Origin of the sequence: Acinetobacter pragensis, assembly GCF_001605895.1 — a bacterium.
GTDB classification, from domain to species: domain Bacteria; phylum Pseudomonadota; class Gammaproteobacteria; order Pseudomonadales; family Moraxellaceae; genus Acinetobacter; species Acinetobacter pragensis.
In genome coordinates this window covers 172,578-258,210 of the sequence record NZ_LUAW01000020.1, presented here as the reverse complement: position 1 = coordinate 258,210, position 85,633 = coordinate 172,578, and the positions used below count along the sequence as shown (strand labels likewise).

The 85,633-nt window shown below is 43.8% G+C and carries 92 protein-coding genes, 3 tRNA genes, 1 other RNA gene and 4 pseudogenes (1 of these 100 running past the window's edge); 54 read left to right on the top strand and 46 right to left on the bottom strand.

Annotated elements, in window-relative coordinates:
* Positions 1 to 60: 60 nt before the first annotated feature.
* Positions 61 to 720 (top strand): annotated as a pseudogene (locus tag AZH43_RS09760) (putative solute-binding protein); the annotation flags it as partial.
* A 5-nt stretch (positions 721 to 725) separates the two neighbouring features.
* A pseudogene (locus AZH43_RS18110) lies at positions 726 to 1,025 on the top strand (WCX domain-containing protein); the annotation flags it as partial.
* A gap of 155 nt (positions 1,026 to 1,180) precedes the next feature.
* Here AZH43_RS18110 and AZH43_RS09755 read toward each other — a convergent pair.
* Positions 1,181 to 1,266, bottom strand: a tRNA-Leu gene (locus AZH43_RS09755).
* 12 nt (positions 1,267 to 1,278) lie between these two features.
* Positions 1,279 to 1,352, bottom strand: a tRNA-Cys gene (locus AZH43_RS09750).
* A gap of 153 nt (positions 1,353 to 1,505) precedes the next feature.
* On the opposite strand from AZH43_RS09750, the gene folD reads away from it, so the two are divergent.
* Complete coding sequence (gene folD / locus AZH43_RS09745) at positions 1,506 to 2,354, top strand: bifunctional methylenetetrahydrofolate dehydrogenase/methenyltetrahydrofolate cyclohydrolase FolD (RefSeq protein ID WP_067669119.1); 849 nt, start codon at positions 1,506 to 1,508, stop codon at positions 2,352 to 2,354.
* Positions 2,355 to 2,521: 167 nt separating this feature from the next.
* The gene (locus AZH43_RS09740) at positions 2,522 to 3,190 is read left to right on the top strand and encodes a class I SAM-dependent methyltransferase (protein WP_067669117.1); all 669 of its coding nucleotides are present in this window, start codon (positions 2,522 to 2,524) and stop codon (positions 3,188 to 3,190) included.
* 52 nt (positions 3,191 to 3,242) lie between these two features.
* Here the strand turns inward: AZH43_RS09740 and AZH43_RS09735 are convergent, their stop codons facing one another.
* The 3 genes from AZH43_RS09735 to AZH43_RS09725 all read right to left on the bottom strand — a co-directional run bounded on the left by AZH43_RS09735 (position 3,243) and on the right by AZH43_RS09725 (position 6,764).
* Entirely contained in the window at positions 3,243 to 3,668 is a 426-nt protein-coding gene (locus tag AZH43_RS09735; protein ID WP_227509809.1) for a hypothetical protein, read from the bottom strand.
* Between the two features lie 185 nt (positions 3,669 to 3,853).
* Entirely contained in the window at positions 3,854 to 5,185 is a 1,332-nt protein-coding gene (locus AZH43_RS09730; RefSeq protein WP_106386928.1) for an MFS transporter, read from the bottom strand.
* 268 nt (positions 5,186 to 5,453) lie between these two features.
* The gene (locus AZH43_RS09725) at positions 5,454 to 6,764 is read right to left on the bottom strand and encodes an MFS transporter (RefSeq protein WP_106386932.1); all 1,311 of its coding nucleotides are present in this window, start codon (positions 6,762 to 6,764) and stop codon (positions 5,454 to 5,456) included.
* Between the two features lie 277 nt (positions 6,765 to 7,041).
* On the opposite strand from AZH43_RS09725, the gene glpD reads away from it, so the two are divergent.
* Positions 7,042 to 8,607: a glycerol-3-phosphate dehydrogenase gene (gene glpD / locus AZH43_RS09720; RefSeq protein ID WP_067669113.1), complete on the top strand. Its 1,566-nt coding sequence runs from the start codon at positions 7,042 to 7,044 to the stop codon at positions 8,605 to 8,607.
* Between the two features lie 144 nt (positions 8,608 to 8,751).
* Here glpD and AZH43_RS09715 read toward each other — a convergent pair whose 3' ends face one another.
* On the bottom strand, positions 8,752 to 9,117 hold the full coding sequence (locus tag AZH43_RS09715) for a hypothetical protein (RefSeq protein ID WP_067669111.1): 366 nt from the start codon (positions 9,115 to 9,117) through the stop codon (positions 8,752 to 8,754).
* A gap of 107 nt (positions 9,118 to 9,224) precedes the next feature.
* Positions 9,225 to 11,057, bottom strand: a complete 1,833-nt coding sequence (locus tag AZH43_RS09710; RefSeq protein WP_067669109.1) for a phosphoenolpyruvate carboxykinase (GTP) — start codon at positions 11,055 to 11,057, stop codon at positions 9,225 to 9,227.
* A gap of 412 nt (positions 11,058 to 11,469) precedes the next feature.
* Between AZH43_RS09710 and AZH43_RS09705 the strand changes: the two genes are divergently transcribed.
* The 5 genes from AZH43_RS09705 to AZH43_RS09685 all read left to right on the top strand — a co-directional run bounded on the left by AZH43_RS09705 (position 11,470) and on the right by AZH43_RS09685 (position 16,650).
* On the top strand, positions 11,470 to 12,408 hold the full coding sequence (locus tag AZH43_RS09705) for a diacylglycerol/lipid kinase family protein (RefSeq protein WP_067669107.1): 939 nt from the start codon (positions 11,470 to 11,472) through the stop codon (positions 12,406 to 12,408).
* A complete protein-coding gene (locus AZH43_RS09700; protein WP_067669105.1) occupies positions 12,389 to 13,159 on the top strand; it encodes a metallophosphoesterase family protein in 771 nt (256 codons plus the stop codon). Before AZH43_RS09705 ends, AZH43_RS09700 begins: the two co-directional genes overlap by 20 nt.
* Before the next feature lie 198 nt (positions 13,160 to 13,357).
* Positions 13,358 to 13,648 (top strand): co-chaperone GroES, encoded by a 291-nt coding sequence (locus AZH43_RS09695; RefSeq protein WP_067669103.1) that lies wholly within the window; start codon positions 13,358 to 13,360, stop codon positions 13,646 to 13,648.
* 67 nt (positions 13,649 to 13,715) lie between these two features.
* Positions 13,716 to 15,350 (top strand): chaperonin GroEL, encoded by a 1,635-nt coding sequence (gene groL, locus AZH43_RS09690; RefSeq protein ID WP_067669101.1) that lies wholly within the window; start codon positions 13,716 to 13,718, stop codon positions 15,348 to 15,350.
* Positions 15,351 to 15,492: 142 nt separating this feature from the next.
* Positions 15,493 to 16,650, top strand: coding sequence for a helix-turn-helix transcriptional regulator (locus AZH43_RS09685; RefSeq protein ID WP_067669099.1), 1,158 nt, complete (start codon positions 15,493 to 15,495; stop codon positions 16,648 to 16,650).
* Positions 16,651 to 16,789: 139 nt separating this feature from the next.
* On the opposite strand, the gene AZH43_RS09680 is transcribed toward AZH43_RS09685, so the two are convergent.
* Both AZH43_RS09680 and AZH43_RS09675 read right to left on the bottom strand, forming a co-directional pair.
* Complete coding sequence (locus AZH43_RS09680) at positions 16,790 to 18,001, bottom strand: hypothetical protein (protein ID WP_067669097.1); 1,212 nt, start codon at positions 17,999 to 18,001, stop codon at positions 16,790 to 16,792.
* A gap of 203 nt (positions 18,002 to 18,204) precedes the next feature.
* Positions 18,205 to 18,690 (bottom strand): copper resistance protein NlpE, encoded by a 486-nt coding sequence (locus tag AZH43_RS09675; protein WP_067669095.1) that lies wholly within the window; start codon positions 18,688 to 18,690, stop codon positions 18,205 to 18,207.
* A 264-nt stretch (positions 18,691 to 18,954) separates the two neighbouring features.
* Between AZH43_RS09675 and AZH43_RS09670 the strand changes: the two genes are divergently transcribed.
* A complete protein-coding gene (locus tag AZH43_RS09670) occupies positions 18,955 to 19,542 on the top strand; it encodes a 1-acyl-sn-glycerol-3-phosphate acyltransferase (RefSeq protein ID WP_067669160.1) in 588 nt (195 codons plus the stop codon).
* Between the two features lie 128 nt (positions 19,543 to 19,670).
* Here AZH43_RS09670 and AZH43_RS09665 read toward each other — a convergent pair whose 3' ends face one another.
* Positions 19,671 to 20,012, bottom strand: a complete 342-nt coding sequence (locus AZH43_RS09665; RefSeq protein WP_067669158.1) for a hypothetical protein — start codon at positions 20,010 to 20,012, stop codon at positions 19,671 to 19,673.
* Between the two features lie 353 nt (positions 20,013 to 20,365).
* On the opposite strand from AZH43_RS09665, the gene AZH43_RS09660 reads away from it, so the two are divergent.
* The gene (locus AZH43_RS09660) at positions 20,366 to 20,752 is read left to right on the top strand and encodes a hypothetical protein (RefSeq protein ID WP_227509803.1); all 387 of its coding nucleotides are present in this window, start codon (positions 20,366 to 20,368) and stop codon (positions 20,750 to 20,752) included.
* A 193-nt stretch (positions 20,753 to 20,945) separates the two neighbouring features.
* The gene (locus AZH43_RS09655; protein ID WP_067669093.1) at positions 20,946 to 21,200 is read left to right on the top strand and encodes a hypothetical protein; all 255 of its coding nucleotides are present in this window, start codon (positions 20,946 to 20,948) and stop codon (positions 21,198 to 21,200) included.
* A gap of 6 nt (positions 21,201 to 21,206) precedes the next feature.
* Here the strand turns inward: AZH43_RS09655 and AZH43_RS09650 are convergent, their stop codons facing one another.
* Positions 21,207 to 21,938, bottom strand: coding sequence for a sulfite exporter TauE/SafE family protein (locus tag AZH43_RS09650; protein ID WP_067669091.1), 732 nt, complete (start codon positions 21,936 to 21,938; stop codon positions 21,207 to 21,209).
* Positions 21,939 to 22,194: 256 nt separating this feature from the next.
* Between AZH43_RS09650 and AZH43_RS09645 the strand changes: the two genes are divergently transcribed.
* Positions 22,195 to 22,416, top strand: a complete 222-nt coding sequence (locus AZH43_RS09645) for a membrane lipoprotein lipid attachment site-containing protein (protein ID WP_406564617.1) — start codon at positions 22,195 to 22,197, stop codon at positions 22,414 to 22,416.
* A gap of 255 nt (positions 22,417 to 22,671) precedes the next feature.
* Here the strand turns inward: AZH43_RS09645 and rsmD are convergent, their stop codons facing one another.
* On the bottom strand, positions 22,672 to 23,232 hold the full coding sequence (gene rsmD, locus AZH43_RS09640; protein WP_067669087.1) for a 16S rRNA (guanine(966)-N(2))-methyltransferase RsmD: 561 nt from the start codon (positions 23,230 to 23,232) through the stop codon (positions 22,672 to 22,674).
* Between the two features lie 9 nt (positions 23,233 to 23,241).
* Positions 23,242 to 25,272, bottom strand: a complete 2,031-nt coding sequence (gene mrdA, locus AZH43_RS09635) for a penicillin-binding protein 2 (protein WP_067669085.1) — start codon at positions 25,270 to 25,272, stop codon at positions 23,242 to 23,244.
* Between the two features lie 242 nt (positions 25,273 to 25,514).
* Here mrdA and AZH43_RS09630 point away from each other — a divergent pair, with 242 nt between their 5' ends.
* The 4 genes from AZH43_RS09630 to AZH43_RS09615 all read left to right on the top strand — a co-directional run bounded on the left by AZH43_RS09630 (position 25,515) and on the right by AZH43_RS09615 (position 28,442).
* Entirely contained in the window at positions 25,515 to 26,033 is a 519-nt protein-coding gene (locus AZH43_RS09630; RefSeq protein WP_067669083.1) for a hypothetical protein, read from the top strand.
* Between the two features lie 79 nt (positions 26,034 to 26,112).
* Positions 26,113 to 27,429, top strand: coding sequence for a hypothetical protein (locus AZH43_RS09625; protein WP_067669081.1), 1,317 nt, complete (start codon positions 26,113 to 26,115; stop codon positions 27,427 to 27,429).
* Positions 27,430 to 27,507: 78 nt separating this feature from the next.
* A complete protein-coding gene (adk, locus tag AZH43_RS09620; RefSeq protein ID WP_005008357.1) occupies positions 27,508 to 28,167 on the top strand; it encodes an adenylate kinase in 660 nt (219 codons plus the stop codon).
* Between the two features lie 83 nt (positions 28,168 to 28,250).
* On the top strand, positions 28,251 to 28,442 hold the full coding sequence (locus AZH43_RS09615) for a hypothetical protein (RefSeq protein ID WP_067669079.1): 192 nt from the start codon (positions 28,251 to 28,253) through the stop codon (positions 28,440 to 28,442).
* Positions 28,443 to 28,577: 135 nt separating this feature from the next.
* On the opposite strand, the gene nth is transcribed toward AZH43_RS09615, so the two are convergent.
* A complete protein-coding gene (gene nth, locus AZH43_RS09610) occupies positions 28,578 to 29,267 on the bottom strand; it encodes an endonuclease III (RefSeq protein WP_067669077.1) in 690 nt (229 codons plus the stop codon).
* A gap of 1 nt (position 29,268) precedes the next feature.
* Positions 29,269 to 30,063: an RnfABCDGE type electron transport complex subunit B gene (locus AZH43_RS09605; protein ID WP_067669075.1), complete on the bottom strand. Its 795-nt coding sequence runs from the start codon at positions 30,061 to 30,063 to the stop codon at positions 29,269 to 29,271.
* 622 nt (positions 30,064 to 30,685) lie between these two features.
* Between AZH43_RS09605 and gdhA the strand changes: the two genes are divergently transcribed.
* Positions 30,686 to 32,029: an NADP-specific glutamate dehydrogenase gene (gdhA, locus tag AZH43_RS09600; protein ID WP_067669072.1), complete on the top strand. Its 1,344-nt coding sequence runs from the start codon at positions 30,686 to 30,688 to the stop codon at positions 32,027 to 32,029.
* Positions 32,030 to 32,224: 195 nt separating this feature from the next.
* On the opposite strand, the gene AZH43_RS09595 is transcribed toward gdhA, so the two are convergent.
* The 3 genes from AZH43_RS09595 to rlmH all read right to left on the bottom strand — a co-directional run bounded on the left by AZH43_RS09595 (position 32,225) and on the right by rlmH (position 34,539).
* The gene (locus tag AZH43_RS09595) at positions 32,225 to 32,998 is read right to left on the bottom strand and encodes an META and DUF4377 domain-containing protein (RefSeq protein ID WP_067669155.1); all 774 of its coding nucleotides are present in this window, start codon (positions 32,996 to 32,998) and stop codon (positions 32,225 to 32,227) included.
* A 171-nt stretch (positions 32,999 to 33,169) separates the two neighbouring features.
* Positions 33,170 to 33,946, bottom strand: a complete 777-nt coding sequence (locus tag AZH43_RS09590) for a dioxygenase family protein (protein WP_067669070.1) — start codon at positions 33,944 to 33,946, stop codon at positions 33,170 to 33,172.
* Positions 33,947 to 34,056: 110 nt separating this feature from the next.
* Positions 34,057 to 34,539: a 23S rRNA (pseudouridine(1915)-N(3))-methyltransferase RlmH gene (gene rlmH, locus AZH43_RS09585; RefSeq protein WP_067669153.1), complete on the bottom strand. Its 483-nt coding sequence runs from the start codon at positions 34,537 to 34,539 to the stop codon at positions 34,057 to 34,059.
* Positions 34,540 to 34,702: 163 nt separating this feature from the next.
* On the opposite strand from rlmH, the gene AZH43_RS09580 reads away from it, so the two are divergent.
* Positions 34,703 to 35,647: a M28 family peptidase gene (locus AZH43_RS09580; RefSeq protein ID WP_067669068.1), complete on the top strand. Its 945-nt coding sequence runs from the start codon at positions 34,703 to 34,705 to the stop codon at positions 35,645 to 35,647.
* Between the two features lie 616 nt (positions 35,648 to 36,263).
* On the opposite strand, the gene lon is transcribed toward AZH43_RS09580, so the two are convergent.
* Positions 36,264 to 38,690, bottom strand: coding sequence for an endopeptidase La (gene lon, locus AZH43_RS09575; RefSeq protein ID WP_067669067.1), 2,427 nt, complete (start codon positions 38,688 to 38,690; stop codon positions 36,264 to 36,266).
* A gap of 147 nt (positions 38,691 to 38,837) precedes the next feature.
* A complete protein-coding gene (locus tag AZH43_RS09570) occupies positions 38,838 to 39,425 on the bottom strand; it encodes a 5-formyltetrahydrofolate cyclo-ligase (RefSeq protein ID WP_067669064.1) in 588 nt (195 codons plus the stop codon).
* A 561-nt stretch (positions 39,426 to 39,986) separates the two neighbouring features.
* Between AZH43_RS09570 and AZH43_RS09565 the strand changes: the two genes are divergently transcribed.
* Entirely contained in the window at positions 39,987 to 40,301 is a 315-nt protein-coding gene (locus tag AZH43_RS09565; protein WP_067669062.1) for a DUF1304 domain-containing protein, read from the top strand.
* A 104-nt stretch (positions 40,302 to 40,405) separates the two neighbouring features.
* Here the strand turns inward: AZH43_RS09565 and AZH43_RS09560 are convergent, their stop codons facing one another.
* The 17 genes and pseudogenes from AZH43_RS09560 to AZH43_RS09485 form a co-directional block, all read right to left on the bottom strand.
* Positions 40,406 to 40,855, bottom strand: a complete 450-nt coding sequence (locus AZH43_RS09560) for a Mor transcription activator family protein (protein ID WP_067669060.1) — start codon at positions 40,853 to 40,855, stop codon at positions 40,406 to 40,408.
* Positions 40,856 to 40,960: 105 nt separating this feature from the next.
* Positions 40,961 to 41,404 (bottom strand): gp16 family protein, encoded by a 444-nt coding sequence (locus AZH43_RS09555; protein WP_067669058.1) that lies wholly within the window; start codon positions 41,402 to 41,404, stop codon positions 40,961 to 40,963.
* Position 41,405: 1 nt separating this feature from the next.
* Positions 41,406 to 41,627 carry a hypothetical protein gene (locus tag AZH43_RS09550; protein ID WP_067669056.1) on the bottom strand — a complete coding sequence of 74 codons (222 nt, stop codon included), beginning with the start codon at positions 41,625 to 41,627 and terminating at the stop codon, positions 41,406 to 41,408.
* Complete coding sequence (locus tag AZH43_RS09545; protein ID WP_067669053.1) at positions 41,620 to 41,913, bottom strand: hypothetical protein; 294 nt, start codon at positions 41,911 to 41,913, stop codon at positions 41,620 to 41,622. Before AZH43_RS09545 ends, AZH43_RS09550 begins: the two co-directional genes overlap by 8 nt.
* Entirely contained in the window at positions 41,910 to 42,635 is a 726-nt protein-coding gene (locus AZH43_RS09540; protein WP_067669051.1) for a DUF7168 domain-containing protein, read from the bottom strand. Before AZH43_RS09540 ends, AZH43_RS09545 begins: the two co-directional genes overlap by 4 nt.
* Positions 42,636 to 42,706: 71 nt before the next feature.
* Positions 42,707 to 42,775, bottom strand: an RNA gene (locus AZH43_RS09535) — hammerhead ribozyme type II.
* A complete protein-coding gene (locus AZH43_RS09530) occupies positions 42,774 to 43,220 on the bottom strand; it encodes a hypothetical protein (protein WP_067669050.1) in 447 nt (148 codons plus the stop codon). Before AZH43_RS09530 ends, AZH43_RS09535 begins: the two co-directional genes overlap by 2 nt.
* Positions 43,221 to 43,502 (bottom strand): annotated as a pseudogene (locus tag AZH43_RS09525) (HU family DNA-binding protein); the annotation flags it as partial.
* 18 nt (positions 43,503 to 43,520) lie between these two features.
* Positions 43,521 to 44,138, bottom strand: coding sequence for a DUF3164 family protein (locus AZH43_RS09520; RefSeq protein WP_067669046.1), 618 nt, complete (start codon positions 44,136 to 44,138; stop codon positions 43,521 to 43,523).
* A gap of 21 nt (positions 44,139 to 44,159) precedes the next feature.
* A complete protein-coding gene (locus AZH43_RS09515; RefSeq protein WP_067669044.1) occupies positions 44,160 to 44,405 on the bottom strand; it encodes a hypothetical protein in 246 nt (81 codons plus the stop codon).
* Between the two features lie 8 nt (positions 44,406 to 44,413).
* Positions 44,414 to 44,623: a TraR/DksA C4-type zinc finger protein gene (locus tag AZH43_RS09510; protein ID WP_067669042.1), complete on the bottom strand. Its 210-nt coding sequence runs from the start codon at positions 44,621 to 44,623 to the stop codon at positions 44,414 to 44,416.
* Positions 44,624 to 44,714: 91 nt separating this feature from the next.
* The gene (locus AZH43_RS09505) at positions 44,715 to 45,902 is read right to left on the bottom strand and encodes an ExeA family protein (protein WP_067669040.1); all 1,188 of its coding nucleotides are present in this window, start codon (positions 45,900 to 45,902) and stop codon (positions 44,715 to 44,717) included.
* A gap of 2 nt (positions 45,903 to 45,904) precedes the next feature.
* Positions 45,905 to 47,650: a DDE-type integrase/transposase/recombinase gene (locus AZH43_RS09500; protein ID WP_067669038.1), complete on the bottom strand. Its 1,746-nt coding sequence runs from the start codon at positions 47,648 to 47,650 to the stop codon at positions 45,905 to 45,907.
* Positions 47,650 to 48,540: a DUF3102 domain-containing protein gene (locus AZH43_RS09495; RefSeq protein WP_067669036.1), complete on the bottom strand. Its 891-nt coding sequence runs from the start codon at positions 48,538 to 48,540 to the stop codon at positions 47,650 to 47,652. The genes AZH43_RS09500 and AZH43_RS09495 overlap by 1 nt, the downstream gene beginning before the upstream one ends.
* A 13-nt stretch (positions 48,541 to 48,553) precedes the next feature.
* Complete coding sequence (locus AZH43_RS09490) at positions 48,554 to 48,847, bottom strand: helix-turn-helix domain-containing protein (RefSeq protein ID WP_067669034.1); 294 nt, start codon at positions 48,845 to 48,847, stop codon at positions 48,554 to 48,556.
* Positions 48,844 to 48,981: a hypothetical protein gene (locus tag AZH43_RS18670; protein ID WP_162840080.1), complete on the bottom strand. Its 138-nt coding sequence runs from the start codon at positions 48,979 to 48,981 to the stop codon at positions 48,844 to 48,846. Before AZH43_RS18670 ends, AZH43_RS09490 begins: the two co-directional genes overlap by 4 nt.
* A 45-nt stretch (positions 48,982 to 49,026) precedes the next feature.
* Positions 49,027 to 49,218 carry a DNA-binding protein gene (locus AZH43_RS09485; RefSeq protein ID WP_067669032.1) on the bottom strand — a complete coding sequence of 64 codons (192 nt, stop codon included), beginning with the start codon at positions 49,216 to 49,218 and terminating at the stop codon, positions 49,027 to 49,029.
* Positions 49,219 to 49,318: 100 nt separating this feature from the next.
* On the opposite strand from AZH43_RS09485, the gene AZH43_RS09480 reads away from it, so the two are divergent.
* From AZH43_RS09480 to AZH43_RS09445, 8 genes are all read left to right on the top strand, one after another.
* Positions 49,319 to 49,972 carry an XRE family transcriptional regulator gene (locus AZH43_RS09480; protein ID WP_067669151.1) on the top strand — a complete coding sequence of 218 codons (654 nt, stop codon included), beginning with the start codon at positions 49,319 to 49,321 and terminating at the stop codon, positions 49,970 to 49,972.
* Positions 49,973 to 49,987: 15 nt separating this feature from the next.
* Positions 49,988 to 50,581 (top strand): hypothetical protein, encoded by a 594-nt coding sequence (locus AZH43_RS09475; RefSeq protein ID WP_067669030.1) that lies wholly within the window; start codon positions 49,988 to 49,990, stop codon positions 50,579 to 50,581.
* Positions 50,582 to 50,656: 75 nt separating this feature from the next.
* Entirely contained in the window at positions 50,657 to 51,130 is a 474-nt protein-coding gene (locus tag AZH43_RS09470) for a M15 family metallopeptidase (RefSeq protein WP_227509801.1), read from the top strand.
* 12 nt (positions 51,131 to 51,142) lie between these two features.
* Positions 51,143 to 51,775 carry a DUF7940 domain-containing protein gene (locus AZH43_RS09465; protein WP_067669026.1) on the top strand — a complete coding sequence of 211 codons (633 nt, stop codon included), beginning with the start codon at positions 51,143 to 51,145 and terminating at the stop codon, positions 51,773 to 51,775.
* A 209-nt stretch (positions 51,776 to 51,984) separates the two neighbouring features.
* A complete protein-coding gene (locus AZH43_RS09460; protein WP_227509800.1) occupies positions 51,985 to 52,242 on the top strand; it encodes a DUF2730 family protein in 258 nt (85 codons plus the stop codon).
* A gap of 6 nt (positions 52,243 to 52,248) precedes the next feature.
* A complete protein-coding gene (locus tag AZH43_RS09455; RefSeq protein ID WP_067669022.1) occupies positions 52,249 to 52,542 on the top strand; it encodes a VpaChn25_0724 family phage protein in 294 nt (97 codons plus the stop codon).
* A gap of 7 nt (positions 52,543 to 52,549) precedes the next feature.
* Positions 52,550 to 53,116: a phage protein Gp27 family protein gene (locus AZH43_RS09450; RefSeq protein WP_067669020.1), complete on the top strand. Its 567-nt coding sequence runs from the start codon at positions 52,550 to 52,552 to the stop codon at positions 53,114 to 53,116.
* Positions 53,116 to 54,756 carry a hypothetical protein gene (locus tag AZH43_RS09445; protein ID WP_067669019.1) on the top strand — a complete coding sequence of 547 codons (1,641 nt, stop codon included), beginning with the start codon at positions 53,116 to 53,118 and terminating at the stop codon, positions 54,754 to 54,756. The genes AZH43_RS09450 and AZH43_RS09445 overlap by 1 nt, the downstream gene beginning before the upstream one ends.
* Positions 54,757 to 54,761: 5 nt before the next feature.
* Here the strand turns inward: AZH43_RS09445 and AZH43_RS09440 are convergent, their stop codons facing one another.
* Together AZH43_RS09440 and AZH43_RS09435 are read right to left on the bottom strand one after the other, a co-directional pair.
* Complete coding sequence (locus AZH43_RS09440; RefSeq protein ID WP_067669017.1) at positions 54,762 to 55,568, bottom strand: hypothetical protein; 807 nt, start codon at positions 55,566 to 55,568, stop codon at positions 54,762 to 54,764.
* A 28-nt stretch (positions 55,569 to 55,596) separates the two neighbouring features.
* Entirely contained in the window at positions 55,597 to 55,980 is a 384-nt protein-coding gene (locus tag AZH43_RS09435; protein ID WP_067669015.1) for a hypothetical protein, read from the bottom strand.
* Between the two features lie 200 nt (positions 55,981 to 56,180).
* Between AZH43_RS09435 and AZH43_RS09430 the strand changes: the two genes are divergently transcribed.
* The 24 genes and pseudogenes from AZH43_RS09430 (at position 56,181) to AZH43_RS18880 (ending at position 76,866) form a co-directional block, all read left to right on the top strand.
* Positions 56,181 to 56,948, top strand: a complete 768-nt coding sequence (locus AZH43_RS09430; protein ID WP_067669014.1) for a DNA adenine methylase — start codon at positions 56,181 to 56,183, stop codon at positions 56,946 to 56,948.
* Between the two features lie 217 nt (positions 56,949 to 57,165).
* Complete coding sequence (locus AZH43_RS09425) at positions 57,166 to 58,800, top strand: DUF935 domain-containing protein (RefSeq protein ID WP_067669012.1); 1,635 nt, start codon at positions 57,166 to 57,168, stop codon at positions 58,798 to 58,800.
* Positions 58,800 to 60,110 (top strand): phage head morphogenesis protein, encoded by a 1,311-nt coding sequence (locus tag AZH43_RS09420; RefSeq protein ID WP_067669011.1) that lies wholly within the window; start codon positions 58,800 to 58,802, stop codon positions 60,108 to 60,110. The genes AZH43_RS09425 and AZH43_RS09420 overlap by 1 nt, the downstream gene beginning before the upstream one ends.
* A 128-nt stretch (positions 60,111 to 60,238) precedes the next feature.
* The gene (locus AZH43_RS09415) at positions 60,239 to 60,718 is read left to right on the top strand and encodes a phage virion morphogenesis protein (RefSeq protein ID WP_067669009.1); all 480 of its coding nucleotides are present in this window, start codon (positions 60,239 to 60,241) and stop codon (positions 60,716 to 60,718) included.
* A 63-nt stretch (positions 60,719 to 60,781) separates the two neighbouring features.
* Positions 60,782 to 61,849, top strand: a complete 1,068-nt coding sequence (locus tag AZH43_RS09410; protein ID WP_067669007.1) for a phage protease — start codon at positions 60,782 to 60,784, stop codon at positions 61,847 to 61,849.
* 11 nt (positions 61,850 to 61,860) lie between these two features.
* The gene (locus AZH43_RS09405) at positions 61,861 to 62,283 is read left to right on the top strand and encodes a hypothetical protein (protein WP_067669005.1); all 423 of its coding nucleotides are present in this window, start codon (positions 61,861 to 61,863) and stop codon (positions 62,281 to 62,283) included.
* Positions 62,283 to 63,209, top strand: a complete 927-nt coding sequence (locus tag AZH43_RS09400; protein ID WP_067669003.1) for a Mu-like prophage major head subunit gpT family protein — start codon at positions 62,283 to 62,285, stop codon at positions 63,207 to 63,209. The genes AZH43_RS09405 and AZH43_RS09400 overlap by 1 nt, the downstream gene beginning before the upstream one ends.
* 3 nt (positions 63,210 to 63,212) lie before the next feature.
* Positions 63,213 to 63,641 (top strand): gp436 family protein, encoded by a 429-nt coding sequence (locus AZH43_RS09395; RefSeq protein WP_067669001.1) that lies wholly within the window; start codon positions 63,213 to 63,215, stop codon positions 63,639 to 63,641.
* A complete protein-coding gene (locus AZH43_RS09390) occupies positions 63,641 to 64,243 on the top strand; it encodes a phage protein Gp37 (RefSeq protein ID WP_067668999.1) in 603 nt (200 codons plus the stop codon). The genes AZH43_RS09395 and AZH43_RS09390 overlap by 1 nt, the downstream gene beginning before the upstream one ends.
* A gap of 262 nt (positions 64,244 to 64,505) precedes the next feature.
* A complete protein-coding gene (locus AZH43_RS09385; RefSeq protein WP_067669149.1) occupies positions 64,506 to 65,345 on the top strand; it encodes a phage tail protein in 840 nt (279 codons plus the stop codon).
* An 11-nt stretch (positions 65,346 to 65,356) separates the two neighbouring features.
* A complete protein-coding gene (locus AZH43_RS18560; RefSeq protein WP_161485913.1) occupies positions 65,357 to 65,524 on the top strand; it encodes a hypothetical protein in 168 nt (55 codons plus the stop codon).
* 123 nt (positions 65,525 to 65,647) lie between these two features.
* Complete coding sequence (locus AZH43_RS09380; RefSeq protein WP_067668997.1) at positions 65,648 to 66,025, top strand: hypothetical protein; 378 nt, start codon at positions 65,648 to 65,650, stop codon at positions 66,023 to 66,025.
* A gap of 12 nt (positions 66,026 to 66,037) precedes the next feature.
* Positions 66,038 to 66,343, top strand: coding sequence for a hypothetical protein (locus tag AZH43_RS09375; RefSeq protein WP_067668995.1), 306 nt, complete (start codon positions 66,038 to 66,040; stop codon positions 66,341 to 66,343).
* A 71-nt stretch (positions 66,344 to 66,414) separates the two neighbouring features.
* Positions 66,415 to 66,573: a hypothetical protein gene (locus tag AZH43_RS18555; RefSeq protein WP_161485912.1), complete on the top strand. Its 159-nt coding sequence runs from the start codon at positions 66,415 to 66,417 to the stop codon at positions 66,571 to 66,573.
* 3 nt (positions 66,574 to 66,576) lie between these two features.
* The gene (locus tag AZH43_RS09370) at positions 66,577 to 68,757 is read left to right on the top strand and encodes a phage tail tape measure protein (RefSeq protein ID WP_067668992.1); all 2,181 of its coding nucleotides are present in this window, start codon (positions 66,577 to 66,579) and stop codon (positions 68,755 to 68,757) included.
* A gap of 72 nt (positions 68,758 to 68,829) precedes the next feature.
* On the top strand, positions 68,830 to 70,017 hold the full coding sequence (locus AZH43_RS09365; RefSeq protein ID WP_067668990.1) for a DNA circularization protein: 1,188 nt from the start codon (positions 68,830 to 68,832) through the stop codon (positions 70,015 to 70,017).
* The gene (locus AZH43_RS09360; RefSeq protein ID WP_067668988.1) at positions 70,007 to 71,134 is read left to right on the top strand and encodes a phage baseplate assembly protein; all 1,128 of its coding nucleotides are present in this window, start codon (positions 70,007 to 70,009) and stop codon (positions 71,132 to 71,134) included. The genes AZH43_RS09365 and AZH43_RS09360 overlap by 11 nt, the downstream gene beginning before the upstream one ends.
* Complete coding sequence (locus AZH43_RS09355; protein WP_067668986.1) at positions 71,131 to 71,607, top strand: phage baseplate assembly protein domain-containing protein; 477 nt, start codon at positions 71,131 to 71,133, stop codon at positions 71,605 to 71,607. Before AZH43_RS09360 ends, AZH43_RS09355 begins: the two co-directional genes overlap by 4 nt.
* An 8-nt stretch (positions 71,608 to 71,615) precedes the next feature.
* Positions 71,616 to 71,978, top strand: a complete 363-nt coding sequence (locus AZH43_RS09350; protein WP_067668984.1) for a phage GP46 family protein — start codon at positions 71,616 to 71,618, stop codon at positions 71,976 to 71,978.
* 3 nt (positions 71,979 to 71,981) lie between these two features.
* Complete coding sequence (locus AZH43_RS09345) at positions 71,982 to 73,031, top strand: baseplate J/gp47 family protein (RefSeq protein WP_067668982.1); 1,050 nt, start codon at positions 71,982 to 71,984, stop codon at positions 73,029 to 73,031.
* A pseudogene (locus AZH43_RS18550) lies at positions 73,028 to 73,552 on the top strand (hypothetical protein); the annotation flags it as partial. The gene AZH43_RS09345 and the pseudogene AZH43_RS18550, both read left to right, overlap by 4 nt.
* 395 nt (positions 73,553 to 73,947) lie before the next feature.
* A complete protein-coding gene (locus AZH43_RS09335) occupies positions 73,948 to 74,922 on the top strand; it encodes a hypothetical protein (RefSeq protein ID WP_067668978.1) in 975 nt (324 codons plus the stop codon).
* Positions 74,909 to 75,472 (top strand): hypothetical protein, encoded by a 564-nt coding sequence (locus AZH43_RS09330; RefSeq protein WP_067668976.1) that lies wholly within the window; start codon positions 74,909 to 74,911, stop codon positions 75,470 to 75,472. The genes AZH43_RS09335 and AZH43_RS09330 overlap by 14 nt, the downstream gene beginning before the upstream one ends.
* 2 nt (positions 75,473 to 75,474) lie before the next feature.
* A complete protein-coding gene (locus AZH43_RS18880) occupies positions 75,475 to 76,866 on the top strand; it encodes a hypothetical protein (RefSeq protein ID WP_067668974.1) in 1,392 nt (463 codons plus the stop codon).
* 204 nt (positions 76,867 to 77,070) lie between these two features.
* Here the strand turns inward: AZH43_RS18880 and AZH43_RS09320 are convergent.
* The 7 genes from AZH43_RS09320 to efp form a co-directional block, all read right to left on the bottom strand.
* Positions 77,071 to 77,147: transfer RNA gene (locus AZH43_RS09320), tRNA-Val, on the bottom strand.
* A gap of 47 nt (positions 77,148 to 77,194) precedes the next feature.
* Positions 77,195 to 79,213 (bottom strand): transglutaminase family protein, encoded by a 2,019-nt coding sequence (locus AZH43_RS09315; protein ID WP_067668972.1) that lies wholly within the window; start codon positions 79,211 to 79,213, stop codon positions 77,195 to 77,197.
* A 2-nt stretch (positions 79,214 to 79,215) separates the two neighbouring features.
* A complete protein-coding gene (locus tag AZH43_RS09310) occupies positions 79,216 to 80,121 on the bottom strand; it encodes a DUF58 domain-containing protein (protein ID WP_067669147.1) in 906 nt (301 codons plus the stop codon).
* Between the two features lie 26 nt (positions 80,122 to 80,147).
* Positions 80,148 to 81,104 carry an AAA family ATPase gene (locus AZH43_RS09305; protein WP_067668970.1) on the bottom strand — a complete coding sequence of 319 codons (957 nt, stop codon included), beginning with the start codon at positions 81,102 to 81,104 and terminating at the stop codon, positions 80,148 to 80,150.
* 260 nt (positions 81,105 to 81,364) lie between these two features.
* Entirely contained in the window at positions 81,365 to 81,667 is a 303-nt protein-coding gene (locus tag AZH43_RS09300) for a YbdD/YjiX family protein (protein WP_067668968.1), read from the bottom strand.
* Between the two features lie 12 nt (positions 81,668 to 81,679).
* A complete protein-coding gene (locus AZH43_RS09295; RefSeq protein ID WP_067668966.1) occupies positions 81,680 to 83,779 on the bottom strand; it encodes a carbon starvation CstA family protein in 2,100 nt (699 codons plus the stop codon).
* A 176-nt stretch (positions 83,780 to 83,955) separates the two neighbouring features.
* The gene (gene efp / locus AZH43_RS09290) at positions 83,956 to 84,525 is read right to left on the bottom strand and encodes an elongation factor P (RefSeq protein ID WP_067668965.1); all 570 of its coding nucleotides are present in this window, start codon (positions 84,523 to 84,525) and stop codon (positions 83,956 to 83,958) included.
* Positions 84,526 to 84,854: 329 nt separating this feature from the next.
* Here efp and epmB point away from each other — a divergent pair, with 329 nt between their 5' ends.
* A protein-coding gene (gene epmB, locus AZH43_RS09285; RefSeq protein WP_067668963.1) for an EF-P beta-lysylation protein EpmB crosses the window boundary here: on the top strand, positions 84,855 to 85,633 show its 5' portion. The gene runs 238 nt beyond the window's last position; the window shows 779 of its 1,017 coding nt (coding positions 1-779); it begins with the start codon at positions 84,855 to 84,857; the stop codon falls past the right edge of the window.

The window sequence follows — 85,633 nt, the reverse complement described above, 5'->3', positions numbered from 1 at the left end:
TGAAAAAATCTGCCTATATTCGGTGCTTGAATTGAGTGAAAAGTAAACAAGGCGGAGATAATGAAAAAGGGAATTTTAATTTTATCAGCATTGGGAATAGCGGCTTGTTCAATGCAGATTCAAGCCAAAGTCAATGTCTGTGTATTTGACTTGTTGGGGAAAGCGGGGGAATCCTATAAATTGCTGGAGGAATGGTCACTGCAGAGCAAAACTTGGGGGGCAGACGTAAATTTATTGCCTTATCAGGATGAAGCCAAAGTCGAAAAAGATTTTAAAGACGGCATTTGCGATGGATTCTATATGACGTCTATGCGCGCCCGGGCCTACAATAAATTTGCGGGCTCCATTGATGCTTTAGGCGGCGTGCCCAGCAATGAGATCGCGCAAAAAGCCATCGCTTATGTGCTGGATAGCCGCAATAACAAGCGCCTTGTCACCAAAGTCGGCAATGAGGCGTATGAAGTTGCCGGTATTGGACAAATTGGTTCGGCCTATATTTTTGTCAAAGACCGGAGCCTGAATACAGTTGAAAAAGCCAAAGGCAAAAAATTTGCAATTTTGCATTATGACCGTGCGCAAAAACAGATGGTGGAGCGTATTGGCGCTGTGCCTGTGATGTCTGATATTTCCAACTTCATTCGTAAATTTAATAATAATGAGGTCGACATTGTGGCTGCGCCGGCCTATGCATTCAAGCCGTTAGAAATTTATAAAGGCTTGGGSATCCTGTCATTTTATCGCAATTGGAAGATGAAGAGGGGATTTGGTTCGGTACTGAAAAGCAGGACATTATATTTTCAGTGCGGCCAGAAGTTGCGCATTATTTTAAGCAGCGCAAATTGCTGCCTGAACAGAATATTGAAGAAGAAGATAGTACCGGCGCGTTGATGATCCGCTGTCAAATCCGTCATGAAATGCAGCTGTTGCCTTTGGTGCGCTATTGGATTCCCTATATTAAAATTATTCATCCGGCGCATTATCAGGAAAAGTTGGAAAAGGGGCTGCGTCAGTATTTACAGCCCTGATCAATACGATTTAGAGCCGTATACTTTATAAAGAGCGTATAGCGCTCTTTTTATTGGTTTGATGTTTGTATAATTGAAAGATTCTTAAATTTCAGGCATAAAAAAACCAGCATAATGCTGGGTCTTTTATTGCACCATTTTAAGAAGTATTAAAATGGTGCCCGAGGCCAGACTCGAACTGGCACGCCTTGTGGGCGGGGGATTTTAAATCCCCTGTGTCTACCGATTTCACCACTCGGGCATTTTAACAAGATGGAGGCGGAGGTCGGAATCGAACCGGCGTACACGGAGTTGCAGTCCGCTGCATGACCACTCTGCCACCCCGCCATGTCTTGTTGATGCGTATATTAGCAAGCTCTGAAAAAAAAACAATAGCATAGCGATGCTGTGTGCGCATAAAATCAGCATATAGCGAAAAATATTTAAAATAATCATGTATTATGTGCAAAATTGATTCATATCATCACTGGGAGATGTGCCGTGGCATTAGTTTTAGACGGTCGCGCATTGGCGAAGCAAATTGAAACTGACTTGTTAACCCGCGTAGAAGCGCTGAAAGAGAAAACAGGCCGGACTCCAATCCTTGCGACTATTTTAGTCGGTGACGATGGCGCATCTGCAACTTATGTGCGCATGAAAGGGAATGCTTGCCGCCGTGTAGGTATGGATTCATTAAAAGTTGAGTTATCGTCAGAAACGACAACAGAGCAATTGCTGGCTGAAATTGAAAAGCTGAATGCGAATCCTGATGTTCATGGTATTTTGCTGCAGCACCCAGTGCCTGAACAAATTGATGAGCGCGCGTGTTTCGATGCAATCTCTCTTGCTAAAGATGTCGATGGCGTAACCTGCCTCGGATTTGGCCGTATGGCTATGGGTGAAGCGGCGTACGGTTCTGCAACTCCTGCAGGCATTATGACTATTCTGAAAGAAAACAGCATCGAAATTTCAGGCAAACATGCTGTCGTAGTGGGCCGCTCTGCAATTTTGGGTAAACCGATGGCGGCGATGCTCCTTGAAGCGAATGCAACAGTGACCATTTGCCATTCACGTACACAAGATCTGGCAAGCTTTGTGAAGCAAGCCGACATTATTGTGGGTGCGGTAGGTAAAGCAGAATTGATTCAAAAAGATTGGATCAAGCAAGGCGCAGTGGTTGTTGATGCGGGTTTCCATCCGCGTGATGGCGGCGGTGTCGGTGACATCCAATTGGCTGGCATTGAAGAGATTGCTTCTGCGTATACGCCAGTTCCTGGCGGTGTAGGCCCAATGACCATTACCACTTTGATTCGTCAAACTGTTGAAGCTGCTGAGAAAGCTTTGGGTTAATTTCATTGGTATGTTCCTTCTCCCTCAGGGAGAAGGCTAGGATGAGGGTGATTTTTTATAAATAATCCTCTCCCTAACCCTCTCCTTTAAAAAGGAGAGGGAACTTCCAATCTTAATTTAGGCTTTTATGACACTAAAATTCTGCATATTCGAAAAATAAAATTCCAATGAGCTGTACTTTTCAATTCCCTAAAGCACCTGAACATCTTCTAAAAGCCTTGCATGATGTAATTCCAAACTGCGAATTGCATGCACAGCAATTGCCTGAAACGCCAATTTCCCTTTGGCTGATTCCTCCGGTATTTCCCACAGATAAGCTGGATGATGAGGTGATTCGCCGCATCTGGAATGATACCCCATACTGGATTTTTTGCTGGGCGTCCGGACTGGCGATGGCGCAATGGATTTTAGCCGAACCGCATCATGTTAAAGGCAAAGTTGTTCTCGACTTTGGCGCAGGGTCAGGCGTGGTCGCCATCGCCGCGAAAATGGCAGGGGCGAAACGTGTCATTTGCTGTGATATTGATACCGTCAGTTTGGATGCCTGCCGTGCCAACGCAGAACTGAATGACGTCGAGCTTGAATACTTAGATGACCTGTATAAAGCGCCGCAAGTGGACATTTTATTGGCGGCCGATGTGCTGTATGACCAATGCAACCGGTTTTTTCTTGATGAATTCTTAAAATTTTCGTCAGAAGTATGGGTTGCGGACAGCCGGGTGAAAAATTTCAGCCATCCTGAATATGCAAAACTGGAAGAACGCAGCGCAACGACATGGCCTGATTTAGACGAGTCCCCAGAATTTAGAAATGTCAGTTTTTATAAGACGCTATAAATAGCGTCTTATTTTTTGTCCGGATTTATCAGTTAAATGCAGGGTTTTTAGATTAAGAGCAGGTGTAGCGCACAACACGTAAAGTTGGAGGGCGCGCATCCAGCGCTTGCTGAGCGCCTAAGTTGTCTGAGTTGCGCAGATCAGGGGTGTTGGATAAGCCAATGCTGGTGCGGCTGTTGCCAATTTGACGGCCAAACTGTTCAGCTGGCGCTGCAGCTGGGTTGGCAATTTCATTAATACTCAAAATGGTGAGTTTGAAAGTTTTATTCACCCCCAGTACTTTTTGGCACGCCCGCTGTAATTTATTTTCATCCAGCTGCTGATTCTGACGGCCAGCCAAGGTGTAAGCCAATGTTGCTGAATCTGCAGACTTATTTTCAATTTGATAGCCTGAATGTCCGTTATATGCGCGCGGAGCGCTTTGGCATGCTGTTAAAGTGATTGCCGCCATACCCAAAGCCAATAGCTTATATGTGATTTTCATGCGTTTCTGCCTATGTTGTTATTTTTAAAGTATGCCATAGCCGGATGCATTTCTCGATGATGAATTTGCTTGAATCTTCAACAATGGCATGTGCATGCGTGATTAAAAAAGCCTTCTGCTTTGGACAAGCAGAAGGCTTTTAATTTTTACGCTAAAGCAGTGAAGCTAAATCAATGACATTAATTGTCAGTAATCATGCTGTGCTTTTTGGTATCTTTCATGAAAACGTATGTGAGTAACGATAAGCCAATCATGAAGGTAATGTAGTAGAAGAAGTAGTTTTCGTGGCCTGCACTTTTAAAACTTAAAGCGACCAGTTCTGCTGTACCGCCAAAAACGGTATTGGCAATCGCATAAGGCAGCGCAACGCCCAAAGCGCGGATATGCGGCGGAAACAGTTCAGCTTTCACGACAGCATTAATTGCGGTATAGCCAGTCACAATCACCATTGCGCTCATGCACAGGAAGAACGCAGTCATTGCATCGGTCGTGCCGCTTAAGGCATTAAAGATTGGCACAGTGAACAGTACACCCAGTACGCCAAAGGCAATCATAATCGGCTTGCGGCCAATTTTATCAGACAATGCGCCGACAGCAGGCTGAATCAGCATGAAGATAAAAATCGCTGCAGTGGTGATTTCTGTCGCTGTGGTTTTTTCAAAGCCTGATGTATTGACCAAGTATTTTTGCAAATAGGTCGTAAAGGTATTGAACGCCAGCGTACCGCCGGCAGTCAGCATAATGACTGTAAAGGCTTGTTTAGGATATTTTGTGAATAACGCCAGAGCGCCAGATTTAGGACCGCCATTTTTGGCCTGCGCCTGCGCTTCTTTTGACGATTGAGTTTCGACTAAGCCGCGGCGGATCCAGAACACTACAATAGCAAGCAAAGCGCCAATGAAGAACGGAATACGCCAGCCCCATTCACCCAGAGCCTGTTCAGAAAGATTGCGCTGTAAAATAATCAGCACGCAAAGCGCCAGCAATTGGCCTGAAATGAGTGTGACGTACTGGAAGCTGGAAAAGAAACCGCGGTGGTTTTTACCGGCCATTTCAGTCAAGTATGTTGCGCTGGCGCCATATTCACCGCCAACACTGAGGCCTTGAAGCAAACGTGCTAAAAGCAGAATTGCGGGAGCGAGCATGCCGGCGGAATCATAGGTAGGCGCACAGGCAATCATTAATGAGCCGATACACATCAATGATACAGAGATGGTTAATCCGGCTTTGCGGCCTTTACGGTCAGCGTAAATTCCCATGATCCATGCGCCAATTGGACGCATCAGGAAGCCTAGAGCAAAAACGGCTGCAGCTTGCAGGAGTTTGACAGTGCTGTCGCCTTCGGGGAAGAATTGAGGTGCAAAATATAAGGTAAATGCAGCGTAGACGTACCAGTCGTACCATTCGACTAAGTTGCCGGCAGAACCGCCAAGGATAGATTTGATACGAGTTTTTTTATCAAACTGCTCAGGCGCAGCTTGAGTGGGAGTGTTTGACACATCATTCTCCATAGAATGAAGGCAAAATACATCCATTTAAGTTCTATTTAAAAACTTAAATATATATATTTTGTTGAAATGGGAGATGGGAGTATATTTTTTTAATTTATACGCTTCTTCTCACATAAAATCATGCGACTTTAGTCTTAATCATGATTTATTTTTAAGCATTTATTTAGTTTTTTTAAATGAAATTTCAATAAAAAATAAAAAACCTCTCTCATGAAAGGTTTTTATCGTCTACTGATTAATGCAGATAGGCTGCTCTATCTTGTTAAAATCAATGTTCTTTAATTTGTGAATGGTGCTTGGTGTCTTTCATAAAGATATAAACCAGCAGGGATATAAAAATCATGATGGTGACATAGATAAAGAACCAAGATTCATGTCCGGCTTGCTTAAAGCTCAGTGCAAAAAATTCTGCGGTACCGCCAAAAATGGTATTGGCCAGCGCATAAGGCAATGCTACCCCTAAAGCGCGGATATGGGCTGGAAACATTTCAGCTTTAACGACAGCATTAATTGAGGTATAGCCTGTGACAATAATTAAGCCGGCTAAACACAGCCAAAAAGCAGTCCAGTAATCCTGTGTTTTTCCTAAAGCATCAAATAAGACATAGGTAAACAGGACACCCAGCACGCCAAAGGCAATCATAATCGGCTTACGGCCGACGCGGTCTGACAGTGCGCCGGCTGCTGGCTGCAGGCACATAAAGATAAACAAAGCCAAAGTTGTAATTTGTGTAGCGGCAGGTTTGCTGAATCCAGATGTATTGACCAGATATTTCTGCAGGTAGGTGGTGTAGGTGTAGAAAGCTAAAGTACCGCCTGCAGTTAAAAATAGTACAGTAAAGGCTTGTTTCGGATAATGTTTGAATAAAGCAAATAAGCCGGATTCAGGTTTGTCTTTTTCTTGCTGCGCATTTTTAAAGGATTGCGTCTCCATGAGCCCGCGCCGAATGCGGAAGACGACAATCGCCAGGCATGCGCCAATAAAGAAGGGAATACGCCAGCCCCAGTCATGCAGCTGCTCTTCGGTCAGCACCCATTGCAAAATAAGCAATACACACAGCGCAGTCAGCTGACCGGCAATCAGCGTGACATATTGAAAGCTGGAAAAGAATCCGCGCCGGTTCTTTTCGGCCATTTCACTTAAATATGTCGCGCTGGCGCCATATTCTCCGCCGACACTGAGGCCCTGAATCAGTCGGGCAATGACCAGAATAATCGGTGCAAAAATACCAATTTGGTCGTGGGTGGGTGATATTGCAATGAGTAATGAACCTACGCACATGAGGGTGACGGACAGTGTCAGGCCCGATTTCCGGCCTTTTTTGTCGGAGTAAACCCCCATAATCCATGCGCCGATTGGACGCATGAGAAAACCGACAGCAAAAATAGCAGCGGCCTGCAGCAGCTGAGCGGTCTGGCTGCCTTTGGGGAAAAAAGCATGCGCAAAATATAAGGTAAATGCGGCATATACATACCAGTCATACCATTCGACTAAATTGCCGGCAGAGCCGCCGAGAATGGATTTAACACGTGTCTTGGTGTCTAAATTGGACTGAACCACCGTTTCTTCTGTCATCATGAAAATCCATTTTTTATTCTGTTTCTTTATTTTATGCTTCAAAATTGGATGAAATGTAAACAAAATAAACAATTTGTATGTGAAGTGTTCTTTTGAATTGGCTGTCACAGGCTTGTTTTGAAATATCTCTCATCATAAGCAGCCTAAAGGTTTATCTGCTTTTTACGAAAGATTTCATACCGTTTGCCGCATGTTTTTGTTATGTTGAAAGCAAGATGATAACAATGGCAGTGCTGCGGTACTGAACAATAAAAATACGGCTGTTGCGGAGGCGCATATGAATGAACATCACATCCTCTATGATCTTGCTGTAATTGGCGGCGGCATTAATGGCGCAGGTATTGCGGCCGATGCTGCGGGCCGCGGCTTATCCGTATTTTTATGCGAAAAAGATGATTTGGCGTCACATACTTCATCAGCCAGTTCTAAACTGATTCATGGCGGCTTGCGCTATTTAGAGCATAAAGAATTCAGGCTGGTTCGGGAGGCTTTGGCGGAACGCGAAGTGCTGCTGGCAAAAGCGCCGCATATAATTCGGCCCATGCGGTTTATTATGCCGCACCAGCCGCATTTACGCCCAGCTTGGCTGATCCGTACAGGGCTGTTCTTCTATGATCATTTGGGCAAGCGGGAAAAGCTTGCAGGTTCCAATTTAGTTGAATTTCAGCAAGACAGCAGTCCATTAAAGGATGAGATGACGCGTGGTTTTGAATATTCAGACTGTGCGGTAGATGATGCGCGTTTAGTTGTATTGAATGCAATGCAGGCGCGTGAACTGGGTGCAAAAGTGGTGACGCGTACGCAGTGCCTTGGCGCGCAAAGGGTGCTGAATAAAAAAGAACAAAGTGAAAGCGGGAATGTGGAAAAGGAACAAAGCATCTGGCGCATTGAGCTGGAAAATGACAGGGGCCGATATCACATACAGACGAAGGTTTTGGTGAATGCTGCTGGGCCATGGGTTGCACAGTTTATCCAGCAGGATTTACAGTTGAAGCCGCCTTATGGCATCCGTTTGATTCAAGGCAGTCATTTGATTGTGCCGAAGCTTTATCAAGGCGATAAAGCCTACATTTTGCAAAATGATGATCGGCGTATTGTTTTTGTCATTCCTTATTTAGATCGATATACCTTGATCGGCACAACGGATAAGGAATATTTTGGAGATCCGGATAATGTGGAAATTACGCCAGAAGAAATAGATTATTTGCTGGATGTGTCCAATGCGCATTTTAAAACACAGCTGTCATATGCAGATATTGTCAGCACATACTCTGGCGTTCGGCCGTTATGTGATGATGAGTCGGATAATCCTTCTGTGGTGACGCGTGATTATACCTTGGCGCTGAGCCATGAAACAACAGATGAGGCGCCGCTGCTTTCTGTGTTTGGCGGCAAGCTGACCACATACCGTAAATTGGCCGAATCTGCGCTGGAGCATTTGAAGCCTTTTTTCCCTGATATGAAAAAGCCTTGGACGCAAAATTCTGTGCTGCCGGGTACGGAAAATTTGAATTCAGTTGAGGAATTGGCTATGCAAATACAGGAAAAAATCAGCGGTGTGCCTTTTGCGCTTGCATCACGCTGGGCGCATGCGTATGGAACCAGAGTTTGGGAGTTTTTAAATCAGGCATCTTCAATTCATGAGCTGGGACAAGATTTAGGGCATGGATTGTTTGCGCAAGAAGTGGATTATTTGGTGGAGCAGGAATGGGCGGTGAATGCCGAAGATATTTTAAAACGCCGCACCAAGCTGTATTTGGAATTCTCTACAGATGAAACGCAGCAGCTGGATCGGTATTTGCAAGAGCTGCACCAACGGCGGGCGCAAGGCGATGCCGCTTAATTGGATTAAGGCTCATGTGAATAATAGTCAGGGATGTTCGCTTTAACTTTGCAGACTTTGTTTAAGTTGGATGAATAAAATCTATACTGTGTGGGGCAAAAAAAAGCCGCAATTAAAACTTGCGGCTTCTTTGCATGCTGGTGATTAAATCTCAACACCGCCCAGCGCTTTGCAGTTGAAAGGTGTATTCCATTTTACCGCTGTGCCCCAGACTACAGGGCGGACCATACGCCAAGGCCAAAAGCCAAAACGCTGGCTGGCATTGTAATTGATCACGACATCACCGCCGACTTGATGAGCGCGTTCAATAAAACGCGGATAAACCTCTACCACGCTGCCATAGGTGCCTTTAGCAGCCTTGATGTGCTTTTTAATTTGATACTGGCTTGCGTCTGGTTTGCCTTTAATGGTGCAGATGTGCTGCTGTGGCTTTTGTACTGTTTCTTGATTGGCTGCCGCAAAGCCGGATGTGCTCATTAAAAGAATTGAAGCACTAAGAATTTTAAACATAATGAATTGCCTGTTGGCCTGTAAAAGGAGTTTTTATAAAGTGGTATCAATTTTAATATTCAAAAAAAGACCGCATAAAGCGGTCTTTTTAATAGCTTAATCAAAGATTAAGCAGATTTTTTAACAGCTTCTAAAAGTTCGTCTTGACGCGCTTTTAATGCTTTTGGCAAACGGTCGCCCAGCTTGTCGAACAATTCAGTGTGGCTTTCAAGTTCTTTGATCCACTGGTCTTTGTCTTGCGCAGTTACAAGATCAAATTGTTCTTTAGTGAAGTCAGAACCAGTCCAGTTCAATTGTTCATAAGTTGGAACGCGGCCAATTGGAGTATCAATTGCAGTCGCGCGGCCTTCACAGCGGTCAATGATCCACTCAAGAACACGCATGTTTTGACCGAAACCAGGCCATACAAAGTTGCCTTCAGCGTCACGGCGGAACCAGTTTACGTTGTAGATGCCAGGAAGCTTGTTGCCAGCAGCGGCAGCTTTAGCGCCAACTTCTTCACCAAGTTCTAACCAGTGGCTGAAGTAGTCAGCCATGTTGTAACCCGCAAATGGAAGCATTGCGAATGGGTCACGGCGAACGATACCTTGCTGGCCAACAGCAGCGGCAGTTGTTTCAGAGCCCATAGTTGCAGCTTTATAAACACCGTCAACCCAGTCAAATGCTTCTGAAATTAGAGGCACTGTGTCTGCACGGCGGCCGCCGAAGATGAACGCAGAAATTGGAACACCGGCTGGATTTTCCCAGTCAGCATCAATTGAAGGGCATTGACCTGCAGATACTGTAAAACGGGCATTCGGATGCGCGGCTTTTTCACCAGCAACGTGCGGCTGACCTTTCCAGTTAGTCAGGTTGGCAGGCGCTTCTTTAGTCAGGCCTTCCCACCATACTTCACCGTTGTCAGTGACAGCAACGTTTGTATAGATCACATCTTTAGTCAATGTCGCCATACAGTTCGGGTTTGTCTTGGTATTTGTACCAGGCGCAACACCGAAGAAACCAGCTTCTGGGTTAATCGCGTATAAACGACCGTCTTCACCTGGTTTGATCCAAGCAATATCGTCACCAACTGTTTCGATTTTCCAGCCTTCGTAGCCAGCTGGCGGAATCAGCATTGCAAAGTTTGTTTTACCGCATGCAGAAGGGAATGCCGCTGCGATGTAGTGTTTTTCGCCTTGCGGGTTTGTCACGCCGAGGATCAGCATGTGTTCAGCTAACCAGCCCTGCTGACGGCCCATAGACGATGCAATACGTAAAGCTAGGCATTTTTTACCCAACAAAGCGTTGCCGCCGTAACCAGAACCGTAAGACCAGATTTCACGGGTTTCTGGGTAATGAACGATATATTTTTCAGGGTTGCAAGGCCATGCAACGTCTTTTTGACCCGCTTCAAGCGGCGCGCCAACAGTATGTACGCAAGGAACGTATTCACCGTCAGTACCCAGCACGTCATAAACAGCTTTGCCCATGCGGGCCATTTTACGCATGCTGACAGCAACGTAAGGAGAATCTGTTAATTCGATACCGATGTGTGCAATATGAGAGCCTAAAGGACCCATAGAGAACGGAACAACGTACAGCGTACGGCCTTTCATTGAACCGTCGAACAAGCCATTCAGGCGGGCACGCATTTCAGCTGGAGCTTCCCAGTTGTTTGTTGCGCCAGCATCTTCTTGCTTTTCTGAACAAATATAAGTACGGCCTTCCACACGAGCAACGTCAGAAGGATCAGAATTAGCAAGATAAGAACCAGGATGTTTTTCTTGGTTAAGCGCTTGCATAGTGCCGTTAGCGATCATCAAGTCGATATAACGTTGATTTTCTTCTTCGCTGCCGTCACACCATTCAATTTTCGCTGGTTTCGTTAATTTTGCAATTTCTTCCACCCAAGCAATAAGCTTAGGGTGACGAACGAATTCTGGTGCGTTCACTTGGGTCATGGTGAGGCCTATCTCAAATATGTACAAACTGTACAAAGTATAATCCGAGCAACGGGGTACATTGCGCAGATGAAATATGAAAAAAAGTGGCGCTATTAAAGCATAATTTCATAAAAAAAATAAGACTAAAGATGGGGTGGATTTATTTTGGAATATTATGGTATTTAGCTTAATTATTTATGATAAACAATCGGTTATAAGTTTTTAGCTGTAAAATTAAACACATTTATAAAATTTATGGGTATTATTCATTTTATTAATTTTATTAAAAAACATAATGTTAGTATTTTGTTTTATTTGAGAATCGTTATTGATTAAATAAATGGTGGTAATTCGATTTTTACATAAAGGAACAGTTAAATGCTGATAAATTCGACAAAATTAGAATAATAGCTTTATAAATGCATAAAAAATGTCAAATCAAACGCAGCCGCTCTCAATTATTTATAATCAGAATTCGGGTTTTCATGCCGCGAATAAAGATGAAATTTATGAAGAGCTTATTCGTTTGTTGACATCTTATGGCTATGAAATTCAATCTTTTGAAATGAGCCAGTTTCCCAATTTTGAAATATTAATGCAGAAAGTGCTGTTGCGGCATCAAGAAGCTGGCAATTTAGGCGTTGTGGTTGCTGCCGGAGGCGACGGCACATTAAATGCAGTTGCAGGGTATCTGATGAAAACTCAAGTGCCTATGGGGATATTGCCTTTGGGTACATTTAATTATGTGGCGCGGGTTTTGGGCATTCCTTTAGATATTTTAGATGCGGCCAAAGTGATTGCGGAAGGAACAGAGCGTCCAATTCATACCGCTTTAATTAATGATCAGATTTATTTGAATAATGCCAGTTTGGGCTTATATCCTTTATTTATACAAAAGCGTGAACTATATAACCGGCATTTTGGCCGCTTTCCTTTAAATGCCTATACTTCCGGCTTGGATGTGCTGATTCGAGACCGCAAAGAGCTGAAACTTCAGATAGAGGTGGATGGCGTAAAATATCCTGTGAAGACACCGCTGATCTTTTTTGGCAATAATCAGCTTCAGCTGGCCGATTTGAACCTTAAAATTGCAGAAAGCGCCGCGCAAGGCAGGGTCGCTGGTGTGGTCGTAGCGAAGAGCGATAAATTAACTTTATTTAAAATGCTGTGGCAATTGGTGAAAGGCAATTTAGAAAAGGCGCCGGATGTGTACAGCTTTGATGCAGATCAGGTCGTGATTCATTCAAACCGCAAAAAATTGACCGTCGCGGTGGATGGCGAAATAGTCGAAATCAAACCGCCGCTGCAAATCCGCGTGCAAAAGAACGCATTAAAGGTGAGGGTGCCGCATGCTGCTGCATCTGTCTGATTTGCATTTTGGCACCGAGCGCCAAAATTGCTTACGCGCCATTCAGCAATTTTGCCTTCAGCATCAGCCCGAAGCTGTGGTGGTGAGCGGTGATTTGACGCAGCGCGCGCGCTACCTGCAGTTTTTTGCCTGCAAGCAATTTTTAGACAGTCTGAACTTACCTTATTTGGTGGTGCCGGGGAATCATGATATTCCGCTGTATCATTTATGGAACCGTATTTTTAATCCATTCGCACGCTATCAGCTATTTTTTGGCAAGATGGAAACCGTGCTGGAAACTGAGCATTTTTATATTGCAGGCGTCAACAGCATTCGCCGCCGCTACCATACCCGAGGCCATATTTCTTTAGAGCAAATTCAATATATAGATGCCAAGCTGCGTCAGGCGCCTGCAGATAAGCTTAAAATTATAACTGCGCATCAGCCGTTCTATACTTCTCCTGAAGATCCGCATGGGGTCAGTGACTGCCCGTTAATGGGCCGTATCGCCTTGGAAACATGGAGCAAAAGCGGTTTATATGGGCTGCTTCATGGTCATTTGCATCAGCCTGCCGTCTACGACTTGAATCAAATCTACCATTTAGGCGCACAGCATCCTGTGCTGGACATTCATGCAGGCACTTCCACGTCATACCGTCTGCATGCAGGGCTGCCGAATAGTTTCAATACCATCGATCAGCAAGGTGATGTAGAGCATTATTTATTTGACCAGACGTCTCAGCAGTTTTTAAGCAACCGTGTGGAGCGCTGAACAGGGTTAAATTTTCATTGCAGATGAAATTTGAATAAAAATAAGACAATTTTTGAAATATTTTTTAATTTTGCCCTTGAAGCGTTTTTTTCCATCCCCACAAAAGTGTCATATCAAAATTTTGTTGATGACCTAGGAATAAGAAGTCATCTTCACATCGTAATCAATGACATTCTGAAAATGTCTATGGAGCTAGAAATGAGCAAGATTCGTCCTTTACATGACAACGTTGTGATTCGCCGCGTAGAAAAGGAAACCAAAACTGCAGGCGGTTTAATTTTAAGCACTTCTGCTGCTGAACAGCCGGCTCAGGGTGAAGTTATTGCAGTCGGCAATGGCAAAGTAACAGACAATGGCGTACGCGCATTAGACGTTAAAGTGGGCGACAATGTGCTGTTCGGCGCATATGCAGGCACTAAAGTAAAAGTAGAAGGCGAAGAGCTTCTAGTCATGAAAGAGTCTGATATTTTGGCGGTTCTTGAAGGTTAATTCAGAACATTCATATGCTGTTTAAGCAATATAATTGATTAAAATTTAAGAATATTTGGAGTTTAGCATGTCAGCTAAAGACGTAAAATTCGGTGATTCAGCACGCAGCAAAATGATTGCTGGCGTTAACGTACTTGCAGATGCAGTCAAAGTAACTTTAGGCCCTAAAGGCCGTAACGTTGTGATTGACCGTTCTTTCGGCGCACCGCACATCACTAAAGATGGCGTAACCGTTGCGAAAGAAATTTCTTTAAAAGACAAGTTTGAAAACATGGGCGCGCAATTGGTTCGTGAAGTTTCTTCAAAAACCAACGACATCGCGGGTGACGGTACAACTACTGCAACTGTATTAGCTCAAGCAATTTTAAACGAAGGGATCAAGTCAGTGACTGCTGGCATGAACCCAATGGATTTGAAACGCGGTATTGACCTTGCGGTTAAAGCATTGGTTGCTGAAATTAAAGCGACTGCTAAACCTGCTTCAGATACTAAAGCGATTGAACAAGTCGGCTCGATTTCTGCTAACTCTGACACCACTGTCGGTAAACTCATTGCGCAAGCAATGGAAAAAGTGGGCAAAGAAGGCGTGATCACTGTTGAAGAAGGTTCAGGCTTTGAAGATGCGTTGGACGTTGTTGAAGGCATGCAGTTTGACCGCGGCTATATCAGCCCGTACTTTGCGAACAAGCAAGATACTTTGACTGCTGAACTGGAAAATCCATTTGTTCTGCTTGTTGATAAAAAAATCAGCAACATCCGTGAATTGATTACAGTATTAGAAGCTGTAGCTAAAACAGGCAAACCGCTTTTAATTATTGCTGAAGATGTTGAAGGCGAAGCGCTGGCTACACTGGTTGTGAATAACATGCGCGGCATCATCAAAGTATGTGCGGTTAAAGCGCCTGGTTTTGGTGACCGCCGTAAAGCAATGCTGCAAGACATCGCAATCTTGACTGGCGCGACTGTGATTTCTGAAGAAGTTGGCATGACTCTAGAGCAAGCTTCTCTTCAAGACCTAGGTACAGCGCATAAAATTACAGTTTCTAAAGAAAACACTGTGATTGTGGACGGTGCTGGCGATGCGGCTCAAATTGCTGAGCGTGTAACGCAAATCCGTGCGCAAATTGAAGAATCGACTTCAGAATACGACAAAGAAAAACTTCAAGAACGCGTTGCTAAATTGGCAGGCGGTGTTGCAGTCATCAAAATTGGTGCGGCGACTGAAGTTGAAATGAAAGAGAAGAAAGACCGTGTTGACGATGCGCTGCATGCGACTCGCGCTGCGGTTGAAGAAGGTGTGGTTGCGGGCGGCGGTGTTGCGCTGGTACGTGCAGCGTCTGTACTTGATGGCCTGGTTGGTGTAAATGATGACCAAAACGCAGGGATTAACATCTTGCGCCGCGCTATTGAAGCGCCTTTACGTCAAATCGTTGCGAATGCGGGTGATGAGCCTTCAGTTGTAATCAATGCAGTGAAGGGCGGCGAAGGTACTTTCGGCTACAATGCTGCAACTTCTGAATATGGCGACATGCTGGAAATGGGTATTCTTGACCCAGCTAAAGTAACGCGTTCTGCACTTGAACATGCGGCTTCTGTTGCCGGTTTAATGCTGACAACTGAATGCATGATTACTGACATTCCAGAAGACAAGCCAGCGATGCCTGATATGGGCGGTATGGGCGGTATGGGCGGCATGATGTAATTCATAGCATCCATCCGATCTAAAAAAATCCCCGCATATGCGGGGATTTTTTTATCTTAATTATTTAATAAATACTGTAGTTTTGACTTTAGAAAATATACAGATATTATTTAATAATACTTAAGTATTGTTGGGGTGTTGAATGAACCCTGAAATTGAAAATGCGATTATTGGGGCTGTTTATGATGCTGGGCTGGACGCCTCACTTTGGCCTGAAGTAATGCATCAAATTGTCGAATATACCCAAAGCAAAACTGCAATTTTAACCGCCCTTGGCCGGCTGAATCCAAATTATGACTTTGTGCATACATGGAATATTCCACCTGCCGGGGTAGATGCCTATCAAAATGAACAAATTAAGCTGATTGACATGAAACTGCATCTGCCGCTGTGGAAGCGGATGGGCATTGGCGATGTTCTGAATCAGGACTGGAGGAGCTATGTTGCAATGCCGGATCAGGATGAAGGTATCTTTTATGATAAATGCCTTAAAGCCAGTGGTATTTGCTATGCCGCAGGCGTGCTGCTGGATCAGGGGGAATACCGGTGGGCAGTACTGGGGATACACCGGACACCTGCTGAGCCGAGTTTTCAGCAGGAAGAATTAGACTTTTTAAAGCGCATTGGGGTGCATATCCGCAGAGCATTGCAAATTCACAAGCAGCTCAGTTTTGCCAGAATTGAAAACCATAATCTTTACAATATGCTGGACAGTATTAAAGTCGGCATCATTTTAGTGGATGAATACCGCAGATTTTATTATTCCAATAAGCGGGCGCAGCAGCTGATGGAATGCAGTCAGATTTTTGAATTTGACCAGCAGAATAAAATTTGCGCGGCAAAGCAATATCAAAAAAAAATTGAGCAGCTGGTGCATACGGCGCAGACGGAGCTGAATGGGAACAGCTGCGGTGTTGGTGGTGTGCTTGCGCTGAAAAATGAACAAGGGCGGCAGTTCATGGTGACTGTGACATCTTTCAGCAACATGAACAGTTTGGCCAATTTAGTCGATCAGCGACAGAATTATGTTGTGCTTTCTATTTCAGAAATGGGACAGCATTATACTTTGGCTACGGCGTTCTTAAAGGAAAGCTATGCGCTGTCTGCCAGAGAATGTGAAATCTGCGAGCTGTTTGTGAACGGCATAAATTTAGAAAAAATTGCGGAAAACTGCAGTTTAACCCTAAGCTCTGTCCGAACTTATGTCAAAAATATTTACGCCAAAATGCAATGCAATTCACAGGCAGAACTGCTGCATAAATTGATGGGCATGACCATTCATTTTGAGCACGTTCATTAAAACCAGCTTGAACGCATAATTCACAACAGCTTGCAAAAGAGCGGGCAAAGAAACGGAAAAAGACCTTGGGCAAGCCAAGGTCAGAATGCGGTTTAAGATATTAAAATTAAACCGGCTGCAAGATTAAATCTGAAGACGGTTAAAACCGTGTAAAGCTGACTGAGTCTTCACCTTCATGCTGAATGGTGAAGGTTGAACCGTTAATGCTGTAACTGAAATTATCAAGGTCTGGCGGTGAGTAAGAGGAGTCAACCAGCCCTGAACAGCCATTGGTATCATATTGCATGCTTGTAGCTTTCAATGTGCCATTGCTTGCTGTGTATGTGCCAGATTCAATGCCCGGCGAACTGCATTCATTTCCTGTGACTTCTACAAAAATATATGAACCGTCACTGAAGAATGTGACAAGCTGGTTGTCAGTTTTCCAAGAGCCGGCAAGGTTACCAGCAGTATTTTCAACCCGTTTAAATGTATAGGTTTCACTCCCTTCTTTCAGTGCAAGGGTATCTTTGTCAGCGCCATACGCTAATGTGAAGCTGTCCTGAGGATGTGATAAGCCCCATTCGCCATTGGTATCTATTTCAAAATCCTGCGTATGGCTGAATTCACCGCTCACAGGATCCCAGCTCATTTGGCCTTTTTCAATGCCGGCTCGTCCAGAATCGTCTGCGGCAGCGGTTTCACCCAAGACAAAATTAAAGACTTTCCGGCCGTTTGACACGTCTGTAGTTCCGTCGATGTACAGTACGACTTTACTGTTTTCCGATGGAACTTCTAAGACCCAAACACCGGTATTGTCTTGAATAAAGCTGTCAAAGAAATTGCTTTTAGCCGTGCTTTCAGAAACTAAGGTTAAGCCTGAATTTTGCAGTACTTGCAGCAAGGTCGCATCTTGTATAAACGATTCTGTAGGCAAGCTTAAGTCAATGGTTTTATCTTTTAATGCCGTAACCGCGGCATCGCTAATGGTGATGCCATTGCTGTGATTTTGGTCGGCATCTAAAGATTGAAGTAAAATCAGCAGGTTGGTTCGGACAGTTTCATCGGCAGACAAATCTATAGGGGTAACATATGCTTGCGCTGCTGAGCTTCCAAGCTTGATATCGCCTACATAGAATGTGACAGAATCACCAGCTTTGTATTTAAACTCCCCAAGAGAATTTGTATTTCCAGTAATGCCGCTGGTCGTTTCATAGCGGACATTTTCAACAGGGCCATCTGTTAATACACCAGTCAGCTGGCTGGAAGCAGGCGGAGTGCTGGTATTGCCGGATGAGGAATCATCATCTGAAGATCCGCCGCAGGCGGCCAATAAGCAGCTTAAACTGAGCGCCAATAATGCCTTTTTCATAAGATTGCTCTTGTTCTTGTAAAGTTCTTAGCGATCTTATGAGGAATCCTCTGTGCTTGAATATCCTAAAATGGGGAGGGATGCATTAAATATTTCAAAAAGAATGCACAAGAAAAAACGTCTGATTCTGTTCGGATCGGCGTAAAAAAATAATTTTATTCAGTGCCTTAGTCTAAGCGGTTGGGGTGTTTTTTTGCGTATTTTCAATGAGTGTCTTTCATCAGTTTATAGTTTAATTGACTGTCGATCGCTTTTCCTGTTTGCAGATCCCGAGCCTCGGCAAAATTTTCACTAATGAAGAATTTACGGTTTTCTGCCGCTTTGTCTAAAGTGATAATTGAGGAATTGCTGGCATCAAAACTGAACGCGCCTTCACTTTTAAATTCTTTTCCGCTGCCTTTGCCTAGATATTCTTCTTTTAATTCATAAGTTTTATCAGACTTTAATTCAAGCTCCATTTTTATGCCTTCACAGTCTGCGCAAGGAAGAACTCCTTTGTACTCGCCAGCCCAGTAGAGAGATGTCTCTGCATGTTCACCCGCAGCCGGTGTTGACCTGATTTTTGTGCTTTCAGATGCTGTTTGAGCAGTTTGCTGTACGGGAGCTTGTACTGCTGTGTTGTTTTCAGGTTTAGAGCAGGCCGTTAAAGTGAAACTGCTGAATACGAATATAAAGAGGACTTTGTTCATAGGGCTTAGCTTTTTGATTATTCAAAGATATCAATTTAAACAGGAGTCAAAATAATAAAATGGGCTTCTTGTAACGCCGTGCTGTATATCTAAATTTAAACAGCGTTTAAAACAGCAAAAGTTTGCCAAACAAAGAAAGGATGAATTGCTTAATTATTTTATACATTTATATATTAATTGATTGATTAATGTTCAACCTGGGCTGGTTTAATTATTTATTGCCGTTAGAATTTGCGCCTGATCAAAGTGTATACGGTACAGCGCGTGTTTGAAAAATTTGCAGAAAAAAGCCTGAATATGATGGGGTGGGAAATTGATAATCATTGGCCGCTGGATTTAGCGCAATGTGTCATGATCGCCGCGCCTCATACCAGCAATTGGGATGCGCTCTATGCACGTTTGGCATTAAAAGCCTTAGGGGTGAATGTCCGTATTACAATTAAAGACAGTTATATGAAATTTCCTGTCGGGCCATTTGTTCGGGCCATGGGCGGCATTGGCATTGACCGCAGCCCTAAAACCGCCGGCGAGCAGCGTTTGAGCATGGTGGAAGTCATGAGCAATCTGTTTAAAGAGCATGCTGAGCTGGTGATGCTGGTTACGCCAGAAGGCACGCGCGCAAAGCAGGAGAAATGGAAAACCGGTTTTTATCATGTTGCCTGCACTGCAGGGGTGCCGATTGCTTTAGCCTATATGGATTATGAAAAGAAAAAAACTGGCGTCGGGAAAATTGTCTATCCTACAGGTGACTATGAAAAAGATATGGCTGAAATTATGCAGTTTTATGCGCAAATCAGTCCTAAGTTCCCTAAAGATTTCAGTGTAGACAGCCGCTACTATTCAGCAGAATAATATTTTAAGCAGAATCATATTGGATAGCGTTTCCAGTCTTGAAATCAGGGAATTAACTGGATATCGCAAAAAAAAAGCCGGACGATAATCCGGCTCTTTTTATATACGCGCATACGGCTGAAAAAATTTTACTCGCCGCTTATCTGCTGAACGTCTTGTGAAATGCCGCCTAAATTTTGGCAGGCTTCTTTATAAATATCATATTGCTGCTCAATCACGGCGGTTAGGGGGATATTGAAAAGCTTTTCACCGTTTTTATAGCTTTCTATATAGCCGGCGGCTTTTTGCTTTGAACTGTGCAGAGACTGTTCATGATAGCTGGTAATTGGACTATGGGCCATTTGGGTGCTTTCAATGTTGCCGCATTGAAAATGAGTCAGCAGTTTTTCTGCTTTTTTTATATCACGCGAAGTGCTAATCGAGCAGCCAGCCAAGACGACAGCTGTGGCAAATACGGCGAGCGATTTCATAATTTTAATAATGGGGGAAATATTGAGGGTCGACATTATAGTTTTTTTTGAGCGCAGAGTTTTCATTAAGGATTTTTGTTTGGTGGAATAATATCCACTTGGGGCATATGTAAATAAGGTAAGCGCATAAGAGTGCTCAAATTGGTTCAATAGTCGCTTGTACATACTGCACAGCGCCTTGATCTTGCCGGATAAAAGCAAATAGCGTTGCAGGCAAGATAGACATGCCGCTATGTTTTTAATATAACTGATTTAATTGAATTGATTTTTAAGAATGTTTTTGCATGTTTTATGTATGCAGATTTAATCCTTGGGGCTGCCTTCATGCACTGCTGCTGAGTATGGCACTCGGCATGTGTCCCAATACTGCATTTGGCCAGATGCGGAATGGCATTATTGTCATGGATGAAAGCTTAGAGAATTTGACTGAGCAGGAACAGCGGAAATTGGCTTTACATACAGAAAATAAACAGCAGGAATATGGACTGCTGAATCATTCATTTTTTGAAAATGATTTATTTGAAATTTATAATTATACGGCCTATGAAACGGGCGCCGCGCAAAATAAGTTTCTATTGGGCGATGCTGAGCACATCGGCTTGCAGGATTTCGGCATTTCATTCGGTTTTGGCATGAAACTGCGGTTGAGCCGCAGGCACAGTATCGGATATGAGTATTTATCCAATTTTCCTTATGACCGCGGGCAAATTATCCGCGTATATTGGAATGCGCTATTTTGAAAATGCGATAAAGATACAGGCGCTTTGATCTTAGTTTTGCGCTCAGCAGCATCTTTCATTGCTTTGCCTATATGCTTTGACGCTTGTTGAAGTACCTCAACAGTACGCAGCTTTACAGTTCTTCCATTATTTCTGCAACATCTCAGACAATAATTCCTCAACTGCATGAATGCTTCAATAAACGTCTTAGCCTATGCAATTAAATCTGCTTAAAAAACCATTTGCGGTGTTGTGTCTGATCTTGGCCAGCAGCAGTTATGCAGCTGCTGTACCTGCAGATATTCAAGAGATAAATGCGCCAATAGCTATTCAAGCTCCAGAGCATAAATATCAGCTGTACAATGATGGACAGTGTTCCCAGTCCGATGATTCAGACATTAAAGAGCTGCGTGAAGAGGAAGCGCCTATTCGAGATGCTAGGCCAATAAAATTGGCTCGGCCGTATTAAGCAGTATTAAATTAAGCTGGTCAGCAGCAAAAAACAGCCTGAAGCAAACAGCAGGCTAAACACTGTATGCTTGAATTGCCGCTCTGAAATCTTGTAAAACAGCTTTGCGCCCAAAATTGCGGGAATGCTGACGGTCAGCAGCAATACCCCCATATAAGGCAGATGTATGCTGTGAATTGTGCCTTGCAGCAGGTAGCTCAGCAGAGTGAAAATCTGAATAGCAAAGTTGAAATGGCGTAAAATGTAGCGCTGTTCCTGCTTCGGCAAATGTTTCAGCATGACCCAGGCAGAGGGCAGAGAACCGCAAAATCCGCCAAGGCCGCCTAAGATCCCGCCAATAAATCCAACACTGCTGTCAGCAATTTTTCCCGAATGCTGAATGGCTTTAATTTGCGGATTAAACAGCATGACTGGGCACCACAGGACTAAAAACAGCCCCAAGACCAATTTAAAAGTATCGGGGTTAATGATTTCAAGTAAATATGTGCCTAAAGGCACGCCTGCCAAACCTGCAATAATATAAGGCAAAAGTAATTTCTTAGAAAAATAATGTTTTTGTTCATTCAGCAGTGAAATCATGTGGCTCCAAAGTGACGCGAAGACCACCAATGGCGCTGCCAATTGCGGCGGCAAAACCCACACCCAAAACGACATGGCAATTAATGCGAATGCAAAACCTGTGAGCCCCTGAACAAAACCAGCAACTACCGCGCCAAAAATAAATAAAAGCCAAGTCATAATTGATTACAGTGAAAAAGCCTCAATAGTGTAAAGGCATTTGCATGCAGCTGTGAAATAATTCTTTCGGCTGGCGCACGCCCGAAGGCGGTTAATTTTAAATAAGCCATGCAGGGTAAAAAGGCGGAATACGCTGCAAAATATGAAGTATTCACTACAAGAAACTGACATTAAATTCGATTCATCTTCATCACTATGCGCAATACTGAATTACAGCAAACAAGATATGCGCCAGAAAGAGTGAGGGAATGTAATGATGAAAAAAATAATTATACTGGCTGTCTTTGCCGTCACGCTGACAGGATGTGTAGTTGCGCCTTATGATGACTATCCGCGTGATGGCCGCCATCATTCGGGGCAGTATGACCGTGACCGAGATGGCCGTCCGGATTGGCGCAATCAAAACCGCCAAGGTCAGGACTATGACCGACGAGGCGATCATCGCCATTCAGACTGGAACCGTGAAAATCAGCAATAGTCTTTAACAAACAGCATTTACAATATTGCAAACCGCATTGAAATTCGATCAATGGGTTAAACAGATTCCTTCGGGAATGGTCGAGGCCGATTGCAGTGAATGCATAAAATGCAAACATTGCATGACCTTAAAATGTGCCTGCATTTGACAAAAAAGGACGCGAATTTCGCGTCCTTTTTCTTGCCCACAATGTTCTTGAATTATTATTAGGTTGGTAGCAGATCAGCAAGAAATCTATAACGATGGATATCAGCTTTAAAGCACACCTGCTTTTTTAAACAGTCCTGCGCGGACAGCGCCTGCTTGGGTTTCTTTAATTTTATTCCAGCTGCTGGGCAGCTTCAGCCGGGCAAGATCGCAGTCAGCCTCAACATAGATCAAGCCATTGGCTTTAATCAGGGGATCCGCCAATGCGGCCAATTGTTCCCAAAGGTTCAAACTGTAAGGAGGATCTAAAAATACCAGATCAAATTGCTCTTTCAAAGCCGGCAAAACCTGCTGTGCTGTCGAAACTTTCAATTTGGCATGCTGCGAAGTCACTTTCAGCAGCTGCAGGTTGTCTGTGAGAAATTGCGCTTGTGTACGGTCGGGCTCAATCATCAGCACTTGTGCAGCCCCGCGTGAAAGAGCCTCGAAACTTAGCGCGCCTGAACCTGCGCATACATCTAAAACATTCGAATTCTGAATGTCCCACATTAACCAATTGAATAGCGTTTCTCTGACGCGGTCAGGGGTTGGGCGCAGGCCGTCAATGCTGGCAAATGGCAATTGGCGGCGTTTCCAGTCTCCGCCAATAATGCGTAATTGATTTTTCATAATCGAAACTTAGTCTTCATCTGAGGGCTGAGTGGCTGCTGCGGCCGGACGGGCTTGGTTTAGCGCTGCAGTGCCTTGAGTTGTGCTGGCGCGGCCAGAAGTATTGGCGTTGCTTTGAATGGGGTTCTCGCCGCTTGGCAATTCGCTTGGCTTGATGCCTGCGGTCATTAAGCCGCCACTGACTTGAGCTGCAGACGGTCGGATAGGGGATTTGTTGCGTTTCAGCAGCCAATAATCAAAAATCGGGCGTGCCAGCTGTGCAGCCGAACCGCCATGGCGGCCATTTTCCCAGATCACGGCAATGGCGATTTCAGGCTGATCGGCAGGGGCAAATCCGACAAACAGCCCGTGATCCAGCTGGCGTTCAGTCAGCAGAGCCTCATTGTAGCGTTTGCCTTGAGCAATACTTTTGACTTGTGCAGTACCTGTTTTACCTGCAATTTTATACATTGGCGTGCGAATGCCGCGGCCTGTGCCGCTTTCGACTACATCGACCATGGCGTCACGCATTTTTACCCAGTCTTCAGGTTTACCATTGAACTCAATTTTTCCGTCAGGCGCATTATTTACGGTATAAGGTTTGGTGCCTTTGCTCTCGCGTAAAACATGCGGAATAACGTGCTGGCCTTGATTGGATGTAATGGCTGTCGCCATCGCCAATTGCAGCGGGGTCGCGGTAAATGCGCCTTGACCGATACTGACTGAAATAGTCTCACCTTTCAGCCATTTGCTTTTACGTGTGCGCAGCTTCCATTCTTGGCTTGGATAAAGGCCGGTGCTTTCACTCGGCAAGTCTACGCCGGTTTTTTCGCCGAAGCCGAATTGGCGCATCCACGTATTCATACGGTCGATGCCCATGCGGTAGGAAAGAATATAATAATAGGTATCGCAGGAAACCACTTGCGCTTTATGCAGGTTCACAGAGCCATGCCCGGATTTGCGCCAGTCACGGAATTTGTGTGAATCACCCGGTAAAGAGAAATAGCCGGGGTCTGAAATGGCCGTGTTCCAGTCAACTAAATTATAGTGCAGGCCGCCTAAGCCAAACATTGGCTTAATGGTTGAACCGGGCGGATAAGAACCTTGCACAGCGCGGTTATACAGGGGCTGATCTAAATTGTCGCGTAAGGCAGAATAGTCTTTGCTGCTGATGCCGGTAACAAATAAATTCGGGTTAAAGCTGGGGCTGGAAACCAGCGCTAAAATTTCACCGGTACGCGGATCCATTGCGACAATTGCGCCGCGGCGGTCAGCCAGCTGTTCAGAAGCAACGGTTTGAAGGCCGTAATCTAGGGACAAATATAAATCATTGCCGCGGATCGGGTCTTTACGGCCCAGATGGCGCAGCACATTGCCGTGCGCATCCGCTTCTACCGATTCATTGCCCGGCACGCCATGCAGTAAATCTTCATAGTATTTTTCGACGCCAATTTTACCAATCAGGTTGGTGCCGGCGTATAAATCTTTATTAATATCTTTTAATTCTTTGTCGTTAATGCGCCCAACATAGCCGATCACATGTGCAAATAATTCCCCATGCGGATAATAGCGGGTCATCTGGGTCTCTATGTTGACCCCAGGGAATTGGAACTTTACTTCGCTGAAACGCGCAATTTCAGTTTCATTCAGGTTCAGTTTTAAGGCGACACGCTCGGTTTTCTTCGAAGTCTTAATCCGGCTTTTAAAACGGTCAATATCTTCTTGTGTCAGATTGATAATTGGAATTAGGCGTTGAACAGTATCGTCAATGTCTTCAATATCGGCGCGGCTCATAGTCGCCGAAAAAACTGGGTAGTTATCGGCCAGCAGCACGCCATTGCGGTCATAGATGTAGCCCCGTGCCGGCGGCAAGGGCTGCAGGCGTACGCGGTTTTTGTCTGAATCGGTCGCAAACTTATCGTAATTGAAAATTTGCAGATAAGAATAACGTGAAACCAGCAGCAATAAAAAAAAGACCACAATCCCTAATGAGAAATAAATTCGATTGCGGAAAATGCGCTTTTCTTGCTGAACATTTTTTAAAGGAAAGTGCTGCTTCATACGCGATCGACTTGAGATACACAAAGGGGAAATTAAGGCTGACCATTCTACCGCAAGTTCTAAAAAATTAGTAAAGCAATTCGGCGCAGATGCATAAGTTTTGCTTAAACCTTGACTTTGCAGACACTAAAAAAGCGCGGGGCTGTATATAAGAGTTGATATTATTCTGATACAGTCAAACAGCATAAAAATAGGACTTATTAAAACTAAAAAGCCTAAAAATTAAGGATGATGGTGAAAAAATGAACAAAGCATATTCTTTGTTGGTATTTGCATTTATTGCAAGCGCAGCGTCTGCGCAGGACAGCGGCTTTCTGCCGGAAGCAAAATTAACAGGCGCGGATATTGCAACGCTGAATGCGGGGGCTGGATTTACGCAAAAATTGATTCATTTGAATGTGGAATGGGTCAATCCTTATGGAATTGCCTATGCGAAAGCAGGTGTGTTTCTGAACGGAGACAAAACCTTCGGCGGACAAGTCGGTTTCCGTTACCCAGTGCATTTTACCGGCAAGGATAAAAATGGCTATTATTTGGGCGCGTATGCCGGCCATATAGAAAGTAAAGAAGTAGACGGTGATTATGAAAGCCGTTTAGGCGGCGGTGTTGATTTGGCTTATGTTATGCTAAGCAAAGAACGCATCAGCACATTCAGTGTTGGGATCGGGGCTGGTGAAGAGCTGACCGATAGCAGCGGACATACGATTGCTGAAACTGAACCGAAAATACAATTTTCCTATACTCTAAGTATTGGTTTATAGAGAGAATATTCAACTTTATTTGAATTCACTTTATTTAAATTAATATTTCCCTGAATAAAACTAAATATGGAAGTAATGCATGCTTGAGTACGTCAATGAGTTGTGGCAAACCTTTTTGAACCGTCCGGATTTCTGGGCTGTACTGAGCATTATTCCTGTAACTGCTTTCGTGACTTGGGCGCATGTGTGGATGGCGCTGAAAATGGTGTTCTATCCAATCAACTTTTGGGGCTTTCACCTTGGCCCGTTGCCAGTGGGCTGGCAGGGTATCGTGCCGCGTAAAGCCGGCCGGATTTCAGGCATTATTACTGACAACACCCTATCTAAACTCGGTTCCTTGCGCGAGTTTTTAGATGCGATGGACCCTGAGGATATGGCGCGCATAATTGGTGAACAGGTCGGTTTTGAGCTGGAACATTTGATTGATGAAGTGATGATCGACCGCAATGCTGTGCTGTGGGAAAATTTGCCTTATTCGATTAAGCGCCGTATTTATGCCCAAGCGAATAAGCAAATGCCGGGTATCTTAAGAGAACTTGTGACCGAACTGACCATGAACGTCGAGTCATTAGTGGATATGCGTGAAATGGTGGTCAGTCAAATGGAAGGTGACCGCCGCCTGATGGTGCGCATGTTTCTTAAGGTAGGTCAAAAAGAGATCAATTTTATTTGGCACATCAGCGCCTTGATCGGCATGTTCTTCGGCATGTTCCAAATGATTGTCTGGTTCGTGGTGCCATGGCATTGGACAGTGCCGTTTTGGGCCGCAATCTGGGGCTTCTTGACCAACTGGATCGCCATCTGGATGGTGTTCAATCCAATCGAACCGCACTTTGTAAAATATCCGCAATTCTTTGAATTAACTAAGAATCGCAAGTTTCCGTGGATAAAACCGGTGATTCCGCGTATTGGCACATATAATATTCAAGGCGCATTCATGAAGCGTCAGGAAGAAGTGTCCGATGTCTTTGCCAGCGTTGTCACAGAAGACCTGATTACGTTAAAATCCATTATGTCTGAAATGATGTACGGCAAGAAAAAAGATAAAACCCGCCGTATTGTGAAGCGGCATATCAATGAAATTATGGAAACTCCATTGGTCAGAACGTCTTTACAGCTGTCATTAGGGCCAAGAGAGTATGCAAAACTCAAGACAGACTTGATTGATCGCTCAATTGAAATTACGATGGTGCCTGTATGCGACCCTGCGTTTAATGCGAGCCGTGCACAGAAAATCTTTCAAATGTTTAAAGACCGCATCCGTGAACTGACACCGAAGGAATTTCAAAATCTGTTACGTCCTGCATTTCAGGAAGACGAATGGATTTTAATTGTTTTGGGCGGGGTAACAGGGTTCATTGCGGGTACAATACATTTGTTTGTGGCTTTCTTATAATTAGATGCTGAAAAATATGTCAAATTTTTTGACATGAACAAGGCGTCAAATACATTGTTTAAATGAGGATGTTTTTTTATGCGCATTATATTACTCGGACCACCTGGAGCAGGTAAAGGTACACAAGCTCAGTTGATCTGTAAGCGCTACAATGTCCCACAAATTTCAACCGGTGATATGCTCCGTGCTGCAATTCGTGAAGGAACTGAACTAGGTCTGCAGGCTAAAAGCGTGATGGACAATGGCGGTCTTGTGTCTGATGAGCTGATCATTGGTTTAGTGAAAGAACGTATTGCACAGCCAGACTGTGTGAATGGCTGCATTTTTGATGGTTTCCCGCGTACTATTCCTCAAGCTGAAGCGCTTGAAAATGAAGGTATCAGCATCGATCACGTGATTGAAATTGATGTGCCGGATGAAGAAATTGTAAAACGCCTGTCAGGCCGCCGTCAGCACCCAGCTTCTGGCCGTGTATATCACGTTGTTTACAATCCGCCAAAAGTGGAAGGTAAAGATGACGAAACCGGCGAAGATCTTGTGCAGCGTCCAGATGATTTGGAAGCGACAATCCGCAAGCGTTTGGGTTCATACCACACTGAAACTGAACAGCTGGTTGGCTTCTATCAAGGCCGCGCTGCTTCTGGTGAAAATGCGCCGACTTACGATAAATTGAACGGCTTGCGTCCAATTGACGAAGTTCAAACTGACCTTTTCGCTATTTTAGATCAGTCTAAATAATCCGCTTTTTTCGGGTTTTGACTTTCAAAGAGTCCTAAGTCATATTAGGGCTCTTTTTTATTGTGCGGTTTTGGAGATTTGCTGTGGAGCATATTGCGGTTTTTTTCGTCTTGCTGGCTGCTGCGGCTATCGTGCTGGGGCTGCTGTTTTTCAGCTTTAAATTGCTGAAAAAGATACAGCAGCAAGAGAAGCAGGAACGCGGAAATCAAACGGCAGCTTATCAATTACATCCGAAATTGAAAAAAGAGCAAGAACAGCGCGAGAAAAAACAGTAAGAAACCTGCGAAAAGACTGTGCAGCACAAATTAATCTTGTTCAATTGCGCTACGCATTGCTTGCCTGTGATGGGCTGAGAGATTTTATTCCAGCTGAAAAATTTGATGCAATTTTAAAACAGATGTTTAAAGAGCCTACGCTTCTATATTTTTGACGGCAATGGCGCGGGCTGCGCCAAATTCAAAACGGTCGGGCCAGTTGCAGACGTCCGATACAATGCATTCGCCGCATTTCGGCTTGCGGGCTGTACAGCAGTAACGGCCATGCAAAATCAGCCAATGATGTGAATCGACGATAAATTCTTTTGGAATCACCTTCACTAAACGGTGTTCAACTTCAAGCACATTTTTACCGACGGCCAATCCAGTCCGGTTGCCTAAACGGAATATGTGCGTATCTACAGCCATGGTTGGCTGTCCAAAGGCGGTATTTAATACCACGTTGGCAGTTTTACGCCCAACCCCAGGCAGCGCTTCTAAATCTGCGCGGTTGTCTGGAACAATGCTGTTGTGTTTCTCAATCAGTATTTTGCAGGCTTTAATTACATTTTCCGCTTTGGCATTGTACAGGCCAATCGTTTTAATATATTCCTTTAAGCCATCAACCCCTAATGCGTAAATCGCTTCTGGGGTATTGGCGGCTGGAAACAGTTTATCCGTAGCTTTATTGACACTGACATCTGTCGCTTGTGCAGAAAGCGTTACCGCCACCAGCAATTCAAACGGGCTTGAATAATTTAATTCTGTTTTTGGATTGGGGCGCTGTTCACGCAAGCGTTCAAAGAAGATCTGAATCTGCTTTTTGGTCATGTTTTTCACAGCCATTTTATTCCCCTTGCAGTGTGTTCAGCTGCTGGCTTAATTCTGCCAGTAAAATACGCTTTTGGGCATCGTTACGCACGCTCAGCTGCTTTTCCAGCTTTTTGATTTGCGTCCGTATTTTTGCCAGTTCAATGATGGCTTTTGCATCTTGAACAGCCGTGTTTTTATTTGATTTTTCAGTCATTTCAATACTTGGAACAGTATCGGTCTGGTTGGAAAAACGGGCAAATAAAGCCGTGTCAATTTCTGCACGGATAATAGGGCCTTTACGGTTAATACGCCGGCTTTCTTCACGTTGAATGTGCGCATAATAGCGCTGCCGTAAATCATCTTGTTCAAGCAGCCGCGCATGTTCTGAAGGCAGCGTCTGTATATCCTCAATCAAGTCGATACAGTCAACAGGGCAAGGCGGAATACAGAGTTCACATCCTGTGCACAGGTCTGTGAGCACAGTGTGCATGAGTTTGCCTGAGCCGATGATTGCATCGACCGGGCAGGCGCTGATGCATTTGGTACATCCGATACATTCATCTTCACGGATCACAGCTTTCATGCGCTGCGGGCGCCCATCTTGCTGTATGGGCCAAACGCTTGCTTCTGCCGGCAATGCTGTGCGGTCAAGCAATGCTGCAAGCGCATCGGCTACCGGCTGGCCGCCTGGCACGCATTTATTGGCATCCTCTCCCTCCGCAATAGATTTTGCATACGGCAAACAGCCATCTCGATGGCCGCAGAGTCCGCATTGAGTTTGTGGAAGCAGGGCATCAATTTTTTGGATGAGGGAAATTTGAGTATTCATGTATAACCGGAGGATTGCTTGGCTGTCAGCGCGGAACGGATTGCTGGTGAGCAATTTTAGCATGTTTTAAGCAGGGTGTCGGGAATTCATAAAAAGCCGCCACAGCCTGCGAAGATAGGGGGGGTCAGAATTTAAAGTGAAGAGAGCTGTGCAATATTTAAGTTTGACTGAAGAATAAGAATGCCGAAGCTTGATATTGATTGAAAATAGAAGCCAGCAGAATGGCTGCAGCGGCTATAGGCTGATCTGAACAGTGCCCAGAATTCTGCATCAGCTTCAAAAGCGGGAATGCGTGTACGGTTTTGATCTGCTATTGAGTGTGTTTGGGCTATATTGTGCGCAGTAAATACAGAGAATTTTGAATATTTATGCGCAAAAACGGGACTATTTATGCCTTATTATTGCGCAAAATATTACACCTATATATTACTAAAAGTTATTTGTTTTATAATAAAAAAGACTGTTAAATCAAATTAAATATATGTTCTACAAAGAAAATAGAAGTTTTTTCCAAAAAACTATTGCTGAAAGGTGACAAAAGATATTTAATGTTTTGCGCCAAAATATATCACCGATTAAAATTTTGACCAATTTTGATCCATTTTCTGCTGAGGATTAAGTGTTGAAATATAACAGCCTTAACGACTTCCTAGACTACGTAAAAACACGTGATTCACATCAACCAGAATTTCTTCAAGCTGTTGAAGAAGTTATGACTAGCCTTTGGCCATTCATTGAAAAGAATCCGCAATACGCTGACTATGGTTTACTTGAACGCCTTGTAGAGCCTGAACGCGCGATTCAATTCCGTGTATCTTGGGTTGATGACAAGGGTCAAACCCAAGTGAACCGCGCTTTTCGTGTTCAGTACAACTCAGCGATTGGTCCATTTAAGGGCGGGATGCGTTTCCATCCATCAGTGAACCTTTCAATTCTTAAGTTTTTAGGTTTTGAACAGACTTTTAAAAATGCTTTGACTACATTGCCTATGGGCGGCGGTAAAGGCGGTTCAGATTTTGATCCTAAAGGTAAGTCTGAAGGCGAAATCATGCGTTTCTGCCAAGCGCTGATGATTGAATTATACCGTCACCTAGGCTCTAACACTGACATCCCTGCGGGCGATATTGGTGTGGGCGGCCGTGAAGTTGGCTATATGGCCGGCATGATGAAAAAATTAAGCAATGACACTGCATGTGTATTCACTGGTAAAGGTTTAACTTTCGGTGGTTCACTTGCGCGTCCTGAAGCTACTGGCTACGGTACTGTGTATTTCGCTGAGGAAATGCTCAAGACCCGCGGCGACAGCTTTAAAGATAAAGTTGTAACCATTTCAGGTTCTGGTAACGTTGCGCAATATGCGGCTGAAAAAGCAATGTTCTTAGGCGCGAAAGTCGTATCGCTGTCTGACTCTGCAGGTACTGTATACGTTAAAGACGGTTTCACTGATGCGCTTTTGGTTGAAGTGATGGAACTGAAAAACATCAAACGCGGCCGTATCTCTGAATTTGCGTCTAAACACGGTTTTGAATACCTTGAAGGCAAACGTCCGTGGTCTATCAAGTGTGACATCGCATTGCCGTGCGCAACTCAAAACGAATTGGATGCCGACGATGCTGCCGTGCTTCTTGCTAATGGCGCGATCTGTGTTGCTGAAGGCGCGAATATGCCGTCTACACTTGATGCAGTAGAAAAATTCGTTGAAGCGAAGATTCTTTATGCGCCAGGCAAAGCCTCTAATGCGGGCGGTGTTGCGACTTCTGGTCTTGAAATGTCTCAAAATGCCATCCGTTTAGGCTGGACGTTTGAAGAAGTGGATGAGCGCCTTCATGCCATCATGAAAGAAATTCACCGCAACTGCGTGAAATACGGTACAGAAGCTGACGGTACTGTGAATTACGTAAATGGCGCAAACATTGCCGGCTTCGTAAAAGTTGCTGATGCAATGCTTGCTCAAGGCGTATATTAATTTAATTCACAGCGCTACGCTGAATGCGTTCAGCATTAACACTGTGAGCTGAATAAAAAAACCGAGGCCATGGCCTCGGTTTTTTGTGTCTGATTTTTTATATGCTGTAATTTGAAGTTAAAAGGGGCTGCATCTGGCAGCGTCGAATGGCTGTTCTAATTCAGAAGCCATGAAATGAACGCTTTCTTCAGATTTTTAGAGTGAACCTTTAACCGCTTCGCGTTCAATAATCATATCTTGCACATACACATATTTAGATTGATCCGCTGCCGGATTTTTCAATTCGTAGCGCTTAATACGCACGATTTGGCGTTCTGCAGGGTTGTGGGTGTAGCCTTCAATACCGCTGTAGAATAAAGTCCAGTCTTTATCAACCTGTGTTTTGACACCATTTTCTGCGTATTTAATTTCACGCACTTGCAAGCAGGTTTGCGGCGCTACGCCTGTGCATGATTTAGTTTGCGGTGAAATCTCTAGGAAAATAGTTTCGGCTTGGGTGCTGTACTTGGTTTCTGGCGTCATTTTGCCTGTAAAGACATATTGCTTGCCGTCTGCCGCAGTCAGTGTCAGCGTCGGCTCATCAGCATTGTTCAGGTTCAGTACAAACGGTGTTTTGCCATTTTTGAAAATAGAAGCCGCGGTGCTTTCTTGCTGCATTGCTGGAGCCGGGCATGCCATTTGCGTTGCCATCATTGCGCCGGTTTCAATTTGATTGCCTGCAACTTTCCAAGAACTGCCTAAGCTGTTGCAGCTGGTAGCAATACTTAAGCGGCCTTCAGAGTCAAAATTCAGCACAAGCGGTTTTGGCGCGCCAGTCTCTGTGCTCCATTGATAAGAGGCTAAGGTTTTATCTGCATTTTGCTGCTGAAGAACAGACACTGCTAAATCTCCTGCTTTTTGAATGTCACTGGATTGGCATGCAGCTAAGGCAAAGGGAAAGAGTGCAATTGCTAAATATTTTAATTTCATGGTCTGCTCAACATAAAATACGAATGAAGTATATAAATTAAGTAATTGATTTAAAAACAAGATGTAGCATATCTCATTCAAGTTTAAAAAAAATGGATACATTCTGATCTTTTAAGTTTCAAAATGTATCCATAAATATTTATTTGTTAAATTATAAATAGTTTTTATGTATTAATCAAAGCGGTAAATGTCCATGCCTAGCGAACCCATGCTGAAGCTGCTGTGAACCACACTGAAGCGGTGGCCTGTACCCATTGCAAAGAACAGGGGGGCAAAGTGTTCAATGGTCGGGTGGTTGCGCTGCGCATGAGGGATGCTCTGCCAGTCTAAAACAGCATCAAAATTGCTGTGAGAGAGTTTGCTGACCACATAATTGCGGAATGTAGAGGCCCATTCCGGTACTGCATCAGGCTGTCTGTTCCATGAAAGTTCACGCAAATTATGCGTGATGCTGCCTGATCCGATAATCAAAATCTGTTTTGTGCGCAAAGGGGCAAGGGTTTGGCCAATACGGTAAATTTCCTGCGCAGACAGATTCATCGGCAATGCAATTTCGATGACAGGGATATCCGCTTGCGGATACATATGCAGTAAAGGCATCCAGACGCCGTGATCACGCGGGCGTGTACTGTTGGCATGCGCAGCAAAACCGGCTTCAGCGAGCAGATGCAAAATATCTTCTGCTAAGTCCGGGTGACCGGGTGCGGGATAGCGGATGTCATACAGTTCTTGAGGAAAACCGCGGAAATCATGCCAAGTTTCGGGCCGTACGCCTGTGCTGACTTCAAGCGCGCTGCTCTCCCAATGCGCAGACATGACCACTATCGCTTCTGGTTTGGGCAAGTTCAGGCTCAGGCGCTCCAAAGCGGGGCCAACTTGCTCAGGGTTAATGGCAAGCATGGGGGAACCGTGGGAAATAAATAAGCCAGGAAGGGTTTGCAGATTCATTGCTGAGCGCCTAATAAACTGTTCTGTAGGTATTTTGACAAATTTAACGAGGGTGATAAATACGGGATAAATCAACAAAACGTTGCATATATGCAACGTTTGAGTGGAGATCAGCCTGCGCGGTGATAGGGATGATTATGGTTAATGCTCATTGCCCGGTACAGCTGTTCAATCAGCATTACACGGACCATCGGGTGCGGCAGTGTGAGTTTAGATAATGACCAGTGCCAAGCCGCCGCTTTACGGACCGCTTCGGAATGGCCGTCTGGACCGCCAATGGCCAAAACAATATCATTGCCTTCCAGCATCCAGCTTTTCATGGTTTCAGCCAGTTTTTCGGTGCTGAACTCACGGCCGCCCACTTCAAGCGCAATCAGTATTTCATTTTGCTTAATGGCGTTTAAAATGCTGTCGCCTTCAATTTGGCGGTATTTTAAAATATCGGCTTCTGAATCATTTTTACCGCGTTTTGCCATCGGCAGTTCAATAATTTGAGTTTGAACAAAGGGCTGTATGCGTTTGAAATAATCTTCAAATCCAGTCAGAACCCAAGCAGGCATTTTTTGGCCAATAGTGATAATGCGGATTTTCATGGCAAGCTGTATTGAACGGAAAGGGCTATTATAGCGGTGAAATAACGCATTGCTAAGGACAGACACAATTTGCAATTGAATTGCAGGAGCTATTGTTGCTTTAATATCCATAAAGCGTGAACTCGTTCGCATAACTTGAGCAATAATAATAAGGAAGCTTTAGATGAAGAAATATCTAACGGAAAAAAACGCATTATGGTGTTTCTTCAGTTTTATGGCGTTTATGGCCGTTTCATCTGCGCATGCCAACACAGTAAAAAATGCCGAGCCGCAAAATTTAACGGTATATATGGAGCAGCTGCTGGGCGGCGGTGATTACCGTAACTTCAAGGATATTCAAGAACTGAACCGTGTCTCTGCTTGGATCCGTGAACAAATGCGCCTGTTTGGCATACCGTGCCAATATCAGAATTATAAAGTGAATGATGAAGCTTACCGCAATGTCGTGTGCTCATTGAAGGGGCGTAATGCGGATACGGTCATTGTTGGGGCGCATTATGATGTTTTTGAAGATAAGCCCGGTGCAGATGATAATGCTTCTGGTGTTGCAGGGGTGATTGAAACTGCACGCATTTTGTCTGCAGAAAAAACACGCTTGAAGAATTCAGTGGATTTTATTTTTTACACCCTGAATGAAGCGCCATTTTCAGGCACTGAAGATATGGGCAGCTATGTGCATGCCAAGTCCATTGAGAAGCAAAGTCAAAATATTAAAAGTATTTATATTTTAGAAAATATTGGCTATTTTGATCCGAATTTTGTACAGAATTATCCCATTGGGCTGAAATGGATTTACCCGAGTCACGGCAATTATATTGCGGCTGTCGGCAATTTGCAGTCCCGCGAAATGACCGCAGATTTTTGCGCCGCAATGAAAAACTTAAATCAGCTGCAGTGTGAGCGTTTAATTGCGCCATCCTTTGTGCAGGCGATGGATTTTTCAGACCATAATAATTATTGGGCTTTTGATTTGCCAGCTATTGTGATTACTGATACCGGCGCGTACCGGAATAAAAATTTTCATACAGAGAAAGATATTATTGAAAATTTGGATGTGGGAAAAATGGGGCAAGTCGTAAATGGCTTGGTGCAAACAATTTTAAAATAGTGCGTCGCAGGGAGTTAAAAGGAAATGATCCAACCTGATTTTGACGTGCTTATTCACGTTAAATTAAACTGATTCAAACTTCAGGTATTCATACTTTAGGTTGCATGATTAAAATGCTCCGCATAAAAAACGCAGCCCTGAAAGCCTTTGGACTGCGATAAAAGATCATCTGCCTGGAGATGCAGATGACCATTTCAGGACTCAGCAAATAGTTTGTCTAAGTGCCTAAATGAAGAAACATACAGCGCAGTATGTATCTATTATAAAAAATGGGGACAAAATTGAGTTTTTCAAGCGCAACGTGTTCATTGCGCGCAATAGGCCAGAATCGCTCATTTCAAGCATTGGAATTAATTTCTTTGCTTTATAATGCCTTAACTTGATATCTAAAGTGCAACCGCATCAAAGTTGCGAATTCAATTCCGAAATATGAAATAGACAGGTAAATAATTAAAAAAAACTTTAATGAATTACTGTACCGCCAAATTGAAAAATTTGGAAGTTTTGTATAAAAAATAATCTAAATAATCAGCCGTTCAGTGTTCCGGCTTTTGATGGAAAATAAGAAAACGGGCATAAAAAAAGAGCGCTGGAGCGCTCTTTTTATTGGTTTGAATTAATGGCGTGCAGCTTTGACTTCACCGGAAGCTTTCACAATAGGCGCTTTCGGAAGAGGTTTAGGCATATCTGTTAAAGCCAATGGCAGAATCTCATCGATGCTTTTCACTGGTTTGATTTCCAAGCCTTCTTTAACATTCTCTGGAATTTCAGCCAAATCGCGTACGTTTTCCTGCGGGATAAACACCAGCTTGATGCCGCCGCGGTGCGCTGCAAGAAGCTTCTCTTTCAAGCCGCCAATACGCATTGCCCGGCCGCCAAGGCTGGTTTCACCTGTCATTGCAATATCGGGACGAATCGCAATACCGGTGAAGGCAGACACAAGGGCTGTGGTCAGCGCCAAGCCGGCAGATGGTCCATCTTTCGGTGTTGCGCCTTCAGGCAAATGCACATGGACATCAGTTTCTTCGAAACGTGAAGATTCGATGCCTAATTCATCTGCGCGTGTACGAACGACTGTCATCGCTGCAGTAATCGACTCTTTCATGACATCACCCAATGAACCGGTGGTAATGAACTTGCCTTTGCCTTTAACAGCAGCCACTTCAATCGTCAGCAATTCACCGCCAACTGAAGTCCATGCCAAACCGTTTACACGGCCGACTTGGGCTTCTTCTTCCGCCATACCGAAGTCAAATTTATGCGGACCCAAGTAATCTGGCAGATTGGCTGAAGTCACGTCCAGCTGAAGGTTTTTCGCCTTTTTGCTGACTGCTTCTTTCACCACTTTACGCGCAATTTTAGAGACTTCACGTTCTAGGCCGCGGACACCGGCTTCACGCGTATAGCGCTGTACGATGTCACGGATGGCTTCTTCGTGAACAGTCAATTCCTTAGCACGCAAGCCATTGTTCTTCATTGCTTTAGGAACAAGGTAGCGTTCAGCAATGTTGATCTTTTCATCTTCGGTGTAACCCGGCAGACGAATGACTTCCATACGGTCCAGCAATGCTTCTGGAATATTCATGCTGTTGGCAGTACAGATGAACATTACTTCAGACAGGTCAAGATCAAGATCTAGGTAATGATCATTGAATTTGCTGTTTTGCGATGGATCCAGCACTTCCAGCAACGCAGAAGCAGGGTCGCCGCGGTAGTCCTGCGCCATCTTGTCAATTTCATCGAGCAAGAACAGCGGGTTCTTGACACCGACTTTTGTCAGAGACTGCACAATTTTACCCGGCATCGCACCAATGTATGTGCGGCGGTGACCGCGGATTTCCGCTTCATCACGTACGCCGCCCAGCGCCATACGGACAAACTCTCGGCCTGTCGCTTTCGCTACAGACTCACCCAGTGAAGTTTTACCTACACCTGGAGGACCAACCAAGCACAGAATCGGGCCTTTGAGTTTTTTCACCCGTGACTGTACTGCAAGATATTCGACAATGCGGTCTTTGACGTCATCTAAGCCGTAATGATCAGCATCTAAAATTTCCTGCGCTTTATTCAGGTTGATGCTGACTTTGCTGGCTTTATTCCATGGTGTATCTAGAATCGCTTCAATATAGTTGCGTACAACTGCGGCTTCACTTGACGCCGGCTGCATGGCTTTAAGTTTGCGGAATTCAGATTCTGCTTTTTTACGCACATGTTCAGGCAGATCTGCTTCTGCAAGGCGTCTTTCAATTTCAGCAACGTCGTCTTCAGCACCGCCATTCATATCGGAAAGCTCGCGCTGAATCACCTTCATCTTTTCATTGAGGAAGTATTCGCGCTGGTTTTTTTCCATTTGACGTTTCACTGAGTCATGCAAAGTCTGTTCAATCTGCTGTTCTTCAGACTGCTGCAGAAGGTACGTCATCAGCTCTTGCAAATGCGCTTCAAATTCATCGTGTTCGAGGAATTTTTGCTTCACATCAATATTGAGCGGAACACGGGTCGCTACGAAGAATAACAATTGCAGCAAATCATCAATTTTGTTGGCGGCTGCAATCAGTTCGCGAGCATTGCGAAGTTTTGCTTCGGCATACTGCGCAAACATGGTGCGCAATTCTTCAATGCGCGGTTCTTGCGCTTCGCTTTCGACGGCGACAGTCATTGGGCTGATAGCATGTTCTGCAGACAGGTATTCATCATTTTCGATGATTTTAACCAGCTTTGAACGATGCAGGCCTTCGATTAATACTTTTATGCAGTTTTCATCATTTTCGTGATTCACAACTTGCACAATCTTCGCGACAGTACCGTATTGATATAAATTGTCGTGATCAATTTCTTCTGTTAGCGAATCTTTTTGTGCAACTACAAATACGAGATTGTCACTGTTACGAGCCACGTCCACTGCATTGATCGATTTTTCACGACCCACAAATAACGCAATCTGCATATGCGGATAAACCACCACATCGCGCAGCGCCAAAAGCGGCAATACACTTGGAACCTGAGGCTCTAAGGTTTCTTCATTCATAATAATTTCAGACATGGGCACTCCTAATGAGTGACAACGGTGTTGCCATGTTTTTTATAGTGATGGGTATTTTAAAAATTACAAGGGCAAGGCAAAATAAATTGTATAAAAAATGAGTAAATATTTAATTTTAAAGCAGTATTAACCGTCAAAATGATCAATTCAGCGCTTGAAGCGTAAAAAATGCTGAGGGGTTAATAAGCCGTCCAAAGGTTGATCCCACGCTTCACGCTGTATGTTGCAATGCAGCAGCTGAAAATCGTGCGCTAAGCCAAGCCGGTAGGGCCGTTTAGCTGCTGTAGCTAAGGTCTTGTCATAAAATCCGCCTCCCATGCCGATGCGTGTGCCTGTATCGTCGCATGCCAGTAAAGGCATGATCAGCACGTCTAATTTAGATACATGCAGGCCGCGCGCTGCCATAGGCTCTTTCATGCCTAGAGGGTGGTGAGAGAAACGCTTGTTGCGGTATTGATGCTGTGAAATTTGGACCCAAGCCAAGCGTTGATTCATATTGCAGATCATCGGTAAAAAAACGGCCTTACCGTGTGCAAAACAGTATTCCGTTATTTTGTGCGTATGAATCTCGCCAAAAGCATGCAGATAAAGGCCAATTTTATGCGCCTGTTGAAATTCAGGGATCCGAATCAGCTGGTTCAGCACTGCCTGTTCAGATTGCTTTTGCTGAAACTGATTGACCGCGCAGCGCTGTTTTCGAAGGTTTTTTCTAAGCGTGTTTAAATCGTATAGCATACGGATGAAAGATTCAGGGCAGTGCTGACAGTCTAATCTGTAGAGGGCAAACTGCAAAGTGCAGCTAATGGATAGTTTATCGATATTCGGCTATAGGGAAGGGGCTTGTATCTCTTTAAATGGTATGCCGGATTGAATGTGGGTGTGATTTGACTCCAAACGTATAGATTTTTGCTGATATGTGTATTTATGCTTGGTTCAGTTCAGGAGTACGCAGAACCTCATGAGCTTAAAAGCAAAAAAGCATTGAACTTGAAGATAGTGCAGATGAATTGAAATTTCGCGGGAACATCAAAGCATAAAATGAAGCTGCAATTTCAAGCGATCCTGCTCAGAAATATAAAAAATAAGCCTAAAATTAGGCAAGATTATTTTTAATTTGAAGGTGTAGCAACGTATATTAAATCACGCTATGATTTCTGCATATTTTGTTTGTTTACGCCCAGTTAGTTATTTTAAAAGACCATTAAGTCTAAGCTGTAAATTTTAACAATAATCGCCATGCAGCGACGCAAAATTTAATTGAACCCGCCAGCTATAATAATGGAATAGGAAAAAAATATGATTTCTCAAATATTGATCGTCCTGATTGCGCTATTGCACATTTATTTTCTTGTGCTTGAAATGTTCCTATGGGAGAAGCCTGCGGGCCTGAAGGCATTTGGAAATACTCCGGACAAGGCAAAACTAACCAAAGTATTAGCGCAAAATCAGGGGCTGTATAATGGTTTTCTGGCGGCAGGGCTAATCTGGTCTTTATTGGCCGCATTGCCATTTTCAATGATGCTGGCAAACTTCTTTTTGGCATGCGTGCTGATTGCAGGCATATACGGCAGCTTAATGAGAACTAACTATATAACTAATACTGAATGCTGAGATAACTGTGGGATAAAGCGGGATAAGCTTGGATGTGGCGGGATAGCTTTTGAAATGTTATTGCAACTGGTGAAACGATGAGGCGGACGTAAAATCCGCCTCTTTTAGTTTGCGAATAGATCATAATTTTTATCTACGTTGCTCTTAATTTTTTCTTCGCTGCTTAAGATTGAACGGATTGATCTAAGGGTCAGCCCAAAGCGACGTGCAAGCTTTGCATTTGATTCTTTCTTTGATGCATCACGTACAGCTCTATTGCGCATAGCTATCGTAATTGGCGTACCCATTGGTACTTCGATATATGTTTTACCCAGTTGCTCAGCTAGGCGCTGAAGCGATTTTAAGCCTACTGCGTGAGTAATAGCGTGATTAACATTGATAGCGTGGTGAGCTGGAATAAAAACTCGAGTGCCGCCGAATGCTTCGATTAGATGCAATGAGGCCTCAGCACCTAATAACTGCGCTACAAATGAAAAATTTCTAGGCATTAAGCTGATGATTTCTTCATCAGAAAAGACTTGGGCGGCGTCTGTGATATGTGGACGATAAGCCATAGTTTTACCTCATAAAATACTATGTTATAGTTGCTTAAATCGTCCTTGGCGGGATGGTTGTTGGATTTTGAAAAGCTCGTGATTGCAGTCACGGGCTTTTCTTTTTTAGGCTGGGTCTAGGCGTTCTATACCGCAGCGTTTGCACCATTGGCGCAGGTGCGTGATGATCATGTCTGCATTCTTGGTGCTTAAAAATTGAAGCGCACTTACACCGACTTTATTTTCAACAAATTTAGCTAAAGCTTTTTCACTGCTGTTGCGCACTTGGCCTGCGCTGTGCAGCTGGAGCCAGAGATGGCGAATCAGTTTGCTTTGCGCATCATCTGCAAGATTTTTAACTCCAGCTTTACCTTTGGATTCAACCTGAAAGCCAAGTCGTTTCATGCGGTCTAGTACCGCTTCTAATTGCGCAATATTTAGCAGCTTTGAACTGGTTTTACCAGTGCAACTTTCAAGTACTTCGCGGTACAAGTCATCATCTAAACCAAGCTGGTTTTTACCAACATGAATGAGCTGGATCAATTTGGTTTTTTTATTGAATTTAGCCATATCAAACTCCCGCCATTGCTTGAAGTAAACCTAAAATTGCTAGGAATGCCAGCGACAATGAAGCTCCAGCTTTTAGCTTATACGCACGTTTTTCAAATATTGTTAAACCCGCGTTATTGCGTGTAATCCAAGACAGCTTTGCATCTTTAAAACAGCCAACTAGCCCCATAATAAACACGGCAAAATATGCCAAAGTAACAATCCAATTAAAAAGCTCAGACATGATTTTTCTCCATTGGAATTTCCAAGGTATGCACTAAATCCCAGATTTTCTTCACTGCCTCATACATGGTTTGACAGTCTTTTTCTTGATAGCAAAAGTCATTAACAAATATTGAGAACGTTGGGGCGTAGCCTTCTTTGTAAGTCCAGATCAAAAAATTATTCGCAACATAGAGCGCCTTTTCTCGAAAAGCATCTGTCTTTGCAATGTGTGCTTCTTGAGCGCGACGTTCTAATATAATGCGTTTCTCAACCTCAGTAAGTTCCATTACAGGCAGATCTATCATGAGCCGACTCCCAGTTTTTCCATTGGAGCACCGCCATTCATAGCATTATTTAATTTAGCGTTCTTTCCAGCCTGTCGGCCTGCATGCAGGTCATTTTGAGCGCGGTCTGTATGGGTGTTTGTCTTTTTATTACGGTCAGTAGGCTCGCTATTACGAACTGTATGCTTTTGCTGAACGTAGGCATGAATTTGATCCATTTTCTCTTTATCAGGATTTAAGTCTGAGACCAGTTTCGTGGCTTCTAGTACCCAACCTTCACAAAATAGATCTGCGCGTTTCACTTTATTGGCTTTGATCTGTACACGTTTTAGATTTTCTGAAATAAAAACGCTGCGAGCCTTTTTAAGCTGACGGAACAAAATATCAAATGCATAGCTGGCAATCTCTGGTGCTGGATCAAAACCAATAAATTTCCACGCGACTACTTTTTTAAAATACAAATCTTTTGTGACTTTGATATCTCCACTGAGAATAACTTTGCAGCCCATCATTTTCGCAATTGAGTTTGCAAGTACTGCTTCAAACACAGTTGGCTTTTGCGAGCCGCTACCTAAAATAGATGCTTCAGCAATGCCTAGAAGCTCTGGATCATCAGCATCAATTTTATATTTTTCCATGAAGGCCATGGCTTGGCGTAAAGCAGCCGCCGCTTCATGCTGGTTAGCTGATTTGCTCAACGCCAAACACTTTTTAATTTTTTCAATTACTGTTTTTTTATTCATGAAGTTTCTCCAATGCTGATCACCACTTCAGGCGGCAATTTGTCTAAATCTTTAATTTCAATCATTGTTCTATCTCGCTGCTCGTCAGTACCAGATCACGACATCTGGCAGACACAGGCACGGATGCCTGTGTTTCGCTTAGGCTTCTAAGTAAGTTTTCATAGCCTCATCAATTGCATCGCGATGTGTGAAATCTTGGGCAATAACTTCATCCTCATCGTTATAGACAAAGTATTCGATGCGGTTAGGGCCTGTATTCCACTTCTCAACACGGAAGCGGTTTTGAACTAAAAACTCTAAGCGCTTCGAGTCAGTGGTTATTTCAAATGGGCCTTCTGGTGTATCAATTGAAATTGGGAATTTTCCAAAAAGTGAACCTGCTGTTTTTAGGCCAGCAAGAAACATATTTTTATCCCGTCCAGTAATTTCGATATCATCTTTGCCATCACCACCTTGGAGCTTTACTGATTGGGCATCTGAATCGGCGGCTCCATTAATCGTGTTAACACCTGATTCAAACCAATTTTTTAGATACGCAATAGTTTCAATAACTTTTGATTCTTCGCTTGTGAGTTGCTCAATCATTTAATTCACCGCCTCTTTAAGTGCTTTTCCAGCTTTGAAACTTGGGACTTTTGATGCGGCGATTTGAATCTCTGCGCCTGTTTGCGGGTTACGGCCAGTACGGGCTGCGCGGTCAGTCACTTTGAATGTGCCGAAGCCAATTAGCGCAACTTCACGGCCATTAGCCAATTCATCAATTACCGTGGTTTCAAAAGCCTGTAGCGCTGTTGTTGCATGCGCTTGAGTCAGGCCAGCACGTTCTGCGATTTGTTTGATTAGTTCAGATTTGTTCATGGTTGTTTCCTTTTTAAGGTTGGGGTTTTAAACGTTGGCAAAATCAAGAGAAATGGGCTGATATTTGCCTTCTTTATCGCGTTCGTAAAAACGCACATAACTTTTGCTATCGACAATTTTGATGCTGTCGCTAATGGCTTCCATTGCTTGAATCCACTTCGGATCGTCAATGTTGTGTCGGCGCAGACCAAGTACGCGGCCAGTAGAAATCTTGCCTTCACGATCCACTTGGAATGCGTCATTGATCAGGACTTTAATGTGGTCGTTGGAGTCTGCAGACCAAGACTGAATGCATTCATCAATAAGAACTTTGGCTGCCTGCAGGCGCTCATCAAAACGGATTGAATCCTGAATTTGACGAACGATTTTGTATTGGCCATTGAAGCTATGTAATGTGATGTTTCCTTTGCTTCCGCCAATTTGGACTTCATATTTCTCATTAGAAAGATCAATAAACGCCGCGATATCTCCGAAAGCTAAGGCTTTAAAATCGCGAAGTTCTTGCTGTTTTTTCTTTGCATCTTCACATAGGCGAACGACTAGTGCGTCACGTTCAATATCAATAGGTTTGATGCTAGCCTCTGGTACAAGACGGCCTTTGCTGTCCATGAGGTAGCCTTCGGGGATTTGAACTTGTACATTCATGCTGTTTTTCCTCTATGTTGTTTAAGTCGCTTTACGCACTAAGGTGTAATCACCGCTGATTAATTGGTTTAAATCTTTATTGAACTGACTGCGTTTTAAGCTTGTTATGTGCTGTTTTAAAAAACGCTGATAAGTGTCTTGAACTACTTGAATTTCAAATTTGCCTTTAGTCACTTCAAAAATTTCGAATGTGGTGAACTCCTTGTTCAGTTCCGCATAAAGTGCAGTTGAAGCAAGAAATTCTGTAAATTCTTCAAAGCGTTCCATGGTTCACCTCAGCGATAATGTTTTGAATTGCTCTCTAGATGCGTTTGGCAGTCGATGCAGAGTTTTACGTTTCCCAATGCGCGACGCTGGGGTGGAATTTCATTGCCGCAGTTCATGCAAAAGTCTTCACTTTCCCCATGAAAATTCACTCGTTCTGCAAGAGAGTGATTTAAGCGGTCTTGTTCTAAGTCACTTGCGACATCTGCAAAATCAGCCATGACAGCCCCCAAGCACTGCCACAAAAGCAGTGCATAAAAAGAAGATTGGAATATTGATCAGCATTGCTGTCTTTAAATTAAAGGTCATGGGCTAGACCTCCATAACCAAGTCATGTGTGATGACATCTGCACCGAGTTCAGCCGCAACGTTCATCGCGCCAGTAATGAGGTTGCCCACCGCCAGCGGGTATAGCAGGCTTTCATTTTGGTTTTTGCGGCCTACATTTCGAGTCAGCTTTGCGCAAATCGCATCAATGCCTGATTCGTCAATGAAATCTGAAAGTTTGCGGTCTGCTGCTTTACAGCGGTGCTGTAAATAGTCAACCAGCGTTGTATGAGTGAAAGGCTCAAGCGTCACAATTTCACAACGCTGTACCACTTCACGGACTTCTTGATTGTTTTCAGCCAGTTTGATTTTCAATTCATCCTGACCGATCAGGATGATGCTGAGCAATGGCGTGAAACTGTTTTTCAGCTCAAGGAAGCGCTTGAGATGTTTCAGCGTTGGAATGGGCAAGCTGTGCGCTTCTTCAATGATCAGTAAATGATGATGGCCCGCACGGCAGCTTTCTTTCAGCAAGTTATGGATCTGGCGAAAACGCGCTTCAGGTGAACGTTTAGCATTGGTGCTTGGTGCAAGCGCTGACAAAATTGCCTCTGCAATGTGTAATGATTTAAGCGTTTTACCTTTTGCATCATTGTCTTCTGTAGCAAGTACATAAGGTTCAATCACAACAACAGCTTCACGTTCGCGCTCAATACGATCATGAAGCTCTTCACGTAAGGTCGTTTTGCCTGCACCGGATTGACCGACTACAGCAATAAATGAAGTATTGCCTTTTGCGCATTGCCACATGGCTTCGCGAACATAGTTAATGTCACTGTCGTTATAAAGTTCACTTGAGCTGCGAATGCTTTCTGTAAAGATGTTTTTGAAAAGTGCAAATTTTTTCTTTGCCGCTGGTGTTAGGGTTTGTTTACGTAGTAGCATTAATTGCTCCTCCTCTTGTGGGGCGGGTGCTGCGCTTTCAGTTTCAGAGGCTTGGTCGTTTTCCGAACTGATTGCTGCGGCATCCATTACTGTTAAAATTTCTGATTCAGCCAGTCCTTTGCTGACTAATAGATCAATGAATTGCTGCTTTAAACGGGCAGCATTTTTTTTTGGATATTTGCCATGCTTTACAACTAAATTGATTGTTGCCGGGCTAACGTCCATTTTCTTTGCTACCCACGTTTGACTTATCGAATGCTCATCGAGCAGTTTTTTAAACTTAGACATCGTTATTCCCCAACTACTCGTAATTTCGGTTTGCTATTACCAGACTGGATCTGTTCAACCCATACAGGAATGTCTTCCTGCGGCACTTCACCATTTGGATATGCTGCTTTTAGGGCATTCATGTGTTCATTTCCGTTCCACATAAATCCAACTAGACCGCGTATTGCTTTAGCTGCCTGAATTAAATTAAAAGGCTTAACCTGACGTTTTTGCTGTGCGGTAGACATTTGCTCACCAGCCCGCTGGATGTAGCTTGGAACTTCAATTTTCTGAACATCAGCAAGGGCATTGAGCTGACCTTCATAAGCGGTATGCTTTTTGGCAATGGCTTTGTCTGCTTGTTCCAGAGTGTCCGCGTTGTAAGCTTTTTTGATGATGCGCTTGCGGTTCTCATCAATTGCGCTTTGCGGCATCGCTTTCATCTCTTCACCGATCACGGCCGCATCTGGTCTAAAGCCAAACATATCCGTCTGCACCGGATCACAGGTGTAAATCACTTCATTGCCGTGTTCATCTACAGTGATGACATCAATAGAAGGTGCGCGGTACGGATTTACAACCACTTTCAGTTTTGCTTTTGGATAGACGCCATCGATATGACGGACGTCATAATCACTTGAGCCATAGCCTTTGATTGCATAACTGACCTGGAGTTTTGCATCGACGGTGCGTTCTACTGGTGAAGTGCTGAGCAGTTCCTGGCAAAGTTCAAGTGGTGGTGCAATGCGTAATTGAGCAGGTGTAATGGTTTGCCAAACTGCGTTGCGTGAACGTTTTGTGCGGCTATGAATTTGTGTTTCATTCCACATCATTCGCCATTGCGCAGCGGTTTGGTTTAAGTGCTGAATGCTGTCAATTTTGATAAAGCGAAGACGGCCTTCAAATTGGGTTTCGACAATATTCTGAGCATTTTCAACTTGTCCTTTTGCTTGTGAATTGCCCGTTGCATGCGCAATAAAAGTCACATCCAAACGTTCAAGCAGGTTCTTAAAAAGACCTGATGTGTTTGCACAGCCTTTATCCGTATAAAGGATGAAAGGCACACCGTGCAGAGGCTCTTGCATTGAACGTTTTTGAACACAGTTCAAAAAGATTTCAGTCAAGTTTTCTGCGCTTTCACTGCCGTAGACATACTCAACATAAATAGAGCCTGAAAAATGGTCTGTGATGACGTAGCGAATCACGCGGTCACTTTCAATTTTCTTTACATTGGCCGGCTTGTTTTTATAGAACTTCTTTTCGTCCATGACTTGCATGCCCCCGCGAGGGAGGTAGAACAAAACACAGATTGAAGCGTCTACTTGCCAGCAATGGTTCGGGTGCAATGACTTTTGCTGTGCATGCGCAGATGGCGTTGCCAGCTGCTTTGGGTGGCACATATTATTTTTCATCACACGTGCAATGGTTGCTGCTGAAACGTTTGGCGCTTTGCCTTCGGCTTTCATGATGCTGAGCGCAGTGGTAATAGGCAGTGTTTGTTTACCATTTGCGCGCGTTGCCACATGCACCATACCGCCAATCTGTTCTGCAACTTCTGCAGTCACTACTGATTTGCCTTTGTCACTGCGCTGTTTACGTTCGGTTTTAAAGCCAACTGTTTCTAGATCACGGTATAGCTGCGCTTTGCTGATCTTAAGATGATCACACGCTGTTTCTACGATTGAGCCTTTTTCGCCAAACCCAGCATTTGTGAGCTTTGACGCGACTTCGCGTAAATAATCCTGCACCGCTAAGTTTGGAGTTGTCATTATTCTGCCTCCGGCTCAGAAGGCGCTGTGCTCATCCATGATGGGTTGACCATTGCTTGGAAGTCGATTTGAATGCCTAAATCGACACTTGTCTGTGCAATTTGCTGAAACAATGCAACTACGTTGGCTTCAAGTCTGTCTTGAATGTCATACAGTTCATGTTCATTGATGGCATCGACAATTGAGTTGATACTGTTGGTGAAGCGAACGGTATCGTTATGCATTGTGATGCATGCTTTGTTCATTTCTTCTAAAGCTTTTTCAGCGAATCGTTGCGGTTCAGATTCAGCGCGTTTTTGAATTTCTGCAGGGCTATTGAGCTTTGTCAGCTTTTCATCAAGTTCATTGGCCTTTTGATCTTTCTTCTGGATAACCTGATCTTTTGCTTTTAAGTCCTGATCCTTAGATTCAATTGCAGTTTTTGCATCACGCAATGCCTGTTTTAGCTCGCGTACAGACATGGTTTCAATGGTGTCTAAAGAGACATCGCCAATACTGCCACCAGCATCAATAATTTCTATATCGTCATCGTCTAGAACCATAAGCTCTAGAAGTTTTGTACCATTGCCTGATTTACTCAAAAGCGACATCGATGTCGTTTTTGAAAATTTAAGAACTACAGACATGAAGCGTTGAGCAGTTCGTTTGCTAATACCAAGCATTTCAATCCGTTTCGAGAACTCACCATGTGCGGTCATTTCTTTCATGATAAGCAGGCGCTTACCGAGTTCCATAACAGCTTCCACTGAGCGTTGCTGGTAGAAGCGGATCTCATCTTCTAAAGCACCAACTGTCAGCGCACCTTGATAACCTAGCTGCGCAGTTAGCACACCAAGTTTTTGTGAATGTTCAGAAAATGCTATTTCTGTAGTTTGCTGTTCTAAGTCCATGATGAACCCCTAATTAAAATGTCACGCTGGTGCGCTGTTCGTATTCGGCCATACGCGCTTTGGCTCTTTCCATTTCGCTGTCATGTGCCTTAGCCATCTGCACCAGCGCTGTGCCTAATGTGTAAAGATCGTTTTCATCTTTCTTAACCAAGCCTTCTGCTAACAGGGTTTGCAGTGCTCTGTGTGTTTGAGCTGGCGATTCACCCAGTTTTTTGGATAACTCTTGATTGGTAACGCCCTGAAGGCTGTGACCACGTAATGCTTTAAGCACTTTTAAAACTTTTTCAGCTGACTTGACTGTGCTCATTTACGTACCTCTGCCCCTGAATATGTTGAAAGTTCTTGGCGCAAAATTTCGTTATCGTTTTCGGCGAAGTACCAGCCTGAAAACCCGACAAATGTTAAAAACATAAAAATCACTGCAAAAAAATCATTTTTCATCGCTCTTGCTCCATGTGCAAAAATGTGCAAATATGTGCAAAGTAACTAAACAGTGACTTTTTTTAAGCCGAGAGCTACGGCTATTTTATGAGCTCGCCCGAAATTACCTTTAGCTTGACCATTTAAAACTTTGTATACCTCTTGAGGAGCAAAGCCGTTCTTAGTGGCCCAATCAGAAATTGGAATCCCTTTATTAAAGAATTCCTGTCTTACTTGATCTGGTGTTTTAATGTTCATGTGTGGTCACCTTTGTGTGTCTTTAATCGGTTTAAGTAGAACCTTTAGACACACAATAGTAACTAATGGGTTACCTGTCAATGATTTTGGAGTGTTTTTTGTGACTATTGGACAAAGATTGAGAGAAGAGCGAGAGCGTCTTGGCTACACTCAGCCTGCTTTTGCTGAATTGGCTGGTACGACCAAGAAAAGCCAAATTGATTATGAAAAGGATTTGACTCAGCCAAAGGCTGGATATCTTGCATCTATTGCAGAAGCTGGCGCAGATATTAATTATATTGTTACCGGAAATAAATTAAGAACACTAGAAAGTAACCTTGATGATATTGATGGTTTTACTGTAGTCCCGGTTCATGATGATGTTTTGATTTCGGCTGGACATGGAACAGTTTTATGTGCCGAAAATAAGCCAACAAATTACATGGCTTTTAGGAAAGACTGGATTCGTTCACGCGGTTTTTTTGCCAAGGATTTAAAGGTTTTTATTACTCGTGGTGACAGTATGGATCCTACGATTTCTGATAAAGAGCCGATCTTAGTCAATACTGTTGAAAAAGATCCGCAAGATGGTCATATCTATGTGATTCGATCTGGTGAAATGACTTGGGTTAAGCGGATTCAAATGCAGTTAGATGGGTCTTTATTATTGATATCTGACAACAAAATTTACCCGCCTATGACGATACGATTAGATGAGTCTACGGATGTAGAAATTATTGGGAAAGTTGTCAATTCGAGTAAGAATTTTTATTGATGGGATGGCAGTAAAATGAAAAAAATTATAATTTTAGGCTTATTTCTTTTAGCAGGTTGTACCGCTAAGGAAGCTCAGAAAGCAGAAACATCTGCTTCTGCAGAAATAGTCCCTTATATAAATAAAAATTATAGCGAGTCGGATTCTGTTGCAAAAATAGATTTTGTTCAGCTAACACAAGTTGCTATTAAAAATTTATCGTCGATGCAGGTTGGATATAATCCAGAAGCTACTGAAGTAAAGTTCCTGCCAAGTGATGTGTCATCTGATGTTAAATTTGTCCCATCAACAGATTGGCAAAGTGTGAAAATTCTAAGAAATAAAGATTCAGAAATTTGGAAAAGCTTTATCGTAGAAGTATTTGAAATAAATGGTTATGAGCAATCTAAAACAACTTCATTTAAGATTTGCAAAGATATTTGGAAAGATATAGATAATAGAGTTCCGACTGTGATTGATGAATTATCTACAAGAATTAATGAGTATGAGAAAGCAGGTTCAACTCCAGCAACACAGCATATTCAATATGGTTATTTTTTTGATCTTGATGCAAGCCATTATAAGGATGGATATCCTATTGTATGTACAATTGCCTATGCTAAAAAATAATCGGAAGCCTTTCCGCCTGATATAAAAAATATAAAAGCAGCACCATGACCTCATCATTAGATGAGGTTTTTTGTTGTGTCAAATACCCCTAAAAAATTTGTACTTTCAAAGTTAAGTCTTGGCCGCCTTGAAGATGTAAACCCTGACTTGGTCAAAGTTGTTAAACGGGCAATTGAAATCACCCAGCAAGACTTTCTTGTTGTTGAAGGCGTGCGCTCAAAAGAACAATGCTATATCAACTACGGCAAAGGCCGTACAGCTGCACAATGCACAATTAAAGGCGTACCCGCTTCATATGCTCAGCCCAAACTTGCAAAAGTGACATGGCTGAATAATCCACTCTCCAGCAAACACGTTACAGGCAAAGCAGTTGATTTGGTGCCGTATCCAGTGGACTGGAATGATCTATCTAAATTTGATCAGGTTGCAAAAGCAATGTTTGCTGCCGCTAAAGAATTAGATGTGTCGATCCGCTGGGGGGCTGACTGGGATAATGACGGCAACTACCGCGAAAAAGGTGAATATGATTCACCACATTTTGAACTTTAAGGAGGATATTAAATGCCTTCTAAAGTTAAAAATAACCTAGCCCAGCTGGCTAAAGTTGAGCGCTATATTGCCCGATTTCAACTGCTCTCAAACATTCATGAACGTACTTTGACTGAGCATAATGACCAGTTGGATTTTACGTGGAAAGATGGTTATGAAACAGGTGTGCGTGATGCTAATGCCCTACATGGTGTAGCCAAGCAAACAGCCGCTGAGGCTGAATCAGCCAAAATTCAGCAACTACGTCTACAGCTCTCCACCCGTGAAAGTGAGCTTGATCAAAAGGCATTAGAGCTTTCTGATGCAAAGCAAAAACTGCTGGATCAGGCCAAGCGCCATCAACAGCGTATAGATGAGCTTAAAGCTGAAATTGCACAAAATCCTGAACCTATTGCAGCGTCACTGGGATTTACAACCTATGCAGGCCCGATTGTTGAAAATTGGCGCGACTCATGGAAGTGGATCAGCAACTGGTGCTTTGGCCTGATTGTCTTTTTTGCTACCACTCCAATTCCTCCAGAGCTGCTTATGGTGCTGCCAGAAAATGTACGTACTTATCTGATTGCATGGACAGCATTTTGTGGATTGATTGGACGTTATATCAATCAAAGCAAAGGCATTAAGACATGGCCATTAAAGTCTTAGTGCGTAAACGCCTTGTAGTCGTGTTGGTGTATGCAGTTATGGATATGTATGACTGCATACGCCACCCGATCCAGAGCTTTCAATATTTAAAAAAGAGAAACCAACATGTCAAAAAAAATATTGATCACCGTGCTGAAGAGTGAGGCTTAGATTAGGAGCTATGAATGTTTGAATCCTTTAAGTTTAACTTTTTAGAAGCCAACTGGATCGTGAACACGGTTCTTGGTATTTATATCTGGTTCATCAAGAAACAAAGCGCTTCATCTCAAGAAATGCTGGACTTGCGCGTACGTGTCGTTGAGCTGGAAAACACTGTTCGAGATATGCCAAGTATGGTTGAACTTACGCGCCTCGAGGGTCAAGTTGAAACGATAAAATCCCAGTTAAATGCGGCGAATACGAGTATTGGCAATGTACAGAAAGGTGTCACTCGTATTGAAAACTATCTGCTCGATAATAAAAAGTGAGGAACCATGAGCTTTGAAAATCAGCTTAAAGAAGAAATGCGTTTGGTGCTGCTTCGATTATTGAATGAAATGCCATCTTACCGTGGCAATAGCTCAACCTTGCACAGCGGATTAGATCGTTGGGGTCTGAGTTTTAGCCGCGACCAAGTCAAAACTGAATTGTACTGGCTGAAAGACCAAGGCTGTTTAAGCATTGAAATGGAAGACCCCGCTGTGCTTGTAGTGAAACTTACTGAGCGTGGTCAAGATGCTGTAGAAAACCGCACCCGCATTCATGGCATTAAACGTCCTTCAGCATAGGTGAATTATGTCCAAATCCTTTATGCGCAAACTGACTGATGAACAGCGTCAATTCATCTATCGAATGATGGAAGAAGACCGTTTCACCCTGAATGAAATGATGGATGAAATCCGTGCTGAGTTTCCAGTTGATTGCATTCCCAGCCGTTCTGCACTTGGCCGTGAAAAAAAGAACTTTGCAGCTGAAGCCAAGGAGTTCCGTGAAATTGCTGCTGCATCAGAAGTTTTGGTTAAGGAGTTTGGCGAAGACCCTGATGACAAAGGCGGCATGTTGCTGGCTCAAGCAGTTCAGGCGGTAGTGACCAGACGCGCACTGGATGAATTGACCAATGATGGTGAAGATCCAGACAAGCCGAAAATGGGCATTGATGATGTCGGCGCACTTGCTCGTGCAGCGCGTGCGGCCATCATGACCAAATCCAAAGCCATGGAAAATCGTGATGAAATCCGGCGTCAAGCCCGTGAGGAATTGCTCAAAGAACAGGATGAAAACCTGAAAAAAGCAGCTATTTCTCAAGGTATGGGTGAAGAGCAAATTCAATTCTGGCGTGAAAAAGTATTGGGTATTAAATAATGACTGCACCAAAACCTCGGCAAGATACCGTTCGGATTATCGACTGGGATGAACTTCCAGAACGTGCCCGCAATCTGCCTGATAATCTAAACCCATTTGAAGAAGGTGTTTTGATGAAACACCAAGTTGAATGGCTGAAGATTAAGACTGATATTAAGGCCTGCCCTAAAGGGCGTCGAACCGGTATTACTTTTGCTGAAAGTTTTGATGCAGTATTTACAGCGGCTGCCAGCAAAGAAGCTGGCGGCATGAGCGTTTATTACATTGGCGATACCAAAGAAAAAGGCCTTGAGTTTATTGGCTACTGTGCCAAGTTTTCACGTGTAATTGCTGAGGCGCAAGGCCAAGGTATTTCTCAGATTGAGGAGTTCCTTTTTGAAGATCAAAACGAAAAAGGTGAAACGCGCCAGATCACAGCCTATCGTGTGCGTTATTCCAGCGGCTTTCAAATTGTTGCTTTATCTAGCCGTCCTGAAAACATCCGCGGTCTGCAAGGTAAGGTGGTAATTGATGAAGCAGCATTCCATCCCAATGTTCAAGGCGTGATGGAAGCGGCAACTGCGCTTTTAATTTGGGGTGGCCGCATCTCTGTAATTAGCTCACATAACGGTAAAAACAATCCTTTCAACCAATTCGTCAAAGATATTGAGAATGGTGTGTTTGGTGAAGATGCCAAAGTTCATGTGGTGACTTTTGATGATGCCGTTGCTAATGGCTTGTATGAGCGCGTGTGCTTTATGCAAGGCAAAGAAGCCACGCTTGACGGTAAGAAAAAATGGTACACCAAAATCCGCAAAGCATACGGCAGCCGTAAAGCGGCCATGCGTGAAGAGCTGGATGCCATTCCGCGTGATGGATCATCCGTGTGCTTGCCTGCGCTGTGGGTTGAACGTGCCATGCCTGAAGTGCGGACAATCCTACGCTTAACTTTGGGTGATGATTTTACCGAACTGACACCAGATGAGCGCGATGCATATATAGATGACTGGATTCAGCGCTATTTAGAGCCTGAATTACAAAAGCTGGATAAGCGCAAACAGCACTGTGCTGGGCAAGACTATGCGCGTCACCGCGACTTCAGTTTTATTTTGCCGTTTTATATTGCCCAAGACTTGCGCCGCATTGCACCATTTGCCATTGAGATGCATAAAGTGCCATCTCGGTTACAGCAAAAAATTCTGTGGTACATGCTGGATCGGCTGCCACGCTTTGGCGGTATTGCCATGGATGCTACTGGCTCTGGTGAAACCATCGCTGAAAATACAGCGGAAAGATATGGTGAGCATATGGTACATCAAATCAAACTAACCCGTGCATGGTATGGACTTTGGACACCTAAGCTGGTCACGGCTTTTGAAGAAGATATGATTGATTTGCCGCGTGATGAAAACCTGAAGAATGACTGCTCTGCGATTGAAGAGGTAGACGGCATTCACATGGTCACCAAAGCACGCACCAAAGATATTAAAGACCCTGAGTTATACCGCCATGGAGATGGTGCTGTTGCGATGATTCTGGGTTGGTTTGCCAGCCTGCACCTGTCCAGTCCTATTGAATTTATCCCGCTTCCATCTGCCAGTGAGCTGGAGGCGAATCATGATGATTATGATGGATGGTTTAGTGAAGCTGGGTGTATTTAGTAGGTCTAAATACACTCTTTAAGAAGTACAACTTCATCTGATGTTTTAATGATTTGGTAACGTTTTATATACTTATTATTTTTTTCATCATAATAATCTAAATCAAGATAGCTATTAGTGAATGGTACAATGTTAGTTTTAACGTAAAACATTAAAGTAATAGATGAATTAGGATCGATAGAATGTATTTCATAGTCTGATGAATTATCGTAAGCGCCACCACTTTTTGTAATATTCCACGAATTGCTTTTTAGTTTTAGATTTTTTATGGATAGGTTATGAACTTTCAAAGTTAGGTCAAATCTATGTTCATAGTCGTTATTATAATGGGTAATTAGGTTGTATTTCGATCCAGTAAGCCTTAATTGTGGAATAGAACTTTGAGTTTTCTCGTCAATAGATTCTAAATATTGTTTTTCCGCCAATAGGAACATATTTTGCTGTGCTTCTACAGACTTCTCCATTTCATCAACTTGGCGTTGGTAGGCTTCATTTGAAATTTTTAACTCTGCAATCTGTGTTTCTAATGATTTAGCCTGTTGTTGTAAAGATACGGCTTGTTGTTTCAAAGCTATAGCTTGTTGAGAAATTGCTTCAGTATTTTGCGATAAATTTTTGTTATTTTGCAGGTACCCTAAAATTAAGAATAAAAAAGCTAAGGGGGAAAACGTTCCGGCTAAGAAATCTCCTAGTGCATTTGCTTCTAAAGCTTTAATTTTATCTACGGTAATTCCAAAATATCTGTTTAATATTAAGAAGTACACAACAGTAAAAATTATAAAAAACCAATATTGAAATTTAGGCTTATTCATAGGCTCATTTCCATCTTTTTATAAAGTTTTAAATACTGTGATTTTCTAACATGAAGTCTACATAGTCTGCTTCAGCAAATACAATAAATTGGGCTTCTGTATTCATTCTCTCTTCTAAATATTCCGGCAAATCTATACAGACTAATTCGGCATTTTTGAATAAAGCCGATACTGCTTCTGGAGAAAGACTTTTTTCAGAATCAGTTTCAGACCATATTGTAAATCCATCACCAGCAAATCCACCTCTCCATAATAGATGAATATGCTTATCAGCATGTTCTGAGGACATTAATTGACGTTCAACTTCCAGAACAATGTCAATTTTTTCAGCATGAGTTAATTCCTTTGCTCTAAAAGTTAACAGTAGATGCAAGTCGGCTTTGCTTGATAAGAAATATAAATACGATTGCATTTAATAACCTTTAAAAATATTGGAAGACTTTCCGACTTATTCGATGACTCTAAATAAGAATAATAAAACGAGGCGACGAACCTTGTTAGAGCAAGATTCGCCTCCTTTGGTATAGCACTACCGCAGGCAAAGCCTCGTTACCCTGATCAGAGTAACTGCAGGCTATCAAAAAATGAAATGCTTTTGCAGTAGGTGAAATCGTGAAAACCAAACCAATTGTTCCTTGGATGGGTGGTAAGCGTCGACTGGTGTCGCAGCTGGCTAAAAAAATGCCAGAACATGAATGTTATGTAGAATTATTTGCTGGCGGCGCAGCGCTATTTTTTATGCGTGACCAGCAGTCTAAAGTTGAAGTCATTAACGACCTAAATGGTGAACTGGTCAATTTATATCGAGTCGTGCAGCATCATTTAGAAGAATTTGTACGGCAATTTAAATGGGCACTGGTGAGCCGCCAAATGTTTGATTGGCTCAAAAATGCCAATACAGATTTGATGACAGATATCCAGCGTGCGGCTCGGTTCTATTATCTGCAGCACACAGCTTTTGGTGCTAAATGCTTCGGGCAGAATTTTGGAACGGCAACAACAGCACGTCCAGTCAATTTACTACGCATAGAAGAACAGCTCAGTGAAGCCCACTTAAGGCTGTCTGGTGTGACAGTTGAGCATTTGAGCTGGGATGCGTGTTTAATGAAATATGACCGTCCTCATAGTTTCATGTATGCGGATCCGCCTTATTGGAAACTCGCTGGCTATGGTGTGGATTTTGGTTTGGATCAGTATGAAAAAATGGCAGAGCTGATGAAGACTTGCAAAAGTAAAGTGATGCTCTCGATTAATGACCATCCAGACATGCGGAATACCTTTGATGGTTTGAATATTGATACCGCTGAAATTAAATATACCGTGGGCAATTCTACGGCCAGCCGGAGCGTAAAACAGGAATTAATCATCATGAACTATTGAGCAAGGTGATTTATAGATTTATAAATCTTTATAAAAGCGTTTTTAGCGGTTTAATCAAGTTTCTGCATAAATGACCCATGCAGAAGCCCAAAGCGCTTAAAACGCCTTTTATGCGCTTTCAAAAAATATAAAAATAAATGGAAGTTCTTCCGCCTGATTCATCGGCATTAAATTGCCTATTGTGATGCAGAATCCACTTTCTATATTTGCATCCGCCATGGCTAAAAAAGACCGCTCTTCAAAAAAACAAGACCGCACCGCACTTGAAACGTCACAAACCGCAGAAGTCGCTTGGCTGTCCAACCAATGGCAGGAACATCCCGTTGTGGGCATGACGCCAATGCGTATGCATCGGCTACTGACCGATGCCGAGCAAGGCAACCTGCAGGCCCAAGCAGATTTGTTTTGCGACATGGAAGAGCGTGACGGACATATTTTTTCTGAGATGACCAAGCGTAAGCAGGCTGTGAATGGCTTGCCTTGGGGGGTAAAGTCACCAAAGAACGCCAGTGAGCAGGAAAAGAAAATTGCTGAAGAAGTCTATGAATGGCTGGATGACATTGAAGACTTTGAAATGTTCTTATTTGAAGCGATGGATGCTGTGGGTCATGGCTATAGTGCTCAGGAAATTAAATGGCATCAGCTTGGAAATTTGTGGCTGCCGGAGAGCTTTCAGCATATTCAGCCGCGCCTGATCATGACCCCGCATGAGCAGCCAAATGAATTGCGCCTGAATGATGGCTCACTGCAAGGTGCTGAATTTTGGCCTTTCGGCTGGTTTATTCATCGGCATAAAGCCAAATCTGGATACGTATCCCGTTCCGGTTTATTCCGCGTATTGGCGTGGCCGTTTTTGTTTAAAAACTATGGTGTGCGCGACATCATGGAGTTTCTGGAAACTTATGGTCTGCCATCCAAACTAGGCAAATATCCCGCTGGTGCAACGGCTGAAGAAAAAATGACTTTGATGCGTGCAGTCATGAGTATTGGCCGTAACGCGGGCGGCATTATTCCCCAAGGGATGTCGATAGATTTTAATGATGCCACCGATGGCGACACCAATAATCATATGAATTTGGTGAAATGGTGTGAGCAAACCCAATCTAAAATTATTGTCGGCGGTACATTGCTGTCACAAGCAGATGGCAAAACAAGCACCAATGCGCAAAGTAAAACCCATGAAAATCAATTTGAAGTCATTGTTAAATCAGACTCTAAGCAGTTGGCACGGTCAATCAATGACAGTCTAGTCTCTGCAATGATGCAGATTAATTATCCGAATATCACACCTGACCGTTACCCAAAGTTCTGGTTTGATACTTCTGATACCGAAGACCTAGAAAGCTTCAGTAAGTCTTTAGGTGAAATGGTCGATACGGGCATGAGGATTCCACTGACATGGGCGCATGAACGTGCAGGCATTCCAATGCCTGCAGATGATCAAGAGGCGATTCTTGCCCGTGTGCAGCCTGCTCAAGTGGCAGCAAACAGTTTTCAGTATGCAGGTTATCCAGTGATGAATTTAGCTGCACTGAACCAAAATGCACCAACTGCGATGCACCCCGCAGAGGCTGCAGCAATTCGCGGGCAGGCATTGCTGGATCAGCAAATGCAGCACAGCCTCAGCAATGATCATTTGCAGTCACAGTCTGAAAGATTTTTACCTGATTTGATTGCTCAACTGAGTCAAGGGAAAGACCTTGATGCAGCTCTAGCCATGCTTGCAGAGATGTCTCCAGATAAAGATTTAGATGCTTTGCAGGATGATCTAGAGCAGATGATTTTTGCCAGTAATGTGCTGGGCAAATTATCTGCTCATGAAAGCCGTAAAGCTGCGTCTGAGGATGAATAATGGATCAGCCGACTATGCAGGCTGTATTTGGTCAGCCCCCACGTAAAGCCATTGAATATCTTCAGCAGAAAAAAGTCATGCCCTCAGAAGACTGGTGGCAAGTGCAAGGCAATGCACACAATCAGGCTTTTGTGGTTGCGCACATGACTCGGCTAGATCTGCTGGAAGATGTGCGCCAGTCATTGCTGGATGCGCAAAAAAATGGCTGGGATTTAAAACGCTGGTCTCAAGAAATTGAACCCAAAATGAAGCAGCGCGGCTGGTGGGGAAAACAGGAAAAATTAACTGAAGATGGTCAGCGTGAAGTTCAGCTGGGCAATCCATACCGTTTAAAAACCATCTACCAGACCAATATGGCGCAGGCTTATGAAGCCGGGCGGCAGTCTGTGATGTGGGACGACAATCCGCTTTTCCCATACGTTGGCTACAGTGCAATTATCGATAATTTTACAAGAGCAACTCACCGTGCATTACATGGTGTTGTTATGCGCAAGTCTGACCCGGCTTGGCAATATATCAAGCCAAAGAATGGCTACAAGTGCCGTTGCACCTCTTATGAGATGATGGAAATTGACATCAAAAATCAAAACATCAAAGTCCGCAGCAGTGATGGTTACCTCAAACTGTATGACGTTGATGTTAGTCATGGCGGTGTTGCTCAAATTGCGCGGATTGAATTTCCAGACTTGCCTGTGTTCTCTACAGATGCAGGCTGGACGGGTTCTCCAAGTACTTTAGTTACCCAAAAACTGCTGGATAAAGCTGTTTCTGCTGAACCGTCTATTGCATCCAAGTTGGTTGGTAAAACGCTGCAAAATAATGAGGTTGTTCAGCAGCTGAATGAAGACGTCAAAGCATGGATTCAGAGTGTAGATCCGCTTAAGCCTAAAGGTGAAATGCACAACGTAGGTGTAATTGATGCCTTCTTTTTGGAAACACTGAAGAAGAAAAAGCGGGTTGAATTGGCAAGTGCGGCAATCACCGTGCATGACAAAGGCACCATTAGTCATATAGCCAAAGAACGCAAACTGCATGACCCAGCATGGTTTGAAAATATCGTCAGTCATTTGAGCGGCAAGCATGACCTGTACTGGGATGTACGGCATAACGCGGCACTGCTGGTGTTTGATATTGAGGTTGAAGGCGTGGTTTACAAATTGGTGCTGCAGCTCAACCAGAGCATCAAAGGTAAAGATGAAGCTGGCAATAAACAGAAAATTGTAGGCAATTTGATTCGGACGATTGTGGTTGAGCAGGAAATTAATCTGAAGAACAGTAAAGACTATGAGTTTTTGGTCAGCAAGAAATAAAAAATGCGTTTCTGTCTGTTCGGGATTCGAACCCGCGTATACCGCGAACGGCTGGCTTCCAGTAGCCTACTTCGACAAAAACGCACTTTATACAATGATTTTAGTTTAATAATTATGCAGGTGCAAGTATGAGCTTTATGCAGATTGCTGATGAAAATGTACGTCAGACGTTGCTTGATGCTGCGGCACACATGAGTGATACAACACCACTAGCAGCCAGTTTGGAGCGTGTTTTAGTCAGTCAGACTTTACAGAACTTTCATGCCAATGGCCGCCCGGCATGGGCTGGACTTTCACCAGTGACGCTAGAAATTTACCGCAAGCAAGGTATTACTCCGCAAGGCATATTACAGCGCTCTCCGGGTGGATTACGCGACAGTGTTCAAGGTGACCATGATCAGACATCTGCAACGGTAGGTGCTGGATCTGGACAAAGTAAAGACTATGCAGCCATTCACCAGTGGGGTGGTTTTGCGGGTCGCAATAGAAAAGTTGAAATTAAACCCCGTCCATATTTACCCATGGACAGCCAAGGCTTTTTACAGCCTGAAGCTGAGGATGCCGTTGAATACACTGCAAGTTATTTTCTACAGCAAGCTTTTAAATAATAAAAAAATAATCGGAAGCCTTTCCGCCTGATCTTTTTATGCAGTTGGTTTTAATCTGACTGCATGAAAAATAATCTTCTCGCAGCTTCGTGCTCATTCGACTTATCAAATTTATCAGATCACTTTGTATTGATACCTGAAGGTGTTTTTCGTAGTGAGATTGATGGACGTCCTTATGATGCGCCCCACTGGGAACTTACCCCAGAGCGTGGCCATCAAATGGCTGCGGCTTTGAATCAGCGCAAAATTGACATGGTCATTGATTATGAGCACGCCACTTTAAAATCAAAAACCACGGGTGAACCTGCACCTGCTGCGGGCTGGCTGAAATCAGCGGGGTTTACTTATGTTGAAGGAGTTGGATTATGTAGTACTGACTTTGAGTGGCTCGATAAAGCAAAAACGCATATAGAAGCCCAAGAATATAAATATATTTCCCCAGTCTTTTTGTACACCAAGACGGGCGACATTACGGCTTTAATCAATGTTGCCTTGACCAATACCCCTGCATTAGACCAGCTGCCTGAAGCAAAACTTGCTGCTGCGGCTCAGGAACTTTTTTCCCAAGATTTACCACAACAGGATTCCACAATGGAAGAGTTATTAGAACAGCTGCGTTGGATGTTGAATCTGCCTCTGTCAGCAACCGCAGAAGAAATTACTGCTGAGCTGGATAAGCTTAAAACGCAGATTAAAGAAAAAACAGGTGTTGCTGTGGCAGCCAATAGTCAAACCCTTTATGACGCCTTGAATGCTATTGATCAGCTGAAAATTGCAGCCAACAGCTCAAATGCTGTTGATCCAGCCCAATATGTGCCGATGGCGGTTTACCAAGAGGCGGTTCAAAAAGCTGGTAATGCTGATGCAGCGGCTAAATCCAAAGAAATTGACGACCTAATTGTTGCTGCTTGCGGTGACGGCCGCTTGACTGGCGAAGCAACTATTGGTTGGTACAAGGATCAGGCTAAAACCAACCCTGATTTTGTAAAGGCGCAGCTTGAAGCTTTACCAAAAATTGCAGCACTCACCTCGCAACAGACCGAACAAATCGATTTAAGGGGTGGTCAAGCTAAAACACCTCCAGCTGTAGATGATGTTCAAGCATCAATTGACGCTCAATTTGGGTTTTGAGGAAATTAACCATGGCTAAAACAGAACAAGCAATCATTACTGAAATGCGTTGCGGGACATTAATGCCGGTGGCTTTAGCTTCAATGGCTTTGGTTCTGCAAGGGACTTTTGCGGCAGTTGATGCTAGCGGCTATGCCATCGCTTCAGAAGATGTAGGTGGCGCTGATCAAAACTGCCTCGGTATTTGGGATCACTCTGCTGAAAACACCGGTGCAGATGGTGATGTTGTGGCGTGTGTTCGTCGCAAACAACAGTTTTTGGTGCGTAACTCAACAACAGATCCTGTGACTCAGGCAGATTTGGGTGCAGTGGTTTATATGGAAGACAACCAAACCATTGCGAAAACAGATGGGACAAATACGCTTTCAGTAGCGGGTCATTTTATGGGCTTTGATGTGCAATACCCTGAATTTGTATGGGTGGAGATTGAATAATGATTTTTAATGAAAAAAATGCGCAGCATGTAATTAATACCCTTGCAACCAGTATTAAAAAAGTCTTTGACGGCGCGTTTGAAGCAGCGCCTAGTCAGTGGTCGAACGTTGCAATGGAAGTGCCAAGTAATGGTTCATCCAATACTTATGCGTGGATTGAAAAGTTCCCCAAACTGCGCAAATGGTTGGGTGATAAAGTTGTTAATCAGCTTAAAGGTCATGCTTACACCATCGTCAACGATGACTTTGAAGCAACGGTTGAAATTGACCGCAACGATATTGAAGATGACAACCTTGGCATCTACAAGCCTCAAGCTCAAATGGCTGGCGAATCATCAAAACAATGGGCGGATGATTTAGTCTTTGCAGCCCTTACTGGCGGCTTTGATGAGGAGTGCTATGACGGGAAAACCTTCTACGCCACCAACCATGAAGTCGGTGAAGGCAAAACCAAAAAATTGGTGTCTAACCGTTTAAATGTGCCATTAAAAATTGACACTTTGGCTGAAGTAAAAGCCAGCTATGGTACTGCCCGCACTATGCTGCGCAGTGTGAAAGACAATGAAGGCCGTCCGCTTAACTTGACTCCAAGCGTCTTGGTTGTGCCGTTTGCGCTTGAAGATACCGCGAATGCGCTAATGACTGTTGACCGTTTGGAAGATGGCAAACCCAACCCGTACAAAGGCACAGCCAAAGTACTTGCAGTGGGCTGGCTTAAAACGGATAGCGAATGGCATTTGCTCGATGCCAGTAAAGCTGTGAAGCCTATCATCTTTCAGCCGCGTAAAAAGCCTGTGTTTGTGCAGCAGACTGATACTTCAAGCGATGCTGTATTTATGCGCAAGAAGTTTAAGTTTGGCGCTGAAGCACGCGGTGCAGCTGGCTATGGCTTGTGGCAAATGGCTGTCGGTTCAACTGGAGCATAAGGAATGTACGCAACGGTAGAAGCTATGAAGCGTAAGTTTGGTGAAACCCTGCTGATTCGGCTGACCGATACTGAAAAGCCCTATCAGGGTGTAATCAATATGGAGAAACTGGATTCAGCTATGCAGGAAGCCAACAGCGAGATTGATGCTTATGTGGGTAGCCGCTACCCACTGCCGTTGCAGGTTATCCCTCCATTTTTAGTGAATATTGGTTGCAACTTGGCACGTTATTACTCAGTCACTGGTGATCTGTCTGATAACGATCCGATTAAAAACCGTTTTGAATCATCGATTAAAACTTTAACTAAAATTTCCAAAGGTGAACTGACGTTAGGCGGTTCTCCAGCTGGAGAGTCGAAGCCAGTGCAGACCTCGTCCAATAATGTGCAGTTTGCTGTAGGACGTCGTGATTTTGGAAATGGAGGCTGGTAATGCTGAATTTATCCATCATTGAGCAAGCCATTAAAGATGTAATGGCACAGCAAATTCAGGAAAAAAAGTGGCCTTGGATTCGCGAAATTTACACCTATGGTGGTGAGTTTGATGATGGTATCGATGCAATTATTCGCCACTTTCCAGCAATTTGGGTGACCTTTGACGGCAGTAAAACGCCTGAAAAAACCGGCGTCAATAAAACCAAAATGCCTATCACTTTTGTGGTGTTGGTTGGTGCAGACTCAGTGCGTAATGAGGAGTCTCAGCGCCATGGTGCTGGCGCAGATATCGGTACTTTCCAAATGCTGCATCATGTGCAACAGCTGCTCACTGGCAATGATTTATCCAGCCAAGGCGTTAAAGGCTTAGCGCCTTTTGAGCTGGGCCGAGTCAAAACTATTTTTAATACCTCCACCCGCGGCCAGTCTTTAAGTGTATTGGCGCAAGAATTTAGCACCTCTTATACCATCACCGCTTCAGACCGCATCCGTGAGGAAGCTGAAGAAGAGGCATGGTTAGAACGTATCAATATTAATTACCATTTTGACCCTAAAGATTACGGCTTTATAGAGTCTGATCTGGTTGAACTGAAGGAATAATTTTATGTCTATTCAAGCAGGCATTCGTACACCCGGTATGTATACCGATGTCAACATCAATACCCAGCGTACAGGCTTGCCTGCGAATACGCATAAAGTATTGTTTATCACTGCTGATGACAAAGTCATGGATCAACCCGTAGCGATTTATGATGAGTCTGATGCAATTGAAAAAATCGGCACTGACAGTATTGTTGGCCGCATGATTAAAGCTGCGGTGAAAACCAATCGCCTTGTTGATGTTCAAGCCATTACCTTGGCAATGAATACAACAGATCCGCAGGCGCCTGTGCCAGATGTGGATAACACTACAGAAATTATTGCCCCATTGGGTCATACCATTCTTGCCGTTGATAAAACGCCTGCTATTGGCGATGAAACCGAAGCATGGATTGATCATCTAAATTTTGTCAGTGATGCGATTGAACAGCGTCCTGCAATTTTAGTTGTTCCATTTTCAGATATTGAAGCGGCAACAACATTTGCAGCACAAGCCCCTGTGGAAACCAGCTACCGTGTCGTTGCTGTGTGTTATCACGGGGCATCAGGTCAAGAAGCTGAAATCAGTGCAGCCATGGCGGCAGCTTTGGCGGACTCCAGTGACCCTGCATTGCCATTTAATGGTGTGAATCTTGAAGGCGTAGGTGCTGTTGAAGATAAATACAAACTGACCTTTGAGCGTCAAGAGGCTGCCATGCGGGCTGGCGTGTGCATTATTCAAACAGGTGCAGACGGTACGCCTGAAATTGTGCGTGCGATTTCGACATTCCGCAAAAACCCTGATTCAGGCATGGCGGATGACATCATGCTCGACATCAATGGTGCGCTTACTATTGACTACGTGCGTCTTGTGATGCGTACAGCTGCTTCAAAAGAACGCCGCCGCAAAAATACAGGTGCTGCACGCCGCAATCTTCGCAGTGTATTTATGGCTGAAGCCATTAAGCTTGAAAAAGCGGAAATTTTGGAAAATGTCACTGCGACAGCAGATCAGCTGACTGTGACTCAAGACAGTGACGATAAAGCCCGTGCTAATGCTGATATACCAAGCTATTGGGTGCGAGGCATGCATGTAATTGCCACGACTTTAAACGTGTATTAAGGATCATTAAATTGAAAAAATTTCGAGTTCAAATTTTACATCACATTGCATTAACCACTGAAATTGAAGCGGAAGATCAAGATCAGGCATTAAAAATGGCTGAGACCCTTTCGGATGAGATTAAACCCGTGGAAAATTATTCATCAAGTGAATTATCCGTCAATGAAATTGAGGCCTAAATTGGTCAAATAAAAAAAGCTCACTTCGGTGGGCTTTTTTTTTAATTAAATGGAAGTCCTTCCGCCTGATATCACAATATAAATTCAGAAAAAATAGGCCAACATTAATTTGAGGCTATACAAATGGCTGAAGAATCAGTTGGCTTTATTATTTTAGGTGTAAACGGTGATGACTATGACTGTGCATCTTTTACATCAACCAAAACGACAGGCCGCCGCCCTGTGGCCACTATGAACCGCACAGGTGAAGTCAAGCACACAGCAAAAGGCATTCGCACCTATGCCATTACTGTTGCTGTGGTAATTCCTGATGGCAAGGATGAAGTAGATTGGCTTGAAGTTGCGGATGCTCGCATCAGCATTGAATCTGAGTCAGGCAATTTCCGTGAAACATACACAGATTTTAATGTGCAAACCATCAGTGATTCTTATGATGTTTCGGGTGAAACACGCCGAAACCTTGAAGGCTTTGCATTGAGCTACATCCAAGAAAATGTATAAGGAAATAATTAAATGATTCAAATTGAAGGCACTCTTCCTGTCGCACTGAAGGCGCTAGACGGCCAGACGGAAATTAAGAGCAAAAAAGTGGTTATGCGCCAGCTGACTGCAATTGAGTACATGCAGGCGCAGGCCGATAGTGAAGCAGGTCAGTTCATTGGTATCACTGACCTTGCTGCAATGACCAAGTTGGTGGATGCGGATGGTAAAGAGCATAAAATCACCTATGACATGCTGGGCAATTCATCCCGCTCTAACCTTGATTATCTGAATGAAAAGCTGGCTGAGCTGAAAGCAAAGGAAGCAGCCGCAGAGTAAATAAGGGAGCGCGGTTAATCCGCGCTCTTTTAACTGTGGGCATTCCTTTTGAAGCGATTGAAAAGATGCCCATGGATACTGCAATCGCAATACTCACCGATGAGCGGCCAAACAATACTCATCCTCAACGTCAAAGAAAATCACGCGCCAGCAATACCCCGAAAAGCAGTTCCAGTACTGGCACGACTTATGTAGCAACCAAGCGCAAGCACTCTAAACAAAAGGCCTAAACGATGAGCAAAAATTCCGTAGTTTCATTAACGCTTCAGTTAAAAGGACAGCAAGCCAGTGCTGAGCTTAAGCGTATAGCTGCGGATCAGCTCACTGCTGTTAAAAAAATAAATACTGAACAGCAGAAACTTGCACCCCTTCAAGCCGGGCAAATTAATAATGCTAAAAAGTTCAGTGATGAACTTCGTAAGCAAGGTCAAGCATTTACAGCGCAAAAGCGTGAAGCGCTTGCAGTCGATACTGCCCGAAAGCTGGGCATTCGCACTGAACAGCAGATTAATGCTGAGATTAAGAAAACACACAACAGTTATGCACAGCTAAGTATTTTACAGCGCCAAGGTGTTGTTTCAGCTAAAGATATGGAACGCGCATATGCAGCCATGAAATCGCGTGTCGCAACGTTAAACGGTGAGTTAGGTAAAACTGTACAAGCAGAAAAGCAGATTCAGCAAATTCAGAAAACTGGCGGTATGAGCACCCTGCAGCGTACTGGCGCAGTTGTAGGTGCAACTGTTGCTGGCAGTGCTGTCCTATCAGGTGCATTACAAAAGCCACGTGATTATGCCCAATTAATGACATATATCACTGCTACAGCAACTGGTGGACAAGGCTTAACAGCTGAGCAACGTTTAGCTAAAACTGCTAATTTTGAAGGTTTTGTTAAAAATGCTGTACGTAATGGTGGCGGGAAGCGTGAAGATGTTGCAGCCGCCTTAAACGTGTTAATGGCATCTGGTAAGTATAATGAATCTGACGTTTCAGCAGCTTTACTATCTTCCTCAAAAACTGCTTTTGCTGCGGGTGCTGACACCGAAGATGCAGCGAAAATGACTATTGCTATGAAAGGTTTTGGGGTCAAAAATCTTGATTTAGCACAAGATCGTGCTATGCGAGCGGGTCAAATTGGTAGTTTTGAATACAAAGATTTAGCGAAATTCTTACCTAGTCAAATGTCGATGGCGAATGCTTTTGGTTATTCTGGTGATGCTGGTTTGGTTAAATTATTAACTCTAAACCAAGTAGCAAAAAGCACTGCTGCAGATAGTTCTGAAGCTGGCAATAATGTTGTCAACTTGCTCCAAAAATTATCCAGTCGTGAATTGGCTGATACTTTGGCAGATAAAGTTGGCAACACTGATGGTTTGCCAACTAAAGCGATTAAGAATAAAAAAGGAAAAGTAGTAGGTCAAGAATTTGACTGGACAACTTATTCGATTCAACAACGTGAACAGGGCTTATATGGGGTTGAGGCTTTTGTAAAACTGCTTGAACATCAATTAAAAAATAATCCTCAATATACTGAGCTTCAAAAAGAAGCTAAGGCTGCCAAGACACCAGAAGATCGTAAAGCAAAACTTGAGGATATGAGCAATATTGCTATGGGCAGTGAGTTAGGACAGTTTTTGGCAGACCGTCAAGCTTTATTAGCAGCAATGTCTGTTGTTTATAATAAAGATCAATCCGTAAAACTTGAAAAAAATATTAGTTCAGCATCAGGCACGGTTAATTCAGACCTTGAGATGATTCGTCAGACAGAATGGGCTAAAGATCAAGCCGCAGATCAAGAAAAATTATTTGCTCAGTCTAAAGCTTATGATTCAGTATCGGAAACGTTAGGAAAAGTTAAAGAAAATATTACTGATTGGGCGCAAAAGCATGAGGAATTAGCTGCCTCTGCATATAAAGCTTCAGTAGCATTGGCGGCGGTGGCTGCAGTTGGTGTTACTGGTGCTGTGTTAAGTCGTGGTAAAGGAGCTTCACCAGATGATTTACCTGATTTGACCAAAACAAAAGGCAAACCCAAAGTAAAAGGTGCAAATAGCTTAAAAGCAGCTGGACTTGTTGGCGCAGCATATGGTTTTTCAGAAATCATGGAGCCAGTCGATAATTATTTATTCAGTGCTGTCGATAAAATGTTTGGTGGTGATGGTAAAAAATTTGATGCAGTTCAATTTGCAATTGATCAGCAAAATCAACAGAGTGTTGAACTTTTAGCTAAGCAGCAGGAAGCGAATCAGCTATCAAAAGATATCTCTAATAAATTGAGCACATTAATATCGACTACAGCACAAAACAAGCCTTTGCCATTCAGTACAGGCAACTTGTTAAGTGATATCTCCAACCATGCAGCCGCCGAAGAAAAACGCCACGGCTTTAATTTATTGTCATTCGGGCAAAAATAAAAGGAAGCCTTTCCGCCTGATATAAGTGCTTTAAATTTCTAATAATGACCTCCTCAAATGGAGGTTTTTTTTATGGGCTGGGCGACAGAATTACAGGATGCAAGTTTCCGCGGTGTGCAGTTTGAATGCACGTCGACGAATGATGCTGTGTCTAAATCCCTTGCTGTAAAACAAGCCCCATATTCGAACGAGGCTGAGATTGAAGACGTCGGCAACAATCCGCGCAATATCTCGATCAATGCAGTTTATGCTGGCGATGACTATAAAACTTGGGTTGATGCTCTTGAAGCTGCGCTTTTAGAAACCGGTGCGGGTGAACTGATCCACCCGATCTACGGCATCATGCAAGTGAATGTGGTGGATTATTCAGTTGACCACAATGCTGAAAATGTTGATTCATGCACCATTTCAATCAAATTCATTCAGGCCAAAGACAAGAAGCGCGAGCTGTTTGTTCCAGTTGCTGTACTGGATGAAATTTACACTGAAGATATTATTGATGAACCTGCATCTGCTTTAGAACAGTATTTAAAAAAGCTGAAAGTGCTGGATCAGAATCAGTTTTTTGATGCGGTGAATAATGTCAGCAATGGCATCAATACCTTTCGTGATGGCCTGAATCTAGCCAAAACTGCAATTGAAAATGTACTTGCCCCGGCAGACTTTATTGTTGGCTTAGTTGATGACGTTAGCGGGCTGGTGACTTTCGATGCCAATATTTCTGCATTGTCAAAATGGCGTGATTTGGTTTACCGGGTGCAGCGTTTTGAAAAGCTATTTCAAAATGACAAATCTTCACCGCAACTGCAGCAGCTGTGGCGTGCCACACAAGTTGCGTCAACGGTTGCCATCACTCAAAAAGTCATTGAAAACGTCCGTACTGAGCTGGCTGAGAATAAAGAAAGCAGCCTGACGCCTATTGACTTGGCTGTGATCCGCCAGAACAACCGCCAGCAGATTCAAGCGGCGATTAATACTGAGCGTGAGCAGATAGCGACTGAGCTGAATGAAACAGCTGTCAGTCAAATTCAAGTCTATAAAGAAACGGCTGATCAGCTGCATTTACAGATTCAAGAACTGATTGAAATCCGCCCGCCAGTGACTAAAACAGTGATTACTGTGCCTTGCACCCTGCATTGGCTGGCGCATCAGCTGTATGAAGATATGAGCCGTGCAAGCGAAATCCTCCGCTTAAATCCTGATTTGGTCAATCCGGCGGTACTGCGCCCTGGCATGGAGCTGACCGTCTATGCAAGATAATCTAAAAGACAATCAGGGCAATGAAATTATCTTACAGATTGGCGGCTATCAAATCCGCGGCTGGGATGCGATTTCAATTGACAGTCAGATTGATACCCCAGCTGAAAACTGGAGCTTTAAGCTGTTTCAGGTGGATGGCGACCCTTTGCCGAATGATATTGCTGGCGCCAAAGACATCAAAGTTTTTTACAACAAAGAGCTTGTGCTGACTTCGATTGCCGACAAGGTTGCTGAAGCGGTTAGCCGTGACGGTTACGGGCTTGAGATCAGCGGACGCGACTTGGCTGGACAGCTGATTGATTGCTCTGTGCCTATATTTAGCGGGCGCCAGCTCACTTTAGAAGCGCTGCTGTCACAGTATGTTTTAGCAGGTGACTTAGGCGCAAAAATTCATAATGTACGTATTCAAAATAATGCATGGTTAAAAAATAAAGTCTCTGTTGAACCCGGTGAAGCGCTATGGGATGCCATTGCGAAAGCCGCAGCAGTTACGGGCCAGCATGTGTGGCTTGAACCAGACGGCACGCTGGTCGTGGGTGATCCTTTTGCAGCTCCATATGTGGTTCAAACTGCACTACGTTTGCTCAAGCCTTTAGATAACAGCAACAACGTGCTTGACCTGTCTTATGTGAATGATGTCAGCAGTGTTTTTAATGAAATCAAAATTTTAGGCCAAGACACGAAAGGCAGCCATGTTTTGTCTACGGCCACCAGCAACACTCAATATGGCTTTAACCGCCTCAAAATCATCTCTTTAGGCGATGTTGAGACCAAAGCTGAAGCAGATGCAGCATTAGAAAAAATCAAAAAAGACAATGATCTGCAAGCCTATTCGTTGGATGCAACAGTTAGCGGCTGGACGATTGACGGCAAAGTCTGGACACCCGGCTGGTACTTAAATTTAGAAACCAATGCTTTAAGCAATGCCACTGCCAAATGGGCGGTTTACGGCCGCACGCTCATGCTTTCACGCGCTGAGGGCAAAACCACAAAGCTGAAGATGAAGCGTCAAGGCGACTGGGCGCAGCCATTGCTGCACAAAGAACCTGTCAAGCAAACCTCTAAGCGTAAAAAAACCAATAAAGACAAAGCAAAAACCACTGGAGCACAAAAATGATTGGCTCTATGCAGCGACAAATTGCCCGCGGCATGGGCCAAGTCCGTCAGACATTCTTGGGTGTAGTGGCTCGCGGTGGTTCAAAACTGCTGCAGCTGACGGGCTTTGCTGGCGAAGTCTTGGATGAAACTGAATTAGTCCAGCAAGTCGGCTTCAGCTCTTACATACCAGATGGTTGCCGTGTAGTGGTAATTCCCCTGCAGGGCAAAACATCCCGCTCGATTGTGATTGCTACCGATGGCGCACCCATTGTGATTCATGTTGATGAGGGTGAAACCTGCATTTATGACCAATACGGCCACAGCGTTTGGCTTAAGAAAGACGGCACACATGTTGAGGGTGATTTGTTCGTCAATGGCAAAGTTCAGGCCACTGGAGATGTCATCGATCAAGCAAGCTCTATGCAGGACATGCGCGATACATATAACAGCCATAAGCATGGCAATAGCTCAACACCAGATAAACCAATGTAGGTGAAGACATGGCAACGATTGATTTAGAAAACAAAGATTATGTACTGCTGAGCCTAGATGCTGCATTCGTCAATGATGATGTGCAGTGCGTATGCCAGCGCCTTGGGATTCACCGCGGGAAATACTGGGCGAATCCTAAATTAGGAAGCCGCCTTTTTACTCTGAACCGCAGTAAAGACTTGCCTCGCAATCTTTTGCTTGCAAAACAGTACGCTGAAGAAGCGCTTGAAGACTTAGTACCATCCCGCTTTGAATCAATCACTGTTGCTGCATCTCAGTCAGAAAAAAGCCGTGTCGATTTAACCATTAATGCCGTCCGAATTACGGGTGAAAGCCAAAAGATTTTTTATTTTGTTCCGGTTGGAGGCTAAGCAATGTATGCAATTCCTTCCTTTTCAAAATTGCATCTGGTCATTGTTCAAGAGATCCGCAATCAAACGGGTCTGACAATTACAGCTGATTCTGATGCGTCGATTCGTGCTGATGGTACTGCTGCAGTGGTTGAAGGCCTTTATCATCACCAAGCTTATATTCAACGACAGCTGTTTGTTCAGACTGCTGATGAGCCTTACCTTTACATTCACGCTGAAGAACTCAAAGTCCCGCGCCTAGGCGGCACACGTTCTGCAGGCACGGTCAAAGCAAAATCTAATGCTGAAATTACGATTGAAGCCGGAGCAAAGTTGACAGATGGCAAAGGCCACTTCTGGAGCGTTGTTTCTACTACAGTCGTTCAGCCAAACATTACCGCTGAAATTAGTGTCACTGCGGATCAGATTGGCGCGTCTTGGAACTTTACAGGCGCTTCACTGCTTTGGGTCAGTCCGATTGCGGGCTTGAGCGGTACTGCTGAAGTTGTGTCTATTGCGGGCGGTTCAGATGAAGAAGAGCTTGAAGCATGGCGCGCCCGCATGTTGGAAAGTAAGCAGCTGGGGCAAGCGCGTGACCGTGAATCTGACCTTGAACGCGCCATGAAGTCTGTCGCTGGTGTGGGCAAAGTATATATCTATAAAAAGCGCCGCGAGCTGGGTTCCATGGATGTAGCCATTACTGCTGTCGGCAGTCCGCCAACCTTGCCAGCTCAAGCCTTAATTGATGCTGCGCAGCTGGTTTTAGATGAAGAAGCTGGTTTTTGGGCAGATTGCCGGGTGTATTCACCGACTCAGCAGCTTATTGATTTATCTGCAGTGGTGAAAGGCACTGGGGTGAATTACACCGATGTTGAAAGCACGATCCGCAGTTATATAGCAGAGCTGGCTCCAGTTGAAGAATATCAAGCCAATGTACTGGTTTCACGCATTATGGCGCTGGCAAATGTTGAAGATGTCACGCTGACACCCAATGCCAATATTCAGCCTGAAGTGAATTGGATGCATACCTATTGGCTGCGTGCAGGCACTGTTGCAGTGAGTGCCGCCACATGAATTTAGAAGAAACCACACAGCTTTATGCCTCTGTTTTGCGTCAATTATTGCCTACGGGTGGCTATGACGCATCACCAAATACAGATGCTCTGGCGGTTGATGTTTACGCACATGCAAAACTGCTGGCTCAAGCGGATTTAGATGGCAAACGCCTTTTAACTGTTTTGGAAGAGCTTCCGCCTGAACTGCTGCCTGAGTATGAGACAGAATATGGCTTACCGTTGAAGTGCACGGTCAATGTTAGCAAAACAATTGAAGAACGCATTGAGATTCTGAAATGGGTGCGCAGTACGCGCAATGTGCTAAATCGCGCTTATTTCGATCAGGTCTTAAAGATTTTTGGGGTTGAGCTTTTTGAGTTTAAGAAGTTTAAACCAATGCAGTGTACATCGCCCTGCAATGCTCCAGTGAACACAGAACAGCTGCGGTACAAAGTTCGGATTGTGATTCCAGATACTGCGCCTGCTGATATGGACTGCATTATTCAGAATTATTTTCCGGGCTACTTGCGGATTGATGTGCTGAAAGTGTCGCTGCTGTTTAAGACGTCATTGCTATATCCGCTCTATTTTGTTGAGAGCGTTTCTGCGGGCTTGGCTGTAAATGATTCAGCATCGCGTCCAGATCCGGAGTTAGTCAGCGTAAAGATACCAGCGGTTGAGAGCATCGGCGTGCAGCTGACAGTTCATGATGTCATTGTTACTCATCCGCCGAAAACTGAACTGACTGAAAACATCGGCGTGCAGCTGACAGTTCATGATGTCGTTTCACGTCAGTTGCTTAAATTCAGTACGCAAGAAAACATCAGTGTTTCTTTATCAGTACATGACGTTATTTCAAAACCGCGCATCAAAACCAGCGTTGATGAGGCAATTGGCGTTTCACTTTCTATTCATGATGTTATTCGAGAAAAAATATGAATTTTAATGTAAATGTTGGCGTATGTGCCGTATTTAAATTAGTTGCACGCAAAGCTAATACAGGTGAGATCGCTCGTGAAACACCCGATTTTTTTAATTTAGTCTTAACAACCGGGCTTGCTAAAATGGCGGGCGGCGCGTGGATTGACCGCTGCTGCATTGGAACTGGCAACAGCGCTACTGATGCTTCACAAGTTGCACTTGACAACTTCTTGGCATCAACAACAGCTGTTGCACCGGGCGCTGCAGATACCGGGGGGATTCAAGTCACCACTGAGCCTTATTATTGGTATGGCCGCCGGACATGGCGTTTTGCCGTGGGTGTTGCAACAGGAAATATTTCAGAAGTCATGCTGGGTTGGGGAAATAGCAACGCTTGGAACAGAGCACTGATCAAAGATACGGCAGGAAATCCAACAACGATTACTGTGCTTGCTGACGAATACTTAGATGTGATTTCAGAAGTCCGTATATATCCAAAAGAATCAACTGGTTCATTTAATTTAGTTGATAAATTGGGAGCTGTTATTAGTTCTCACAATTATGTAGCACGACCTAGATTTAGCTCATATTCAAGTGGTGGCGCAGCATGGCGCAGTTCAGCTGTACGATACGCAGCAAATGCTAGCCTAGCATCCTCAACCACATTCGGTATTGGCAGTGGTTCAATACCCACCGCACCCACCGGAGCTGTAACCACTCAATTCACAACTAATAGTCTAGTTCATACTGAGCTAAACAATGGTTTAAAAGCGAGTAAAGTTATCTCATCATCAGAAGCAAATATAGTAAGTATGCATAGGTCTTTCTCATCAAATTTGTATGGGCTGATGTGCGGTGGTGCTTTTAATTACTTGGGTGAAAATAGTTGTGGATTCAACTGGCAAGTAGACCCACCGATCCCAAAAGATGATGAAACAATTCTGACTTACAGCTTTACTCTGACATGGGAAAACTATGCTCCCGAATAATGCGCTTTCGTCACAACCTGTTATTTCAGAATTTTTAACACAGTGGCGTGATAACCCTCTTATAGATTTTGAGCTTGGTGGTATTGCTTTACAGGACTCAGCAGCAGGTCTGAATCAGATTCTTTGGACCTGTTCCTATGAAGATGGCTTTATTAAACTCAGTCATGATCAGCATGAACAGACTGTTTTAAATGTCGAGAATGTTACTGCATTAAGCTTAGGTTTTGATTTAAGCATGCGTCCTGTCATTGCGTATTTAGTAGATGAACACTGCTATTTATGGTGGTATGACACATCTGTTTCTAAACAAATAATCACGGATCTGGGCAGCGGAATAACTTTTCCGCAGCTGTCACTTGATGAGCGCAGATCTGTTCAATCATCCAATGCAGACGTGATTCTGACTTATATCCGCAACAGCAAGATGTATATGCGCCTCCAGCGCGAACGCTTTCAAATTGAACATGAAATTACACGTGCAAAACGGCTGATTCAAACTGGATCAATGAAGAACAACCGCTTTGGCTTCGCTTATTACAACTGGGATTAACAATGAAAAGAATTGATAGCGTGAATGCACGCGTTGACGTAAATGGTGTAGGTAAAAAAGGCTTTCATGATAATGCGGATCTGCCGGGTCAAGATGCAACTTATGTAACACCGGGCTTTTTAAATACTGTTCAAGAAGAGCTGGCGAATGCAGTAGAACTATCTGGGCTAAACTTAGATCCAAATGATCCAACTCAATTATTCAAGCTGTTTAATTTGCATAATAAAGCACTGGTTCAGCGCATTTATCATGTTGGCTCTAAACACATGACTGACAATAAAGACTGGAATCCAGCAGTTGAGCTTCAAACATATTTTGGCTATCTAACTTCATGGATGCTTTGGCCGCATGTACCAGTGGGTGTCGATAGCTTTACAGATTCTATTGGGCAGATATCGCTGTTATCAAATGGCGGCACTGTACAAGGAAAGACAACTCGCATTTGGCAACGCTTGCAGGATGGTCAAACAGCGCCAACATATACACTGACGTCGAATAAAAGCGCTGTGAATGAAGGTGAACAAATCACTTTTACTTTAAATACAACAGGCTTGCCAGTCGGCACATTAGTCGATTGGGCGATTACAGGCATTCAAGAAGCTGATATTACACCCTCGGCTTTGTCAGGCAAGTTTACTGTCGGTGCTGACGGCAAAGCTGCGTATACCCTGACTGCTGTTGCAGATCAGAAGACTGAGGGCAATGAGTCACTCAAATTCGCATTGACGTATATTCCAAACAAGTATGTAAATGTATTAATCATGGATACAAGCAAATACCCTGCGGGACTTCAGACTTATTATGAAGGCACACATACTATTGACGTACAGCCGAATCAAACGATCATCTTAGATATGTATGGTGCAGGCGGTGGTGGTGGCGGATCAGTTTATTCACCATCGGCAAGCCCTGATGGGTCAGATGGCGGGAATATTGTTCTCAGCTATTTAGCTAATACATTTACGGCGGGTGGCGGTAAAAAAGGCACTGGTGGTGTTTGGGGTAATGGTTCAAGCTATTCGAATGGTAGTGCTGGCTTGGGCGGCACAAATACTGTTACTGCTGATTCAAGCTTTGAGATTCAAATTGGTCAAAAAGGTAATGATGCAGTCATTGGATCACGGTACAGCACGCAGGCTGGCGGTACAGCTATTTCATCAAGCATTGGGGCTGTCAATGGCGGTGGTGCAGGTGCAACAGGCATTGGCGATGAACGTTGGTCTTATGGCGGCGGTGGCGGCTCAGGTGGACGCTTAAAAGTTAAATATACGAATACGACTGAAGAAGTAGTCACATTTAATTTGTCAGTCGGAGCGAAAGGACAAGGCTGGAAATCTGCTGGCAATTCAGGCACTGATGGCGGTATTGGTTTTGCTATCGTTACTACGAGTTAATTAGGTGTTCTGCACTATCTGGCAAAACGTTAGATAGTGCAGAATAACTGCAAATATTTAGTGCAGAATAAAAAACAAATTAGTGCAAAATAGGACGAAAACTTACAGCCAGTTTTGCCAAGTTTGCCAACTTCGAATGCACCCAATGCACCAAAAAAAAGGACCTATAAGCGTCTGATTTGCTTATAAGTCCTTGATATATATTGGTAGGTATATCCAGACTCGAACTGGAGACCTCTACGATGTCAACGTAGCGCTCTAACCAACTGAGCTATACACCTAGAATGAGAAGAATCATATTCATTTTTATTTGCTTAGACAAGTTTTTTCATAACTTTTTAAGCATAGATGCACAAGTTTTAAGCAAACCTATGATTTCATCAATATCTATATTTTCCTCTCCATTCTGCATATACATATATTGTTCATATCTTTGCCGCAGAAGTTGGAAATATAATTGCTGATCACTTTGAACCTGCTGCGATAAACGATTCATCCAGACTGAAACCGTTTCAGCATTTTGCCTCTTCAGCTGTAAAGGCAATGCCGTATTAAACTTGCCTATAGCCCGTGCAAGTTTGGTTTTATGCTTTTTGATTTTCCAATATATATAAGCCAAATAAAGTAAACTTAGACACAAAGTTCCAATAATCATAATGATGGCGCCTGAATACATGGACTTCATGCCGATTTTTTGGAACCAGCTCCGCTGAGATTCAGCGTTATACCCCACAATTTTGCTTTGCCATTGATAGCTTGCATAATCACTCCAAATTCGAAGTTTAGTCAGCATGGCATACTGACGATATGATAATTCAGATTTAGTCCCGCCAAAAAAGCTCTGATATTCTTGCATATAGCTTTGCATGCCGTAATCAATACGGTTCGGCGCAATAACAGCTGTCGGATCCAGCCGTTGCCAACGGCTATTCAGCCAAACCTCTGTCCATGCATGCGCATCCAGCTGGCGCACTTCCCAGCTCTTGCCGTCAGGTGCAGCTTGACCGCCTTGATAACCTGTCACAACTCGGGCAGGAATACCCGCATAACGCATAAGCATGACAAAACTGGAAGCATAATGTTCGCAAAAGCCTTTTCGTGTTCCAAACAAAAAGTCATCTACACGGTTTTCACCCAGCATACCAGGGCTTAATGTATATGCAAAATTGTGCTGTTTGTACCAGGCAAATACCTGCTGAATATATTGTTCTGGGTTATATCCGCTTTGTTTATATAATGCATTTGCCAATTGCTGAGTTTTCAAATCTCGGTTTTCCGCAATTTGCGTATTACGCTTATTTAACCACTGCCTTTGCACTTCATTTTGAACTGCAACATCCGCACGGCCAATCCACACAAGGTGAATGGGTTCATTTTTAATATTTTGCCGCTGCGGGGTAATCCGCCAATCTGCCCCCTGCTGATACTGACTGTCCAACGGCACTGATTTTTCCAGCCCCATAATCCAGCTCACTTGCGAGTCTGCCGCTAAATATCGGTATTCAAATGGCTTAAATTTCTTTTTAGATGGGTTGTTCAATACGATCTCTGTCTGCTGAACAATCTGCTGATTACTAAAGCTGCTGGTCCAGCGCGTTCCATCATATTCGTCCAAAACCAATGCCCGCCAATACATTTCTGAACGTGCTGGAAGTTGAGTAATATCTCCAACCACACGAAATGCCAAAGCGCTGGATTGAGAAAGCTCCGCAATATCACCCGGAGACATGGTATCGCTGATGCCCGTCACTGCTTTATTTTGCGGAATAGGAATATGCCAAAGCGGCGGCAATCTTGGAAAAAACAGAAACAGCAGAACAAAAAATGGCAACGCATATAGAATAAATTTGCCGACATGATTGAGATCATGCCTCAATGCAGGCCATGAAGCGCTTTGCCCTATCTGGAAAGAGCAGGTTTGCAGCCGGTATAGTCCAATAAAATTGCTGATCAAGCACAATAATATTGCAACTGCCATTGCAAAAGATTGACTGAATAAAAAGGAACTGGCGCTGACAAATAAAGCAAAATTAAACAGAATAATGGCATCACGCGGTGATTGGGTTTCCAGCGCCTTTGCAAATAAAAAAACCGTTAAAACGGCAACGCCTGCTTCTACGCCCACAAATGTACTATAGCTGAAATAAACGCTTGCCAATGCGGTTAATGTCAGCAGCAGCGTCCATATTTTTTTAATTTGAAGCCTTGGTTTTATGGTGATGCAGAATAAATAGAGCCACATGGTGCACAGCACAGCAGTCAAAGCTGCTGGAATAAACAGCATTTGCGCAGCCAGCAGCAAGGCTAAACTGATGAGTATCGAAATACGGATTGAATGTGCAATCATTCTTAAGCCTGCGCTAAAAGCAGTTTGGCCTGAAGCAGCTGTTTATCCCCTGTTCCGCTGGGCAGCTGCGCGTTAGGCAAATAAATTGAATACGCACAATTCAGCTGTTCACATTGCTCCACTAATCCCATGATCAAACTCAGCTTTTCCTCGTGGGATGGACTTGGCATATGGTCATAATGAATTTCAATTAAATGCTGATCCTGATATTGCTCAAAAACCTTTACATACAGTCCTTGCCCGCGCGCTGCATGCTTCCACGAAACGGCTTGCAGCGGTTCACCTTCACGGTAATCCTTCAGCTCGCGAAACTCATCAACATCCTGTTCAAAACGATGATGGGTATTTTTATTTTCTGCTGCGCTCACTGTTGATTTCGGTGCAATCCAGCTCTCTTGCTGCAAGTAAATATAAGTCCATGCCCGAACCAAGCCAAAAGGATACACAGAAAAAATCTGAATCTCTGGATAGAGAAACTTGCCGCGCTGCTCGGGTGAAAAACTTAAATGAAATGCTTGCTTCAATTCACTCAAATACAGTTTATGCAGCTGTTTATCTACTTTGATCCATAAGTAACGCGCTTGCTTCTGCTCCTGACCAAAATATATGCCTAAATGCAGTGCCTGACCGACCTGCCCAATCTCATAGCTTCTGACTTCAATCGTTAAAGCATGCAGCTGCTTAAAAGTCAGATAAAAACTGATGCACAGTACTGCCCCAATTAGAAAGCAAAAGCCCAAAATCAAATTATTGGCATAATTAATACCTGCAATAAACGTAATTAAAATCAGCACTAAAAACAAATAGCCTTGCTGATAGATAAATACCAGCACATCTTTTTGCCTGAGTTGCTTTTTTTGATCAAACTTAAAGCGCTTTGACAGCCAGTTTTGCCATGCAGATCCCAATGCAATTTCCCCCAATACTGGTTGAATTAAACAACGCTCACCTGCAGCATAATTTTGGCTGTTTCCGCCTCACTTGTACCTATGCGGTGAGCTACAACGGCATTGAATACAGCCTGCACGTCGTCAGGTATAACAAAACTGCGCTGCTCAATCAACGCATATGCCTGCGCCGCTTTTTTTAATGCCAGCACACCGCGGGTAGACAAGCCCTGCCGGCCTTTTCGGGTTTCTTCGGCTAAATCCAAAATATAATCCAGCACGGTATCGGAGGTATAAATCTGCTGCGTCAGCTGCTGTAAATCCAAAATATCCTGCTCTATAAACACATGATTTAAATTGGCAATCAATTCCTGTCTTGAACTTTGTTTTAATAAGGTTTTTTCAGCTTGGCGCGAAGGATATCCCAACGCTAACCGCATTAAAAACCGATCCAGCTGGGATTCAGGCAGTGTATAAGTTCCGCTTTGAAATAATGGGTTTTGTGTTGCAACAACCCAAAATGGCTGCGGCAAGCTATAGCGCACGCCATCCACCGTCACAATTCCCTCTTCCATTGCTTCCAGCAAAGCGCTTTGCGTTTTTGGACTGCTGCGGTTAATTTCGTCTGCGAGTAAAATTTGGGTAAAAATCGGCCCCTGCTTAAATTCAAATTGATGTTCTTTCTGATTGAACATATTAATGCCAATGACATCACTGGCCAGCATGTCATTGGTAAATTGAATCCGCTGAAATTTCAGTCCTGCCAAATGCGCCAAACTGCTTGCCAATGTTGTCTTTCCAAGCCCCGGTAAATCTTCAAATAGCACATGCCCGCCAGCCAACAGGCTGCATAACGCCAATTTAGTCTGCTGATTTTTATCTAAAATAATCAGATTGATTTGTGTTAAAAATTCATTGATTTTGGGATAGTAAGACGCGAGTCTCTGCTGATCAATTTCAGCTGCAGCAGATGCCAATGATATTTTTTCTTTTTCCCAAAACAATTTTTATTCCCCAATAAAAATTTTAAATCTTTGATTAACATACAGGGTTTTACGCAATACTCAAACTTTTATGCAGATAATCTTTTACAGCATGCCTACACCCTTTTACCCCTATTCCTTTAATGTTTTCAGATGTTTTATATCAATAATTGTGTACCGGCCGCAAGCGGCGCTTTATAAACCGGCAGCGGCTCCTCTGTTAGCCTAAAAATGGGCAATAAAAAACGGCATCTGAATGCCGTTTTTTATTTAAAGCTTCATCAGCAAGGGCATTTTTTCATACCGCCGCCCGCGGATGGATAACGCGCATCAACACAGTAGCGGTAAAACGTTTTGGCATCCATTGCTTCTAAATCCGGATGATTTTTTTTCATATGCTCCAAATAATTTTCATAATCCGGAACACCCACCATCAAGCGGAAACTTTGCTGCAAGCGCTGCCACAAAACGGCTATACGCGACCAATTCTTTGGATTCAGGATCAAATCCTTTTGCGACATGATGGTCATTTTGATGATCTTATAGATCACTGTTTTGCCACTTTTTGCAAATTTAAGATTCATCTCTTTCTCCCCTTAATGGTGCTTTGCCGCCACAATTTCTTCTGGGTCACGGTAAACCGCTTCAGATTCATTGACTGTTGGCACAGGGCTAGCCAAAGCTTTGCGGATCACGCCAATAGCCGCAATCAGCATCACTACGGCAACAACCATAAAGAATGCGCATAACGCCGCATTGATTTGATTGGACATCGCCACAGTCTGCATTTCCGCCATTGTTTTAGCTGGAGCCAATAACTCATTTTTAGCAATTGCAGCATTAAACCGCTCTGCTTGCGCCAAGAAACCAATTTTAGGGTTGGTATGGAAGATTTTTTGCCAGCCCGCGGTCATACAGGTAATAAATAAGAAAATGGTTGGGATAATTGTGATCCAAACATATTTTTCCTTCTTCATTTTGAACAGGATAACCGTACCCAAAATCAATGCCATCGCAGCAAGCATTTGGTTGCCGATACCGAATAAAGGCCACAAGCTGTTAATGCCGCCAAGCGGATCGACTACGCCTTGATAAACGAAGAAGCCCCAGCCTGCAACAGCAACGGCAGTACCCAGCAAGTTACCAAAAAAGTTGTGAGAGTTTTTCACTGCAGGAATCACAATACCCACAGTATCCTGCACCATAAAGCGGCATGCGCGCGTACCCGCATCTACAGCAGTTAAAATAAACAATGCTTCGAACAGAATAGCAAAATGATACCAGAACGCCATCATCGAACGGTCATTGAAAATTTCCGTAATGATATGCGCCATGCCTATAGCAAAAGTCGGAGCACCGCCTGTACGTGACAAGATTGAGTTCTCACCCACTTCTTTTGCCAGCAGGGTTAATGTTTCTGGAGTTACTACAAAACCTAGGTTGCGCACAGCTTCTGAAGCGGTTTCAACCGTTGTGCCCAATACCGCGGCAGGCGCATTGATAGCAAAATACACGCCCGGCTCAAGCACCGTGGCGCACACCATCGCCATAATCGCAACAAATGACTCCATCAGCATGCCGCCGTAGCCAATCATGCGAATATCTGCTTCGTTATTCACCAGTTTAGGCGTGGTGCCAGAAGCGACAAGCGCATGGAAACCCGAAATCGCGCCGCAGGCAATCGTAATAAATAGGAATGGGAACATTGAACCGGCAAAAACTGGGCCTGTACCGTCCACAAAATGGGTAACTGAAGGCATTTTCAGCATTGGCATAGCAATCATAATGCCGACCGCCAGCCCTGCAATCACGCCAATCTTCAAGAATGTAGAAAGATAATCACGCGGTGCAAGCAACAGCCATACAGGCAATACCGATGCAATAAAGCCGTAACCGATTAACCACCAAGTCAGCTCAGTACCGCTTAATGTGAAGAATGGGCCCCAATATGGATGCTGGGCAATATCACCGCCATACACAATGCCTGCCATCATCAAGACAAAACCGATGATTGACACTTCTGCAATTTTACCCGGACGGATAAAACGCATATATACGCCCATGAAAATTGCGATTGGAATAGTGGCCGCAATACTGAATACACCCCATGGGCTGTTGGTCAATGCTTTCACAACCACCAGCGCCAGTACGGCAAGAATGATGATCATTACGCCAAGCGCGCCAAGCATCACAATAATGCCGGCAAATGAACCGAGTTCCTGCTTCGCCATTTCACCCAGTGAACGTCCGTCACGGCGGGTCGAAATAAACAGCACTAAAAAGTCCTGCACTGCGCCAGCCATCACCACACCAATCAACAGCCAGAGCGTACCCGGCAAATAGCCCATTTGCGCCGCAAGAATAGGGCCGACCAATGGCCCTGCACCTGCAATCGCCGCAAAGTGATGCCCAAACAGTACGCTTTTGTTGGTGGGTACATAATCCAAACCGTCATTTAAGCGGTGCGCAGGCGTTAAGCGCCTCGGATTGAGTTCAAAAACTTTGGTGGCGATAAACAAACTGTAAAAGCGGTATGCAATGCTGTATACACAGATTGCGGCCAAGATGAGCCACACCGCATTCACGTGCTCACCGCGGCTGACTGCGAGTATCCCAAAGGAAACTGCACCTACAATTGCGACAAGTATCCAAATCAGCTTTGACACTGGCCCGGACTTCTTTTGAATAGATTCCATTTCAATCCCTCATAATCTGTTTGCATAAAATCAGCTTTAATTTTTTCTTGTTCGAGGTACTGCTGTTTCTTCCCTTGCGACTCTACTCCTCATATTTTACTTTTCATCTAATACTTTGGCATAAAAAAAGGGATGATTTTCATCATCCCTTCCGATAATAGTCTATTTTTAAACCATTATGCACGTTCTAAATAATCGCCTGTACGAGTATCTACACGAACGCTTTCTTCTTGCTGCACGAACAATGGAACACGGACTACAGCGCCTGTTTCCAATTTCGCCGGTTTGCCGCCGCCGCCAGAAGTATCGCCGCGAACGCCCGGATCAGTTTCAACAATTTTCAATACCACGAAATTTGGCGCGCTTACGTTCAATGGCACACCATTGAACAGCATAATTGTGCAAAGTTCGTTAGAGTCATCTTTTAACCATTTTACAGCATCGCCCATTGCTGTTTTATCAGCAGCGATCTGTTCAAATGATTCTGGATCCATGAAGTTCCACATTTCACCATCGTTATACAAGTAGTTCATTTCTACTTCTTGGATGTCTGCAGCTTCTAAAGATTCGCCAGATTTAAATGTTTTTTCTAAAACTTTGCCTGAGCGAAGGTTGCGCAATTTTACGCGGTTGAACGCCTGACCTTTACCAGGTTTTACGTATTCATTTTCCATGATTGAACATGGGTTTCCGTCAAGCATAACCTTAAGGCCTGACTTGAAATCATTTGTAGAATAATAGGCCATGACTGGCACACTCCAAACTTACTAGTTTAATCTATGGACGCGAAGGCATTCTGCTGGCTGGCCAGCTTTGCAACAGTGAACTTTAAACTGAAAGCAATGCGCGTATTGTGATGTTCAGTATTCTAAATGAGCAACACGCAGCGAAGCAACGTAAAAAAAGACCCTGAACCTTCGGCTTACAGGTAAAATGTCCATCACAATGCGGAAATCTTGACAATGGTAAGCCCATTCACTAGTTTCACGCCTCAATCCAGACAATTTTGCCTAATAACGCTTTAGGTCATATGAATTGCCTGCAATCCCTAACCTAGCATTATTTAACACGTGGCATGATAAACTATTTGTATCAAGAGCAAAACTGGCAATCTCAACTCAGCGACTTAATTACTGACCCTTTAGAACTGCTGGAAACATTGAATCTATCGCCTGATCAATTATTGTCAGGCGCAATTCTGGCATCAGCACAGTTTAAGCTGCGTGTTCCGCGCGCGTTTGCTGCTAAAATGACTTCTGGCGACCCGCAGGATCCGTTGCTGCTGCAGGTATTGCCGCATCATTTAGAGCTTGAAGATCATGCAGGATTTGTCACAGATCCTTTAGGTGAAGAACAAGCCAATCAGCAGCCCGGTGTGCTGCACAAATATCAGTCCCGTTTCTTGCTGACCTTAACTGGGGCTTGTGCCGTTCATTGCCGTTACTGTTTCAGACGGCATTTCCCCTATCAGGAAAACCTGCCCAAAAATGAAGATTGGCCAAATATTCAGCAGTACATTCAAAGCCAGCCTGACATTAATGAAGTGATTTTAAGCGGCGGTGACCCATTAACCCTGTCTAACCGCAAATTAAAACTGTGGATTGAGCGCTTAGAATCCTTAGATCAAATAAAATTTCTGAGAATTCATTCACGGGTTCCTATCGTAATCCCCAACCGTGTCGATGAAGAGCTGATTTCCATATTAAAAAACAGTAGGCTGCGCATTATTCTAGTGGTACACTCAAATCATGCATCAGAATTAGACGATTTTACCAGCAGCAAACTGTCTCAGTTAGTTAAGGAACAAATCACCGTACTGAATCAGGCCGTATTATTGAAAGGGGTAAATGATAC

Excerpts from the sequence above, each read along its gene's own strand:
- AZH43_RS09685 (WP_067669099.1), top strand. The coding sequence starts at position 15,493 with ATGAACCCTGAAATTGAAAATGCGATTATTGGGGCTGTTTATGATGCT.
- AZH43_RS09345 (WP_067668982.1), top strand. The coding sequence starts at position 71,982 with ATGTATGCAATTCCTTCCTTTTCAAAATTGCATCTGGTCATTGTTCAA.
- AZH43_RS09505 (WP_067669040.1), bottom strand. The coding sequence starts at position 45,902 with ATGTCTAAGTTTAAAAAACTGCTCGATGAGCATTCGATAAGTCAAACG.
- AZH43_RS09450 (WP_067669020.1), top strand. The coding sequence starts at position 52,550 with ATGTCCAAATCCTTTATGCGCAAACTGACTGATGAACAGCGTCAATTC.
- AZH43_RS09350 (WP_067668984.1), top strand. The coding sequence starts at position 71,616 with ATGGCAACGATTGATTTAGAAAACAAAGATTATGTACTGCTGAGCCTA.
- AZH43_RS09465 (WP_067669026.1), top strand. The coding sequence starts at position 51,143 with ATGCCTTCTAAAGTTAAAAATAACCTAGCCCAGCTGGCTAAAGTTGAG.
- AZH43_RS09730 (WP_106386928.1), bottom strand. The coding sequence starts at position 5,185 with ATGGAGAATGATGTGTCAAACACTCCCACTCAAGCTGCGCCTGAGCAG.
- AZH43_RS09380 (WP_067668997.1), top strand. The coding sequence starts at position 65,648 with ATGGCTGAAGAATCAGTTGGCTTTATTATTTTAGGTGTAAACGGTGAT.
- AZH43_RS09695 (WP_067669103.1), top strand. The coding sequence starts at position 13,358 with ATGAGCAAGATTCGTCCTTTACATGACAACGTTGTGATTCGCCGCGTA.
- AZH43_RS09335 (WP_067668978.1), top strand. The coding sequence starts at position 73,948 with ATGAATTTTAATGTAAATGTTGGCGTATGTGCCGTATTTAAATTAGTT.
- AZH43_RS09680 (WP_067669097.1), bottom strand. The coding sequence starts at position 18,001 with ATGAAAAAGGCATTATTGGCGCTCAGTTTAAGCTGCTTATTGGCCGCC.
- AZH43_RS09655 (WP_067669093.1), top strand. The coding sequence starts at position 20,946 with ATGCAATTAAATCTGCTTAAAAAACCATTTGCGGTGTTGTGTCTGATC.
- AZH43_RS09485 (WP_067669032.1), bottom strand. The coding sequence starts at position 49,218 with ATGAACATTAAAACACCAGATCAAGTAAGACAGGAATTCTTTAATAAA.
- mrdA (WP_067669085.1), bottom strand. The coding sequence starts at position 25,272 with ATGAAGCAGCACTTTCCTTTAAAAAATGTTCAGCAAGAAAAGCGCATT.
- AZH43_RS09410 (WP_067669007.1), top strand. The coding sequence starts at position 60,782 with ATGAAAAATAATCTTCTCGCAGCTTCGTGCTCATTCGACTTATCAAAT.
- AZH43_RS09630 (WP_067669083.1), top strand. The coding sequence starts at position 25,515 with ATGAACAAAGCATATTCTTTGTTGGTATTTGCATTTATTGCAAGCGCA.
- AZH43_RS09420 (WP_067669011.1), top strand. The coding sequence starts at position 58,800 with ATGGATCAGCCGACTATGCAGGCTGTATTTGGTCAGCCCCCACGTAAA.
- AZH43_RS09555 (WP_067669058.1), bottom strand. The coding sequence starts at position 41,404 with ATGGCTAAATTCAATAAAAAAACCAAATTGATCCAGCTCATTCATGTT.
- AZH43_RS09540 (WP_067669051.1), bottom strand. The coding sequence starts at position 42,635 with ATGAATAAAAAAACAGTAATTGAAAAAATTAAAAAGTGTTTGGCGTTG.
- AZH43_RS09675 (WP_067669095.1), bottom strand. The coding sequence starts at position 18,690 with ATGAACAAAGTCCTCTTTATATTCGTATTCAGCAGTTTCACTTTAACG.
- AZH43_RS09300 (WP_067668968.1), bottom strand. The coding sequence starts at position 81,667 with ATGAATCTTAAATTTGCAAAAAGTGGCAAAACAGTGATCTATAAGATC.
- AZH43_RS09710 (WP_067669109.1), bottom strand. The coding sequence starts at position 11,057 with ATGACCCAAGTGAACGCACCAGAATTCGTTCGTCACCCTAAGCTTATT.
- AZH43_RS09530 (WP_067669050.1), bottom strand. The coding sequence starts at position 43,220 with ATGATTGAGCAACTCACAAGCGAAGAATCAAAAGTTATTGAAACTATT.
- AZH43_RS18555 (WP_161485912.1), top strand. The coding sequence starts at position 66,415 with ATGGATACTGCAATCGCAATACTCACCGATGAGCGGCCAAACAATACT.
- AZH43_RS09435 (WP_067669015.1), bottom strand. The coding sequence starts at position 55,980 with ATGCAATCGTATTTATATTTCTTATCAAGCAAAGCCGACTTGCATCTA.
- AZH43_RS09520 (WP_067669046.1), bottom strand. The coding sequence starts at position 44,138 with ATGAATGTACAAGTTCAAATCCCCGAAGGCTACCTCATGGACAGCAAA.
- AZH43_RS09440 (WP_067669017.1), bottom strand. The coding sequence starts at position 55,568 with ATGAATAAGCCTAAATTTCAATATTGGTTTTTTATAATTTTTACTGTT.
- AZH43_RS09700 (WP_067669105.1), top strand. The coding sequence starts at position 12,389 with ATGCTGCTGCATCTGTCTGATTTGCATTTTGGCACCGAGCGCCAAAAT.
- AZH43_RS09660 (WP_227509803.1), top strand. The coding sequence starts at position 20,366 with ATGTGTCCCAATACTGCATTTGGCCAGATGCGGAATGGCATTATTGTC.
- AZH43_RS09580 (WP_067669068.1), top strand. The coding sequence starts at position 34,703 with ATGAAGAAATATCTAACGGAAAAAAACGCATTATGGTGTTTCTTCAGT.
- AZH43_RS09605 (WP_067669075.1), bottom strand. The coding sequence starts at position 30,063 with ATGAATACTCAAATTTCCCTCATCCAAAAAATTGATGCCCTGCTTCCA.
- AZH43_RS09360 (WP_067668988.1), top strand. The coding sequence starts at position 70,007 with ATGCAAGATAATCTAAAAGACAATCAGGGCAATGAAATTATCTTACAG.
- AZH43_RS09390 (WP_067668999.1), top strand. The coding sequence starts at position 63,641 with ATGCTGAATTTATCCATCATTGAGCAAGCCATTAAAGATGTAATGGCA.
- AZH43_RS09295 (WP_067668966.1), bottom strand. The coding sequence starts at position 83,779 with ATGGAATCTATTCAAAAGAAGTCCGGGCCAGTGTCAAAGCTGATTTGG.
- AZH43_RS09545 (WP_067669053.1), bottom strand. The coding sequence starts at position 41,913 with ATGATAGATCTGCCTGTAATGGAACTTACTGAGGTTGAGAAACGCATT.
- AZH43_RS09490 (WP_067669034.1), bottom strand. The coding sequence starts at position 48,847 with ATGAGCACAGTCAAGTCAGCTGAAAAAGTTTTAAAAGTGCTTAAAGCA.
- groL (WP_067669101.1), top strand. The coding sequence starts at position 13,716 with ATGTCAGCTAAAGACGTAAAATTCGGTGATTCAGCACGCAGCAAAATG.
- AZH43_RS09740 (WP_067669117.1), top strand. The coding sequence starts at position 2,522 with ATGAGCTGTACTTTTCAATTCCCTAAAGCACCTGAACATCTTCTAAAA.
- efp (WP_067668965.1), bottom strand. The coding sequence starts at position 84,525 with ATGGCCTATTATTCTACAAATGATTTCAAGTCAGGCCTTAAGGTTATG.
- AZH43_RS09455 (WP_067669022.1), top strand. The coding sequence starts at position 52,249 with ATGAGCTTTGAAAATCAGCTTAAAGAAGAAATGCGTTTGGTGCTGCTT.
- AZH43_RS09400 (WP_067669003.1), top strand. The coding sequence starts at position 62,283 with ATGATTTTTAATGAAAAAAATGCGCAGCATGTAATTAATACCCTTGCA.
- AZH43_RS09375 (WP_067668995.1), top strand. The coding sequence starts at position 66,038 with ATGATTCAAATTGAAGGCACTCTTCCTGTCGCACTGAAGGCGCTAGAC.
- AZH43_RS09385 (WP_067669149.1), top strand. The coding sequence starts at position 64,506 with ATGAATACAACAGATCCGCAGGCGCCTGTGCCAGATGTGGATAACACT.
- AZH43_RS09665 (WP_067669158.1), bottom strand. The coding sequence starts at position 20,012 with ATGAAATCGCTCGCCGTATTTGCCACAGCTGTCGTCTTGGCTGGCTGC.
- AZH43_RS09395 (WP_067669001.1), top strand. The coding sequence starts at position 63,213 with ATGTACGCAACGGTAGAAGCTATGAAGCGTAAGTTTGGTGAAACCCTG.
- AZH43_RS09650 (WP_067669091.1), bottom strand. The coding sequence starts at position 21,938 with ATGACTTGGCTTTTATTTATTTTTGGCGCGGTAGTTGCTGGTTTTGTT.
- lon (WP_067669067.1), bottom strand. The coding sequence starts at position 38,690 with ATGTCTGAAATTATTATGAATGAAGAAACCTTAGAGCCTCAGGTTCCA.
- AZH43_RS09365 (WP_067668990.1), top strand. The coding sequence starts at position 68,830 with ATGGGCTGGGCGACAGAATTACAGGATGCAAGTTTCCGCGGTGTGCAG.
- AZH43_RS09565 (WP_067669062.1), top strand. The coding sequence starts at position 39,987 with ATGATTTCTCAAATATTGATCGTCCTGATTGCGCTATTGCACATTTAT.
- AZH43_RS09515 (WP_067669044.1), bottom strand. The coding sequence starts at position 44,405 with ATGGAACGCTTTGAAGAATTTACAGAATTTCTTGCTTCAACTGCACTT.
- AZH43_RS09415 (WP_067669009.1), top strand. The coding sequence starts at position 60,239 with ATGAGCTTTATGCAGATTGCTGATGAAAATGTACGTCAGACGTTGCTT.
- AZH43_RS09645 (WP_406564617.1), top strand. The coding sequence starts at position 22,195 with ATGAAAAAAATAATTATACTGGCTGTCTTTGCCGTCACGCTGACAGGA.
- AZH43_RS09570 (WP_067669064.1), bottom strand. The coding sequence starts at position 39,425 with ATGCTATACGATTTAAACACGCTTAGAAAAAACCTTCGAAAACAGCGC.
- AZH43_RS09560 (WP_067669060.1), bottom strand. The coding sequence starts at position 40,855 with ATGGCTTATCGTCCACATATCACAGACGCCGCCCAAGTCTTTTCTGAT.
- AZH43_RS09725 (WP_106386932.1), bottom strand. The coding sequence starts at position 6,764 with ATGATGACAGAAGAAACGGTGGTTCAGTCCAATTTAGACACCAAGACA.
- AZH43_RS09405 (WP_067669005.1), top strand. The coding sequence starts at position 61,861 with ATGGCTAAAACAGAACAAGCAATCATTACTGAAATGCGTTGCGGGACA.
- AZH43_RS09315 (WP_067668972.1), bottom strand. The coding sequence starts at position 79,213 with ATGATTGCACATTCAATCCGTATTTCGATACTCATCAGTTTAGCCTTG.
- AZH43_RS09625 (WP_067669081.1), top strand. The coding sequence starts at position 26,113 with ATGCTTGAGTACGTCAATGAGTTGTGGCAAACCTTTTTGAACCGTCCG.
- AZH43_RS09550 (WP_067669056.1), bottom strand. The coding sequence starts at position 41,627 with ATGTCTGAGCTTTTTAATTGGATTGTTACTTTGGCATATTTTGCCGTG.
- AZH43_RS09425 (WP_067669012.1), top strand. The coding sequence starts at position 57,166 with ATGGCTAAAAAAGACCGCTCTTCAAAAAAACAAGACCGCACCGCACTT.
- AZH43_RS09355 (WP_067668986.1), top strand. The coding sequence starts at position 71,131 with ATGATTGGCTCTATGCAGCGACAAATTGCCCGCGGCATGGGCCAAGTC.
- AZH43_RS09715 (WP_067669111.1), bottom strand. The coding sequence starts at position 9,117 with ATGTTTAAAATTCTTAGTGCTTCAATTCTTTTAATGAGCACATCCGGC.
- adk (WP_005008357.1), top strand. The coding sequence starts at position 27,508 with ATGCGCATTATATTACTCGGACCACCTGGAGCAGGTAAAGGTACACAA.
- rlmH (WP_067669153.1), bottom strand. The coding sequence starts at position 34,539 with ATGAAAATCCGCATTATCACTATTGGCCAAAAAATGCCTGCTTGGGTT.
- AZH43_RS09370 (WP_067668992.1), top strand. The coding sequence starts at position 66,577 with ATGAGCAAAAATTCCGTAGTTTCATTAACGCTTCAGTTAAAAGGACAG.
- AZH43_RS18880 (WP_067668974.1), top strand. The coding sequence starts at position 75,475 with ATGAAAAGAATTGATAGCGTGAATGCACGCGTTGACGTAAATGGTGTA.
- AZH43_RS09510 (WP_067669042.1), bottom strand. The coding sequence starts at position 44,623 with ATGGCTGATTTTGCAGATGTCGCAAGTGACTTAGAACAAGACCGCTTA.
- AZH43_RS09330 (WP_067668976.1), top strand. The coding sequence starts at position 74,909 with ATGCTCCCGAATAATGCGCTTTCGTCACAACCTGTTATTTCAGAATTT.
- AZH43_RS09595 (WP_067669155.1), bottom strand. The coding sequence starts at position 32,998 with ATGAAATTAAAATATTTAGCAATTGCACTCTTTCCCTTTGCCTTAGCT.
- AZH43_RS09590 (WP_067669070.1), bottom strand. The coding sequence starts at position 33,946 with ATGAATCTGCAAACCCTTCCTGGCTTATTTATTTCCCACGGTTCCCCC.
- AZH43_RS18670 (WP_162840080.1), bottom strand. The coding sequence starts at position 48,981 with ATGAAAAATGATTTTTTTGCAGTGATTTTTATGTTTTTAACATTTGTC.
- AZH43_RS09475 (WP_067669030.1), top strand. The coding sequence starts at position 49,988 with ATGAAAAAAATTATAATTTTAGGCTTATTTCTTTTAGCAGGTTGTACC.
- AZH43_RS09500 (WP_067669038.1), bottom strand. The coding sequence starts at position 47,650 with ATGACAACTCCAAACTTAGCGGTGCAGGATTATTTACGCGAAGTCGCG.
- rsmD (WP_067669087.1), bottom strand. The coding sequence starts at position 23,232 with ATGAAAAATCAATTACGCATTATTGGCGGAGACTGGAAACGCCGCCAA.
- AZH43_RS09445 (WP_067669019.1), top strand. The coding sequence starts at position 53,116 with ATGACTGCACCAAAACCTCGGCAAGATACCGTTCGGATTATCGACTGG.
- AZH43_RS09495 (WP_067669036.1), bottom strand. The coding sequence starts at position 48,540 with ATGGACTTAGAACAGCAAACTACAGAAATAGCATTTTCTGAACATTCA.
- glpD (WP_067669113.1), top strand. The coding sequence starts at position 7,042 with ATGAATGAACATCACATCCTCTATGATCTTGCTGTAATTGGCGGCGGC.
- nth (WP_067669077.1), bottom strand. The coding sequence starts at position 29,267 with ATGGCTGTGAAAAACATGACCAAAAAGCAGATTCAGATCTTCTTTGAA.
- AZH43_RS09705 (WP_067669107.1), top strand. The coding sequence starts at position 11,470 with ATGTCAAATCAAACGCAGCCGCTCTCAATTATTTATAATCAGAATTCG.